The organism is Alteribacter natronophilus (assembly GCF_006007885.1).
GTDB lineage: Bacteria > Bacillota > Bacilli > Bacillales > Salisediminibacteriaceae > Alteribacter > Alteribacter natronophilus.
Genome location: NZ_VCRO01000002.1, coordinates 57,672 through 173,014, shown reverse-complemented (window position 1 = coordinate 173,014; position 115,343 = coordinate 57,672). Strand labels below are relative to the sequence as shown.

At 50.8% G+C, this 115,343-nt stretch carries 103 protein-coding genes and 1 pseudogene (2 of these 104 cut by a window edge); 32 read left to right on the top strand and 72 right to left on the bottom strand.

Features of this window, described 5'->3' with window-relative positions:
- The 5 genes from FGB90_RS07930 to FGB90_RS07910 form a co-directional block, all read right to left on the bottom strand.
- A protein-coding gene (locus FGB90_RS07930) for an acyl-CoA dehydrogenase (RefSeq protein WP_138810292.1) crosses the window boundary here: on the bottom strand, positions 1-454 show its beginning. The gene continues 689 nt to the left of window position 1, outside the view; the window shows 454 of its 1,143 coding nt (coding positions 1-454); the start codon lies at positions 452-454; the stop codon falls past the left edge of the window.
- 532 nt (positions 455-986) lie between these two features.
- Entirely contained in the window at positions 987-2,132 is a 1,146-nt protein-coding gene (locus FGB90_RS07925) for an acyl-CoA dehydrogenase (RefSeq protein ID WP_138810291.1), read from the bottom strand.
- 15 nt (positions 2,133-2,147) lie between these two features.
- The gene (locus FGB90_RS07920; RefSeq protein WP_138810290.1) at positions 2,148-2,999 is read right to left on the bottom strand and encodes a 3-hydroxybutyryl-CoA dehydrogenase; all 852 of its coding nucleotides are present in this window, start codon (positions 2,997-2,999) and stop codon (positions 2,148-2,150) included.
- Positions 3,000-3,230: 231 nt separating this feature from the next.
- The gene (locus FGB90_RS07915; RefSeq protein ID WP_138810289.1) at positions 3,231-4,412 is read right to left on the bottom strand and encodes an acetyl-CoA C-acetyltransferase; all 1,182 of its coding nucleotides are present in this window, start codon (positions 4,410-4,412) and stop codon (positions 3,231-3,233) included.
- Positions 4,413-4,899: 487 nt separating this feature from the next.
- A complete protein-coding gene (locus FGB90_RS07910) occupies positions 4,900-6,990 on the bottom strand; it encodes a (Fe-S)-binding protein (RefSeq protein WP_438502687.1) in 2,091 nt (696 codons plus the stop codon).
- Between the two features lie 257 nt (positions 6,991-7,247).
- On the opposite strand from FGB90_RS07910, the gene cls reads away from it, so the two are divergent.
- Together cls and uvsE are read left to right on the top strand one after the other, a co-directional pair.
- Positions 7,248-8,459 carry a cardiolipin synthase gene (gene cls / locus FGB90_RS07905; RefSeq protein WP_246056104.1) on the top strand — a complete coding sequence of 404 codons (1,212 nt, stop codon included), beginning with the start codon at positions 7,248-7,250 and terminating at the stop codon, positions 8,457-8,459.
- A gap of 134 nt (positions 8,460-8,593) precedes the next feature.
- A complete protein-coding gene (gene uvsE, locus FGB90_RS07900) occupies positions 8,594-9,550 on the top strand; it encodes a UV DNA damage repair endonuclease UvsE (RefSeq protein WP_138810286.1) in 957 nt (318 codons plus the stop codon).
- 83 nt (positions 9,551-9,633) lie between these two features.
- Here uvsE and FGB90_RS07895 read toward each other — a convergent pair whose 3' ends face one another.
- The 6 genes from FGB90_RS07895 to speE all read right to left on the bottom strand — a co-directional run bounded on the left by FGB90_RS07895 (position 9,634) and on the right by speE (position 15,128).
- Positions 9,634-10,470 (bottom strand): alpha/beta fold hydrolase, encoded by an 837-nt coding sequence (locus FGB90_RS07895; protein ID WP_138810285.1) that lies wholly within the window; start codon positions 10,468-10,470, stop codon positions 9,634-9,636.
- A gap of 129 nt (positions 10,471-10,599) precedes the next feature.
- Positions 10,600-10,767, bottom strand: coding sequence for a XapX domain-containing protein (locus FGB90_RS07890; protein ID WP_138810284.1), 168 nt, complete (start codon positions 10,765-10,767; stop codon positions 10,600-10,602).
- Between the two features lie 179 nt (positions 10,768-10,946).
- On the bottom strand, positions 10,947-12,617 hold the full coding sequence (gene argS / locus FGB90_RS07885; protein ID WP_138810283.1) for an arginine--tRNA ligase: 1,671 nt from the start codon (positions 12,615-12,617) through the stop codon (positions 10,947-10,949).
- Positions 12,614-13,051, bottom strand: a complete 438-nt coding sequence (locus FGB90_RS07880) for a YwiB family protein (RefSeq protein ID WP_138810282.1) — start codon at positions 13,049-13,051, stop codon at positions 12,614-12,616. Before FGB90_RS07880 ends, argS begins: the two co-directional genes overlap by 4 nt.
- Positions 13,052-13,404: 353 nt before the next feature.
- A complete protein-coding gene (gene speB / locus FGB90_RS07875; RefSeq protein WP_138810281.1) occupies positions 13,405-14,286 on the bottom strand; it encodes an agmatinase in 882 nt (293 codons plus the stop codon).
- 14 nt (positions 14,287-14,300) lie between these two features.
- Positions 14,301-15,128: a spermidine synthase gene (speE, locus tag FGB90_RS07870; RefSeq protein ID WP_138810280.1), complete on the bottom strand. Its 828-nt coding sequence runs from the start codon at positions 15,126-15,128 to the stop codon at positions 14,301-14,303.
- Between the two features lie 272 nt (positions 15,129-15,400).
- Here speE and FGB90_RS07865 point away from each other — a divergent pair, with 272 nt between their 5' ends.
- Entirely contained in the window at positions 15,401-17,515 is a 2,115-nt protein-coding gene (locus FGB90_RS07865; protein ID WP_246056103.1) for a transglycosylase domain-containing protein, read from the top strand.
- A 309-nt stretch (positions 17,516-17,824) separates the two neighbouring features.
- Here the strand turns inward: FGB90_RS07865 and FGB90_RS07860 are convergent, their stop codons facing one another.
- Positions 17,825-18,349: a YwhD family protein gene (locus FGB90_RS07860; RefSeq protein WP_138810279.1), complete on the bottom strand. Its 525-nt coding sequence runs from the start codon at positions 18,347-18,349 to the stop codon at positions 17,825-17,827.
- A gap of 247 nt (positions 18,350-18,596) precedes the next feature.
- Here FGB90_RS07860 and thmT point away from each other — a divergent pair, with 247 nt between their 5' ends.
- A complete protein-coding gene (thmT, locus tag FGB90_RS07855; RefSeq protein WP_138810278.1) occupies positions 18,597-18,788 on the top strand; it encodes a 2-hydroxymuconate tautomerase in 192 nt (63 codons plus the stop codon).
- Positions 18,789-19,494: 706 nt separating this feature from the next.
- Here thmT and FGB90_RS07850 read toward each other — a convergent pair.
- The 5 genes from FGB90_RS07850 to FGB90_RS07830 all read right to left on the bottom strand — a co-directional run bounded on the left by FGB90_RS07850 (position 19,495) and on the right by FGB90_RS07830 (position 22,567).
- Positions 19,495-19,857, bottom strand: coding sequence for a hypothetical protein (locus tag FGB90_RS07850; RefSeq protein WP_138810277.1), 363 nt, complete (start codon positions 19,855-19,857; stop codon positions 19,495-19,497).
- Entirely contained in the window at positions 19,854-20,159 is a 306-nt protein-coding gene (locus FGB90_RS07845; protein ID WP_138810276.1) for an antibiotic biosynthesis monooxygenase family protein, read from the bottom strand. Before FGB90_RS07845 ends, FGB90_RS07850 begins: the two co-directional genes overlap by 4 nt.
- A 29-nt stretch (positions 20,160-20,188) precedes the next feature.
- A complete protein-coding gene (locus FGB90_RS07840; protein WP_138810275.1) occupies positions 20,189-20,698 on the bottom strand; it encodes a YwgA family protein in 510 nt (169 codons plus the stop codon).
- 4 nt (positions 20,699-20,702) lie between these two features.
- Positions 20,703-22,007, bottom strand: a complete 1,305-nt coding sequence (locus FGB90_RS07835) for an HD domain-containing protein (protein WP_138810274.1) — start codon at positions 22,005-22,007, stop codon at positions 20,703-20,705.
- Positions 22,008-22,336: 329 nt separating this feature from the next.
- Complete coding sequence (locus FGB90_RS07830; protein ID WP_138810674.1) at positions 22,337-22,567, bottom strand: YuzB family protein; 231 nt, start codon at positions 22,565-22,567, stop codon at positions 22,337-22,339.
- A gap of 264 nt (positions 22,568-22,831) precedes the next feature.
- Here FGB90_RS07830 and FGB90_RS07825 point away from each other — a divergent pair, with 264 nt between their 5' ends.
- Entirely contained in the window at positions 22,832-23,668 is an 837-nt protein-coding gene (locus tag FGB90_RS07825) for a lipoate--protein ligase family protein (protein ID WP_138810273.1), read from the top strand.
- Between the two features lie 67 nt (positions 23,669-23,735).
- On the opposite strand, the gene pta is transcribed toward FGB90_RS07825, so the two are convergent.
- Positions 23,736-24,713 carry a phosphate acetyltransferase gene (gene pta, locus FGB90_RS07820; protein WP_138810272.1) on the bottom strand — a complete coding sequence of 326 codons (978 nt, stop codon included), beginning with the start codon at positions 24,711-24,713 and terminating at the stop codon, positions 23,736-23,738.
- A gap of 417 nt (positions 24,714-25,130) precedes the next feature.
- Here pta and FGB90_RS07815 point away from each other — a divergent pair, with 417 nt between their 5' ends.
- The 5 genes from FGB90_RS07815 to gerQ all read left to right on the top strand — a co-directional run bounded on the left by FGB90_RS07815 (position 25,131) and on the right by gerQ (position 30,471).
- Positions 25,131-27,059 (top strand): oxidoreductase, encoded by a 1,929-nt coding sequence (locus tag FGB90_RS07815; RefSeq protein ID WP_138810271.1) that lies wholly within the window; start codon positions 25,131-25,133, stop codon positions 27,057-27,059.
- A gap of 383 nt (positions 27,060-27,442) precedes the next feature.
- The gene (locus tag FGB90_RS07810) at positions 27,443-28,201 is read left to right on the top strand and encodes an enoyl-CoA hydratase/isomerase family protein (RefSeq protein WP_138810270.1); all 759 of its coding nucleotides are present in this window, start codon (positions 27,443-27,445) and stop codon (positions 28,199-28,201) included.
- Between the two features lie 141 nt (positions 28,202-28,342).
- The gene (gene hemQ / locus FGB90_RS07805; protein WP_138810269.1) at positions 28,343-29,086 is read left to right on the top strand and encodes a hydrogen peroxide-dependent heme synthase; all 744 of its coding nucleotides are present in this window, start codon (positions 28,343-28,345) and stop codon (positions 29,084-29,086) included.
- Positions 29,087-29,215: 129 nt separating this feature from the next.
- The gene (locus tag FGB90_RS07800) at positions 29,216-29,647 is read left to right on the top strand and encodes a cell wall hydrolase (protein ID WP_138810268.1); all 432 of its coding nucleotides are present in this window, start codon (positions 29,216-29,218) and stop codon (positions 29,645-29,647) included.
- 332 nt (positions 29,648-29,979) lie between these two features.
- Positions 29,980-30,471 carry a spore coat protein GerQ gene (gene gerQ, locus FGB90_RS07795; protein WP_138810267.1) on the top strand — a complete coding sequence of 164 codons (492 nt, stop codon included), beginning with the start codon at positions 29,980-29,982 and terminating at the stop codon, positions 30,469-30,471.
- A gap of 84 nt (positions 30,472-30,555) precedes the next feature.
- Here the strand turns inward: gerQ and FGB90_RS07790 are convergent, their stop codons facing one another.
- Both FGB90_RS07790 and FGB90_RS07785 read right to left on the bottom strand, forming a co-directional pair.
- Complete coding sequence (locus tag FGB90_RS07790; protein ID WP_138810266.1) at positions 30,556-30,933, bottom strand: DUF423 domain-containing protein; 378 nt, start codon at positions 30,931-30,933, stop codon at positions 30,556-30,558.
- Between the two features lie 78 nt (positions 30,934-31,011).
- Positions 31,012-31,338: a hypothetical protein gene (locus tag FGB90_RS07785; protein ID WP_138810265.1), complete on the bottom strand. Its 327-nt coding sequence runs from the start codon at positions 31,336-31,338 to the stop codon at positions 31,012-31,014.
- 218 nt (positions 31,339-31,556) lie between these two features.
- Between FGB90_RS07785 and FGB90_RS07780 the strand changes: the two genes are divergently transcribed.
- Positions 31,557-32,168, top strand: coding sequence for a GNAT family N-acetyltransferase (locus FGB90_RS07780; protein ID WP_138810264.1), 612 nt, complete (start codon positions 31,557-31,559; stop codon positions 32,166-32,168).
- A 130-nt stretch (positions 32,169-32,298) separates the two neighbouring features.
- Here FGB90_RS07780 and FGB90_RS07775 read toward each other — a convergent pair whose 3' ends face one another.
- From FGB90_RS07775 to FGB90_RS07720, 12 genes are all read right to left on the bottom strand, one after another.
- Entirely contained in the window at positions 32,299-32,667 is a 369-nt protein-coding gene (locus FGB90_RS07775) for a DUF5327 family protein (RefSeq protein ID WP_138810263.1), read from the bottom strand.
- Between the two features lie 47 nt (positions 32,668-32,714).
- Positions 32,715-34,508: a M3 family oligoendopeptidase gene (locus FGB90_RS07770; protein ID WP_138810262.1), complete on the bottom strand. Its 1,794-nt coding sequence runs from the start codon at positions 34,506-34,508 to the stop codon at positions 32,715-32,717.
- Positions 34,505-35,212 carry an NAD-dependent epimerase/dehydratase family protein gene (locus FGB90_RS07765; RefSeq protein WP_210237232.1) on the bottom strand — a complete coding sequence of 236 codons (708 nt, stop codon included), beginning with the start codon at positions 35,210-35,212 and terminating at the stop codon, positions 34,505-34,507. Before FGB90_RS07765 ends, FGB90_RS07770 begins: the two co-directional genes overlap by 4 nt.
- A gap of 36 nt (positions 35,213-35,248) precedes the next feature.
- The gene (locus FGB90_RS07760; protein ID WP_138810260.1) at positions 35,249-35,494 is read right to left on the bottom strand and encodes a hypothetical protein; all 246 of its coding nucleotides are present in this window, start codon (positions 35,492-35,494) and stop codon (positions 35,249-35,251) included.
- Positions 35,495-35,516: 22 nt separating this feature from the next.
- Positions 35,517-37,718 carry a sensor histidine kinase gene (locus tag FGB90_RS07755; RefSeq protein WP_138810259.1) on the bottom strand — a complete coding sequence of 734 codons (2,202 nt, stop codon included), beginning with the start codon at positions 37,716-37,718 and terminating at the stop codon, positions 35,517-35,519.
- A 478-nt stretch (positions 37,719-38,196) separates the two neighbouring features.
- Complete coding sequence (locus tag FGB90_RS07750) at positions 38,197-39,072, bottom strand: NAD(P)-dependent oxidoreductase (RefSeq protein ID WP_138810258.1); 876 nt, start codon at positions 39,070-39,072, stop codon at positions 38,197-38,199.
- A gap of 130 nt (positions 39,073-39,202) precedes the next feature.
- A complete protein-coding gene (locus tag FGB90_RS07745; RefSeq protein ID WP_138810257.1) occupies positions 39,203-40,027 on the bottom strand; it encodes an aldo/keto reductase in 825 nt (274 codons plus the stop codon).
- Positions 40,017-40,718 carry a uracil-DNA glycosylase gene (locus FGB90_RS07740; protein ID WP_138810256.1) on the bottom strand — a complete coding sequence of 234 codons (702 nt, stop codon included), beginning with the start codon at positions 40,716-40,718 and terminating at the stop codon, positions 40,017-40,019. Before FGB90_RS07740 ends, FGB90_RS07745 begins: the two co-directional genes overlap by 11 nt.
- Before the next feature lie 34 nt (positions 40,719-40,752).
- Positions 40,753-41,259, bottom strand: coding sequence for a GNAT family N-acetyltransferase (locus tag FGB90_RS07735; RefSeq protein ID WP_246056102.1), 507 nt, complete (start codon positions 41,257-41,259; stop codon positions 40,753-40,755).
- Between the two features lie 7 nt (positions 41,260-41,266).
- Complete coding sequence (locus FGB90_RS07730) at positions 41,267-41,956, bottom strand: DNA alkylation repair protein (protein WP_138810255.1); 690 nt, start codon at positions 41,954-41,956, stop codon at positions 41,267-41,269.
- A gap of 283 nt (positions 41,957-42,239) precedes the next feature.
- Complete coding sequence (locus tag FGB90_RS07725; RefSeq protein WP_171051752.1) at positions 42,240-43,694, bottom strand: glycoside hydrolase family 32 protein; 1,455 nt, start codon at positions 43,692-43,694, stop codon at positions 42,240-42,242.
- 3 nt (positions 43,695-43,697) lie between these two features.
- On the bottom strand, positions 43,698-44,657 hold the full coding sequence (locus tag FGB90_RS07720; protein ID WP_138810253.1) for a carbohydrate kinase family protein: 960 nt from the start codon (positions 44,655-44,657) through the stop codon (positions 43,698-43,700).
- 265 nt (positions 44,658-44,922) lie between these two features.
- Between FGB90_RS07720 and FGB90_RS07715 the strand changes: the two genes are divergently transcribed.
- From FGB90_RS07715 to bshB2, 3 genes are all read left to right on the top strand, one after another.
- The gene (locus FGB90_RS07715) at positions 44,923-45,906 is read left to right on the top strand and encodes an ATP-grasp domain-containing protein (protein WP_138810672.1); all 984 of its coding nucleotides are present in this window, start codon (positions 44,923-44,925) and stop codon (positions 45,904-45,906) included.
- 86 nt (positions 45,907-45,992) lie between these two features.
- Positions 45,993-46,343, top strand: a complete 351-nt coding sequence (locus FGB90_RS07710; RefSeq protein WP_138810252.1) for a YojF family protein — start codon at positions 45,993-45,995, stop codon at positions 46,341-46,343.
- A gap of 45 nt (positions 46,344-46,388) precedes the next feature.
- Complete coding sequence (bshB2, locus tag FGB90_RS07705; protein ID WP_138810671.1) at positions 46,389-47,060, top strand: bacillithiol biosynthesis deacetylase BshB2; 672 nt, start codon at positions 46,389-46,391, stop codon at positions 47,058-47,060.
- A 312-nt stretch (positions 47,061-47,372) separates the two neighbouring features.
- On the opposite strand, the gene FGB90_RS07700 is transcribed toward bshB2, so the two are convergent.
- Positions 47,373-47,879, bottom strand: coding sequence for a hypothetical protein (locus tag FGB90_RS07700; protein ID WP_138810251.1), 507 nt, complete (start codon positions 47,877-47,879; stop codon positions 47,373-47,375).
- 478 nt (positions 47,880-48,357) lie between these two features.
- Positions 48,358-50,220, bottom strand: coding sequence for an LTA synthase family protein (locus FGB90_RS07695; protein ID WP_138810250.1), 1,863 nt, complete (start codon positions 50,218-50,220; stop codon positions 48,358-48,360).
- Positions 50,221-50,456: 236 nt separating this feature from the next.
- Here FGB90_RS07695 and FGB90_RS07690 point away from each other — a divergent pair, with 236 nt between their 5' ends.
- Complete coding sequence (locus FGB90_RS07690) at positions 50,457-51,695, top strand: aminopeptidase (RefSeq protein WP_138810249.1); 1,239 nt, start codon at positions 50,457-50,459, stop codon at positions 51,693-51,695.
- Positions 51,696-51,802: 107 nt separating this feature from the next.
- A complete protein-coding gene (pdxK, locus tag FGB90_RS07685) occupies positions 51,803-52,603 on the top strand; it encodes a pyridoxine/pyridoxal/pyridoxamine kinase (RefSeq protein WP_138810248.1) in 801 nt (266 codons plus the stop codon).
- 365 nt (positions 52,604-52,968) lie between these two features.
- Here the strand turns inward: pdxK and FGB90_RS07680 are convergent, their stop codons facing one another.
- A complete protein-coding gene (locus FGB90_RS07680) occupies positions 52,969-54,033 on the bottom strand; it encodes a GGDEF domain-containing protein (protein ID WP_138810247.1) in 1,065 nt (354 codons plus the stop codon).
- Between the two features lie 293 nt (positions 54,034-54,326).
- Between FGB90_RS07680 and FGB90_RS07675 the strand changes: the two genes are divergently transcribed.
- From FGB90_RS07675 to FGB90_RS07665, 3 genes are all read left to right on the top strand, one after another.
- Positions 54,327-55,685 (top strand): alanine/glycine:cation symporter family protein, encoded by a 1,359-nt coding sequence (locus tag FGB90_RS07675; RefSeq protein ID WP_138810246.1) that lies wholly within the window; start codon positions 54,327-54,329, stop codon positions 55,683-55,685.
- A gap of 232 nt (positions 55,686-55,917) precedes the next feature.
- Complete coding sequence (locus FGB90_RS07670; RefSeq protein ID WP_138810245.1) at positions 55,918-57,285, top strand: YjiH family protein; 1,368 nt, start codon at positions 55,918-55,920, stop codon at positions 57,283-57,285.
- Between the two features lie 204 nt (positions 57,286-57,489).
- Entirely contained in the window at positions 57,490-58,629 is a 1,140-nt protein-coding gene (locus FGB90_RS07665; RefSeq protein WP_138810244.1) for a glycerate kinase, read from the top strand.
- 237 nt (positions 58,630-58,866) lie between these two features.
- On the opposite strand, the gene FGB90_RS07660 is transcribed toward FGB90_RS07665, so the two are convergent.
- The gene (locus FGB90_RS07660) at positions 58,867-60,303 is read right to left on the bottom strand and encodes a serine hydrolase (protein WP_246056129.1); all 1,437 of its coding nucleotides are present in this window, start codon (positions 60,301-60,303) and stop codon (positions 58,867-58,869) included.
- Between the two features lie 191 nt (positions 60,304-60,494).
- On the opposite strand from FGB90_RS07660, the gene FGB90_RS07655 reads away from it, so the two are divergent.
- From FGB90_RS07655 to FGB90_RS07645, 3 genes are all read left to right on the top strand, one after another.
- The gene (locus FGB90_RS07655; RefSeq protein WP_138810242.1) at positions 60,495-61,664 is read left to right on the top strand and encodes an FAD/NAD(P)-binding protein; all 1,170 of its coding nucleotides are present in this window, start codon (positions 60,495-60,497) and stop codon (positions 61,662-61,664) included.
- Positions 61,665-61,690: 26 nt separating this feature from the next.
- A complete protein-coding gene (locus FGB90_RS07650) occupies positions 61,691-62,896 on the top strand; it encodes a GTP-binding protein (RefSeq protein ID WP_138810241.1) in 1,206 nt (401 codons plus the stop codon).
- Positions 62,897-63,439: 543 nt separating this feature from the next.
- Positions 63,440-64,165, top strand: coding sequence for a 5-formyltetrahydrofolate cyclo-ligase (locus FGB90_RS07645; RefSeq protein ID WP_138810240.1), 726 nt, complete (start codon positions 63,440-63,442; stop codon positions 64,163-64,165).
- Between the two features lie 60 nt (positions 64,166-64,225).
- Here FGB90_RS07645 and FGB90_RS07640 read toward each other — a convergent pair whose 3' ends face one another.
- From FGB90_RS07640 to FGB90_RS07590, 11 genes and pseudogenes are all read right to left on the bottom strand, one after another.
- Positions 64,226-65,071, bottom strand: a complete 846-nt coding sequence (locus tag FGB90_RS07640) for a DUF6544 family protein (protein ID WP_138810239.1) — start codon at positions 65,069-65,071, stop codon at positions 64,226-64,228.
- 130 nt (positions 65,072-65,201) lie between these two features.
- The gene (cshA, locus tag FGB90_RS07635; RefSeq protein ID WP_246056101.1) at positions 65,202-66,707 is read right to left on the bottom strand and encodes a degradosome RNA helicase CshA; all 1,506 of its coding nucleotides are present in this window, start codon (positions 66,705-66,707) and stop codon (positions 65,202-65,204) included.
- 356 nt (positions 66,708-67,063) lie between these two features.
- The gene (locus FGB90_RS07630; protein WP_171051773.1) at positions 67,064-67,264 is read right to left on the bottom strand and encodes a cold shock domain-containing protein; all 201 of its coding nucleotides are present in this window, start codon (positions 67,262-67,264) and stop codon (positions 67,064-67,066) included.
- A 210-nt stretch (positions 67,265-67,474) separates the two neighbouring features.
- A complete protein-coding gene (locus tag FGB90_RS07625; RefSeq protein ID WP_138810237.1) occupies positions 67,475-67,861 on the bottom strand; it encodes a RidA family protein in 387 nt (128 codons plus the stop codon).
- 114 nt (positions 67,862-67,975) lie between these two features.
- Positions 67,976-68,929 (bottom strand): 5-oxoprolinase subunit C family protein, encoded by a 954-nt coding sequence (locus FGB90_RS07620; RefSeq protein WP_138810236.1) that lies wholly within the window; start codon positions 68,927-68,929, stop codon positions 67,976-67,978.
- A complete protein-coding gene (locus FGB90_RS07615; protein ID WP_138810235.1) occupies positions 68,926-69,687 on the bottom strand; it encodes a LamB/YcsF family protein in 762 nt (253 codons plus the stop codon). The genes FGB90_RS07620 and FGB90_RS07615 overlap by 4 nt, the downstream gene beginning before the upstream one ends.
- Complete coding sequence (gene pxpB / locus FGB90_RS07610; protein ID WP_138810234.1) at positions 69,677-70,414, bottom strand: 5-oxoprolinase subunit PxpB; 738 nt, start codon at positions 70,412-70,414, stop codon at positions 69,677-69,679. Before pxpB ends, FGB90_RS07615 begins: the two co-directional genes overlap by 11 nt.
- A gap of 257 nt (positions 70,415-70,671) precedes the next feature.
- Positions 70,672-71,091 (bottom strand): annotated as a pseudogene (gene mscL / locus FGB90_RS07605) (large conductance mechanosensitive channel protein MscL); the annotation flags it as partial.
- Between the two features lie 206 nt (positions 71,092-71,297).
- A complete protein-coding gene (locus FGB90_RS07600) occupies positions 71,298-72,149 on the bottom strand; it encodes a transglutaminase family protein (protein ID WP_138810233.1) in 852 nt (283 codons plus the stop codon).
- 15 nt (positions 72,150-72,164) lie between these two features.
- Positions 72,165-73,163, bottom strand: a complete 999-nt coding sequence (locus FGB90_RS07595; RefSeq protein ID WP_138810232.1) for an alpha-E domain-containing protein — start codon at positions 73,161-73,163, stop codon at positions 72,165-72,167.
- On the bottom strand, positions 73,157-74,617 hold the full coding sequence (locus tag FGB90_RS07590) for a circularly permuted type 2 ATP-grasp protein (RefSeq protein WP_438502686.1): 1,461 nt from the start codon (positions 74,615-74,617) through the stop codon (positions 73,157-73,159). The genes FGB90_RS07595 and FGB90_RS07590 overlap by 7 nt, the downstream gene beginning before the upstream one ends.
- A gap of 434 nt (positions 74,618-75,051) precedes the next feature.
- Here FGB90_RS07590 and FGB90_RS07585 point away from each other — a divergent pair, with 434 nt between their 5' ends.
- Positions 75,052-76,575, top strand: a complete 1,524-nt coding sequence (locus FGB90_RS07585) for an FAD-dependent oxidoreductase (protein WP_138810230.1) — start codon at positions 75,052-75,054, stop codon at positions 76,573-76,575.
- A 122-nt stretch (positions 76,576-76,697) separates the two neighbouring features.
- The gene (locus tag FGB90_RS20105; protein WP_281280030.1) at positions 76,698-76,820 is read left to right on the top strand and encodes a hypothetical protein; all 123 of its coding nucleotides are present in this window, start codon (positions 76,698-76,700) and stop codon (positions 76,818-76,820) included.
- Here the strand turns inward: FGB90_RS20105 and FGB90_RS07580 are convergent, their stop codons facing one another.
- The gene (locus FGB90_RS07580) at positions 76,821-77,519 is read right to left on the bottom strand and encodes a tryptophan 2,3-dioxygenase family protein (RefSeq protein WP_138810229.1); all 699 of its coding nucleotides are present in this window, start codon (positions 77,517-77,519) and stop codon (positions 76,821-76,823) included.
- 255 nt (positions 77,520-77,774) lie between these two features.
- Between FGB90_RS07580 and FGB90_RS07575 the strand changes: the two genes are divergently transcribed.
- Positions 77,775-78,635 (top strand): hypothetical protein, encoded by an 861-nt coding sequence (locus FGB90_RS07575; protein ID WP_138810228.1) that lies wholly within the window; start codon positions 77,775-77,777, stop codon positions 78,633-78,635.
- A 220-nt stretch (positions 78,636-78,855) separates the two neighbouring features.
- Here FGB90_RS07575 and moaA read toward each other — a convergent pair whose 3' ends face one another.
- The 3 genes from moaA to FGB90_RS07560 are packed head-to-tail and all read right to left on the bottom strand — an operon-like array spanning position 78,856 to position 83,113.
- Positions 78,856-79,884, bottom strand: coding sequence for a GTP 3',8-cyclase MoaA (gene moaA, locus FGB90_RS07570; protein WP_138810227.1), 1,029 nt, complete (start codon positions 79,882-79,884; stop codon positions 78,856-78,858).
- Between the two features lie 53 nt (positions 79,885-79,937).
- Positions 79,938-80,726, bottom strand: a complete 789-nt coding sequence (gene fdhD / locus FGB90_RS07565; RefSeq protein WP_138810226.1) for a formate dehydrogenase accessory sulfurtransferase FdhD — start codon at positions 80,724-80,726, stop codon at positions 79,938-79,940.
- A gap of 35 nt (positions 80,727-80,761) precedes the next feature.
- Positions 80,762-83,113: an FdhF/YdeP family oxidoreductase gene (locus FGB90_RS07560; RefSeq protein WP_138810225.1), complete on the bottom strand. Its 2,352-nt coding sequence runs from the start codon at positions 83,111-83,113 to the stop codon at positions 80,762-80,764.
- Positions 83,114-83,310: 197 nt separating this feature from the next.
- On the opposite strand from FGB90_RS07560, the gene FGB90_RS07555 reads away from it, so the two are divergent.
- Positions 83,311-84,756: a mechanosensitive ion channel gene (locus FGB90_RS07555; protein ID WP_306419234.1), complete on the top strand. Its 1,446-nt coding sequence runs from the start codon at positions 83,311-83,313 to the stop codon at positions 84,754-84,756.
- A gap of 378 nt (positions 84,757-85,134) precedes the next feature.
- Here FGB90_RS07555 and FGB90_RS07550 read toward each other — a convergent pair whose 3' ends face one another.
- From FGB90_RS07550 to FGB90_RS20100, 6 genes are all read right to left on the bottom strand, one after another.
- On the bottom strand, positions 85,135-86,322 hold the full coding sequence (locus FGB90_RS07550; RefSeq protein WP_138810223.1) for a class I SAM-dependent rRNA methyltransferase: 1,188 nt from the start codon (positions 86,320-86,322) through the stop codon (positions 85,135-85,137).
- A gap of 136 nt (positions 86,323-86,458) precedes the next feature.
- Positions 86,459-87,277 carry a membrane protein insertase YidC gene (gene yidC / locus FGB90_RS07545; RefSeq protein ID WP_138810222.1) on the bottom strand — a complete coding sequence of 273 codons (819 nt, stop codon included), beginning with the start codon at positions 87,275-87,277 and terminating at the stop codon, positions 86,459-86,461.
- Positions 87,183-87,584, bottom strand: a complete 402-nt coding sequence (locus FGB90_RS07540) for a hypothetical protein (protein ID WP_138810221.1) — start codon at positions 87,582-87,584, stop codon at positions 87,183-87,185. The genes yidC and FGB90_RS07540 overlap by 95 nt, the downstream gene beginning before the upstream one ends.
- Positions 87,585-87,717: 133 nt before the next feature.
- Positions 87,718-88,983 (bottom strand): DEAD/DEAH box helicase, encoded by a 1,266-nt coding sequence (locus tag FGB90_RS07535; protein WP_138810220.1) that lies wholly within the window; start codon positions 88,981-88,983, stop codon positions 87,718-87,720.
- Between the two features lie 88 nt (positions 88,984-89,071).
- Positions 89,072-89,515 (bottom strand): AhpC/TSA family protein, encoded by a 444-nt coding sequence (locus tag FGB90_RS07530; RefSeq protein ID WP_281280035.1) that lies wholly within the window; start codon positions 89,513-89,515, stop codon positions 89,072-89,074.
- Positions 89,516-89,518: 3 nt separating this feature from the next.
- Positions 89,519-89,653: a thioredoxin domain-containing protein gene (locus tag FGB90_RS20100; protein ID WP_281280029.1), complete on the bottom strand. Its 135-nt coding sequence runs from the start codon at positions 89,651-89,653 to the stop codon at positions 89,519-89,521.
- 101 nt (positions 89,654-89,754) lie between these two features.
- On the opposite strand from FGB90_RS20100, the gene FGB90_RS07525 reads away from it, so the two are divergent.
- On the top strand, positions 89,755-89,967 hold the full coding sequence (locus FGB90_RS07525; RefSeq protein WP_138810218.1) for a YwbE family protein: 213 nt from the start codon (positions 89,755-89,757) through the stop codon (positions 89,965-89,967).
- Between the two features lie 44 nt (positions 89,968-90,011).
- Here FGB90_RS07525 and FGB90_RS07520 read toward each other — a convergent pair whose 3' ends face one another.
- A complete protein-coding gene (locus FGB90_RS07520; protein ID WP_138810217.1) occupies positions 90,012-90,626 on the bottom strand; it encodes a DNA-3-methyladenine glycosylase in 615 nt (204 codons plus the stop codon).
- A 150-nt stretch (positions 90,627-90,776) separates the two neighbouring features.
- Between FGB90_RS07520 and FGB90_RS07515 the strand changes: the two genes are divergently transcribed.
- The 3 genes from FGB90_RS07515 (at position 90,777) to FGB90_RS07505 (ending at position 94,174) form a co-directional block, all read left to right on the top strand.
- Positions 90,777-91,499, top strand: coding sequence for a DUF421 domain-containing protein (locus tag FGB90_RS07515; protein ID WP_138810216.1), 723 nt, complete (start codon positions 90,777-90,779; stop codon positions 91,497-91,499).
- Between the two features lie 290 nt (positions 91,500-91,789).
- Positions 91,790-92,707, top strand: coding sequence for a branched-chain-amino-acid transaminase (gene ilvE / locus FGB90_RS07510; RefSeq protein ID WP_138810215.1), 918 nt, complete (start codon positions 91,790-91,792; stop codon positions 92,705-92,707).
- A 21-nt stretch (positions 92,708-92,728) separates the two neighbouring features.
- Positions 92,729-94,174: a carbon starvation CstA family protein gene (locus tag FGB90_RS07505; protein ID WP_138810214.1), complete on the top strand. Its 1,446-nt coding sequence runs from the start codon at positions 92,729-92,731 to the stop codon at positions 94,172-94,174.
- 103 nt (positions 94,175-94,277) lie between these two features.
- On the opposite strand, the gene FGB90_RS07500 is transcribed toward FGB90_RS07505, so the two are convergent.
- The 5 genes from FGB90_RS07500 to FGB90_RS07480 all read right to left on the bottom strand — a co-directional run bounded on the left by FGB90_RS07500 (position 94,278) and on the right by FGB90_RS07480 (position 100,290).
- Positions 94,278-94,874: a hypothetical protein gene (locus tag FGB90_RS07500; RefSeq protein WP_138810213.1), complete on the bottom strand. Its 597-nt coding sequence runs from the start codon at positions 94,872-94,874 to the stop codon at positions 94,278-94,280.
- Between the two features lie 12 nt (positions 94,875-94,886).
- Positions 94,887-96,077 carry a ParM/StbA family protein gene (locus tag FGB90_RS07495; protein WP_138810212.1) on the bottom strand — a complete coding sequence of 397 codons (1,191 nt, stop codon included), beginning with the start codon at positions 96,075-96,077 and terminating at the stop codon, positions 94,887-94,889.
- A gap of 335 nt (positions 96,078-96,412) precedes the next feature.
- Positions 96,413-97,252 carry an endonuclease VIII gene (gene nei, locus FGB90_RS07490; protein WP_438502685.1) on the bottom strand — a complete coding sequence of 280 codons (840 nt, stop codon included), beginning with the start codon at positions 97,250-97,252 and terminating at the stop codon, positions 96,413-96,415.
- 542 nt (positions 97,253-97,794) lie between these two features.
- Positions 97,795-98,481 carry a YqjF family protein gene (locus FGB90_RS07485; protein WP_138810211.1) on the bottom strand — a complete coding sequence of 229 codons (687 nt, stop codon included), beginning with the start codon at positions 98,479-98,481 and terminating at the stop codon, positions 97,795-97,797.
- A 132-nt stretch (positions 98,482-98,613) separates the two neighbouring features.
- A complete protein-coding gene (locus FGB90_RS07480; protein ID WP_138810210.1) occupies positions 98,614-100,290 on the bottom strand; it encodes a glutamine--tRNA ligase/YqeY domain fusion protein in 1,677 nt (558 codons plus the stop codon).
- Between the two features lie 214 nt (positions 100,291-100,504).
- Here FGB90_RS07480 and FGB90_RS07475 point away from each other — a divergent pair, with 214 nt between their 5' ends.
- Entirely contained in the window at positions 100,505-100,975 is a 471-nt protein-coding gene (locus tag FGB90_RS07475; protein WP_138810209.1) for a hypothetical protein, read from the top strand.
- Positions 100,976-101,022: 47 nt separating this feature from the next.
- Here FGB90_RS07475 and FGB90_RS07470 read toward each other — a convergent pair whose 3' ends face one another.
- From FGB90_RS07470 to FGB90_RS07455, 4 genes are read right to left on the bottom strand one after another with little or no spacing between them, the layout of a single operon-like run.
- Complete coding sequence (locus tag FGB90_RS07470; protein WP_138810208.1) at positions 101,023-101,718, bottom strand: DsbA family oxidoreductase; 696 nt, start codon at positions 101,716-101,718, stop codon at positions 101,023-101,025.
- A 15-nt stretch (positions 101,719-101,733) separates the two neighbouring features.
- Complete coding sequence (locus tag FGB90_RS07465; protein WP_138810207.1) at positions 101,734-103,188, bottom strand: DUF7305 domain-containing protein; 1,455 nt, start codon at positions 103,186-103,188, stop codon at positions 101,734-101,736.
- Positions 103,185-103,646: a PilW family protein gene (locus tag FGB90_RS07460; protein WP_138810206.1), complete on the bottom strand. Its 462-nt coding sequence runs from the start codon at positions 103,644-103,646 to the stop codon at positions 103,185-103,187. Before FGB90_RS07460 ends, FGB90_RS07465 begins: the two co-directional genes overlap by 4 nt.
- The gene (locus FGB90_RS07455; RefSeq protein WP_138810204.1) at positions 103,643-104,035 is read right to left on the bottom strand and encodes a type IV pilus modification PilV family protein; all 393 of its coding nucleotides are present in this window, start codon (positions 104,033-104,035) and stop codon (positions 103,643-103,645) included. The genes FGB90_RS07460 and FGB90_RS07455 overlap by 4 nt, the downstream gene beginning before the upstream one ends.
- Before the next feature lie 294 nt (positions 104,036-104,329).
- Between FGB90_RS07455 and FGB90_RS07450 the strand changes: the two genes are divergently transcribed.
- Positions 104,330-105,436 (top strand): metallophosphoesterase, encoded by a 1,107-nt coding sequence (locus FGB90_RS07450; RefSeq protein ID WP_138810202.1) that lies wholly within the window; start codon positions 104,330-104,332, stop codon positions 105,434-105,436.
- Positions 105,437-105,768: 332 nt separating this feature from the next.
- Here FGB90_RS07450 and FGB90_RS07445 read toward each other — a convergent pair whose 3' ends face one another.
- The 5 genes from FGB90_RS07445 to gltB all read right to left on the bottom strand — a co-directional run.
- Positions 105,769-106,419: a phosphatase PAP2 family protein gene (locus tag FGB90_RS07445; protein WP_138810200.1), complete on the bottom strand. Its 651-nt coding sequence runs from the start codon at positions 106,417-106,419 to the stop codon at positions 105,769-105,771.
- A gap of 86 nt (positions 106,420-106,505) precedes the next feature.
- The gene (locus tag FGB90_RS07440) at positions 106,506-108,146 is read right to left on the bottom strand and encodes a thiamine pyrophosphate-binding protein (protein WP_138810198.1); all 1,641 of its coding nucleotides are present in this window, start codon (positions 108,144-108,146) and stop codon (positions 106,506-106,508) included.
- Between the two features lie 150 nt (positions 108,147-108,296).
- A complete protein-coding gene (locus tag FGB90_RS07435) occupies positions 108,297-111,110 on the bottom strand; it encodes a sensor domain-containing phosphodiesterase (RefSeq protein ID WP_138810196.1) in 2,814 nt (937 codons plus the stop codon).
- A 273-nt stretch (positions 111,111-111,383) separates the two neighbouring features.
- Positions 111,384-112,871, bottom strand: coding sequence for a glutamate synthase subunit beta (locus FGB90_RS07430; RefSeq protein ID WP_138810194.1), 1,488 nt, complete (start codon positions 112,869-112,871; stop codon positions 111,384-111,386).
- Between the two features lie 55 nt (positions 112,872-112,926).
- Positions 112,927-115,343, bottom strand: the 3' portion of a protein-coding gene (gltB, locus tag FGB90_RS07425; RefSeq protein ID WP_138810191.1) for a glutamate synthase large subunit. The gene runs 2,170 nt beyond the window's last position; 2,417 of the gene's 4,587 nt are visible here — the last part of the coding sequence; its start codon lies beyond the right edge, outside the window — the gene reads right to left on this strand; it ends in the stop codon at positions 112,927-112,929.

Here is a 115,343-nt window from a genome sequence, read left to right as displayed (position 1 = left end):
CGTCGAGAATATAGTCGTCTCCGTCACGTTTCGCCGTTGTTTTCATGTTGGCCGCGTCGCTTCCGGAGCCTGGCTCCGTCAGCCCATATGCCCCCATCTTTTTCCCTTCTGCCATCGGGCGGAGGTATTTCTGCTTCTGTTCTTCTGTTCCGAACGTGTAGATCGGCCAGCCGGCAAGGGAAATGTGGGCAGACAGGGTAACGCCGGTTGATCCGCAGACGCGGGAAAGCTCTTCGACTGCAATTACGTAGCTGAGATAGTCGGCTCCGATTCCGCCGTACTCTTCCGGCCACGGAATACCTGTGAGGCCGAGCTCACCCATTTGATCAAAAATAGCCCGGTCGAAACGCTCTTCTTCGTCGCGCTCTGCTGCTGTTGGTGCTACTTCGTTTTCGGCAAAATCACGGACCATCTTCCGGATCATCTGCTGTTCTTCTGTTAGTAGGAATTCCATTTTGTTTCTCCTCCATTTTGAAAGCCTGTAAGGGGCTTTTTTCTCGTTGTTAAGGTGATGCTTTTCAGTCACAGCTGCAGGCGGACGCTTTCCGCGGGCAGGGCCTCAGCCTCCTCGGGAAAATCACCCTCCGGGGTCTTCTGCTCCCGCTTTTCCCGCCGGAGTCGCCGCCTTTCGCTTTAAACACTTACCTGGTTAAAATACAAAAAATCCAAAGTAAAATATTTAAAAATCTGTTCTAAATCTTTGTTAAAAAGTGCGGAGCTTCACGTCGGCAGTGAGACTCCCGGCAATGAGCGTTTTCTTCACGAGTAAGCTGCGAGCTGCTTCGACACAGCCAGCTCCGGAGCGTTACTGGAAGAGGAAGAAGCAATGGAGGCCTGGCGAGACCCCGCAGGCAGAGCCGATGAGGCTTGCCGGCATCGCCGCGGAAAGCGAACGGACGGCGTGAAGCGGAGCTTCTGATAAAGAGCCGTTTCAGCCATTCGATCAGGATCCGCTAATGCCCGGGCCCAGGGGCCGGGTGGGATTTTTATCTGTTCATAAGCCCCTTGCTGATCACCAGGTGCTGGATTTCATTTGTGCCTTCGTATATCTGGGTTACTTTGGCGTCGCGGAAGAACCGCTCCGGTGCGTACTCTTTGATATAGCCGTAGCCGCCGAGAACCTGAATGGCTTCTGTGGCCACTTTCATGGCGGCGTCGGAAGCGAACATTTTTGCCATGGAGGCTTCGGTTCCGCACGGTTTGCCGTGGTGTCGGAGGTTCGCTGCCCGGTAGGTGAGCAGTTTTGCCGCTTCCACCTGGGTTGCCATATCGGCAAGCTTGAAGGCGATCCCCTGCTGCTTTCCGATCGATTTTCCGAACTGCTTCCGCTCTTTCGCATAGGCTGTGGCATGTTCAAGGGCTGCCTCGGCGATGCCGAGCGCCTGGGCTGCGATGCCGATCCGGCCCATGTCGAGGTTGGCCATGGCCACTTTGAAGCCCTCCCCTTCTCCGCCGAGAAGGTTTTCCTCCGGCACTTCTGCATCCTCAAAAGAAAGGGACGAGGTATTGGAGCCGTGAAGCCCCATTTTCTTTTCCTTTGCGCCGATCACAAAACCGGGGGTGTCTTTTTCAACGATAAATGCGCTGATGCCTCTCGCCCCAGGCGCTTTCGTATCGGTTTTTGCAAATGCCACGTACGTATCCGCCGCCCCTGCGTTTGTAATAAACACTTTGGAGCCGTTCAGGATGTACCGGTCGCCTTTTTTCACGGCTGTCGTCTTCATGCCGGCAGCATCACTTCCGGACCCCGGCTCTGTCAGGGCAAATGCACCGAGGTATTCGCCTGAAGCAAGCTTCGGTACGTAGCGCTGCTTCTGCTCTTCACTTCCGAAGTACACAATCGGGTTGGTACCCACCGACGTGTGTACCGACAGGATGACGCCAAGGGTAGCGCTCACTTTCGAAAGCTCGTGTATAGCGAGGATGTAGGAGGGAAAATCCATCCCCGCCCCGCCGTACTGCTCTTCAATCGGAATACCCATGAGGCCGAGGGCACCCATTTCCTTTACAAGCTCGTGGGGAAATTCGTCTGTTTTTTCCATGTGGGGCACTGCTTTACTGACTTTCTCCTCGGCAAACTGGCGGACCATTTTCCGCATCATGTCATGCTCTTCGCTCCATCTAAGTTCCATGTTCTCACTCCGTTCCTAGCTGTACTGGTAAAAACCGCGACCTGCTTTCTTTCCGTTCCAGCCGGCTTTTACATATTTTCTGAGAAGCGGACACGGACGATATTTCGTATCACCGAAGCCGTCATGCAGCGTCTCCATAATATAGAGGCACGTGTCGAGACCGATAAAATCAGCCAGCTGCAGCGGGCCCATCGGGTGATTCATGCCGAGCTTCATCACTTCATCCACATCTTCCGGGGAAGCGACGCCTTCGTACACGGTGTAAATTGCCTCGTTGATCATCGGCATAAGAATCCGGTTGGAGACAAATCCGGGGAAGTCCTGAACTTCTACAGCTGTTTTTCCGAGATTTTCGGACATCTGCTTAATGGCATCGAAAACTTCCTGATCAGTTGCAAGTCCTCGGATAATTTCAACCAGCTTCATTACCGGAACCGGGTTCATAAAGTGCATTCCGATCACTTTTTCAGGTCGGTTTGTTTCTGCGGCGATTTCCGTGATCGGCAGGCTTGATGTGTTTGTAGCAAGAATGGCGTGGTCCGGGGCGATGGCATCGAGCTGTTTGAAGATGCTCTTCTTCACGTCCATGTTTTCCACTGCCGCCTCAATGACAAGATCCACGTCTGATGCGTTGTTCAGGTCAGTGGAGGAGGAGATCTGACGGAGAAAGCGCTCCATGTCTGCTTCTGAAATCCGCTCTTTTTTCACTTGTTTTTCGAGCTGTTTCTTTATGCCGTCGAGGCCTTTCTGCACGTATTCTTCCTGGATGTCGTGGAGGGCGACTTCGTATCCGTTCATGGCACATACCTGTGCAATTCCGGATCCCATCTGCCCTGCTCCAACGACCATTACGCGTTTAATATCCATGTATGTGAGGTCTCCTTTATTGGTGGTGTTCTTGTTTTCAAACAAAACCGGCTCCGTTGAAAGGTGTCGCTTCCGTTGTTCAACGGAGCGGCGGTCATTAACGTAACGCTCAAATCACTAAAAGATTGCTGCTATTCCACTAAAGGCGGACGCTTTCCGCAGGAGTCGCCGCCTTTCGCTTCATACACTTCTTTCAAAAAGCACAATCCCTCCGAAGACACCTTAACGTCACTATTTCACTTCAATCATGACGGCGTCGCCCTGGCCGCCGCCGCTGCAGATGGCTGCGATTCCGATTCCGCCTCCGCGGCGTTTGAGTTCGTGGGCAAGTGTCAGAATTACGCGGGTGCCGCTTGCGCCGATCGGGTGACCGAGGGCGACCGCACCGCCGTTAACGTTGATTTTTTCAGGGTCAATCTCTGCAATTTTTCCGCTGGCAAGGGATACTGCAGCAAATGCTTCGTTAATTTCAAAAAGATCGATGTCACTCAGGGACTTACCTGTTTTCTCAAGCAGTTTGTTAATGACAAGGCCAGGTGTTTTCGGGAAATTTTCAGGCTCAACCGCAAGCTGCGTATGGGCAACGATCGTGGCAAGGGTGTCAAGGCCGCGCTCTTTCGCTTTGTCCTCGTCCATAACGACAAGTGCAGCTGCTCCGTCATTGACCCCTGGTGCGTTACCGGCTGTGATCGTGCCGTCTGCACCGAATACCGGCTTCAGTTTGGCAAGCTTCTCAACACTCGTATCGCTACGCGGAGATTCGTCCTGCTCCACAACCAGCGGGTCGCCTTTACGCTGCGGCACTTCCACAGGAACGATTTCGTCGGCGAACTTGCCTGCGTTGATCGCTTCGGCTGCGCGCTGATGACTTCTGTAGGACCACTCGTCCTGCTCCTGGCGGCTCAGGCTGTATTCGTCCGCTGTTTTGTTTCCGTAGTTGCCCATGTGAACGCCTTTAAACGTACATGTAAGGCCGTCATGAATCATCATATCTTCAAATTTGGCAGGTCCCATCTTCAGGCCGAACCGTGCGTTTTTCACAAAATACGGTGCCTGGCTCATGGATTCCATTCCGCCTGCAACGACTGTATCCATCTCGCCGGAACGGATCAGAATATCAGCCAGCGTTACGCTCCGCATTCCTGATGCACACACTTTGTTAATCGTTTCGGTTTCTGTTTCCCACGGCAGCCCTGCATGGTGCATCGCCTGTCTTGACGGAAGCTGGCCCTGGCCGCCCTGAAGAACGGATCCCATGATGACGTGCTGGACGTCTTCTTTTTTCACGTTTGCTCTCTCAAGTGCTGCGGAGATGGCTTTGCCTCCAAGCTCTGAAGCTGAAAATCCTGCAAGTTTTCCTCCAAGTTTACCGACCGGTGTACGGGCACCGCTTACAATCACTGATTTTGCCATTGTGTATTCCTCCTCATATTTACCGGCTTGTGCCGGGGGTTTCATTGTTAACAGGGTAATGAATGAAGTAAGAAAGGGTCAGCTTCACACCTTACGCTCGCTTTCCGCGGCGATGCCGGCAAGCCTCCTCAGTTTCGCCTCCGGGGTCTTGCCTGGCCTCCATTGCCGCAGGAGTCGCTTCAGGTGTGAGGCTTCGCATGTGTACACCTGTTTTTCTTTACAAAGTATGGAGCGGAAAGCGTCCGCCTTCAGAAGAAATCCTTCTGGTCCATAACAATTCACAGGCAGCGGACTCACCATTTTGTTTATTAAATGTGTATGCACCTGCACGCGGCGATTGAACGCTCGCTCAGTCCACCTGCACAGGAAAGACACCCGCCTTCAGTAAAGCGCTTACAATAAGCTGGTGAAAAAGATCCGGCCGGGAGCCCCCGCGGTGGCAACGGCTCCCTTTCCGGACAAAATAGACAGGTCTATACCTACTTCTTTATGCAGTGACAGAATCCTTTTTTGTTTCAAGAGATTTTTCTAAAATTTCAACAATATCCATCGTTTTCACGTCTTCTTCTACTTCTTTCGATTTCGTACCGTCGCTTAGCATGGTGAGACAGTATGGGCATCCGCTTCCGATGACCGACGGACTCACTTCAAGAGCCTGTTCGGTACGGGCTTCGTTCACCCGGGTACCGGTGTCTTCCTCCATCCACATCATGCCTCCGCCGGCGCCGCAGCACATGCCGTTTTCCCGGTTCCGTTCCATTTCAACGACCTGAACGCCCGGAATCGCTTTCAGAACTTCACGAGGCGGATCATATACATCGTTGTAGCGGCCAAGGTAGCAGGAATCATGGTACGTGATTACTTCGTTTACTTCCTTCGTCGGCTTGATCAGGCCGTCGCGAACCCACTCGAAGAGGAGCTCTGTATGGTGGTACACTTCCGCTTCAAGGCCGAAGTCAGGATATTCGTTTTTCAGTGTGTTGTAGGCGTGAGGATCGATCGTAACGATCTTTTTCACGTCATTTTTTTCAAATTCCGCGATGTTTGCCGTGGCAAGCTCCTGGAACAGGAATTCGTTTCCGATCCGGCGCGGTGTATCCCCGGAGTTCTTTTCCTTGTTTCCGAGAATCGCAAATTTGATGCCCGCCTCGTTCATCACTTTCGCAAATGACTGGGCGATCTTCTGGCTTCTGTTATCGTAGGAGCCCATCGATCCGACAAAGAAGAGGTATTCGAATTCCTCACCGGACTTCTTGAGCTCTTTTACGGTCGGTGCTTCGATGTCGTCCCGGCCGTCGCGCCATTTTTCGCGCTCTTTCCGGTTAATTCCCCACGGGTTGCCCTGGCGCTCAATGTTTGTAATCGCGCGCTGGGCTTCAGGGTCCATTTTCCCTTCAGTAAGTACAAGGTAGCGGCGCATGTCGATAATTTTATCCACGTGCTCGTTTGCCACCGGACACTGATCCTCACAGTTGCGGCACGTTGTACAGGCCCACAGTTCCTCTTCTGTAATAACGTCTCCGATCAGGCTCACGTCATAGGCTTCAGAAGCGGCGGCTGCTTCCTGTGCTGCCAGCTGGTTGCCGGTTTTGTGATTGAACGCGTATGTCGGCATCCACGGTTTGCGGGAGGTGACTGCCGCTCCTTTATCCGTAAGGTGATCACGCATTTTCACGATGAGATCCATCGGTGACAGCATTTTTCCTGTGCCGGTTGCCGGACACATATTCGTACAGCGTCCACATTCCACACAGGCGTAAAGATCGAGAAGCTGCTTCTGGTCAAACTCTTCGATTTCGTTTTTCCCGAACTTCTCGGCGTCTTCGTCTTCAAAGTTGATCGGTTTAAGCTGGCCGGTTTTGTGAGTCGGCCCCAGGTATACGTTGGCAGGTCCGGCGATCAGGTGCGCGTGCTTGCCCTGCGGGATGTACACGAGGAACACGAGCAGGAACAGAAGGTGTGCCCACCAGAACACAAAGAACAGTGCCCCTGCTGCACCGGCACCGATCGGGCTCATCACGGCTGCAATTCCTGTTGCAATCGGCTCCGCCCATGTAGCGGATTTGCCGAGCCAGATCATTTCCATCCCTTTGGCCATGAGCTTGGAAACCATGAGACCTCCGATGAAAATCAGGACGAGTCCCGCTTTGAAATTCTGTTTCAGGCGGACGAGCTTTTCCACGTAGCGGCGGTGGAATGCCCAGACGACCGCCACAAGAATCATGACGACAACGATTTCCTGGAAGAAAGTAAATGCCGGATATAACGGTCCGAGCGGCAGGTGTGACCCGGTCGCAAGTCCTTTCCAGATCAGATCAATCGCGCTGAGCTGGACGAGGAGGAACCCGTAGAAAAACATAATGTGAATAATACCGCTTTTCTTATCCTTCAATAATTTTTTCTGTCCGAAAACCTGGGCGATGAACGCGTCTTTGCGCTCCTTGAAAGTCCGGTTGAATTCGGCCTTCTGTCCCAGCTTAATGTATTCGATTCTTGTCTTGACCAGTGTGGCGAAAAGATAAAGCGCGTAACCGGTTACAAGAATGAACATCAGCCAGTTGATAAGTATTGGATCCATGATGCTAACAGCCCCTTTCGAAGTTTTCTCTGCATCGACTCCAAAAAGTCAAAAGAGAAGAGTTTTTCTGAATTTTGTTTTTTATTATATCACAAGAAAGAATGAATGAGTATTCAGTCAGGTCCCTTTTTTAAAAAAAGGCCCGGTTCTTTTTCGACACAATGGATTGAAAACGGACCGGTTAGGGAAAATAACAGGAACACCCGCGGTCTTGGCCGATCGGGATTATGCGTACGTCAGCCAGGGAGGGAACACCCTTGACCTTATTGAATATTATTCTGATTGTGCTTGCCGTTTTCCTGATCCTCGGAATTTGGTTTACGGTGGATTTTATCATTGCCAGGAGGATTCATGAAAAGCACACACCCCCTTACAAAGAACCGCCTGTCCACAAAAGCGATGTGGATTTTTTTGCACGCGGAGACAGGCTTTTTGACCATATGTTCGGACAGATTGAGCAGGCAGAGGATCACATTCATATGCTGTTCTACATTTTCAGGGATGACGATATCAGTAAAAAGATGCTCAACCGGCTAATGGATAAGGCACGTGAGGGTGTTGAAGTCCGTCTCATGGTGGATTTTATGGGAATGCGGATTGGCAGAAAGCATAAAAAAGACCTGCGAAAAGCGGGCGTTCATCTTGTTCTGACCCATAAGCCGTCCCTGCCGTTTCTGTTCTACTCGGCCAATAAACGAAATCACCGGAAAATCACCGTCATTGACGGGCGGATTGCCTACATTGGCGGATTCAACGTCGGTGACGAATATCTCGGCCGTGATCCGAACTTCGGTCCGTGGCGGGATTATCATCTCGCTGTCCGGGGGGAAGGCGTCAATGACCTCCAGGACGTATTTTTACGCGACTGGGCGGCGGCATCAGGAGAGGATATCGTTGGTGAAAACCATTACTATCCCGAGCAGCATCCCGGTGCAAAAACGATGCAGGTGTTTGCCTCAAACGGCTCCCACATCGAAGAGCTCGCAATAAAACTGATTGAAAAAGCCGAGAATTCAATCGTCATCGGCACACCCTATTTCGTTCCGGGCCGTGTAGTGAAAAATGCCCTGGTTAAAGCTGCCAAGCGGGGGGTCGATATCCGGGTCATCATTCCGAAAAATCCCGATCACCCTCTCGTCATTCATGCTGCCTATCCCTATTTCCGGGAACTGATCGAGGCTGGAGTCGATATTCATATGTACTTCCAGGGATTCTACCACTCCAAGGCCATCATCGTGGATGATAAAGTGTGCGATATCGGCACAGCTAATTTTGACAAACGGAGCTTCCGGATCAACCGCGAAATTAACTGTCTGATTCACGATGCCCAGTGGATCCGCCAGATTATGATTCAGATAAACGAGGACCTCAACAGAAGTGACCGTGTGACGATTGAACACCTGAACAACCGCTCCCTCCTGAAACGGGGCAAGGAAAGCATCGCCACCCTCCTCTCCCCGCTGATTTGACGGGGTTAAGGTTTTGAGGAGGCTGGGATTTTTTGTTTGACGGCCTGCATTTTCTGTATTGGTGGACTTAATTTGTGTTTAGCGGCCTTAGATGCAAAAAGCGATATATCAACCTTAAAGGGAGTGGTCTGTGAATGAACATACGGTTCGGCTTCGTTTCCCACGCCCTTTCAATCTGGAACGCCTCCCCGGCACATACAGTCACCTGGGCCCGGGCAAAAGAGTTGTCCAAAGACGCACGCACCGAAAAACTGCATGAAGTAACGGCCAAAAACATTGCTCATACCAAGCGGGCGATTCACTACTGTATCGCCCATGAAATTAATCTGTTCCGCCTGTCCTCCTCCATGGTCCCTCTCGCCACTCACCCGGACGCGGCGTGGGATTTTGTTACCCCGTTCCGCCGGGAATGGGAGGAACTCGGCGAACTGATCCGCTCTGCTGGTATCCGCACCAGTTTTCATCCTAACCAGTTTACGCTCTTCACCTCGCCGAAAGACGATGTGACCGAGCGCTCAATCGAAGACATCCGCTATCACGACAAAATGGCACAGGCAATGGATCTTCCCGCCTGCCGGTTCGTCCTTCACGTTGGCGGCGCGTATGGGGACAAGCAGTCCGCACTGAAACGTTTCTCGGAGAACATCAGGAAGCTGCCGGATGGACTCCGGGACCGGCTTATGATCGAAAACGATGACAAGTCCTATCACGGAGACGATGTCCTCACACTCTGCAGGTCTGAAAAGCTTCCCTTTATATTTGATTACCACCATCACGTCGTTTACAGCGGAGAAAGCTCCGTGGCCAATCTTCTTCCCGGCCTGTTTGATACATGGAACGAAACCGGCCTTCCGCCGAAAGTCCACCTCTCCTCCCCCAAAGACGGCAGGCGTTCACGGGCCCACGCCGATGGGCTTGACCTGGAGTTTGTCCGTCCGTTTCTGGAGACGATGCGGGAATTCGGCCGCGACTTTGACGTTATGATTGAGGCAAAACAAAAAGACAAGGCGCTCCTGTCATTTCTGGAGCACCTTGAAAAAGTACGGGGTGTAAACCGGATTGCCGGCGCCACCGTCAGTTATAAGCCATAAGATAAGCCCGGCCTCGAACACACCAGCCGGGCTTTCTTTGTATTTTGGGAATACGTACAATTGAGGACCTTCCTTACAGTCCCTTAAATCAAAGGCAAGTCCTCCCCCAGCTGCCTGACAGCACGCTTCTGTCTATGAGCCTCCCGGTTCCGGGTCTTTTCCGTAAACTCCTTGAGGATCCGGTTCAGTTCCTTCGGGTGCTTCGTAGGCAGCTGGTGATTGGCCATTGATACATAGATCACATCACAGGACACGCGAAGATGCTTCTGAAAGATATATCTGTAGTGGTGCACATAGTAATCGCACTGACCATACACAAGAAGAACCGGCGAGGTGATCCGGTGCAGCCGGTCCGTGGATTTGTAATGAAGCCCCAGGTCATAAAGCTCCGCCAGAAAAGCCGGAGACGTCCGGCGTACATAATCAGCGAGCTCCTTCCTTCTTGCCCCCTTCTCATGTGCGGCCGCAAGAACCTCTGAAATCGTCCGCATCCCTCTCAGACGCGCAGCAATGATGCCCGTGCGGAACTCGTTCCGGAGAAGAAAACTGTTCACCTCGGAAAAACCGCCAAGAAGCACGATACCTCGCGTCCGCTCCGGGTAGCGGATCGCAAACTCCTGTACAATCGAGCCGCCGTTCGAGTATCCGCACAGGAACGTTTTCCTGATTCCTGCAGCATCCAGCACCCTCCGCACATCGTCAGCCAGAAGTGCCATTGACAGCGGCTGATCATCCATCCCGCTCCGCCCGTTGGCCCGTATATCCACCTGAATCACCGTGTGAGTTCGGCAGAGACCCTCCGCCTGGTGACGAAACGTCACATGCCCCATTCCCGGGGGATGGATAAACAGAAGCGGCGGTCCACTCCCCTTAATTTCATAGTAAATCCCCGCCAGCCCACGCTCCTTTGTCCATGGCATCGCCGCCACCTCCCTGCTTTTGTTACCTTTAGGGTGGCTTTTCCGGCGTGAAACATGCTAAGGATTCCGAGGAGGGAAAAAAACCATAAAAAAGAGACCGCTTCCATAATGCGGCCTCGCTTCGTGCTGTTATCCGAAGTAACCGGAAACAAGCTGAAACAGTTTATATCCAAAGTATATTCCGAAGATTCCCATGATCCCTGGCAGTGCCGGCGGTGCGGGAATCGGAAGTTTAATCAGGGCAAATACAAATCCGACGATCAGACCTGCCATTGTTGCGAGAATTACTTCCTGCATTCGATTACATCCCTTCTGAAGTTCTTTCTAATAGTATTGCTTAATACCACAGATCTTATCGTACCAGAAAGAGGTACGTACATCTACTACGGGAACGAAAAAAAAGCAGTCAGGGCCCGGAAGGTTCGGTGAGAACTTCCGGGCCCTGGCTCTGATATTTATTTTTGCGGAGGCAATCGTTACATTTTTTCCGGTGCGGATACGCCGATCAGACCGAGGGCGTTGCGCAGGGTGATGCGGACTGCTTCCATGAGGGCGAGGCGGGCTTTTGTGAGGCCTGCATCGTCCTGGTTGATCACTTTTTCGGCGTTGTAGAAGCTGTGCAGCGCCTGGGCAAGTTCGAAGACATAGTTTGCGATCCGGTGCGGCGCGCGCTTGTCGGCAGCGTCAGACACGGTTTCAGGGAATTCGCCGATTTTTTTGAGCAGGTCGAGTTCTTTTTCGCTGGACAGACGTGTCAGGTCTTCAGACGGGTCCGCGGTATAGCCGGCTTCCTCGGCCTGGCGGATCATGGTGCAGATGCGGGCGTGTGCATACTGCACGTAGTAGACCGGGTTTTCGTTGGATTTTGACACGGCAAGGTCCATGTCGAAATCCATGTGCGTGTCGGCGGCGCGCATGGCGAAGAAGTAGCGTGTCGCATCGGTGCCTACTTCCTCCATCAGATCGCGCATGGTGACAGCTTTTCCGGTCCGCTTGCTCATTTTTACCCGTTCGCCGTTCTGGAACAGGTTCACCATCTGGATGATCTGAACTTTAAGCTGTTCCTGATCATAGCCGAGGGCCTGCACGGCGGCTTTCATCCGTGGAATGTAGCCGTGGTGGTCGGCACCCCAGATATTGATGAGCTCTTCAAAACCCCGGGCAAATTTATCTTTATGGTAGGAAACGTCCGGAGTCAGGTACGTGTACGTGCCGTCTCCTTTCACAAGGACGCGGTCCTTATCGTCGCCGTATTTGGTTGATTCGAACCAGAGGGCACCGTCCTTCTCGTAAGTCTCCCCTTTTTCCTTGAGCTCATCGAGAATCGTTTCCACTTTGCCTGTAGTGTAGAGGCTCGTCTCGGAGTACCAGTTGTCAAAGCGGACGCGGAAACTCTCAAGGTCTTCCTTCAGCTTGTCGAGCTCGCGCTTTAACCCGTACTCACGGAAAAATGCGAGACGGTCCTCGCGGTCATTGTTTTTAAACGTGTCACCGTACGTATCGGCGATTTCCTTTGCAAAACCGACGATATCCTGGCCGCGGTAGCCGTCTTCCGGCATTTCAGCATCTTCCCCGAGTGCCTGCAGGTAGCGCGCTTCAAGGCTGAGAGCCAGGTTTTCGATCTGGTTTCCGGCGTCGTTGATGTAGTATTCACGGGCCACTTCGTATCCGGCTTTGTCGAGAATATTGCAGAGGGAGTCGCCGACTGCGGCACCGCGGGCATGTCCGAGGTGCAGGGTTCCGGTCGGGTTGGCTGAAACAAACTCAACCTGAACGCGCTTTTCGCCGCCAAAGTCCGTGCTACCGTAGTCTTCGTCCTGGTCAATGGCTGTGCGGACAACGTCGGTGAGATACTCATTATTCATGAAGAAGTTCATAAATCCTGGTCCGGCTATGTCGATTTTGTTCACGTGAGCACGCTCTTTATCGAAGTTGGCCGCCATGTCCTCGGCGATCATCCTCGGCGCTTTTTTCGCCACGCGTGCCAGCTGCATGGCGGTGTTGGTGGCATAGTCACCGTGGGCTTTGTCTTTCGGGAGTTCGATGACAGGATCCGGGATCTGTTCTCTTTCGGCAAGTCCGGCTTTAATAACGGACTCGATGATTTCGTCCTTTAAAAGCTGTTTCATCTGTTCAACCTGGCTCATGATTGTGGTTCCTCCTTTACGGTAACGCGCATATCGTACTCGCCTGCGCTCTGTCCCTGCAGGATGAGGGAATAGGTCAGGCGGATTTCGCCTTTGTTTTCTGTTTCGTCCCAGAGAAAGCGGACGTTTTTTGTGTCAGTGAGCATGCGCATCGGGCCGTATGGGCTCTGGTACGTGCCTTCTGTTTTCACACCGGTAATAAACCGCTGGTTCATATTGACAGCACCTTTCCGGATGACTGTCATTTCCCCCTGCTGGATTTTCACCGTCTGGTTCGTGGGCTCAAGCCCCTCCTGCTGTGGTTCCTCAAACCGGAGGTACGTGGTATCGCCTTTGGCAATCAGGCGTCCCGCGGCCTCCATGGTGTTGGTATCCTTCTGTCCCTGATCGCGGACTTCAGTTGTCATATTAATCTGGACCGGCAGTCCTTCCATCTCTATTCACCGAGCTTTCAGTCTTGGTTTTATCATCATTTTCATAATGGGGCGGACTTAAACGTTAAGGTCGCCGATAACTCAACTATTATAGCTGATTTGGCGTGGGTGGTTCAAGTGCGGGGGAGGATTTGGCGGGGTCGGTGGATTGCTGGTCTGTGTTTCGCTATGTTGATCCTGGTGTTCGCTACGTTCGGCTCCGATTTCGCTATGTTGACCCGGGTGTTCGCTACGTTCGACTCCAATTTCGCTACGTTGACCCGCACCACCCGTGCCTACCCTCCCCCAAAAACCACAAAAAACCGCCCCGCCCACAGGGCGGCGCGGTCCATCATCAGCCTAAACCAAATCAATTACTTATTTTTCCCCGTCCAGCCGAGCAGCATTTCGCGGACGAATTTGCTAGCGGCAATGGCGGTTTTGTCTCCGGCGTCATACGGCGGGGACACTTCCACCAAGTCGCAGCCGACCACACGGATGGCGGATCCGGCAATCGCCTGGATCGCGTCGAGAAGCTCTTTTGACGAAATTCCGCCGGCCTCGGCCGTTCCGGTCCCTGGTGCGTAGGCCGGATCAAGGACATCGATATCGATCGTCACGTAGACCGGGCGGCCCGCAAGTGTCGGAAGTACTTCCTTAAGCGGTTCGGCCACTTCAAACCGGCTCATGTGCATGCCGCTTTCCCGGGCGTAATGAAACTCCTCACGCATGCCGGAGCGGATCCCGAATGAATACACATTTTCCGGGCCGATCAGTTCGCACGCCTTCCGGATCGGTGTGGAATGGGAGAGCTCCTCGCCCTCATACTCTTCCCGGAGATCGGCGTGGGCGTCGATATGAATGACAGCCAGATCCTCGTACTCCTTATGCATCGCTTTAATGATCGGCCAGCTTACAAGGTGCTCGCCGCCGAGTCCCAGCGGGAATTTGCCGTCCACAAGCAGCTTTTCCGTGTATCGCTCGATCATGTCGAGGCTTTTACCCGCGTTGCCGAACGGAAACATCATATCACCGGCATCGTGATAGTTCACTTCCTCAAGGTGACGGTCCATGTACGGACTGTATTCCTCAAGGCCGATCGACGCCTCACGCACCCGGTTCGGACCGAAACGGGAACCCGGCCGAAAGCTCACCGTATAGTCCATCGGCATCCCGAAAATTACCACGCTGCTGTCCTCGTAGGAGCGGTCGCCCATAATAAACACACGTCCGGAGTAACCCTGATCAAAATACATTAACGGATCCTCCTTCAGCGGGTCAGGTCTTCCACAAATTTTGGCAGGGCAAACGCTGCCTTGTGGATTGCCTTCGTATAGTATTTCGTGTCCACGTCGTGGAACCGGTCTTCCGGCACCTCAAGCGGATCGTGCTTTTTCGATCCGATCGTAAACGTCCACAGTCCACTCGGATACGTCGGAATGTTGGCTGTGTACAGACGCGTGATCGGAAATGTTTCACGGACGTCACGGAACACGTTGCGGATCAGGTCCTGCTGGAACCACGGGTTATCCGTCTGGGCCACAAAAACACCGTCGTCCTTCAGCGCTTTTGAAATCCCCTCGTAAAATCCTTTCGTAAACAGGTTCACGGCCGGCCCCACCGGTTCAGTGGAATCAACCATGATCACGTCGTACGCCCCTTCACTTTTCGCAATGTGCATAAAACCGTCGTCCACCTGCACATCGACGCGTGGGTCGTCCAGTTTACCTGCAATGGAAGGAAGATATTCCTTCGAGTATTCGATCACTTTGCCGTCGATTTCCACGAGTGTTGCTTTTTCCACGCCCGGGTGCTTGAGAATCTCACGGATGACACCGCCGTCACCGCCGCCTACAACAAGCACGTTCTTCGGGTCCGGGTGGGTAAAGAGCGGCACGTGTGCCACCATTTCGTGATAGACAAACTCGTCCTTTTCCGTCGTCATGACCATGCCGTCAAGAAGAAGCATGTTGCCGAACTCCGCTGTTTCAACCATGTCGAGCTTCTGGAAGTCCGTCTGCTCGCTGTGATATGTCTGTTTTATTTTTGCTGTAATACCGAAATCTTTTGTCTGTTTTTCTGTAAACCAAATCGACAAAGCGATCACCTCAATTTCATAATCTCCGCTTTTCAGGCAGTCATACAGAAGTATAATTCATCTAACCTGAAATGGGAATAGTCCCGGCGGCACGTCTCCTCTACTCATTCCCGATCCTCTTTATGTATAACCAGATCAAGGTTGTGGAAAACTGTGGAAAGAGAACGTGTATTTTCCTTGAATATAATGTTTGTTTTTTGAATGATGCAGGCGGTTACCCGGTGCCTGAGCTTCGATAAACAGACTTCTATTACTCCCGGGGGTGACAGCAGGTGGAAATCGGCACACGAACATCCAGACAAAAGAAAACCAGAAACTGGCGCGCGCTTCTTCGGCTCGGTCTCTTTTCCGTCGTCACGAAGATGGCCGTCACGCTCATGCTCCTCGCATATGTATACCAGCTTGGTGCACCGCCGCTGTCGGTTCCTGAAACGACGGTCATGTACTCAGCGGACGGTTCCATCCTTGCAGAGCAGCACCAGGGCCAGAACCGGCACTGGATCTCCCTCGAGGAAATGGGCCAGCCGGTCATTGACGCCACACTTGCCATCGAGGACCGGAAGTTTTACTCCCATCACGGGTTCGATGTGCTGCGGATCGGCCGGGCGGCAGTCACGAACGTCCTTGCCGGATCCAAGTTACAGGGGGCAAGCACCATTACCCAGCAGTACGCGCGCAACCTGTACCTGTCACATGAAAAAACATGGCTGCGGAAATTCAATGAAGCTCTCTACTCCATGCGCCTTGAAATGCATTATTCCAAAGATGACATTCTTGAAGGCTACCTGAACACCATCTACTATGGCCACAGCACTTACGGCATCCAGGCCGCAGCCTCGCTGTATTTTAACAAGGATGCAAATGAGCTGACGACTGCAGAAGCCGCCATGCTCGCCGGCATTCCGAAAGGACCGGGCCTCTACTCGCCGAAAATCAGCCCTGAGCAGGCAAAAGCGAGACAGGAGGTCGTCCTTCGTGCCATGAAGGATAACGGCAGCCTCAGCCAGCGTCAGTACGATGCAGCTGTAAAGGAAAACGTGGCAATTTACCAGTCCGAGGAGACCGAAACCGGACGGCAGGCACCGTACTTTCAGGACGCCGTTCAGTCGTGGCTCCAGACCGAGCTGGGAATCGATCCTTCCGTCATTGACGCCGGAGGCCTCGAGATTCATACCACTCTCGACCGTGACCTCCAGCGCATGGCGGAACACTGGATCGCCGAGGAACTGAACTCGCCCTTTGACCTTCAGGTGGGGTTTGTGTCGATGGATCCGACAAACGGACACGTCAAGGCGATGGTCGGCGGAAGGGACTATACCGAGAGCCCGTTTAACCGGGCGACACAGGCCCGGCGTCAGGCAGGGTCCACGTTCAAGCCTTTTCTCTATTACGCCGCCCTGAAGGAAGGCTTCAGGCCGAACACCCTTCTTACGAGCGAGGAAACCGACTTCGTCTGGGATGACGGCCGGGAAACATACCAGCCGAAAAACTTCAATAACCGCTATGCCGAGGAACCGATGACAATGATGCAGGCCCTTGCCGTATCCGACAACATCTACGCCATGAAAACCCACTTTCTGCTCGGGTTTGACTCGCTGGTGGATGCTGCCCGGACGTTCGGCATCGAAAGTCCGCTTCACCCGGTTCCTTCGCTGGCTCTCGGTTCCGTTGAAGTCGGCGTTACCGAACTGACAAACGCCTACAGTCCGTTTGCCAACGGCGGCTATGAAGTGGAGCCGGCCTTCGTCACAAAAGTGGTGGACCGGGACGGAAACGAGCTGTACAGTGCCAACCCCGATCAGATCGGAGACCGGGTGATCGACCCGGCTCTCGCGTTTCTTATGACCGACATGATGCACGGCATGTTTGAAATGGAGCTCAACGACGCCCGCTCCCATACAGCGGTCACCGGCCAGAGCCTGGTTCAGCTGATCAGCCGCCCCGTAGCCGGAAAAAGCGGTTCGACACCACGGGACAGCTGGATGATCGGATTTACCCCGCAGCTCGTAACCGGCGTGTGGGTCGGCGTGGATAAGGATGTCCGCACCGCCCCCGGTGAGGAGACGACGCCTGACTCCGGATCGTGGGGCATGCACTCAAAACGGATCTGGGCCCAGTTCATGGAGCACGCTCACGCCGATGAGCTGATGCTGCCGTTCAGCAGACCGCCGAACGTATCCGCCGTGGAAATCAATCCGGTCAACGGCATGCTCGCAACAGACGACTGTCCGGTAACGCGGAAGACGTACTTCCTCACCGGCACCGAACCGACCGCATTCTGCACGGATCACGTACCGGAAAAGAAACACGAACTGCCGGGCGACCCGCTCCACGACGAGCCGCGTCGCTTTCTCGACCGGATCTTTCGCTGGCTCGATGTGTCGTGATCGCATTTATTTCTGTAAAAAAAAGACAAGCGAAGGGCTGGCATACCCCTCGCTTGTCTTTTTGTCTTAGTATTGCTGTGTGTGTTTGACACGTACGTTAAGTTTACAAAGATCCCCACTGAATAGCAAGGTTGTTCACAAGACGTTCACATTTTGACATTTTTCCTTTTCCCTATCCGGGGCAGACCCCGTTCCTGCCGCGGGAGGCTCACTGCCGGCGTAAAGCTCCGCATAGGGCCAAGCAATTTGTAACGCTGGTTAACAAAAATAAAAGCCCGGACAGCCTTCACCATCCGAGCCTTACATCCTTTATACTTTGAGCCCATCCTTAAGTTCATCCGTCGATGCCTTCCAGAGTTCCTCATTGTGGTTCTGCAGAAAATCCGCCAGTATCTGCTTCGACTTATCGTCCATTTTGTCCACAATGATCCGTCCCTTAAGCGACTTATCCATATTGTTCACATGTTCCGGAAGACTCTTGTATCCGCGCCGGATTTCACGGTCCACCGTCATCTCACACGCCGTCACACCGGCATAAAAAGGACCTTCCCCTTTATTATCCACCGTAACCCATACGAGCCAGTACGGCTTTCCGTTCGGCACCTTCTCTTTCTCGCGAAGAAACTTAATCCCCTTCTCGACCGCACTCCGGGCATGGAGCGCTCCCATGTCCACGAACGCCTCCCCCTCATTAACATCAATAAACACCGGGGAAACGTTGTTCAGATTCAGCACCCCGGCACCATACCCGCCGTGCCCATCGGTAGAATCGGAACTGAGTATATTAAAGCCCTGACTGCGCTTATGATTCTTAAAGAACTCTTCCTTATTCATCGGAACTCCTCCATTTCGTTACGCCTTTTCGTTCATCTTACCATATTCATTCCACCGGACAAAAACAGAAAAGAGCGCGTTTACGTTCACACATAAACGTAAATAGATATACAGGCTCCTGATGCAGGACTGCTGTCTGTCACCGGCCCGGCACGGGGACGCAAATCAAGTCTCCAGTTCCCCGCTGACCCCCGGTGCAGCCGGCTTTCCGGCACACAAACATAACGTAACCGAAAGGATGAGTGGCATGCCGTACGTAACTGTAAAGATGCTCGAAGGTCGCACTGACGACCAGAAGCGGGATCTCGTGGAGAAAGTAACCGGCGCGGTCTCTGAAACGACCGGAGCACCCCGTGAGAAAATCACTGTTTTCATCGAGGAAATGAACGGTGGAAACTACGCCGTCAACGGCGAGCGCCACAGCGATGTAACGCCGTAAGCGAAGAAGGTGTGCCCGATCCGGGTGCACCTTTTTTCGGTTAGTGGACTTTGCCCTGCTTTTCGCAGATAGAGGGTTTAGGGAGACGTTTTGGTTTATACGTTTTTTTAAAAAATGTGTATACCCTTCCGTCAGTTTTTATTAGCTCCGCTGCGCCAACCGCTCGCTTTCCGTGGCGGTGCCGGCGAGCCTCCGCGAGCTTCGCCCTGCGGGGTTTCGCCTAGCCCCCACTGCCACAGGAGTCTCGCTACTGGCGTCAGCTACGCAAAAGATCGATTTACTGACTAAAAGGTATACTCATTTTTCAAAATATATGCCAACCCTAAAACGTGGAGCCGGAGCTCCTGCTCTCAAACAAGATGAACCTCCCGCACACCGAAGGAGGCTTGGGACAAAACTCTCTCTAAGTAATTAAAAAACGGTGTCATTGATCGGTTTTCGATAGTTGGCACCGTTGGTATCCTTTCTGTGTACATATTCGTTGATTGTTCAAAAATCACGAGACGCCTGCGGGAAAAGCAAGAGCTGAAGATCCACCGGGGTGATCTGTTCCGGTTAGCTGAAGCCTTGCCCGCGGCAAGCGAGTGTATTTTTGAACAATCAACCTATAAAATACTAAATACAAAAAAGAGCTCTCACCGATGGTAAGGGCTCTTCTTATTAGCTGGGTTTTGTCCCAGCCTCCTTCTCATTACGGACACCCGGTTTACCCGTGTGCCTGAATCTCCTTCAGTTCCTTGAGCGCCAGGTGGAGCGTTTCAATGTAGTGCTGCGGCGGCTCGTCCATGTTTTCGAATTCCTCTGCAAGCCACTGGAAGTTTTTAATAAGCAGTGCCGTCGGCACGTTCCGGCTTACGAGAACAGTGTTGAGCCAGGTGGCGTAGTCGACGAACATTTCTTTATTGTTCAGCTCAGCTGATGTTTTAAGATATTTAAGATGGTGATAATTATCGTTCTTCGTGTGATGACGGCCGCGGTCGCCGAATTTCTTCAGCATGTCCCCATACTCCTCGTAGAAGCGGTCGGTCATTTTTTCGGCGATCCGGTCTTCTGTTTCCTTTGTAATCACCACGCCACCACCTTGTACTGGTGAACCATGGCTTTCACATTTGCCAGTTCTTTGTCCGGATATTTTTTTTCAAGCTCGTGAATCCGCTTGAAGTCGTCACTCCTGACCCAGTCCAGGTAATCCTGCTCGGTTTCCCACTCCATCTGCACCGTCAGCTCGCCTGATTTACGGCGGTTCTGCAGGAGCTTGAATGAAATGAATCCTCTGGCTTCATCCACAAGTTTTGAGCGGTTCTGGTACAGCCCGATTACTTCATCTGCTTTTTCTTCCGGAATCGTTACTACGGAATGAACGATATACAATAAGAGCACTCTCCTGACTTGTTGGCCGTTTACTGCCGGGCCTCGTGTTGGTGCAGCTGTTCGATGTATTCAAACGCCTCCTGCACTTCTTCATCCGTGTAGTTCTGCTTGGCTTTGATTGTAAACACCTTGTCTTTTGTTTCCTCTTTTGAAAGGTCGCTGAAGTAGAGCATTGTTGAAACAAGCTCCAGAAAACGGGAGCTCTGACTGTTCAGGTTGTCCCACAGCTCCTTCGATGCAGGAAAATCGTGCTCGGCAATCGTTAGAAACTCCTCCCCCTGCTCTGTAAGGGAATAGCGGAACTGGTGGTATCCGCTTTTCTTTTCCTTCACTTCGGAAATAAAGCCGAGGTCGCGCATTTCCTCCATACGTACCGACAGCTCCTCCGAGTAGGGTCCGTACATTCTGAACTGATATTTTTCATAAAAAGGAAGGTCGAGCTGTTTGGCGATATAAACGATTTTCTGCAGTTTTTTCCGCCCGACAATTTCGCCTGCCTGCTGAATGAGTGACAGCAGCTTCGCATGCTCGTTTAGCATGAATTTATCCCCCCTGATTCATTAACAATTGTAAAATCTTCTTTTTTATCTCCGCGTGTCCGGTCTGGTCTTCAAGAAAATCCTTCGGAAAGTAGAGTTTATGGTCGGTCCGCTTTTTCCCCGAGATCGCCTCCACTACATCGGACTCACGGGAAAGTTCACGCAGGTCCCCTGCCGGCATGAGGAGGTGGATCGGAAGGCGTTCCTCCTCTTCCCCGCCGCGGTAAAAGTCATACGGCAGATCCGACGAGGAATCGATGACGAGATAATAGCGCGGATCGATTTCAGCTTCCTTAAACAGCTGAAGAAGTTCCGGCCAGATTTTCATCTGTGTACTCGGATCGCATTCCACGTATTTGAACAGCCTTCGGTCCATGAAACGGTCACATAAATCTTTCAGGATCGGGTCGTCTTCTTCCTGCCACATCTGAAAATAATACATAACTACCGATTCATCGAGCTTCAGGTAATCTTTGAGCGTAATACTGCCCTCAAAAAGGGAGTTGAAGTGAAGCGGTTCGAGTTTAAACTCGTAGCCTTCCTCGTAAAGATGCTTGGCTCTATGTAGGATCTTGCTCAGAATCACTTCCGAACTCCGTGTTACCGGGTGAAAATACACCTGCCAGTACATCTGGTAGCGGCTCATAATATAGTCTTCAACTGCGTGCATACCGCTCTGTTTAAACACGGCCTGGTCTTCTGTCGGCCGCATGACGCGGAGAATCCGTTCCATGTCAAAATGCCCGTAGCTTACACCCGTGTAAAACGCATCCCGCTGAAGATAGTCCATCCGGTCAGCATCAATCTGACTGGAGATGAGGCTTACGACAAGTTTGTTTTCATATGTTTTCCCGATCACATCGGCCACTTTTTTCGGAAAGGCATCACTGATTTCCCGGAGAACGCTGTTGATCTGCGTGTCCCCCAGGATAATCTCCCGGGTCCAGTGTTCGTGATCGGTATGAAAAACCTTTTCAAAGGAATGGGAATACGGTCCGTGCCCCACATCATGAAGGAGGGCTGCACTCAGGCAGACAAGCCGCTCTTCCGGGTCCCAGTCTTCCTTTTCCTCAATATTCTTGACCATACGCCTCATAATTTCATATACCCCTAATGAGTGATTAAAACGCGTATGTTCGGCACCGTGAAATGTCACGTACGTTGTGCCGAGCTGACGGATTCTGCGCAACCTCTGAAACTCGCGCGTACCGATCAGCTTCCAGATCAGTTCATCGCGTACGTGTATGTATCGGTGAACCGGATCCTTAAATACTTTTTCCTCATTCAGTTTTCTAAATTGCCCCGTCATATGCCGCTCCTTCCCTGCAGTGCTGTGCAGCCGGATTGATCTTCTCAGGTGTCTGTATGGGTCATTCCAATCTCTACCTTTTAGTATACTAAAAACAGCCGCGAAAAAAAGCAGATTATGAAGAATTTCCCCGAAGTTGCACCAGCGGGAACAGGTATGATAAACAATCCGTTTTATTGCATAATCTGAAAATGAATTGCGCAATTTGGGCCATCGCTTGCGTAATCTGTTTACGTACTCTAAATGAGCCAAAGAAAAGAGGGCGCCGGCAGTATTATGAACTGCCACACCCTCCCTGAAGCTGCTTTTTCTGCAGCCTGCGGCCGTGTTTACCGCTGTTTTTTCAGCTTCTTTTCTACTTTATCGATCAGCTGATCCTCGCTCAGTCCGGTGACTGCCCGGTCGTTAACAAAGGTGAATGCCTTTTTCCGGCCCGGTCCGCAGTACGCCTGGCAGCCGATTTTTATATCGGCGCAGGGGTCGAGCTGCTTCAGCTTCGGTATCAGTGTTTTTATATTTGTGGCCTGACAATCGTCACAAATACGGAATTCATTTGCCACCGTAATCACCACTTCTTCTATTCTAAACGCTCTTTCCATAAGGAATGCTGTTTCTCCAACGCTGCAGGCAGAAGCTTTCTGCGGGCAGGGACTCAGCCTCCTGCTCATTCAGCCGGCACCGCCGTCTTATACAAAATGCAGAACAGCCTTCCGAAAAGAGTCACTATCGGGTATTTTACTATGTTTCGCCGGTGAGGGGCAACGGTAACCTTGTCCATTTTGTGATATAATCTACTGGATGTTTTTCAAGAAGGAGAACGAACAATGAACGAGTTGGAATCGATTTTACATAGACAGCGTTGGGATGTGTACGACGAGTCTTCTGCAGGTCTGGCGCAGAATGCGATGCACTCCTTTGCCATGGACGACACGCTCTGCCGGATTGCCTCTTCAGATCCGGAGCGGGGAATCTGCCGGACGTGGGTGCACGGCAATACGATTGTCCTCGGAATCCAGGACAGCCGGCTGCCCTATATCGAAGAGGGAGTCCGCTTTCTGGAGGACGCCGGCTACCGGGTAATTGTACGGAATTCCGGCGGTCTTGCCGTCGTACTCGACCCCGGCGTGCTCAATGTGTCGCTCATTTTCAAAGACGAGAAGCGCCTTTCCATCGACAGCGGCTATGAAGCGATGTGCGCGTTTGTCCGTGAGTGGTTCAAGGAGTTTGATCTTGTCATTGAGGATCGGGAAATTGCCGCATCCTACTGCCCGGGCAGGTACGATTTGAGTGTGGCGGGCCGTAAATTCGCCGGCATTTCCCAGCGCAGGCTCCGCGGCGGAGTCGCCGTTCAGATCTACCTGGCTGTTAACGGAAGCGGGAGTGAACGGGCGGGACTGATTCGCAGCTTTTACGAACAGGCCGTGAACGGGGCCCCTGTAAAGTACAGCTATCCGCGAATCGATCCGGCACAGATGGCTTCACTCTCTGAGATTACCGGACGTCCCCTTACAGTGGAAGGCCTCTATCATTCCATGCTGCTGACGCTGAAGGGTTTTGCCGGGCGGCTTGGGAACATGGCCCTTTCAGAGGCCGACTGGACCGTGTACGAGGAAAATCTGGATCGGATGATTAAGCGCAATGAAAAAGTGAATCTGCTTTAACAGAGCAGTAAACAGAAAAACTCCGGGGTGCATGCGGTCACCCCGGAGTTTCTTTTACACATCGTGCTTATTTTTCCAGCCCCTGCATCGCTGTGATGAGGGCCAGCTTGTAAACATCCTCCACGTTACAGCCGCGGGAAAGGTCGTTAACCGGCTTGTTCAGTCCCTGAAGGATCGGTCCGATCGCTTCGAAGTTACCGAGGCGCTGGGCAATTTTGTAGCCGATATTTCCAGCTTCAAGACTCGGGAAGACGAACACGTTTGCCTGCCCTTTTAGCGGGCTGTCCGGAGCTTTTTTCTCCGCAACGGACGGTACAAACGCAGCGTCAAACTGGAATTCGCCGTCGAGTGTCAGCTGTGGTTCACGCTCCTGGGCGATCTGAACAGCGTCACTCACACGCTCTGTCTCCTCACTTTTGGCTGAACCTTTTGTTGAGAAGCTGAGCATGGCTACTTTCGGCTCAATGTCGAACACACGGGCCGTTTTTGCGGCTTCGATGGCCGTCTCTGCAAGGTCGCTGCTGTCAGGTGCGATGTTGATGGCACAGTCACCGAAGATGTAGCGCTCTTCGCCTTTTACCATAACGAAAACGCCGGACGTCTTTTTCACGCCCTCTTTCGTCTTGATAATCTGCAGCGCCGGACGTACAGTATCTCCTGTCGAGTGTGCCGCACCGCTCACGAGACCGTGTGCTTTGTCCAGGTGTACGAGCATCGTTCCGAAGTAGTTCGGCTGTTTAAGAATCTGCCGTGCATCCTCTGCTGTAGCCTTTCCTTTGCGGCGTTCCACAAAAGCATCCACAAGTTCCTCAAACTGCTCATACGTTTCCGGGTCATAAATATCAAGCCCGCTGACATCCTGGCCGATTTCAGACGCTTTTGATGCAATCTCCTCTTTATTCCCCACAAGAACCGGTGTGAGGACGCCGTCTGCTTTCAGGCGGACTGTTGCTTCGATAATCCGCTCATCCATACCTTCCGGGAATACAATCGTCGGGTTCTGGGCTTTCACTTTTTCCGAAATGCCTGTAAATAAATCGCTCACTGTCATTCCTCCTGTCCTGAGATCAAAATATAGAAGCTTCGCACGTAACCATCGTAATCACGGTTCACGCTGCGAAGGTGTTCACCTGAATATCTTTCCTATTTTCACCTTTATTTCTAAGGATACTCTTCTGCAGGGCAAAAATAAATTGATGTGATCATCATTTCACAAAGTTTTAATTTTCAGAACAGACTCAGGCTTTGTATACCCCTTTACCGGGACGGCTACACGCCGGATCTCCTCCTTAAAACAATTGTGCCCTGCCTGTAAAGCTAAACCCGGTGTCCTGAAATGAAATACTCCTCCCTTCTGCCGTTGTCCTTGATCCGTAACTCCGTTATACTGAATGAATAATCACTCATTTTCTGACTTATCAGACATCAGGGACAGAAAAAGACCGAGGAGGAACGAATCGATATGGAGTGTAAAGCATTGTTTGAACCGATTAAAATCCGTGGCCTCACCCTGCCAAACCGGGTGATGATGGGTTCCATGCACGTAGGGCTTGAAGGTCTCGAAAACGGTATTGAGAAGCTCACTGCTTTTTACCGGCTCAGGGCCAGACATGAAGCCGGACTCATCGTTACCGGCGGAGCAGCGGTCAACCCGGAAGGCAGCGGCGGACTCGATTTTATGATGATTAATACAGACGAAGACATCGACCGCTGGAAGCCGCTGACCGACGGCGTGCACGAGGAAGGCGGAAGAATTGCCCTCCAGCTGTTCCATGCGGGACGCTACGCCTACAAAGCAATGATTGGACGGGATCCGGTTGCTCCCTCCGCCCTGCAGGCACCGATCAACCCGGATCCGCCCGTGGCTCTGACGGAAGAACAGATCATACGGACGATTCAGGATTTTGCCGAAGGAGCAGATCGTGCAAAAAAAGCCGGCTTCGATGCGGTGGAAATTATGGGCTCCGAAGGCTATCTGATCAACCAGTTCACCTCCCCTGCCACAAATAAGCGCACGGACCGCTGGGGCGGATCATTTGAAAACCGGATCGCCTTCTCTCTCCGCATTACGGAAGAAGTGCGCAAGGCAGTAGGTGAAGACTTCCCGGTGCTGTTCAGAATGTCCGGACTGGATCTGGTGGACAACAGCACAACGGAAGAAGAAACCCTTGCCTGGGCCCGGGCAATCGAAAAAGCAGGCGCTGACGTTTTAAACATCGGCATCGGCTGGCACGAATCCCGCGTACCGACCATTTCCATGAAAGTGCCGCGGCTTCATTTCGTGCCTGTTGCAGAAAACATACGAAAAGCCGTCAGCATCCCGGTGATTGCCTCAAACCGCATTAACGACCCCCGCGACGGGGCAGAACTGCTGGAAAACGACAGCGCTGACTTAATCTCCATGGCCCGTCCGTTCCTTGCAGATCCGGCCATCCTGACTAAAGCAAAAGAAGGCCGTTTTGATGAAATTAACACGTGCATCGCCTGCAACCAGGCATGTCTTGACCACGTGTTCGAAGGACGAGCCGCCACCTGCCTTGTAAATCCGGAAGCCGGCAGGGAAACCGAACTGAAGCTCACACCTGCGGAGCAGAAAAAAAACGTGCTCGTTGTTGGCGCAGGACCTGCGGGGCTTGAAGCCGCCCGTACCGCTGCAGAACGGGGACACGACGTTACGCTTGTGGACGAAAAAACAGAAGTCGGCGGACAGCTGAACTATTCAAAGCGAATCCCCGGTAAAGAGGAATTTCACGAAACCCTCCGCTATTTTAACGTGCAGCTCGATAAACTGGGAGTCAAAAAGGCTCTCGGTACGAAGCTCACACCGGACCATCCTCTCGTCAAAGAAGCAGATGAAGTGATTCTGGCTACAGGTATTGTTCCGCGCATCCCCGATATTCCCGGGGTGGACAAGGAAATTGTCGCCAGCTACCGTGACGTGTTTGACGGGAATGCCGAGTGGGGTGAAAAAACCGTCATTATCGGCGGCGGAGGGATCGCCTGTGATCTCGCTCTTTATCTGAAAGGCAAGGGAGCAAAGGACATTACCCTCCTTCAAAGGCACCGTTCGTTTGCCCGCGGCATCGGTAAAACGACGCGCTGGGCTACGCTTATGGAGCTGAAGCAGAGCGGCATCTGCATGCAGGGCGGCCTGGACGGATACAGGGAAATCACCTCCGAAGGTGTGACTGTCATTCAGGACGGAAGTGACGTATTTGTTCCTGCAGACAGGGTAATTCTCGCGAGCGGCCAGCTCGTTAACGCAAGCCTTGCAGAACAGCTTGAAGCTGACGGGAAAAATGTTCACATTATAGGCGGCGCAAAACACGCAATGGGCCTTGATGCGAAACAGGCTATTTACGATGGAACACTTGCGGGAAGAGCGATCTGAGAATCCCGGCGAAAGTCCGGAGCCCGCAGAAAGTGAAGCCGTCAGAGGATCTCTGCTTCTATTCAGAATTAAAATTAAAAATGAGTACACCCTTCCGTCAGTTTCGTGTAGCTCCACTGAACGCCATCCGCTCCCTTTCCGCGGCGGTGCCGGCGAGCCTCCGCGAGCTTCGCCCTGCGGGGTCTCTCCTGGCGAAAAGACTCCCTGCTTCTTCCTCTGCAGGTGTAGCTCTGAAGCAGAATACGTCGAAGCACCTCGAAGTTAGAGCATGATGCGGATGCTCGCCACTGCCGCAGGAGTCTCGCTGCTGGCATCAGCTACGCAAAAGAGCGATTTGCTGACTAAGAGGTATTCACATTAAATTAAAATAAGGAGTGATAAACATGTCATCGTACAAAACTCTTTCCTACAGTGCCCTGGACGGCATCGGCACTATTACCCTGAACCGTCCAGAAGTGAAAAATGCCCTGAACGAGCCGATGCACGAAGAACTCTATGACGCGCTCCAGGTTGCCCGCTCCGATGAGAACGTCCGTGTCATCGTTTTAACAGGAACCGACGGTGCATTCAGTTCCGGAGCTGATCTGAAAAGCATTCCGGTGGAAAAACTGGAATACTTTGATCACGGCGAGTACCTTGAACGCACCTACAACCCGCTCGTCAAACTTCTTGATGCCATCAATAAACCGACCGTTGCCTATATGAACGGCACCGCAGCGGGGGCAGGCCTGAGCATCGCCCTTGCCTGTGATTTCCGCGTTGCCGAACACGATGCTAAACTTGCTCTCAGTTTCATGAAGATTGGTCTCGTACCAGACGCAGGTGCCTCCTACTTCCTCCCTCGCCTTGTGGGACTCTCAAAAGCTCTTGAACTTTCGCTTGGTGACCCCATCAGTGCTGAGGAAGCATTCCGGATCGGTCTTATCCACCGCATCGGCGGCCCTGAAGATCTTATCAGTACCCTGAAGAAAGTGCCTCTGACTGCGTACTCGAGTATGAAAAACAACATGAAATGCGGCCTGCATCTCAGTCTCGACGACGTTCTGGAGGAAGAAAAGAAAGGCCAACAGCAGGCGGGTAAATCAGATGAACACCGCCAGGCGCTTCTCCACTTCCTGGAAAAACGCGGACAGAAAGGATAAATTCAGACGAAAACCAGACGCCCGGCGTTTGGTTTTTCGTTTGCCAGATAGTATAATACTCACTATATGTACGCCTACATAGAAGCAGGAAACTCCCTGCTTTCATCTACCAAATAATCTTTGTGATTGGAGTGACTGTTCATGAGTGAAGCAGCAAAAACACTGGATGGCTGGTACGTACTTCACGATTTCCGTACAATGAACTGGGCCGCATGGCGCCGCCTGGAGTCCGAGGAGCGCGAGAACATTATTGCAGAATTCCGCAGCCTTCTGGACAAATGGGGTACAACACAGCAAAAATTTGAAGGAAGTCACGCGCTGTACAGCATTGTTGGTCAGAAAGCGGACTTTATGATTATGCTTCTCCGTCCGACTATGGATGAACTGCGTGAGCTTGAGACGGCATTCAACAAAACCCGTCTTGCTGAATATACGATTCCTTCCTACTCCTACGTCTCTGTCGTGGAGCTGAGTAACTACCTGCCGCCGGAAGTGGATCCGGAAACAGACCCTGAAATTCAGGCCCGCCTGAAACCGATTCTTCCACGCTGGCAGTATGCGTGTTTCTATCCAATGGACAAGCGCCGTGACGGTGATGACAACTGGTACATGCTTCCGATGGAAGACCGGAAAGCCATGATGCGCAGCCACGGTATGATCGGCCGTAAGTACGCAGGGAAAGTACGCCAGATCATCTCCGGCTCCGTCGGTTTCGATGACTGGGAATGGGGCGTAACCCTCTTTGCCCACGATGTGCTTGAATTCAAAAAACTTATCTACGAAATGCGTTTTGACGAGGTGAGCGCCCGTTACGGCGAATTCGGCTCGTTCTACGTCGGGACGTACCTTGACGAAGACAGCCTTGCAGGTTTTCTTTATATCTGATTCTCGGCACGCTGCAGGTTAAAACTGCGGCGTGTTTTTTATATGTAACCAGGCATCTTGAAAGATCTTCCGTATCCCCCTCTACCGTTCGGCATATGATGCAGTAATCAGGCATATGGAGGGGTTCCTATGGCAGTCATCAAGACAAATTCAAACGACATCGCTCTTCTGGCACGGCTCATGCGCGCCGAAGCTGAAGGAGAAGGGGAACTTGGAATGCTGAAAGCCGGCAACGTCATGGTTAACCGGGTAAGAGTGCGCTGTTCCGACTTTGAGGACATTAACGACGTGGAACGGATGGTCTATCAGTCACCGGGCGGATTTGAAGCGGTTCAGAAAGGGTACTTTTATCAGCGGGCCAGGGAACGGGATAAACGCCGGGCACGGAGACTGGTAAACGGAGAAAGGTTCGGGATCGCAGAGCACGCCCTCTGGTTCTACCGTCCTGACGGGGACTGTCCGCCTGAATGGTTCGGCCAGCCCAATACAGGCCGCTACAAACTGCACTGTTTCTATCAGCCAACTCAAGAGGAGTGCGATGAAATTTTTAACACGTTTTAAGGATTCATACGGAAAAAGCCGGTTCTGCCAAAGGGCAGAAACCGGCTTTTCTTTTCTGCATAGCCCTTCCCCTTGTTTCATAGTATTAAAATAGCGCAGGATGCTGGTCTCTGTAAATGCGCTCTGTTTGTACGTCCTGAACAGCATTACAGGGAGGTGGCGGTTACGGCTGTTATGAAGGCTCACTGCATCCCTATTGAATTCCCGTGCAGATCAGGTAACCGGCTGCTCCGGCAATGGATGGGCCGACAGCAGGAAAGCCTTTAACTGACAGCAGACAGACAATCGCGGCACATAAGGAATCCCCCTACTCTATAAAAGGATGTGATTGGATGTATCATCAGTATCCATCGTACGGCCAGAATGCGTCCCGCACCAGCGGACAGGGAATGGGTTTCGGGCAGACTGGACAACAGCAGTTTCTCCCGGGCACCCCTGAGCCTCCTCCACCGCAGTTTGCCCAGCAGCAGGCCGGCCAGCAGCAAGCCGGCCCCTTTGCCATGACGGCACAGATGCCCGGACAGCTGCCAATCGAGCAGTCCTACATTGAAAACATTCTTCGTCTGAACCGCGGAAAAGTCGGCACGTTCTATATGACTTTTGAGTTCAACGAAAAATGGAACGCTAAGATCTTTAAAGGGGTTGTTGAAGCAGCCGGCCGGGATCATATCATTCTCAGTGATCCGCAGACGGATAAACGGTACCTGCTGCTGATGGTCAATCTCGATTACGTCACTTTCGATGAGCCCCTTGAGTACGAGTACCCGTTTGCAGAAGGCGGCCCGATCGGGCAGCAGCAGCTGGCCCAGTACTCCCCTCGATAAAAAAAGACCGGATCCTGATTCATACCAGGATCCGGTCTTTTCTCTTTTAAATTGAAAGAGTCCTATGAGGCTGCAGCCTGAAACTTATGCTGTATGGTTAAAAGCTGCGATGAGGAGCAGTACCCACCCGACCAGGAACGCCACGCCGCCAAGAGGAGTAATGGCACCAAGTACGCGAATGCCTGTGAGACTGAGTGCGTAAAGGCTGCCTGAAAAAAGAATGATGCCGATGAAAAAAGCCCAGCCGGCACCATGGAGGAGTCCCGTTGAGGCGAGATGTTTCGTGAGAACGGCTACTGCAATCAGGGCGAGGGCATGAATCATGTGATACTGCACGGCCGTTTCAAACGTTTTTAAGTATCCTGTCTGTTCGAGGCGGTCTTTCAGGGCATGTGCGCCAAATGCGCCAAGAGCCACAAATAAAAATCCATTCAGACTGCCGAGTATGAGAAAAAGCTTCATTTCCTGCCATCTCCTTTGCTTCAGTGCTTCCTTTCAAAAGGATAGCACAGTCACAGGGTCAAAGGAAATCCTGCTTTTTCAGCGGTTCTGCACGTATACCCGAAGCGCATTTTCCATCCGTTCCGCTTCTTCATGGGTCGGACTGATTACAACGATGTGGTCCCCGTTCACTTCCATCTGCACATGTCTGAACCCCTGGTGATGCAGAAAGTCCCTGATATCTTTTGCATTCTCCTTTTCTGCATAAAGAGTGTGATCACCGACGTATTGTTCGTTCACATAAAGCTCGTAACGGTCCTCGTTCAGTTTTGCATCACTGATATCCCCGTTAAAGACGCGGAAATAGAGAGGAAATCCTACATTTCCCGTATTGTAAATCATGACGTCTGCTCCTTTCTTATACACGTGTGGTTCCTCCCTATCGTTTGCCGCTTTTCCCTAATCCATGCAGTGTCAGGCGGCCTGGTCGAATTTTTTCTGAACACTATCTTCCTGCAGACAGACTGTCATTACAATTGAGCGCTGAGGCCACTCTCCCCGTTACAGCCGAATCACATGCCTTCATCCTGCTTGTCACTGCGGGTGATCTGTAACTATAATTTACCTAAAAGGAGGGGAAATCAATGAGCGTTTACGTACGGCGTTATACTGCAGACGATTTTGAAAGCCTGCTTCAGATTCAGAAAGAAGCGTTCCCTCCTCCCTTTCCGGAGGATTTATGGTGGTCAAAGGAACAGATTGAAGCACATGTACGGACTTTCCCGGAAGGAGCCCTGATTGCCGAGATCGATGGTGAGCCGGCCGGATCTGCCACCGGACTGATCGTCAGGTACACAGATGAACCTCATACGTGGGAAGACATGGCCGGCGGCGGGTATCTTACCGCCCATGACCCGGAGGGGGATACTCTGTACGGCATTGATGTCTGTGTGAGTCCCCGTTTCAGAGGGCGCGGCGCAGCAGGTGCCCTGTACAGCGCCAGAAAGGAACTGGTCAGGGAGCTGGGGCTGTCACGTTTTACGGCAGGCTGCAGAATTCCAGGCTACCACCGCCATGCCGGTGAAATGACGCCGGAACAGTACATGGAAAAAGTGGCTGACGGGACGATGAAGGATCAGGTACTCACTTTCGCCATGAAAAACGGAATGACCCCTCTTTACGTGATGCGGGATTATCTCGATGACGAGGAATCATGCAACTGCGCGGTTATTGCAGAATGGAAACCTGAAGACTAGCAGCAGGCAGAAGGCAGCAGCCGCTAAAGAAAAATCGCCGGGGATGAATTTACTGACTCCGGGTAAACCGAATGAGATCAAAAAAATCCCGGTGCATCAGTCATGCGCCGGGATTTCCCTGTATAACAGATTAAAAATCAAGCAGATTATCGCTGCTTCCGTGTTCGTCGCTGTCATAAATCTCTTTACTTGTTTTTCCGGAAGCCGGAGCTGGTCTCGAAGGACGCTCGTCATCAAGGTCTCCCATCATCTGCTTCCGTTCAAGAATGTCCATGGCGGACTCCTCCCGGCTTTTCGATGGGGAAGAAGCCGGAGCGGCGTATACGGAGCCTGATGAAGAATCCGAATCTGTAGCAAGAAGCAGATCACAGTAGGTGCGAAGGGCTGTAACATGCTCTTTGACCCGGCTGTCCGGTACGGTACCGGACTCGATCCCGGCTTTGATCCGGTTCAGTTCATCCTCCATTTTTGCTGTGACAGTGCGTGCGGAAATATTCATGGTGCACGATTCCCTCCTCGTTCATTTCACTGTCTACAAGGATAAGCTTATTTGTCCGTCAAATCAATAAACGTATCCACATCTCTTGCCACAAGGTCGATCGCCTTCTGCCAGAACTCCGGACTGGTGAGATCCTCCCCAAGATGTTTCTGTGCAAGATCCTCCACCTGCATCCGGCCTGTATCGCGGAGAAGGTCCACGTAACGCTCTTCAAATGCTGCTCCTTCTTCCTCGGCACGGGCGTAGATTCCCATGCTGAACAGGTAGCCGAACGTGTACGGGAAGTTGTAGAACGGCACGCCGGTAATATGAAAGTGCAGTTTTGAAGCCCAGAAATGCGGTGAATAGGAACCGAGCTCATCGCAATAGGCTTCCTTCTGAGCTTCGAGCATCATTTCATTAAGACGATGAACACTCACAAGACCCTGCTTTCGCTCTTCATAGAATCTTGTTTCAAAGAGGAACCTGGAGTGGATATTCATAAAGAAAGCGATACTTCTGTTCAGTTTGTCGTCAAGAAGCTGCACTTTCGCCTCATGCGTTGCCGCCTGTTTTACGGTTGCATCGGCCACAATCATTTCGGCGAATGTAGATGCGGTTTCCGCCACATTCATGGCATATCGCTGGGCCATCTGCGGCAGATCGTTCATAACGTGCTGGTGGTAGGCATGTCCGAGCTCGTGAGCCAGTGTTGCAACGTTTGAAGCGGAACCGTCATAAGTCATAAAAATTCGTGACTGCTCTTTTACAGGGAAACTTGTACAGAAACCTCCGGGACGCTTGTCGGATCTGCTTTCCGCTTCGATCCAGCGCTCATCAAAGGCTTTCTGCGCGAAATCAGCCATTTTCGGACTGAACGATCTGAACTGGTCAACGATCATGTCTGCTGCATCGTCGTAGGACACTTCTTCCGCTGCGTTTGTTACAGGGGCCCCTACGTCGGTCCAGTCCAGTCTCTCAAGCCCGAGCATCTCTGCTTTACGACGAAGATATTTTGTAAAGACCGGCTTGTTTTTCTCAATCGTATCCCACATTACTTCAAGCGTCTGTTTCTGCATACGGTTAATATCGAGGGGCTCCTTAAGGAAATCGTCCCAGCCGCGCTCTTTGTACGTCTGGAGCCGGAAGCCGCCAAGGTGATTGAGTGTGTTGGCAAACAGTTCCGCTTCATCACCCCATGCCTTTTCCCACTTCCCGGTCATCAGCTGACGCGTCTCACGGTCTTTTGAAGACATTCTGTTTGCCGCCTGGCCTACCGACAGCTGCTTCGTTTCCCCGTCTTCCTCAACCTCAATGCTCATACGGCCCACGATTGTGTTGTACATGTCTCCCCAAGCATGGTAGCCGTCCACGGAAAGACCCTGAATGAGTTTCTCCTTGTCTCCCGGGAGCTTGTCTTTCGCCATTTTGCGGCGCTCCTCCAGGTTAAAGACGAGAGGCTTAATTTCATTGAGATCCGTCAGAGTGCTCCACAGGTTTTCATCCAGGCCGAGCAGCAGCTCATCAATGGATGTCATCACCGATGAATAGGACGATGAAAGCTGCTTCACCCTCCCTGTCAGCAGTTTTGCATCCTCGTCCTTCGTATTCTGTGCTGTTAGACAGCTTACAAAAGCTCCTGATTCCCTGACCCGCTTTGAAATTTCCTGAGCACGCACGAGTACATGAACGATGGAAAACAATTCGTCTTCTGATTTCGGCACGGTTTTACCGTCGAGATCTTTCTGAAACTGGGTAATGTCCTCTTCAAGAGCAGCTAAAAAAGCCTGGAACCGCTCGGATTCACTGCCTCCCGGAAAAATGGCCTCAAGATCCCATACCTGTCTGTGTGTTTTTGTCATTGATTTTCCTCCTCCTGATTTTCAGTAAGCAGTTCTGTCTTTTCCTTTACCACTTCGGCAAGGTGTCTGATCTGGTCTGACTGGTAAATGTGAACCCCGCTGGATTGCTCCTGGCAGACTGCGTGCATAACCGCAGCCACGTCATCTGCATGTACGGGCCTGTATTTTTCAAGAGGTCCGATCATGGCAAACTGAAGCGGTTTTGTGATGACTTCCGCTGTTTTTTCCCCGAAACGGAATTCCCCGCGGGGGCCGGTGAGGAGTGACGGGCGCAGAATATGAAGTGACGGATAGCCAAGCATAATCAGACTTTCTTCAAGGTTCCCTTTCACCCTGCTGTAAAAAAAGTTCGACTCCTGATCGGCTCCGATTGCGGAGATGACCGCAAGCTGGGCTGCTCCCTGCTTCAGTGCCTGTTTAGCCAGTGTGAGAGGATACGTATAGTCCACTTTCTCAAACGCTTCTTTCGTGCCCGCCTTTTTGATTGTGGTACCGAGGCAGATGTAAATATCATCTGCATACAGCTCAGCATCCTCCAGATCATCAAACGACAGCACGATCTCCTCCACTCTCGGCTCATTCCTGAACGGTGTCTCTCTTCTTGCAGGCAGAATCAGTTTTTCGTATGTATTTCTGTTCAGGAGTTCCTTTACGAGTGCCTGGCCGACGAGGCCGGTGGCACCCGCTATCAACGCGGTTTTCACGGACAGCACCTCACTTTACTGTGTACTTCCACTTTATCACGGGTGGAAAAGAAAAAGAAAGAATATTGAAACATATGTATGCTGCCGGGGAATTGGTTTGAGTGTGCCGGGCAGGCGTTCGCTGCGTTCACCCGCTATTTCGCTGCGTTGGTGGCCAATTTCGATACGTTCACCCGCCGTTTCGCTGCGTTCTCCTGCCTTTTCGCTATGTTCACTCTCCGTTTTGCTACGGGCGTTTACTTTTTCAGAACCCTCCTTCACACGGCGGAATACTGCCGGCATATAGAAAAACCTCCGAGGCTGTTCAGCTCTCAGAGGCCTTTTCGTTATCTTCATTATTTTCATCTTCATTATTTTCGGATGAATGAACCGGAATGTGAACCGTGATGGTTGTGCCGGTTCCTTTTTCCGATGTTACAAGCACCTGGCCCCCGAGCTCCTCGATAATCCGGTAGCTGGTGGTAAGCCCAAGACCGGTACCGGTTTTTTTCGTTGAATAAAACGGTGTGCCGAGCTTTTCAAGTGTTTTTTCATCCATTCCCTCGCCTGTATCGGCAAAAGTAATGACAATCATGTCATCCGGCTTTCTGTATGCCGTGCTGATGGTCAGGCGGCCGCCTCCGCTCATGGCCTCCGCAGCGTTCTGGACCAGATTGAGGAACACCTGCTGAATCCGGCCTGAATCCACAAAGACCTGTGGCAGACGGCCGTGAAAATACGTATTCACACGGATGTCCCGGCTGCGTAACTGAGACTGGTGAAGGAGAAGCATATCATCAAGCAGAAGCTCCAGATTCGTATGCTTTGCTTTTTTCGCCGAATTAGGGTTGGCAATATTCATAAGGTCATTACAGATCTGGTTCACCCGGTCAATCTCTTTAATAATGAGGTTATAGTATTTCCGGTTATCCACCGATTCACTTTCCCGGCCGTCGATCAGCTGGATAAATCCGCGTACCGTCGTGAGCGGGTTGCGGATCTCGTGCGCGACCCCCGCTGCCATTTCCCCGACTACCTTCAGCTTTTCGGAGCGGATCAGTTCGTTCTCCATCTGCCGTTTTTCAGTCAGGTCATGGAAGACAACGAGCATCTCCTCGTGGACAGCCGGATCATTGAGCTTGGGCAGGGACGTGACGCTGAGATAAAAGGTACGCGGCTGGTCCTCGATTTCGCATTCAATTTCATAGTTGCGGTGAATCTCTTCTTTTCCAAGAAGGGTGACGAGATCGGCAGCACCGATAAAAGCCTTAAATGCCTCTGATTCCCTGGAAACGGCACACCCCTTTGCCCCTATTACCTGATCCCTGCTCACTCCGAATACTTCCTCACTGCGGCGGTTAAAGAGAGTTATCTGGCCGGTAAGCCGGTTCATGGCAATTACACCGTTACCTGTCGCCTCCAGAACAAGCGAGCTCTTTCTGTGGGACCGCTCCCTCTCCTGCAGCTTCCGTGTCATATTATCAAACGTGTAATTAAGCCGGTTTACCTCTTCATAGGCCTGTACGTACCTGGGCTGTTTACCGGAATCGAACGCCACGTTTTCAGTTACTTCCACGAGATGCTCAACGGGTCTGACGATATAGCGGGACAGCCGGAATACGGCAAAGGTTACAATCAGCAGTACTATCCCGAACACAGCAAGATACTGGTATAGAAGCCGGTTCAGCGGAGCATAGAAACCGGCTTCATCGGCTGCAACCCCCACATACCACTCATTTTCAAAACCGGGCATCACCTCGACCTGCCGCAGAACATGAATTTCCGGACCATGGGTCGTTAATCCCTGGCTTGTAAAAATCTCGTCCAGTTCCTCCCGGGAGGTATCAAATCGTTGAAAATAGTTTACGGAATGTGTTTTTGAAGTATCGGGGTGGGAGATCAGCTCCCCGTCTCCGTTCACCAGGAAGGCATAAGTGTCGGAATCCCCGGCTTTCTGCTCCCTGTTAAAATTCTGCATCGTCCCTGTCAGTTCATCAAGATCGAAAAGAGGGGTAATAACCCCTGTTAATTCATTCTGGTAATTATAGACTGGAGCAGAAAGGGCAATGACATTTTCATTAATTACCGGAGAGTAGTACAGTTCCGAGAGATAACTCTCTCCCTCCATGGAACGGATAAACCAGCTACGGTCCGTCACGTCGGCTCCCAAAGTCTCATCATTCGTATCTGCAATCACCGTGCCGGATGGATCTGCCATCACCACGCCGAAATAAAGATCGTGAATTTGAATAAAATGGTTAAACTGCTGCCGCATCTCCTGATTGGCCGCGTCAGCGTCCATCAGGACCGGATTTCTCGCAAGATATTCCACATCGTAAATCCGTTCACGGATAAACCCTTCTATCTCTGCACTCATTCCGGCTGTGTGAGCCATCAGGGAGTCTTCGAGGTTGGATGTGAGCTCACTTTTCTGCGTGTAATACCCCATCATGCCGATGACAATCAGCGGGATAAACGTTACAAGAAGAAAAAACACGAGCAGCTTGGATTTTAGAGTCTGAAACATACTACCTGCACCCTGACATCATTTAGTCCCTCTATTATAGTACATTAGACTGTCCCTTTGAACGAAAGTACGACAATTTCCTCACTTTTTCGCTTTGGTGAGGTAAAGTCCTGGTTTCTCATAGGCTAAAAAAATTCGGGCAGCAGCGGGTTTCTATAATGATTGCGCTGAAGCGGGTTACCTGATTTTCCTGCGCTGGGCTTTCCTCCGGCCCCGTCCAGCCCAAAAAAAGAGGCTGAGACAGAAGTGTTTTCACAGGCGAAAATCCGAACAATCAATATGCGATGAAGATAAATCGCTCCTGAAATATACGCCGCTTTCCGCGGGAAGCGGCTGAGCCTCCGCGTGCTTCGCACTGCGGGGTCTCACCTGCGCTTTTCCTCCCGCAGGAGTCGGCGAATATTTCATCCGCTTGTAAGCTTTTTGTTCGGATTCTAACCAAAACACTTTCCTTATGTCCCAGCCTCACGCATTAAGGTTAAGCTTCTGTGTAATAACGGATAATCGCCTGGGTTCCCTCATCACCGCCGCCGTTTTCCGCCAGATGATCATAGATGTCCCTGGCGAGCCGCAGTCCCGGGGTTTCAAGCGACATCTCTTCTGCCGCTTCGATGGCAATTCCCATATCTTTTATAAAGTGCTTGATAAAAAAGCCGGGGCTGTAGTCCTCCCGGATCATTCTTGGGACAAGATTGCTCAGAGTCCAGCTTCCTGCCGCGCCCGTTTCGATGCTCTGAAGCACTTTTTCGGGATCAAGCCCCGCTTTATAGGCGTAGGCCAGCGACTCTCCGGCTCCCGTCATCGTTCCTGCGATGGCGATCTGGTTGCACATTTTCGTATGCTGACCGCTACCGGCAGGCCCCTGATAGACAATGTTGGTCCCCATGCACTCCAATACGGGGAGGATGGAGTCAAAATCCTCTTCGTTACCTCCCACCATGATGGCAAGGCGTTTCTCTTTTGCGCCTATATCGCCTCCGGAAACCGGTGCATCAAAGACGGAAACACCGCGCTTTTTCCCTTCCTCGTAGAGAGCTGCCGCAAGCTTGGGTGTGGATGTAGTCATGTCCACGCAGTGTGTACCCGGCTCAGCATGGGCGAAAATTCCATCGGCACTCTGGTAGACTTCCGTGACATCCTCGGGGTAGCCTACCATCGTAATCACATAACTGCTTCCTGCGGCGGCTTCTCCGGGCGTTTCGCACCATTTCGCCCCTCTTTCCAGAAGCGGTGCTGCTTTTTCTCTGGTTCTCGTGTACAGTTTCACTTCGTATCCGGCATCAAGCAGGTGTCCGCACATGCTTTTACCCATCACACCTGTGCCGATAAAACCAATCGATTTACTCAACGGCATGTCCTCCTTTTTGTGACTCACTTTACACAAACCCTGGTTTCGATAAGACTGCTTTTCAATAGCGCTGCAGAGGGATGCTTTCCGCTCCATAATTCATTTTGAAAACAGCAGCAGTCTTTAAGAAAAGAACCTACACAAAAGTATCCGGGTCCTGGCTGAAACGGTGGTGCCGGTTCATGGCATCGATCCGCTCCATATCCCCGGCATTCAGTTCAAAGTCAAAGATCTGCGCGTTTTCACGTATTCTCTCCGGCGTAACTGACTTTGGTATTGTCACTACTTCCTTCTGCACGTCCCAGCGCAGAATAATCTGAGCCGGACTTCTGCCGTACTTTACAGACAGCTCCTGGATCAGAGGGTCATTAAAGATCCGTCCCCGGGTCAGAGGGCTCCAGGCTTGGAGCTGAATCCCCTTTTCCCGGCAGTAGGCGTGAAGTTCAGGCAGTGTCAGCAGCGGATGAAACTCCATCTGGTTCACCGCCGGTACGACCTCAGCGTCTTCAAGAAGCGTTTCCAGGTGATGAATGTTGAAGTTGCTTACGCCAATAGCTCTGACGCTGCCCTCTTTGTAGAGCTTCTCCAGCGCACGCCACGTATCTTTGAATTTCCCCGTCACCGGCCAGTGAACGAGGTAGAGATCAATCACATCGAGTCCAAGTTTTTCCCGGCTTTCCTCGAAGGCTGCCAGCGTTTCCTCGTACCCCTGCCGGTCATTCCAGACTTTAGTCGTCACAAACAGCTCTTCACGGGAAATGTCAGCTGTTCTTACAGCTTCCCCGACGCCCTGTTCGTTTTCATAAACCGCTGCGGTATCGATAAGCCGGTAGCCTGCTTTCACGGCTTCATGTATAGCAGATATCACCTGGCTGCCGTCCTCTGCTTTATAAACCCCGAGTCCAAGACGCGGTATAGTGATGCCGTTGTTTAAGGTAATAGCTGCTTTTTCAGGTTTCATTTGTCCTGTCTGCTCCCTTCTCTACGTTCAGATGTTCACTGCTGACTGGAAGTTCCCAGTTCACAGGCGTTATATCTGCATTCGTGAGTGCATTGTTGGCTTTTGAGAACGGGGCACTTCCGAAGAACCCCCGCCTCGCTGAAAAAGGACTCGGATGCGGTGATTCAATCACTGTGTGACGGCCGTTTGTCAGGAGAGCCTTCTTCTCCCGCGCATGCTTTCCCCAGAGGATGAACACAACGGGTTTCTCACGTTCATTTAACTTCATGATGATCCGGTCGGTGAACTTCTCCCATCCTGCTCCTCTGTGGGAGCCTGCCTCACCGCGCCGGACCGTCAGCACGGTGTTCAGCAGAAGTACCCCTTCCTCCGCCCAGGGCTCGAGACATCCGTGCTCAGGTACAGGACAGCCGAGGTCACTGTGAAGCTCCTTAAATATGTTTTTAAGTGACGGAGGCGTTTTGATTCCGGGCCGGACCGAAAAGCTCAGTCCATGAGCCTGACCGGGTCCGTGATACGGATCCTGGCCGAGAATAACTACTTTCGTATTTTCAAAGGATGTTGTTTCAAGTGCATGAAAAAGATCTTCCCTCGGAGGATAAACGGTGTGACTGCGGTATTCCTCTTCAAGAAAAGACCAGAGTTCCCTGTAATAATCCTCTGTCCGTTCGTCCTGAAGTTCTTTCCACATTGGCTTGGACCTCCTTTGCCTTTATATGCCGCTTCTAGCCTGTTCGGGAAGGAAGGGTTTTCCTAAGCTGCCACTCATCACGAATGGCAATGCCGTCTTTATTCTTTTTTGGTATGGAAGGCTTTTTGTCTCTGCAGCTGCGGACTGCATCAGGACGGATTCCTGTAAGGCGGTAGCCTCTTTTCTGATAAAAACCCAGAGCATGAACGTTATCGTTCGTTGTCACGAGACACAGCTCCTTCAGGCCGCTGGAGTAAGCGTCGTGTTCTGCAAGCTCCATGAGGCCGCCACCGATTCCGCGGCGTTCGATGAGGCTGTCGAGGGAGATGATCTCACGTTCCCCTGTTTCTTCGTGATCGAAAAAAGTCACGGCACCGATGATCGTATCATCACCGTCCAGGGCAACGAATCCCTCCATTTCACTGCAGTCGTATTCCCCGTGGGAATAAATCATCCTGCAGTCCCCCCACTGGTCTGTAAAAAACGTTTTCAGTTCTTTTCGGTGTTCATCGCTGATCCGTTCCATTTCAAATGTAATCATTGACGCATCAAACTCCTTTTGGCATCTTCCTGCGCTGAATATGCTTCAGCCCCTCTTTTCTGCTCAGGTTTGAAAGACCGGTTTCATGTATATAGGAGGCCGTTTTTTCCGGTTCGGTTTTGGAATACTCTCTCAGCGCCCAGCCGATCGCTTTACGGATAAAAAATTCAGGGTGCTCCCTGTTGAGGCGGCAGTAGTGAAAAAGGCGCTCTTCATCTGTACGGGCCTTATACTTCAGCTGGTACAGGATTGCCGTCCGCCTCAGCCATATATTATCATGAACTGCCCATTTATCAGCGCAGGCCGCTTTTGCGGGGTACTTCTGAAAATATACCCCGATAATGTTCGGTGCAATCCCATCCACGGAATCCCACCATGAGTTTGTCGTGACCAGTTCCTCAAAGAACGCCAGGTCCTCTTCCCGGTAAACGTTGTGCATGCGGGCTGTAATTTCTATTACGGTATAATGAAATTCCCGTTCGGGAAGTTTCCAGATTTCCTTAAGCTCTCCTGTCGGCAGTGAGCTGTTTTTATGAATGGCTGTTTCCCGGAGGAACTTTTTTGTGAGTACTTTTCTTTCCGGTGTTTTAATTCCGAGAAAAGGAAAGTTGTTTTTCATGTATTTTTCCATTGGGCCGGAAGCGGATTTGGCCGCATGGGCACGAAACAGTGTTTCCAGGGTTTCTTTCCAGGTCATTTCGACTCCTCCAGTAATGGATTGGTTAATGAACCGTGCGTTTCCGGGCAGCCTGACAGGGTGATTCGCTATGTTCAGCACCTTTTTCGCTATGTTGACCCGGGTGTTCGCTATGTTCGGCACCTTTTTCGCTACGTTGAGCCGGGTGTTCGCTATGTTCAGCTTCCCCCGCCGTCAGCCCGGGATTCAACGCAAAAAGACTGTCCGGTACAAATACCGGAACAGCCTTCTGCATCTGTACTGTTCGCCGTGGACAGTCCCTTTTCCTTCCTTTTTTCCACTTTCAGTCCGTTTGGCCGAGTGCCCATTTGCGTACGGAAACCTCTGCCGGTCCCGTGGCGCCAAAGCGGATCTCCCGGTTATCCGGTGCCGGGAAGTAGCGGGAAGTGAAGACTTCCTCTCCTCCGTTAACAAACAGTTCCACACTTGATGTGTCCAGAAACAGCCGGAGTGAGCGCAGCTCTTCCAAGTGACACTGCCTTTTTTCCGTGAGGCGGTCTGCAAAGTTTCTACGTTCGAACGTAAGCGTTTTTGCCTCCCGGTCAAAAATGATACGAGCTTCCCCGCGCAGATCAATCTCAAAATACGGCGCCATGCGGCTCACATCGATCTCAAGCTCCATGACGTCCCCTGCAACGCCTTCCAAAGCCTGCCCGCCGCCGTCAATCGTCACCGTTTCATGTGAAACTTCCCCGGACCGAAGTGCCCTCAGCTCCTCTGCAGGAGTCTGGATGAGGCGGTCGCCCCTGAGAGTAAGCACACGGGGGATCGTCAGACAGTGAATCCAGCCGTTTTCGATTGTGGGATGCTGATCCTCCTGCTGGTCAGGTACACCCATCCAGCCCACAAGGATCCTGCGGCCGTTCTCGTCTTCTGTCGTCTGAGGAGCATAAAATTCAAAGCCGCGGTCCAGCTCGTCAAAAGCACCGTGGTGAAACTTCGGTGTCTCCAGATCCAACTCACCTGCAAAGTACCCTGCCTGATAGACGTTCCGGTAATGCATTCCTTCAGCTTCAAGTCCCTGAGGAGACACCACCAGGACACCTTTGTCACCAAGGCTGAATAAATCCGGGCACTCCCACATGTATCCGAAATCCTGAAGCGGGGCCATTTCAGCACCAGCCACCGGCCCCATGCACGTCCAGTCCCGGCCGTCTTCCGAACGATACAGAAGGGCGTGGCCTTTCAGATCCTCAGTCTGGGCACCGATGACCATATACCACATGCCGTTCTGCTTCCATACTTTCGGATCGCGGAAATGGGCGGTGTATCCGTCCGGGAGCTCGTCAATGACGGGACCCTGCTTGTCAAAGGTGATGCCGTCATCCGACTGGGCAATGCACTGATAGGAAGAACGGTTCCCTTCGTCGTCTTTCACATTTCCTGTGTAGTAGAGCGTAAGACGGCCGTCCAGATCCACTGCGCTCCCGGAATAGCAGCCGTTTTTTTCAAACCATTCACTCGGCGCAAGAGCAATGGGCTGATGCGTCCAGTTCACAAGATCCTCAGAGGTGTAATGACCCCAGAACTTGGCACCATGGCCCGGTTTCATCGGGTTCCACTGGTAGAACATATGATACGTGCCGTTCCACTGAATCCAGCCGTTCGGATCGTTGATCAGTCCGACCGGGGACATGAGGTGAAAACGGAGACGGTACGGATCCGCCTCCACTTTATTCTTATTTTTACCGACTGCTTCTTCAGCCTGCTGAATGAGTTCCTGTTCTTTCTCCGTCATGATTTAAACACCACCGTTTTCATTAAGGATCCCGTTTACCTGCTCCAGAGTCGGCAGTGCAGTCATTGCACCCTTGGTAGATGCGGCAAGGGCTCCCGATACGCTTGCAAATTCCGCCATCCGTCCTGCTTCTTCCGCTGTGAGGCTGTCGACCGGCTTTTCGCTTATATGGAGCTGATAGAGCATGCCGGAAACAAAGGCGTCCCCCGCTCCGGTCGTATCCACTGCGTCCACTTTCATGGCAGGGACGTGAATGTGATTGCCGCCTGCAAACACGTGGCTCCCCTCTCCACCCATAGTGACAAGGAGAAGAGGAATATTATAACTCGCAAGCGCCTGAACGCCTGATTCGATCTCTTTTTCCCCGGTGATAAACTCGAGTTCCTCTTCGGAGATTTTAACCACATCCGCCTCACCGAGCATCGACACTATTTGTTCACGTGCAGCTTCCTCACTGTCCCACAGCATCATCCGCAGGTTCGGATCATAGGAAACAATGGCTCCTTTATCCCGGGCAAGTCTTACCGCTTTTTTCGTTGCCGACCGTGCCGGCTCACTGATCAGGCTGATGGAACCGAAATGCAGAAGGTTGTGCTCCTCAAACAGGTTATCGTCAACCTCGTCTTCTTCAAGGAAGCGGTCCGCACTCGGGTCGATGTAAAAATCAAAGCTCCGCTCACCCGCCGCATCGAGTGTGACAAAGACCACTCCTGTTCTCACGTCCTGAGAGAAAAACATTCTGTCTGTATGTACGCGGTAACCGTCCAGTGTTTCTTTCAGGAATCTGCCGAGCACATCCTCCCCTACTTTTCCAATAAACGATGTATGTGCCCCGAGCTGCGCAGCACCTACTGCCACATTGGCAGGCGCACCGCCGGGACTTTTGTGAAATGATTTATTGTCACTGTCCAGGGGAATGAAATCAATCAGTGCTTCTCCAAGACATACAATTCCTTTTTTCATTCGTTACTCCTCCATTCGTGTACAGGTAAAGCTAACGTTAATGGTGCCACAACCCGGGGTCCCCTGCAATCCTCAATCCGTTCTCACGCACTTTTATAGCTTCTCCCGGTATGCCTGTTTTATCGCAGATATTACCAGCTGCTTTTCCCTCTCCTGAAGAGCTCCGGAACGTGGCAAAATCGCCTGAAAATTGTTAAGATAAACAATACCTATCACCTTAATCGGAATTAGAGACTATATTACGTATAAGAGAGGACGATTTATGATGAGTAAAATATATATCATCCATGAAAACGATGAGTGGACTGCCCCCCTTAAAGAAGCGCTTACTGCCCTTGAAGTTCCTTATGAGGACTGGCACCTGGCAGAGGGGACCGTTAATCTTCAGGAAGCACCTCCGGAAGGGATCTTCTACAACCGGATGAGCGCCTCCTCCCACACCCGGGGACACCGCTACGCGCCTGAGCTTGCCCAGGCTGTAATTGCCTGGCTTGAAAGCCACGGCCGCACAGTGCTGAACGACAGCCGCGCCCTTCAGCTTGAGCTGAGCAAAGTCCTGCAGTACGAAAAGCTTAAGCAGTTCGGCATCCGCACCCCCGACACCGTCGCTGCAGTGGGGGCACAGCAGCTTGGGAAAGCAGCGCAGTCGTTCCCTGCACCTTTTATTACAAAGCATAACCGTGCAGGCAAAGGCCTTGGTGTGATGCGGTTTGACACTGCAGAAAGTCTGCAGCGGTATGCTGCAGGCGGCGCGTTCGATGATTCTGTGGACGGCATCACGCTCCTCCAGCAGTTCATCGACTCTCCCACACGGACGATTACCCGGTGTGAATTCATCGGCGGAAAATTTCTGTATGCGGTACGCGTGGATACGTCGGAGGGTTTTGAACTCTGCCCTGCAGAAGCCTGTGACATCGGGGAAACGGTGGAAGCCTGCCCAACGACTGGGGCTGGCGACGGATTTAAAGCAGCTCCGGAAAAACGGCCGAAATTTGAAATCATCGAGGGCTTTTCCAGTCCGCTTATTCAGAAATATGAAGCGTTCCTCGCTGCGAACGGCATCGCGTTTGCGGGAATCGAGTTCATTGAAGATGCAGACGGCACGATCTTTACGTATGATGTAAACACGAATACAAACTATAATCCCAATGCGGAAAATACTGCAGGGGTCTACGGAATGAAGGAACTGGCCGCTTACCTGAAAAAAGAACTGCATGCCCTTGAGAGCGGCTCATCCGTACATTCCTGATTCAATTCTGAGCGTCCCTGCACGACAACGGACGCTCGTTTTAGTACACTGATAGCAAACCGAACCAGCCAGGAGGGATTCCCTACATGAAACCGATTGATCCGCGCCTCGTCCAGGAAACGATCAGCGAATATGCAGGAAAAGAATTGTATGTTCACCTGGAAACAACGAATGGGGCCTATGCCTCTCACAACAACCAGGGCTTTTTCTCAGTCGGAACGTTTCTCAGAAATGCCCGAATCAAATATGTGCAGGGAAAAATAACCGGTGAAGGCCCCTACCGGATCGGTCTCGAGCTTGAAGGAGGCTGGGCTTATGCCGAGGGACTGACTGACTGGGAAATCGACAGTCAGAATCAGATTCTCTTTGCCGGCCATGATCCGGACGGAAAGCTGGCCATCGCCTTTCAGCTGAGCGAAAAGCCGTTCCGCAAGTAAGCCACTGCACCTTCTGTTGAATGATATACCTGAAAGGATGTGACGATCATGGAAGACCACGTACTTGTCATTTTCCCCCATCCCGATGATGAAGCTTTCGGCGTTGCCGGGACCATACTGTCGCACACACAGAGCGGTACACCGGTTACGTACGTGTGCCTGACTCTGGGAGAGATGGGCCGCAATATGGGTCGCCCGCTTATTGCCAACCGGGAAACCCTCCCGGATATCCGCCTGAAAGAACTTGAGGAGGCCTGCCGGCTTCTCGGGATCGAGGATCTGCGCCGTTTCGGGATGAGAGATAAAACGATTGAATTTACGGATGAGGGTCTTCTCATCGACCGGATTTCCGAAGTAATTGATGACGTGAAACCGAGCCTCATTATTACGTTTTATCCGGGTTATGCCGTTCACCCCGACCATAACGCCACAGCAGCGGCCGTTATTCAGGCAGTGAAAAAAATCCAGCCCGATGACCGCCCGACTGTTCATGCCCTCGCCTTTTCCGAAGGCTGTGAGGATATCCTCGGGGAACCTGACATCGTTCACGACGTAAGCCGCTTTTCCAGTCAGAAAATGAAAGTTATTGAGGCCCACCAGTCACAGACAGCCGGTGTATTCCAGACGATGAAACAGCGCTTTCTCGACCAGGACGAAACGGTCATGGAGCGGATGAACACGGAACGCTTCTGGACTTTTCCGGTTGATAAAAGCTGACTGCACGCAAAAAGAGAGGCTGCCGCTTAGGCATCCTCTCTTTTTTTGTACGCTGGAGACAGGATTTACTGTGCTGCATTTTTTGAATACATATTTGGCTGTGTTAAGGCTTGAGAAAGTTGAATGGAGCGAACGCCCGACACTCCTGCGGGAAAAGCACCGACGGAAGACCCCGCAGGGGGGGTTTCCCGAGGAGGCTGCAGTGGTGCCCGCGGAAAGGGAGGGCAGTGAGAGGAAATCAATAATAGACTTTAACAGAGCCTAAAATTAAAAACGCCCCCTTTTCAGTTTTTCTGAGAGAGGACGTTTTCGTCAGACTTGTTCTTTTTTTACTGAGGACCGGTGATGGGGCAGTTTTTCCTTAACCGCATCTTCCAGAGCAGAAAGAAGCTTCTGTCTTGTGAGGATGGAAAATGTGAAAGTACGGTACTGGTGCCGTACGCGGGCGGTTACTTCCGCTGTAAGCCCGTCAACATCCTTTCTGACAATGTTCCGGTTTTCCAGCACTGTCCTGATCTTTCTGAACACAGGCACAAACAGCATGTAGGAGTCGGTCACAACGAGATAACCACGCCGTCCGTTGCCGTGCCGGTACGCCTTTACCATACAGACTGCTTTTTCCTTTACCATCAATTCGGCTTTCTTTCTGGCCATCACTCCCGCTGCAGCATCAATCCCGAAAGTGATCAGAACCGCCACAGCAATACTGAGCAAAGAGTATAGTGAAGAATATGGGTTAATGATGACCGGCCCAAGAATTCCGAACACAAGCCAGCTCAGTACATATCTCACATAAAATCCGGTGAATGGTCCGTACATGACGTAACCTCCTTCCTTTTTTGAGGTTTAGTTCAAAACTATACCAGAAGAACTCGTACTATTCAAAGTTTATTGAAACTTTCGACAAAGGTTCTATTCTATCATGGTATTTCATCATATTTATTTCGTGCATGAATGTAATCTTTACCCCTGCAAGTGATGTTTTAAACTTCCCCGCAACGCAAAGAAAAGGCTGTGTTCGTATAGATTGTTGTTAATGATTAAATTGATTATGCAGCGAAAGGCGGCGACTCCAGCGGGAATAGCATCAGCTGCGAGCGTTACATCCTGTGATCGCTTCGAGCTGCTTCGACGCATACAGCTTCGATGATTACCTTGCAGAGGAAGAAGCAGAAGTACTCCCGAGGAGGCTGAAGCGATGCCCGCGGAAAGCGTCCGCCTGCAGCGGAAAAAACAACAATCTTTCCGAAAACAGCTAAAAAAAGACCGCACCGTAATTCGGCGCAGCCTTGTTATTCTACATATCATCAACATCACGGAAGCGGATGAGGTCGCCAAAGATGATGGAATCGGAATAAAACAGTTCCCATTCCCCCCTGTCCCTGATCGGACTGCACGCCTCCTCATGTACAATCTGTTTACTGCCCCTTTCATAGCAGGTATTCGCGGTATACATGTACTCATCTGTGACAATGTCACCGTTACGCAGTACCACAAAGTTCTCCCTGAACTGGGCAAAGAGATCCGAACCGAACATCACGCGCGGGTGCTCGGGAATTCCCAGAAGGTTCAGGAGGGTCGGCATGACGTCCACTTTACCGGAAATCGTTTCCACCTCTTCCCCTTCCTGGCCGGGGATGTGAATAATCAGCGGGACCCTTGCAAGCTGGACGTTTTCGTAGGGATCGATGTCCTTGCCGAGAAACTCACCCATGGCATCGTTATGGCTCTCAGCAATCCCGTAATGGTCTCCGTACATGACAAACACCGTATCCTCATAGAGCCCCGCTTCCTTCATATCCTCCATAAACAGCCTGACTGCTTCATCCGTGTACCGGACTGTAGGGATATAGCGGCTCAGGATCTCGCTTTCGGAATCAAGGGGATCAATGAAATGATCCTCCTCATCCAGTTCATATGGAAAATGGTTTGTCAGTGTGAGAAACGTCGCATAAAACGGCTCACTGAGCTCTTCCACGTAATCCATGGACTGCCGGAAGAAGTCGATATCCTTCAATCCCCAGCCGACACTGTTCTCCTCGGTAATGTCAAAGTAGCTTCCCGAGTAGTAATAATCGTACCCGAGATTTTCGTACATCACATCACGATTGTAAAAGGTCCGGTCATTCGCGTGAAAGGAGACAGTTTCATAGCCTGCTCTCCGGAGCGTATTCGGCAGTGATGTATATTCATTTTCACTGTGGGTGTGAAACACAGCTCCCCTGCCCACAGGATAAAGAGAATTGTTAATCATAAACTCGGCATCTGACGTTTTCCCCTGACCGGTCTGGTCGTAGAAATTCGGAAAGTAGTAGCTTTCCTCAATAAGTTCGTTCAGGTATGGCGTAATCTCCTCCCCGCCAGCTGTCTCTCCAATAACGAAACTCTCAATTGATTCAAGACTGATCACAACCACATTTTTATCCCTGGCAATACCGTGCATCTCGGAATTCGGAAGAGCCCTGTAGGCAGCCCGGTGCTCGTTTATATCATTCCACTCGTCTTCCTCAGAAAATATAGCCTGTGCTGCCGTCCGTGTATGAATAACTGCATCGTACACGTAAAAGTTATAAAGACCGTAGCGCTGAATGAGGCCCTCCCGGTCAAACGTATGGGTCATCGTTTCCGGATTTTCCGGCTGATCGAGCTGGGAAAGACCGATCACCACCAGCGCAGCACCAATCAGGCCGCCGTACACCTTCTTATTTTTCCTGAGCGGCAGCTGCGTCACGGTAAGCAGCGCGGGCTTTTTCCACAGCAGAACGGCAAAAACAAGGATGTCCAGAAAGAACAGCACATCGTACCATTGAATAAGCTCAAAAACACTCGTACTGAGGTCCCCTGCATTTCCGCCCATTACAAGCATCGGAAGCGTAATGATATCGGTAAATTCCCTGAAATAAACCGCGTTACTGTAAAGGACAATGCTGAGCAGAAGGGTACAGATAAACAGATACCACCGCTGTACCCCCGGCTTCATTAAAAGTCCGAATGAAAAAAGGATCAGGATAAAAGATAAGGGATTGAGTATAAATATAACGGTCTCCAGCATATCAGCCGTGGACACCTGAAAAATAAACGTGGATACAATAAATGTCTTCACCCACAGTGTGAGAAGACAGATGAGAACAAACCGGTGATTCTTTATAAATTCTTTCATAAAATCCGCACCTCTCGGGGTCAACCTGGTACCTATCATTTTATGCGATTTTCCAGATCGCTAACAAATCCTGTGAGTGTTTTTACACGAAATTGCACAATGTACACTATCATCATACCCTCCCTTCCTGCTGCCAACACCCGGGGTTATTTTCCGAAAGTTTCAAAAAGAGAGTAAAACCTGTTAAACTGGTAAAAGGTGTACATAAAACTATTTGTGAAAGGACGTTTTCAACTATGAGTCAATTCGATCAGAAGCTGTCAAAGTATGCAGAACTCGTCGTCCGCATGGGCATTAACGTGCAGGAGGGCCAGGATGTAGTCGTTAACGCCCCTGTCACTTCCCCGGATTTCACCCGGAAAGTTGTGCGGGAATGCTACGAAGCAGGTGCCAAGAACGTTCACATTGAATGGCATGATGATGAATCCGCCCGCATTCGTTACGATCTTGCCCCTATGGAGGCGTTTAAGGAATTTCCAGAGTGGAAGGCAAAAGGGCTGGAAACACTGGCCGAGCGCGGAGCTGCGTTTCTGACGATCAAATCAACAGACCCTGACCTGTTCAAAGGTGTACCTGCTGAGCGGGTTGCCACCAACAATAAAACAGCCGGACAGGCAACAAACACCTTCCGACAGTATATCCAGTCAGACAAAGTCGCCTGGTGCGTATCAGCGGCCCCTTCAGTGGGCTGGGCTAAGAAGGTGTTCCCGGATGCTTCGGAGGAAGAAGCGGTTGAAAAGCTCTGGGAAGCCATGTTCGACGCAGTCCGCGTCAACACGCAGGATCCTGTGGAGGCCTGGAAAAAGCACGACAAAACGCTTCAGACAAAAGCGAAGTTCCTGAACGAACAGAAATATACGGCTCTTCACTATACTGCTGAAGGGACAGACCTTACAATTGAACTTCCGGAAGGACACATCTGGAAAGGCGGCGGCGGTGCCAACGTTGACGGCACTCACTTCATCGCCAACATGCCGACAGAGGAAGTGTTCACGGTACCGAAAAAAGACGGCGTGAACGGAACTGTCCGCAACACAAAGCCGCTTAACTACAGCGGAAATGTCATTGATGGGTTCTCTCTTACATTTGAAAACGGGAAAGTAACGGACTTCAAAGCCGAAGAAGGAGAAGAAACGCTCAAACACCTTCTCGACACCGATGAAGGGGCACGGTTCCTGGGCGAAGTGGCGCTCGTTCCTCACAGCTCTCCGATCTCCCAGTCCGGCATTCTTTTCTATAACACACTTTACGACGAAAATGCCTCCAATCACATTGCGCTTGGAAGTGCCTACACGTTCTGCGTAAAAGGCGGACCGGAAATGTCCAAGGAAGAGCTAGAGCAACGCGGGATCAACAGCAGTATTACCCACGTTGATTTCATGATCGGTTCAGGTGAAATGGACATCGACGGCATTAAGGAAGACGGAAGCCGCGAGCCTGTTTTCCGGAACGGCGAGTGGGCCACAAACGACTAATCCGGTTAAAATCAGGAGAGCCTGGGAATCCCCAGCGGCTCTCCGTTTTTATGAAGCGGAAAATGTACTATAATGAACCCGACACCCTTAAAGGAGGTACGTGACAGATGACAATGAAAAAAGCACTTACAATTGCAGGTTCAGATACAAGCGGCGGGGCCGGGATCCAGGCAGACCTGAGCACGTTTCAGGAACTTGGCGTGTACGGCATGACAGCCCTGACCACGATCGTGACGATGGACCCTAAAAACGGCTGGGCCCATAACGTCTTCCCGCAGCCCCTCGATACAGTGGAAACACAGCTTGAAACCGTTCTGGACGGCGTAGGCGTCGATGCCATGAAGACCGGCATGCTCGGATCCAGTGACATGATCGAAATGGCTGCCAGAACCATCAGGGATAAAGGCGTAAAAAACGTTGTAGTCGATCCCGTTATGGTTTGTAAAGGAGCTGACGAACCCCTTCACCCTGAACATACCGTAAGCTACCGGGAGCATCTTGTGCCGGCAGCAACGGTTGTGACGCCGAACCTGTTCGAAGCTTCCCAGCTGAGCGGGGTAGCCCCGATCGAATCGGTTAACGACATGAAGCAGGCTGCTGCACGCATTAAGGAACTTGGTGCAGATTATGTCCTCATTAAAGGCGGCAGCGACATCGGCGATACAGCTGTTGACGTACTTTTTGATGGCGAGGATTACGAGCTTCTGGAGTCGGATCAGGTAGACACCGACTACACACACGGTGCAGGCTGCACGTATTCCGCAGCAATCTGTGCAGGCCTTGCCCACGGTAAAGATGTAAAAACATCAATCCGTGACGCGAAAGAGTTTATTACAAAAGCCATTCAGGGCTCTTTTGCACTTAACGAATATATCGGACCGGTTAAGCGTTTCGCGAACCGCGGCTGATAGTGATACGAAAAAGACTGTCCAGCAGGGTTTTAACAGCGCCGTTGCGGGACAGTCTTTTTTTGAATCTTTTCGGAAAGATTGTTGTTTTATTCCGCTGCAGGCGGACGCTTTCACCACAGGCACAAGTGCGACATCCGTTCATGCTTCACGGTGTCTTCTATGCCGCGGGCATCGCTTCAGCCTCCTGGGGAGTGCTTCTGCTTCTTCCTCTGCAAGGTAAGCTTCGAAGCTGTATGCGTCGAAGCAGCTCGAAGCAATCACAGGCTGTAAACGCTCGCACCTGATGCTATTCCCGCCGGAGTCGCCGCCTTTCGCTGAAACATTCATTTAGTCAATAACAACAATGTATACGGACACAGCCTTTATTTTCCGGACCATGCAGCCTCGAAAGGGTACACCTCTTCAAGGCCGACAGCCTGGTCTTTTCCTCCTGCTTTTGCCTTATAGAGCCTGGTGTCAGCAAGTCGAATCAGTTTCTCCGGGTCTCCCCCTTCTGCCAGTAGACAGCCGTAGCTGAGAGTGACCCTGGATTCGGACAGAATTGCCCTGTTCCGACGATCCACACCTTCACTGATCTTTTTCAGGAGAACAGGCAGCGGTCTGTTCCCGGCTTTCTTCACCAGCAGAGCAAACTCCTCTCCCCCGTAACGGTAGGCTGCACCGTTAAAATCCATTTCCCGGAACGTCTCCCCGATCTTTTTGAGCACCTTATCGCCGGTAACATGCCCGTATGTATCATTTATCCGTTTAAAGTGATCAATGTCTGCCATAACGAGGTAGAACGGTTCGTTCTGCTCCGTATATGTCTGAAGATGTTCCTGGAACGTGCGGTGGTTATACAGACCGGTCAGGTAATCCCGCCTGGCCATCTGTTCATAGGCGAGGCGCTCGGCATAATGCTTCCGCTCCCTTGAAATAATGACACCGCCAATGATGGCAAATAAAAACAGAATAACCGTATTGGTAATAAACACGATGATGGACGTACCGTCGAACACCTGGCCCTGTACAGTAAGAACACCGCTGAAGCCTGCCGTAGAAGTAATTGCTGCAGCAATGCCGCCTTTATATCGCCAGTAGAGAATGGCGTGAAGCACGATGAGATACCCGACCGGGACGAAAGGGCTGTGAAAGCCTCCGGTAACTGCAATCAGCCAGGGATAGGCAATCAGGTCAAAAACGACGCCTCCCTTCGTAATCCACTCGTACAGCCTTGATTCACGGCTGCTCTTATGAAGAAACAGCTGGGTAACTCCCATATACAGCACACCAAATACAACAAGAAGAATGAATGAAAGGTGACTTTCCGCGCCGGATGCATAAAAGAGCAGATATACAAATGCCGCGACACAAAGAAAGAACCATCTTGTATATGAAAAAACCACTTCAAGAAAATGATCTGTCTGCTTTCCGTTTCTGTCAGACACAGCTGCTCCCCCTCAATCGAAACTCAGGTCTCTGCAAATGATGGAAACACTTTCATAAGTATAATGAACTTTGATGGTCCTGACTATCTTTATCACGCTAAAACACAAAGGTTGCCATAACCCGACAGTATCTGTCTTTTTTCTACATCTCTCTGCCTACGACCCGGGGAAACTACTATAAAAAATACTCCTAATTCCTTCTTTATTTATCTGAATTTTCAATTATAATTAAACACATTACCGGACATTTACGTCCGGTTACCAGCAGATACATAATAAAGGGGGAAAAAGAAATGGAAGCGTTAAATGACTTTATTGGAGCGGTCAGTGACATCGTCTGGGGTGTCCCGCTTCTGGTCCTGCTCGTAGGTACTGGAGTTTTCCTGACGGTCAGGCTTGCTTTTCTTCAGTTCAGAACCCTGCCGTACGCCCTGAAGCTTTCCTTCAGTCCTCGTGCACAGGACAAGAAATCCAAGGGGGATATCTCCCACTTTCAGGCTCTCACCACTGCTCTTGCTGCCACAATCGGAACCGGTAATATTGCCGGGGTGGCCACCGCTGTCGTGCTGGGTGGACCCGGTGCCGTGTTCTGGATGTGGATTACCGCCCTCTTCGGGATGGCGACGAAATACGCGGAGGCCATTCTCGCAGTTAAGTACCGGGTGGAAGGAAAAGACGGCAAAATGGCCGGCGGCCCGATGTACTACCTTGAAAAAGGACTCAACCTGAAATGGCTCGGAATCATCTTTGCTGTATTCGGAGCCTGCGCCGCGTTTGGAATCGGAAACATGGTTCAGTCCAATACAGTAGCCGATGCAATGGAATCAACATTCAGCATACCGATCTGGGCGACAGGCATTACTCTTACTGTCCTTGCGGGTCTCGTTATTCTCGGTGGTATTAAAGCCATCGGCCGTGTAACCGCCTATGTTGTTCCATTTATGGCGCTCTTTTATGTGATTGCCGGAATCGTCATTATCGTTCAGAACTTTGAGCTTGTTCCTGCAGCTGTAGGCTTCATTTTTACCGATGCTTTCACCGGGGAAGCTGCTGCCGGCGGTGCCATTGGTGCCGTTATCCGCTGGGGTGTGGCCCGTGGGGTCTTCTCCAACGAAGCCGGTCTCGGTTCAGCCCCGATTGCTGCTGCCGCAGCGCGGACGGACTATCCGGGGCGCCAGGCTCTTGTTTCCATGACCCAGGTTTTCATCGATACAATCGTTGTCTGCTCCATTACCGGGGTGGCGATCGTCATGGCAGGCATGTATGGAGACGGCCTTACCGGTGCAGATCTGACTACAGCATCGTTTGAATTCTTCCTCGGAGGTACTGGCGGCATCATCGTCGCAGTCGGTGTGGCATTCTTTGCATTCTCCACTATTCTCGGCTGGTCCTACTACGGGGAGAAGTGTTTTGAGTACTTTGCCAAACCGGAACTCGTTAAGTTTTACCGCTACTTCTTCGTTCTGGCTATTTTCCTTGGTGCCATAGCGGAGCTGAACCTCGTATGGGGAGTAGCTGATGTGTTTAACGGTCTCATGGCCATTCCGAACTTAATTGCCCTTCTCGGTCTCTCGGGTGTCGTTGTCGCAGAGACGAACAGGTTCCTCAAAGTGGCAAAAGAGGAAAAACAGAAGGCCCGTCAGGCAAGCTGATAACTGCTGTGGGCAGATGGCATGACGAAAAGACAGCAGCTCAGGCGCGCTGTCTTTTCTGCCTGCCGGCCGGAGTACCTGCTCCCGGCAATGATCAATCATACAGTTTAACGAATGTTTATTTAATAAAATGGTTGTATTTTTAATCACCATGTATTATTATTTTCAGCAGTGAATAAATATCATCCCAGTAATCTTTTAAACTATTCTCTGATTCAGGAGTGTGAACACAATGAATAACACTGCATCCGGAAATACATTCTGGAAGTTTCTAATACCATCCCTTATAGGTGTCGCTCTGTTTATGACACCGATCCCTGCAGAAGACGGGGTCACGATTCCGGTCGCGGTACTGGCAAACGGGCTTGAAGGCCTCCTTGGTCAGGTGCTCCCTGTACTGCTTCTCATCATTATCGGACTGAGTTTTATCGGCTCTGTTACTGCACTTATCGTAAAAAAGAGCAATCCTTCAGCACTTGAAAACAGTCCTTACCTGGACAAGCTGCTGGTCGTCAATCCGTTCTGGCTTACCGTCCGCGGTGTGGCGTTTATTCTCGCCGTTATGACCTTTTTCCAGCTCGGTTCGGAAGCCGTATACGATGACTACACTGGTGGACTTCTCCTTATGGACGGCGGGCTGCTGCCGCTGCTGTTCACTGTTTTCCTGTTTGCCGGTCTGTTTCTGCCACTTCTGTTAAATTACGGACTTCTCGAGCTCTTCGGGGCTCTTATGACAAAACTCATGCGTCCCCTGTTCAGGCTGCCGGGGCGTTCCTCAATCGATTCCCTCACATCATGGCTCGGTGACGGAACGATCGGGGTTGTACTGACGAGTAAACAGTACGAAGAAGGCTTCTACTCCAAGCGTGAAGCAGCGGTAATCGGAACGACGTTTTCCGTTGTCTCCATTACGTTCAGCCTTGTAGTAATCATGGAAGTCGGTCTTGGACACATGTTTATACCGTTTTATGCAACAGTGATCTTCTCGGGATTTATTGCAGCCCTCATCATGCCGCGGATCCCGCCGCTTTCGAAAAAGCCGAACACGTATGCAAACGATCAGGAAGCCCAGCTCGATGAATCGATTCCCGAGGGCCACACGCCGTTCAGCTGGGGTTTCAACAAGGCAAAAGAACGTGCCGGCAAGGCGGAAGGACCGGGTGAATTCTTCAAGGATGGTACGAAAAACGTCCTCGATATGTGGCTCGGTGTTATTCCGGTCGTTATGGCCTTTGGTACGATTGCTCTTGTTATCGCAGAGTTCACACCGGTGTTTGCATGGCTCGGTGCCCCGTTTGTGCCGATCCTCCAGGTGATGCAGATCCCTGAAGCAGCAGCCGCGTCGGAAGCGGTCGTGGTCGGTTTTGCCGATATGTTCCTACCTGCCCTGTTTGCAGCGGACATTGAAAGTGAACTGACTCGTTTCATCATTGCCTGTCTTTCCGTGACGCAGCTGATCTACCTCTCCGAAGTGGGTGGTGTTCTTCTAGGGTCGAAGATTCCGGTTAAATTCCGCGATCTGCTCATTATTTACCTGCTGCGTACACTCATCACACTGCCGATCATTACATTGATTGCACACGTGATCTTTATGTTCTAAACGATTACTTTTCCGCCCCTGCAGATTCCGGTCTGCGGGGGTTTTTTCAGGCTGTTTTCAAAAGCTCTCTTCTTAAAGACTGCTGTTTTTCTACGCTGCTGGCTGACATCTGCCATGGTAAGCGTTCGAATATCGTTTAAGTTTAGTAAGAAACTAAATTCATATATATTGAATTTATATTCCTCTGAATTGGATGTGAATAAGATGAAGATTCTTATTGCCCCTGACTCTTTTAAAGGTTCTATATCCAGTACCGAAGCTGCACGTATTATTGAAAGTGCTGTAAAAACCGTTTCTGACGATATCCGGACCCGTACTTTCCCAATGGCTGACGGGGGTGAAGGTACGGTGGATGCCATTCTCCTTGGAACAGGTGGACACCGTATCGTAAAAGAAGTGCGTGATCCCCTCGGAAGGCCCATTCAGGCTGCTTTGGGCTGGATGCCGGAAGAAAGAACGGCTGTTATTGAAACTGCTGCCGCATCAGGGCTCCCTCTTCTTGCCCGGGAAGAACTGGATCCCCTTTCGTGTACTACCTTTGGGACCGGCGAGCTTATACTTGAAGCCCTGAATCTTGGTGCAGAAACCATTGTTCTCGGCCTTGGCGGCAGTGCTACTGTGGACTGCGGAACAGGAATTTTTGAAGCTCTCGGTGCCCGATTCATAGACAGCGGCGGACAGGTTCTAAACAGTCCTGGTGGGAAGCTCGGTTCCATTGCCGAAATTGACACATCAGCCCTTGATCCGAGACTCGGCAGCACGAACATTGTCGTTGCCTCGGACGTCACCAATCCGCTTCTTGGAAAGGACGGTGCCGTTCACGTATTTGGACCACAGAAAGGGGTCACAGCTGAACTTCTTGTTCCCATGGAAAACGATATGGCCCACTTTGCCCGGGTAGTCTCCGCTCACACCGGACGTGATGAAACGGATACTCCCGGAAGCGGGGCGGCAGGAGGAATTGGCTTTCTTCTTCGCTCCCTTTTGAGTGTCACATTCCGTCCCGGCATTGAGCTTATTATGGAAACATCGGGTTTTACCGATGCTCTTCCGGAAGCCGATCTTATGATTACCGGAGAAGGCCGAGTGGACGGACAGTCCCTGTTCGGCAAGGTACCAGCCGGAATCGGACGTCTTGCAAAACAGCACGGCATTCCAACCGCTGCCCTTGCCGGCTCCATCGGCAGCGGCATCGAGGCTCTCGAGGAGCACGGTGTCTGCGTCGTTCACCCGATTGTCTCCGGGCCCATTTCACTGGAAGAAGCGATGAACAATGCAGAATCACTTTTATTTGAATCTGCAGTAAGGCTGATTAAGACCATCCGTCTAATGCCAAAACAGTGAGAGAAACAGGGGAAATATCGGCAAAACACACTTACAGAAGTTTTTTTCAGGTCAGCTCTGATAAAGTCTGCTGCTGATTTTCGCTCACTGCGCTCCAATCAATATTAAAAATACAACATTAACCTTTAACAGCGCCTTTAGGTAAAAAAAGCGTTCCCCTGGGGAAACGCTTCTTTTACTGGTTATATACTTCATGCTGACAATTGCATGTGCTATGCAGATTCTGCAATAAGCAGCTTACTTCTTTGACTGCAGGCCTGCACTTTCTTTCACTACAGCGCCGGTTTTCGGAAACTGCCGGTAATGAAAGGCTACCTGGGATACACGGCCGGTTTCATCGCGTATGAAACGAAGGTATTCGCTATGTTCCCCGCTCTTTGCAATGAACAGATCCTTTTCCACACAGAGAAGCTCAAGATCTTTACCCGCCGATACGCCTGTTAACGATGAGCCCTCGACCTGCACGGAAAGGTTCATCCCTTCCATAGATTCATAGGTGCCCGTATACTCCCGCTTTTCCTCATCCGTCAAAGTGCAGGCACCTTCCAGCGGATGCAGGCGATCCTGCAGATCCCGTCCGCCCGCAGCATTAAAGGCTGCGTTCATAATCGAAGAAGCCGGCACGCCGGCAAGATTGGTCAGCACCACACCGCTTAAACCCTTTTCCGGAATCATGGAAAGCTGAGAGCTGATCGCTTTCAGGCTTCCCCCGTGCTCCACAAGCTTGTTTCCGAAATAATCGGGGGTAATAAAAAATCCATAACCGTAATAGCGGCCGGGTTCGATTTCCACGTGAGGTGCCATCATCTCCTCAAGACTTTCTTCCGATACAATCCGGTTTCCTCCCACTATGCCCTGATCAAGGTAGATGTTTGAATACATCAGCAGGTCAGATGCGGTTGATTTCAGGTAGCCTGCCGCTCTCATAGCCGGAGCGTCCCACCAGACCGGTGATGCGTAGACGCTGGACTCTGCTTCTGCTTTTTTCGCATACAGCTCTGTCACGTCATCAAGACCTTTCAGCTCTTCCTCTGTAAAAAATGACCGGGTCATTCCGGCAGGGTTAAGGATATGCTCCTTTACGTACCGTTCATAGCTTTTTCCCGAGACACTCTCGATCACCGCTCCAAGGATGGCATAGCCGTCATTGGAATAGCTGAACGCCTCCCCCGGCTTACCGAGCGGTTTCACATCTTTTTCCGTAATGGCATCAATCAGGTGCCTGTAATCATCAACCGGCTCCCGGTCAGTCTTCTTAATATCAATACCAGGGTAGTCATTGGCATCCGGATCCTTTTCAAACGAACGGATATTGGCATAAATTAAAGTCGGAAGCGGCGGAAGCCCGGAGGTGTGCGTCATGAGATGGTGGATGGTGATATCCTCCGCACAGGCACATACCCGGGCAAAGTCCGGTATGTAACGGATGACCGGATCGTTTACATCGAGCTTTCCCTCATCTTTAAGCTGCATGATGGCAAGACACGTGAAGGACTTTGTAATCGAAGCAATACCAAATACCGTATCCATCGTGACCGGCAGCTTCTGCTCTTCGTTCCGGTAGCCGTACCCACGTTCATAGAGCCGTGCTCTTCCCTCTTTCAGACCGACGGCTACACCCGGCACTCCCTCCTCTGTTCTGATCTTTTCCACATAGTTATCATACTCTGTCATCTTCACCTGATCGCCCTCCTCAATGGTTTACTCTGTTACCCTTTCTTCTCCCGTTTCCCCTTTTCCTGCCCGGGGACACCCTGAGTTGAAAATGGAGCTTGCAGAGAACGGAAAAATTGATTACACTATAAATCGTAATAATTACGATCGAAACAATTACGATTTATATTAATCTGTGAGGTGAACCGGAAATGGAATGGCTGATTATAGGAGGCGGTATTCAGGGCTGTACGCTCGCATCCTACCTCGTACGGCAGGGTGGTACAGACCCTCGTAACATGGTTATAGTGGATCCCCACTCTTCCCCTTTGAAAAACTGGCTGCACTGTACCGGCAAAATCGGAATGACCTATCTCCGGTCACCATTTGTTCACCACCTGTCCCCCTCTCCTTTTTCACTGGAATCGTTCGCAAAAAAGGAGAATGATCCGTCCCCTTTCACCGGACGGCAGAAAAAACCGAAACTGGATCTGTTTAACCGTCATTCACTGACTGAATTTGAAGAGGCCGGGCTGATGAATTCCTGGAAACAGGGACGGGTAACAGGCCTGAAAAAACGGGGCAGCTCGTGGGAAGTCACGCTCAGTCACGGAGAGATCATCAGTGCGAAAAAGACCGCCATCGCAATTGGGCTCGGCGAACAGCCTTACTGGCCTGAGTGGGCCCGTGAACTTAAAGATTCCCGACCTGACCGGATTTTTCATGTTTTTGACCGGGATTGGAGTATAGAAGGGCTATCCGGCCCGGTGACAGTGATCGGAGGCGGCATTACAGCCGCACATCTTACACTGGCTCTTGGAAAACACCTTCCAGGGAAGGTCACAATGGTTAGACGTCACCCGTTCCGCCTCCATGAATTCGACAGTGATCCTGGATGGATGGGCCAGAAATACATGGGGCCTTTTCAGAGAGAAAGAAGCCTCCATAAAAGACGCGAGATGATCCGCAGTGCCAGGCACCGGGGATCGGTTCCCCGCCCTCTGGTCCGCTCTCTTATGAACGCTGAAAGAGAGGGCCTGGCATCCTTGAAACAGATGAGTATTGACGACGTTACCGAGACCCCTTCCGGCTCTGTCATTCTGTCTGACCGCGACGCAAACAATACCTGTGAATCAGAGACGGTCATTCTTGCTACAGGTTTTGAACAGACGCCTCCCGGTATGGACTGGCTCAGCCCGCTCATCAGGGATGAGCAGCTAGCATGTGCCCAGTGCGGCTATCCGGCCGTACCTGACAATCTCGAATGGTGTGATCATTTATATGTAACCGGTGGCCTGGCTGAACTTGCCCTCGGTCCAGCAGCACGCAATATTTCCGGTGCCCGGCGAGGAGCTGGCAGGATCGTGGAGCATCACTGCTAATAAATAATAGACAAGGAGCTGTAAAAATGGATAAACGAATCCCCGTAACAGTGTTAAGCGGCTTTCTTGGAGCCGGTAAAACAACTCTTATGAATCATATCCTCTCTAATCTGGAAGGGAGAAAAGCAGCCGTCATCGTCAACGATATGAGTGAAATCAATATTGACGGTGACCTGATTGAGCAGGGAGGGTTTTCCCGCACTGAGGAAAAGCTGGTGGAAATGCAGAACGGCTGTATCTGCTGCACGCTGCGTGAAGATTTGATCCTCGAAGTGAAAAAACTGATCGACGACGGGAATATCGACTATCTTGTTATTGAATCAACAGGAATCAGCGAACCCGTCCCGGTTGCCCAGACCTTCACGTATATTGATGAGGAGCTTGGTATCGATCTCAGCAGCATCTCCCGTCTCGATACAATGGTGACTGTGGTCGATGCCTACTCGTTCTGGAATGATTATAACAGCGGAGAAACCCTCGTCGACCGCGGCGAAGGAGTCGATGAGACAGATCACCGGGATGTAGTGGATCTTCTCACGGACCAGGTTGAATTTTCCGACGTAATAGTCCTTAATAAAGCGGACAAAATTCCTTCAGATGAACTCGTTCATCTCCAGGCCGTTCTTAAAAAGCTTAATCCCGAGGCACGGATGGTCACTTCGGTATATGGAAACGTAGACCTTTCCAGCGTACTCGATACCGGTCTGTTTGATTTTGAAAAAGCGAGTCAGGCAGCGGGCTGGATAAAAGAACTCAATGAAGAGCACGTCCCTGAAACAGAGGAGTACGGTATATCTTCGTTCGTTTACCGCAGACGCCGGCCTTTCCATCCTGAGAGACTGATGCGCTGGCTTGAAAACTGGCCGAAGGAAGTGATCCGCGCCAAAGGATTCTTCTGGGCAGCTACCCGGAACCACACGGCCGGATTACTTTCCCAGGCCGGCGGCTCAATCACAATTTCTTCGGCAGGAGAGTGGCTCGCCTCCTATTCCGATCAGGAACTTGAAGAATTGTTCGCCGAGGATCCTGAACTGAAAAAAGGCTGGGAGGAACCATACGGTGACCGTGCCAATGAAATCGTGTTTATCGGGATCGAAATGAAAGAAGAGAAAGTAAGCACTTCACTGGACGCATGTCTCCTGACAGATGATGAACTTAAGCAGGACTGGTCTTCTTTTGCCGATCCCCTCCCTGCTTTTCAGACAGCTGAGCCTGGCTCTGTTGAAGTATGAGGACGACTGTCTAATCTGTTCTTCGGAATCCGACAGTAAATGCTGTCGGATTTTTCTGTCGTTTCACGTGAAACACTCCTGTTTTTTTCAATTAACTGTGTTTTCGTAAAGGATCTATTTGGTGCGAAAGGCGGCAACTGCTGCGGGAAAAGCAGGAGCAGAAGACCCCGGAGGCGGTTTTCCTGAAGAGGCTGAGGCCCTGCCCGAGGAAAGTGTCCGCATGCAGCGGCTTAGTACAACAGCCTTTCAGAAAAGAGCTTTTCGTAAAGATTGTTGCTATTGGTATTATTAATTTCGAAGCGAAAGGCCGCGACTCCGGCGGGAAAAGCAACAGCCGAAGACCCCGCAGGGCGATTTTCCCGAGGAGGCTGAGGTGTTGCCCGCGGAAAGCGTCGGTCTGTAGCGTAGAAAAACAACAATCTTTCCGAAAATAGCCTTTCAGAAAAGGCTTTTTCAAATGCCTCCTGCTCGTCTATACTGGGGATGAAGCCGGAGAATATGAGGAACACGTACCGGAATTCATTCAGCGGGAGGCTTGAAACGATGACAGAGAATGAGAATCCGAAACACCATATTCGTGAGCAGGTCTGGGACACAATGGAGAAGGAAAAGGTCGGGCGTTTTCCCTTTCCCCTCAAAGGCCGTATTCCGAACTTTAAAGGAGCAGAATCGGCAGCCCGCCAGGTATTTGAGCTTGACGTATATAAAAAAGCAGAAGTCGTGAAAGTAAATCCCGACTCTCCGCAGCTCCCGATCCGCAGCCAGGTGCTCAAGGACGGAAAAACACTGCTGATTCCTACTCCAAGGCTCAAGGACGGATTTGTCCGGATTGATCCAGCCGACGTCCCACCCGGCGAGGAGCGGAAAGCGGCAAGCCTGAAGCATATGAACAGTTACGGTAAGGTTGTTCCCCTCTCGGATCTTCCTTCCATTGATCTTCTCGTAGTGGGATCCGTTGCCCTTCACCGTGACGGCCGGCGACTCGGTAAAGGTGAGGGTTTTGCCGACAGGGAATACGCCATCCTCAGAGAGCTGGGTAACGGTAAAATACCGGTAATCGGCACTGTCAATTCAGTTCAGCTCGTGGATGATGACATTCCAAGAGATCCCTATGATCTGACTGTGGATTACATAGCCACGGAAAATGAATGCTTTGCCACAGATTCCCCTTATGAGAAACCGTCCGGGATCGACTGGTCACGAGTCACGGAGGAAGAAAAGGAAAAGATGCCGGTGCTTGAGGAAATCCGGCGAATTACTGAAAGGTAAGTACAGCAGCATATGTAAAAACCCGGTTTCCCCTCTGTACCAGAGAAAACCGGGCTATTTTTATTCTTTGTAATTGGACTGTTCATAGTGAACCGTCCTGATCTGCATGGAGAAATCCTGAAGTTCCCCGTCAGCCGCATGCCATGTGCTGTCGAGCCGGTGCGGTACAGTTACCCCGCTTGCGGTTTCCCGGTAATCAGAGTAGGTAAGGCTCCACTCCACCTCTTCTCCCGTACGCTCCGGCCTTACGGAGCGTGCTGAAACCGGCAGCCCATCCTGTCCGAATGTAAGAACGATCTCTGCATTCTCTTTTCCGCTCTCCACATTGACAGTCACTTCATGATCGCCAGTCTCCCTGAAAGTTACTGACGGATTTTGAATAAACGCCTGGGGACAGAGCAGAAGGTCAGCTGCGTAGCGGATCAGGTGACGCCTTCTCACCGTATCCCCGCCCTGCCGGTTTACAGGAAAAATAGACCAGAGCCTCGTAATGTGCGTACCTTCTGAATGGGTCATTTTTTCAATCGTGTTCATTCTGACGATGGCGTTCACTCTCGAAAAGCCCATCCAGACAAACCCGGGTTTATCGGTGCGGAAGAACTGTTCCCCTTTAACCGGAGCCAACTTATCGCCGCTCTTTTGCCTGCTGTATCCTTCATAGGTGACAAAAGCTTCCGTTAAATCAGCTTCTTCGGCAGCTTTGACTTTCCGCAGATACGTATCCATCAGAGGCGGAATTTCTCCCTCCCCCTTCTGTTTGTCTGCTTTGTCTTCCATTTTCATATAAAGGACATCTTCTCTGAACCGGTTCAGAAACACCCAGTTGCTGATCAGAAGAGTACCAAGAAACAGTATCCCGAGTACCACAATAATAACAACGATATCCGACAGTATCTGTTCGACCACACGAATCCCTCTTTCTTTTGTGAGTCCTTATATTCTTATACCCTTTTTACAGTTGGAAAAATCGCAGGGCTGCACCGGAATAAAGGAAAATCCGGATCTCACAGTGAGGTCCGGACTCTCTTTTTATCAGTTAGCCTTTGCCACGCTTGGCCGCAAAGGAAAATTCCTTTTTTCTGCCTTCCGGACGTCCACGGTGGTTGTCTTTTCCGCCCTGCCGGCCGCGGCGGTCGTTACGGGGCTTTCCGCCTCCGCGGTATCCGCCTTTGCCTTTGCTGTAACCACCTTTACCTTTTGGTCCTTTACCGTGCTTGATCCGGACCGGCGGCTCGCTTGTAAGGTTGATCTTCACTTCTTTACCCGGCTCTTTGCTCGCCATCTTCAGCGCTGCCGACACGAGTGTTACTGCATCGTAGGAGCCGAGAAGCTCTTCAGCTTTCTCAGTCAGATCCGCGAATTGTTCATTCTCAATGACTTCAGTAAGCTGTTCTGCAGCCTGCTGCTGACGACCTTCGCTTGCATCTTTCATGGTCGGAGCTTTTTCGAACGTCATTTTCTTTTTCGTTGTTTTTTCGATCACATTGATATGCTCTTTCTCCCGCGGTGTTACAAAGGAGAAGGCAACACCATGCTTGCCGGCACGACCGGTACGGCCGATCCGGTGCACGTAGCTTTCAGGATCCTGAGGAAGGTCGAAGTTAAACACATGGGATACGCCGCTTACGTCAAGTCCGCGGGCAGCCACATCTGTAGCGACAAGAATCTCGATACGCTTCTGCTTGAACTTCTGGATGACTTTATCACGCTTGTTCTGAGGAAGGTCACCATGAATCCCTTCGACTTCGTACCCGCGCTGGAAAAGAGCATCGGCGAGCTCGTCAACACGGCGCTTCGTGCGGCCGAACACGATGGCAAGTTCAGGAGAATGAATGTCCACCAGGCGGCAGAGTGTATCGAACTTCTGGCGTTCGTGAACTTCCACGTAACGCTGGTCGATGTTTGAGACCGTCATTTCCTTTGCTTTAACTTTCACCTGGGCCGGGTCGTTCATGTACTTGTTAAGGATGGACTGAAGGCGCGGCGGCATAGTAGCCGAGAACAGAAGCGTCTGGCGGTTATCGGGAACCGACTCCAGAATTTCTTCGATCTCTTCCACAAAGCCCATGCTGAGCATTTCGTCTGCTTCATCAAGGACAACTGTGTTGATGTCGGAAAGTTTGATCGTACCGCGGCGCATGTGGTCCTGCAGGCGACCAGGTGTCGCAACGATAATCTGCGGACGGTTTTTCAGCGCTCGAATCTGACGGCCGATTTCCTGTCCACCGTAAATCGGAAGCGCACGTACGCTGCTGTAGCGGCCGATTTTGTTAAGCTCTTCAGCTACCTGAATCGCAAGCTCCCGTGTCGGTGCAAGCACGATCCCCTGAGGGTGGCGTGTTTCCTGCTCCATTTTTTCAATAAGGGGAATACCGAAAGCGGCTGTTTTCCCTGTTCCTGTCTGTGCCTGGCCGATCACATCTTTGCCTGTTTTGGCAATCGGAAGAACTTCCTTCTGGATCGGGGTAGGCTCCTCAAATCCCATTTGATCAAGTGACTTGAGTAGTTGTGGGTGGATATTTAAATCTGCAAATACTGTCAAAAAAACCGAACTCCTTTATTTTTTCAATTTGATTGGCTCTCAGCTGCCTGAATTGCCTTCAGTAAGGGCTCGATTAAATCTCCGGTCACCCTGATGGTTTGGCTCATCACAGCACACTTTCGCCAAATGTATATCATACTCTTCTTATTGAAGAAGCTATATCATCAGTTATGCTCAATTGAGCGAGATCTAATCTATTTTTATTTTACCATTCAAAGGCAAAAAGAAAACCCGGTTCATGCCGGGACTTTGTAAGTTAAGAGCCGAAAATACGCGTATCGGAAAATGGCATTAAAAAGGGCATATCCCTGATACGTTGGAATATGCCCGTTCATTCCTATAGGAATCGAGTTGTATTACAGACGTACAACGTTTGCAGCTTGTGGACCGCGGTCGCCTTCAACGATTTCAAATTCAACGTCTTGACCTTCTTCAAGAGTTTTGAAACCTTCAGCCTGGATCGCAGAGAAGTGTACGAAAACGTCGTCTCCGTCTTCACGCTCGATGAAACCGAAACCTTTTTCTGAGTTAAACCATTTTACTTTACCTGTCATAATTGACGGCCTCCTTTAGAGAAAAGAAAATTCGTGAAAACTGAATACCGTAAAAACCATATTTCCAAAATCCTTAAGAGGCCGGAAAAAATGTTTTTCGATGTTCAAGATTTTCAATCCTCTTCACTATATCATGCAGGTCCGGGAAAAGCAAACGGGATAACGGGCTATTCCAATATTCCCTCTTTGGTCCTGAATGGGAAACTGCCGCTGTTATTTCTGTGCGCCGATCGCCTCAATTTCAACAAGGGCCCCTTTTGGCAGACGGGCCACCTCCACGGCGCTCCGTGCAGGATACGGCTCTTCAAGATAAGAGGCGTAGATCTCGTTCACAGTGGCAAAGTCGTCCATATTCTGAAGGAAAATCGTCAGCTTGATGGTGTGCGCAAGGCTGCTGCTGCCGGCCTCAAGGACCGACGCGACATTTTTCATCACCTGATGCGTCTGGGCTTCCACGCCCTCTGCCATCTCTCCTGTCTGAGGATTGAGGCCGATCTGGCCTGAAGTATAGACAAGCCCGCTGATCGTGACGCCCTGGGAATAAGGTCCGATTGCACCTGGTGCATCTGCGGTGGTTACTGGGTTGGTTTTTTTAGTCATTTCAGAGCCCTCCTTCTGGAGTATCGTATTGGGATGGGTTTATTTTAGCACGGGTTTCTGAGGCTGCAAACGGTTCCCACTTAAATGGACGGATTACATAAGGCCTCAAAACGATCACGATCTCCCGTACGATGCCACCTGCACGAGGATATCCTCCTGCTCCTGCCATAGCCTCTGGGCTTCATGGACGTCCGTCTTTTTAAAACGGATTTTTCCACCGGGAGGCAGCTGGGCGACTTTCCATAAGTCGACGCCGATGACGGTGGCAATTTTTGTGTAGCCGCCTGTCGTCTGGCGGTCTGCCATGAGGATAATCGGCTGGCCATCCCCGGGAACCTGTACAGAACCGAAAGCGGTGGCATCGCTCAAAATGTCTGCCCCGTTCTTATGCTTCAGCGGTTCCTCCCCCTGAAGGCGGTATCCCATCCGATCGGACTGGTGGCTCACTTCAAACACTTCGGAAAAGAACTGCTCGAGCGCTTCCTTTTCAAAATAGTCCTCCTGGGGCCCAGGCACAGCCCGGACGGTGATCTCCTTCTCATACGACGGAATATGTTCCGAAGCAACACGGCGTCCTGCATGGACTTCGGAGCTGCCTGCTCCCTCACCGACTTCAATTCGGTCACCTTTACGAAGCTCCCGGCCCTCGAAACCGCCGAGCCCGGCCTTCAGGTACGTACTCCGGCTTCCCATCACTTCGGGAATCTCTATACCGCCCCGGACGCTCAGATAAAGCCTTGCTCCGTTCACGGGGCGGCCGAAGCTGATCTTACTTCCCCCACGAACGTGATAGCTTTTCCAGGTGGCCACCTCCTCATCGTCGATAGCCGGCTGGAGATTTCCCCCGGCAAAAGCAATCACCATATCCTTTTCCGCTTTTAAGACAGGGCCCATCATAGTTACCTCCAGCACCGCTTCGTTACGCTCGTTACCAACGAGCACGTTGGCCATCTGAAGGGCATACTCATCCATGGCGCCGGCGGGGCTTAGACCGAACTGCTGGTACCCCTGGCGCCCCCGGTCCTGCACTGTGGTCAGAAGGCCGGGCTTTTCCACCGTAAAACTCATCGTTCCCCCACCTTCCTTACCTGAACGCCTGCTTCCTGCAGGCATTTACGGAGATTTGATACAAAAGCGAGGGCTTTTGGGCCATCGCCATGAACGCAGATTGTATCGGGCTCCAGGGCGACTTCGCTCCCGTCAGAAGCCGTCACCACACCCTCCCGGATCATACGCAGCACCCGCTCAGTCACTTCATCCTCATCTTCAATGACGGCTCCCGGCTCTGTGCGCGGGGTCAGGGTCCCGTCAGGCTGATAGGAACGGTCTGCAAACACTTCCCGGGCCACCGTAAGTCCGTGCTCCCTCCCTGCCATGACCAGCTCACTTCCGGCAAGGCCGAATAAAATCAGTGATTCGTCCACATCCTTTACCGCTCGGGCAATGGCATCAGCAATTGCCCGGTCCTTTGAAGCCATGTTAAACAGGGCACCATGAGGCTTCACGTGCTGGAGGCGCTCGCCTTCAATGCGTACAAATGCTTCCAGAGCCCCAATCTGATACACAACCATGTTGTACACGTCCTCGGGCTGCACCTCAATGTAGCGTCTTCCGAATCCGCCGAGATCCGGCAGTCCCGGGTGAGCGCCGAGTCCCACGCCAGCTTCTGCAGCCAGACGAACCGTTTTTTTCATGACGTTATGGTCTCCCGCATGGTAGCCGCAGGCAATGTTTGCGGAGCTTACCAGTTGGAGTACGTCCTCATCCTGACCGATTGTATAATTTCCGAAGCTTTCCCCGAGATCACAGTTCAAATCAATGCGCATGTTCTCCCTCCTCGACTTCCACAATCTGTTCCCCATTTTCCACCCGGCTGCAAAGGTCATCGTATTCTTTCTCATCCACCGGCCTGAACCGGAGACGGTCTCCGGCTCTCAGCAGAAATGCGTCCGGCTGCTCAGGGTCAAAAAGACGGGCAGGCGTCCGGCCGATCAGCTGCCAGCCACCAGGGGATGCCAGCGGATAAATGCCCGTCTGTTCTCCGGCAATACCGACAGAGCCGGCTGGAACATTCTGACGGGGGTTATCCCGCCGCGGGGTATGAAGCTTGTCCGACAGTCCTCCGAGGTAGGGAAACCCAGGGTTAAAACCGAGCATATAAACAAGATAATCCCCCTCACTGTGCAGACGGATGACTTCCTCTTCATCCATGCCGTGATGGGAGGCGAGCTCTGAAAGATCGGGACCTCCTTCACCGCCGTAAAGAACCGGAATCCCAATCACTCTTCCGCCCTCACCTTCAAGATCGTGTACGTCTTTGACACAGCTTTCAAGAAAAGACTTCATCTCGTCAAAGCCCGATGTTTCCGGCTTATAGTAAACCGTGAGTGAGGCATAAGCCGGTACCCATTCTGTCACGGCAGGATGAACCTGCTCTTCAATCGCTTTGCAGAGTGCTGCGATGTACCGGTTTGTTTCTTCGGAAATCCGTTCTTCAAACCCGATCCGGATCGCCCGTTCCCCAACAGGTTTCATCGATGTGATCCTCGTCATGTCAGACTCTCCTCCTCTATAGATTCGATCGTTTGCCATCAGAAATTTTTCGCGGCAGCTGGTGTCTATTATAACAAACAGCAGTCACAATCATGACAAAGAGTAAAAACCGGTATCCCTGGGAAGGATCCGGCTTAAAAAAGCGGTCTCTGACTTTTCGTTTGTGTGCGTGCTGCTTTCTGCCCGACCGTAATCCTGCACGCTGTCTCCCTCTGCGGCTTTACTTCCATTTTTCCCTCCATCTCCCGGGAAGAAACCAGGGAACTTGTACATTTGGGACAGCGGACAGCTCTGAGGGAAATATCCGAGTAACAGTACGGGCACGTCTTCTGCTGGGTCGCTTCTTTTGGAAGTCGTTTGAGCCTGTTCATCTGCAGAATCACAAAATACGCGGCACCGGCGATGATGGAAAAGTGCAGAATCGTCTCAATAAACACCCCGTAGTTAATGGTAGCCGCCCCCGCCTCCTGCGCTTCATTCAGCGAGCGGTATTGTCCCCCTGACAGATTTACGTAAAGAGAGGAAAAGTCGACCCTCCCCAGCACGAGACCAATGGGCGGCATTATGATATCCGATACGAACGAGCTGACAACTTTACCGAAAGCGGCACCGATGATGATGCCGATTCCCATGTCAATAACCGTACCTCTGGTGGCAAATTCCTTAAGCCCTTTCAGAAACACAGCGGTCACCTCCCTGCGTTTAACCACAGTGCCCGGCCAGCCAGTGAGTAATCATGAAAATAGCTGCCCGGTTTTTATGCACCGTTCGTTAAAAGGTATGTCCACAGGCGGTGATTATGCGTATGAGGGAGAGCACTGTGCATGATGCCCGCACACTCCTGTTTCCGGTGATGGCGGTGGCACTTCCAATAAAGCTCCTCCTACGAATCCAGAAGCGTACAGCTTACCTTTACCGTGAGGGAGTGCTTTCCTCCCCGGTAGACGCCCTGAAGGGGACTGAGATCGGAGTAGTCGCGGCCCGTGCCTACGCGAATATGGTTCTCCAGTGCTTCCACGTTGTTCGTAGGGTCAAGACCGCACCAGCCGATTCCCGGGACCATCACTTCCACCCACGCATGGGTAGCAGCATCCCCGACGAGGGCCGAATCCTCCCCTACGTAGAGATAACCGCTCACGTAACGGGCCGGTATGAGGTGTGCCCTGAGCACGCCAAGCATGATATGGGTAAAGTCCTGGCATACCCCCGTTTTCATTGGAAAAGCTTCGTGGGCTTTCGTGTTTACATTGGTGACGTTCGCCTGGTATTTTATACGCTGGTGAATATAGCCCATCACATCAAGGGAGAACTGAATCGGATCAAGGTTTTGTCCCACTTCACGCACCACCTCGTCTATCTGGTCACGGAACAGGTACGTGTAGGGAGTGTCGTTTAAATAAGCGAGATAATGTTTTCTGAACAGATCCGAATGGTAAATGTTCCGCATTTCAGGGGAATACTGCATCATCCGGATAAATGGACTCCGCTGGATGCTCACCACGGAAGTCGTTTTCACTTCAAGATTCTCATGGACTTCGGGGATGAAAAACGTTTCAACTGTGTTTCCCCACAGGTCAGTGTGTTCTTTTGTCAGTGAAGACGGATTGATTTCAGACCGGTAGGACAGCAGGCGCTGACATTCATCGGTTCTCGGTTTTAAGCGTATGTGGTTCATACTCTGATCCACTGGTGTCTCGTAGTGAAACTGATTTATATGTTCAATGCGGTATTTCATCCCCGACTTCCCCTCTCACTTCTGATGCTGACTCATCACTCCTGCTGAGGACGGTTCCGGCTCAACAAGATAGTATGTTTTTGAGAAAACGGCTCCGATTTCGTTACAGTGGTTCTGGAACCGGTCAAGAAACTCTCCGAGCTCCTCCATCTTAAGATCCCTGATTACAACGTCATCAAACTCTATTTTCAGCCGCTCAAGGGCATCAAACAGCTCCTCGGAATAGTGGGACACCTTGCCTCCCTCAATTCCCTTGACCGTATCCCACACATGGTTCACGCAGTAGCTGATGGACCGTGGGAAAGTTGGATCGGTAATCAGGAAGGACAGCACGTCCCTCGCCGTAATGGCAGGCGGGTTTTTCTTGAGATACGCATCATGGCCGTTAACAAACTGAAGAGCGGCAAGCCAGTAATAGTAATGATGATCGGCATTATCATCCTCCGCCTCCCGCATCGATTTCTCGCACATAACATTAAGGATGCGGGCCGTTTTTTCCGCCCGTTCAAGCCACTTTCCGATCTGGATAAATGCATACGTTTCATCTCTCATCATTGAGGATTCGATCACGCCCTGGGCCGTAAAAGACGCCAGCTTAATCTGCCGGAGCAGGCGGTCCACTTCTTTCAGGTTCCAATATTGCCGGTCTACATCGATACTATTCCAATAGCACTCGTTTAAGCACTCCCACAGCTCGTGGGGAATAATCTCCCGCGTTGACTTGGCGTTGTAGCGGGCATTGCTGATGCAGTTGGACAGGGAATTCAGGTTATTCTCCTGAAACGCCAGGTACTGTACGATCGTATCAGGGTCAAAAGTGGCGTATTCATTTTTGTAATCGTTATAGGAGGCGCAGATCTCAATGACTTCCTCCCAGTCCCGCTCTGCTACTGCGTCGGAATCGGACGCTTCCAGCATATTAATCAGCCTGGCGCTGAGCACCCGGGAATTGTTTTCTGCACGTTCAATATTTCTTGCCATCCAGTAAAGGGAATCGGCTACACGGCTCAGCATGAATCATCACCCCTTCTTTTCAGTACCCAGGTATCCTTGCCTCCGCCGCCCTGGGAAGAGTTTACGACGAGAGATCCTTCCTTCAGTGCGACTCGTGAAAGACCTCCGGGTAGTACCTTATGTTCTTTTCCTCCCATGACGAATACACGGAGATCCACATGGCACGGGTAGAAACGGTTCTTCTGAAAAGCAGGTGCCCGTGACAGTCTGATTGTCGGCTGGGCTATATACTGATGCGGCTCCTGAAGGATCTTCTCCCGGAACAGTTCGATCTCCGCCTTTGTGGCGTGGGGTCCGATCAGCATATCGTAGCCTCCTGAAGAACCTACATTTTTCACGACGAGTTTATTCAGGTTTTCAAGCACGTATTCCCGGGCTTCCCTATCCCTGAGAAAATAGGTTTCCACGTTTTTAATCAGCGGTTCCTCATCAAGGTAATAGCGGATCATTTCCGGTACATAGGCGTACATGGCCTTGTCGTCAGCCACCCCGTTGCCGATGCCGTTGAGGACCGCTACATTACCTTTCCGGTAGGCATTAAGAAGTCCGGGGACACCGAGGAGTGACTCGGGGTTGAACGCTTCCGGGTCAAGAAAATCATCATCAATTCTGCGGTAGATAATGTCCACGCGCTGAAGACCGCGGATTGTTTTCATGTAGACGACATCGTCCTTTACGATCAGATCACGTCCTTCAACCAGCTCAATCCCCATCTGCTGGGCCAAAAACACGTGATCATAGTAGGCTGAATTGTAGATTCCGGGTGTAAGAAGAACAGCAATCGGATGCTCTTTTTGCTTACTGTTTTCCGGTACATGGCTCTTCAGTGCTTCATGGAGATGGGACAGCTGATGCTCGAGCGTACAGATCTCATGACTGTTGAAAAATTCGGGAAAAACACGTCGCATAACAAACCGGTTCTGGAATACATAACTCATTCCCGAAGGATTCCTCAGGTTGTCCTCCAGTACGCGGTACTCTCCGTTCTCATCACGGATTAAATCGATTCCGGCAAGAAAAATGTGATTATTATGCGGAATCTTCAGCCCTGATGCCTGTTCTTTGTAATAGTAGGGATTTTCCTCGATCAGATCAGACGGGATCACGCCATCCTTTACGATTTCCTGACTGTTGTAGATATCCTCAAGAAACAGGTTCAGGGCACGGACCCGCTGCTTCATCCCCTTTTCGATCTTTCCCCACTGTTCCGGCGGTATAATGACCGGGATAAAGTCAAACGGCATCGTCCGCTCGGTGCCGGTTTTGTCACTATAAACTGTAAATGTAATACCCTGCCTCAGAAAACTGAGCTGCGCCGTCTCATTTTTTTCGTGCAGATCCTCCGTTGAAAAGCGGTTCAAAATGGAATGAAACTGCTCGTAATGGGACTTCGGCTTTCCGTCTTCCTCCATCATCTCATCAAAAAACGCCTTTGCATCATACTGTTTTAACAACCCGCCCATCTCCTCCCGTTTAAAATAGTATAATCAGGCCGGTAACCCTTCCTCCGGCAATATGTAAACAGCCCATCGGCTGTTTCATTCCCTTTTCCCTATCCGGCATCATTTGACACCAGTATTCACCATTTAAAGAAAGAAATTGAACGACAGTATTCTGCACAGTTTTTCCCCTGCACATGTCTTTATTTATTCTTTTTCGCCTCCGGGGCGGCTTTTCCCTTCCGGATCACAAGAACTCAGCAAAAAACCCGTAACTGCGGAATTCATCCGGGTGAACCGAACTGTCTGCTTTTCTTACGTGCCGGAAATGCTGAACATTGACTGCGGTCAGGGTGAAACCTCACACTTTCCGGAAAAATACATGTTTCAAACCATTCGGGAAACGTTAATGGTATTAGAAGTGGACTGTTAAAAGGAGGAAATATTTCATGGATAATCAGCTTCCCCGTTTTCCCGAACCATTCTGGAGAAAAAATGTCAGTGCAGAACTGGAATTCCCGAAACTCTCAGAGGATCTGACGTGTGATGTCTGTATTGTCGGTGGAGGAATCGCCGGCATTACCACCGCATATGTCCTCCAGAAAGAAGGCTTTGATGTGGTAGTGCTGGAGGCCGGCCGGCTTCTGAACGGCACCACTGGTCATACAACAGCAAAGATCACCTCCCAGCACGGGCTGATTTATGACGAATACATCAGTCACTTTGGCGAGGAAAAAGCCCGCCGGTACTATGAGGCAAATGAAGAAGGCCTGAAAATGATCGAGTCCTTTATCAGCGAACTCGGCGTTGACTGCGGCTTCAGCCGTCAGGATGCTTTCGTATGGACAAACGAAAGAAAAAAACTTGATCAGCTTAAAAAAGAGGACGAAGCCTACCGGAAACTCGGCATAGATGGAGGCCTGGTGGATGAATCAGAGCTCCCGTTTCCAGCCGAAGGGGCGATCGTGATTCGAAATCAGGCTCAGTTTAATCCTGTTCCTTACCTTCAGGCAATGGCTGCATCCTTTACAGATAAAGGCGGGCGGATTTTCGAGAACACAACAGCAAACGGTGTGGATCCCGGAGACAGCCCGAAAGTCAATACGAGAAGCGGGTACAGTGTAACGTGCCGGCACGTGGTCGCTGCTTCCCATTTCCCTTTTTATGACGGTAGTGCCCTATTCTTTGCCCGGATGCATGCAGAACGGTCTTATTCACTGGCCGTAAGAACGTCAAAGCCGATGGAAACCGGAATGTATATCAATGCCGAGGACCCTAAACGCTCGATCCGCTCATCCCCTATGGGAGATGAAACAATCATGATCATCGGCGGTGAACGGCATAAAACCGGTCAGGGAATAGACACATCCAGACATTACGATGATCTGGCATTCTACAGCCGGGAAGTCTTCCCTGACGCAGAAGTCCTTTACCGCTGGGCTTCCCACGACTGGATTACCATGGATAAGATGCCCTACATCGGACCTGTAAGGGAAAAGTACGGCAATATTCTTGCTGCGACCGGCTTTCATAAGTGGGGTATGACAAACGGCACCATAGCGGCACGCGTTATTCGTGACGCCATTCAGGAAAATGAGCATCCTTACCGGGAACTCTATTCTCCTCAGCGCCTGAAGGCTGATCCTTCTTTCAGGGAATTTGTAAAAGAGAATGCAAACGTGGCCAAAGAACTGATCAAGGGCAAGATCGAACTGAACGGCAGGGATCCCGAAGACCTTCAGAATGACCAGGGCGGCGTTGTAAGAGTGAATGGAAAACGTGCCGGTGCCTATCGTGACCATGACGGAAAACTGCACATCGTGGATACAACTTGCCGCCACATGGGCTGTGAGGTGGAGTGGAATGACGGGGACCGGACGTGGGACTGCCCGTGTCACGCCTCACGCTACAAGGTGGACGGAACCGTCGTTGAAGGTCCGGCTACGGAACCACTGAAAAGAATTGAGCCATAAAAAACTATGCTTTGACATGCAAAGACACCCCGCACATGCGTGGGTGTCTTTGCCTTGAAACCTGAAATGCTCTCAATCCGTAAGTACTGGAAACGAAACCTTTTGTCCGAGGAGGAGACTGTATGAAACACCGCAAACGAAAAGACCCCGCCGAACAGGCAATGAAAGTGGATTTCGCCGCGTTTATTCTTGAGATCCTCCTGTATCTTCCACGCTTTGCAGGCAGATTTCTCCGTAACCTGTAGTTACTTTTCCCGGTCCGGAAGAGGCTTGGGATCGTAGCTCGTTCCCGTGGCATCAGTAAGATCACTTACGGCCTGCCACAGTTTTGGATAAAACTCAAACTTTGCCCCGCGCTCAAGCATCTGTGCCGGTACTCCTTTCAGGCTTTTAGTATTAAGCCCGATCATCCGGCGTACGAGTTGGATGTGCTGATGGCGGAATGACTGGAAACACTCATCGAAACGGGTCAGCGTCTGCATCAGCTGGAAAAGAGCGAAATGCTCCGCCTTTTTTTCATGCAGCTCAAGGAGAGACAACCCCGTTTCGTTCAGAAGACTTTCAAATGGCTCCCATAATGTGGGGCCGAGCCGCAGAATTTCATTGAACCCTGGGGAATCCTGGCCGCTCCCTCTTCCAAGAGCCAGGCGGATTGTATGGTAATCCCGGGGACTGATTACTTTCACCATATCGAATACAGGCGGCAGGTGCTCAAGATGCATATTCACTCTGTTCAGCTTCTCCACAGCACGCTCTGATTCGCCTGCCCGCATGTGGCTGTCTGCCTGATGAATGTACTGAATAATTAATTTAAAATGCAGTTCAGAGATCTGGTGAATCACCTGAAACGTCATTTCCTCCTCGCAACTCGCCTTCTCATCTGTTACCTGAAGATCGAGCAGTTCATCCGTCCTGATATACTTTTCGTAATCCGTCTTCGCCATGTCTGCATCCCTCCGTTAAATGTAAGCGCATTCAAAGTGCTCTCAGTCCAGTTTACTAGATTCCCCTCCCTCTTTCTACACTGACTTTCGTCCGTGTTCTGCTAATTGAATGCCAGTTTTCCGGTCTGATTGTTGGATTCCCTGAAAACTCATCAGGTCCGATGGTCACTTTTTAGCGAAAACCGGTTGGCAGCATCCGCCATTGGCGTAACATTTATACTGACTTTACTTACATATGTCAGGAGCGAATAAAGGATGAAGCAGAAAAAACAGCTGGCCGCTGCCACACTCGCTGCGGCGGTAATGCTCGGCGGCTGCAGCGCTCAGGAGTCCAGTGCAGCCAAGGATGCACCGGAAAGAGAGAGTGAACACAGAACTGAGAAGGATGCGGAGCAATTGGAAGATAAACCATTCCAGGAGGAGGGTGAGACAGAGGAAGCCGAGCCTGCCGGAGAAGAAAGTACCGCAACAGAAGATTATAATTACAGTGATGATGCTGAAAATGAAACTGATGCTGACAGCAGTGAAAGTGATCAGGAAGCGGAGGAAGCCGAAGACCCAGCAGTGGTAGCAGAGGCCCCCCTCTCCGATGCAGTCGAGGCTGCACTTCCAGATGCGGGTGCCGTCTCCGCTTTTGAATTTGAACTTGAGGAAGCCCGGACGGCCTCGGGCCTGATCATGAACGTGCCTGAATTCCTCCCCCACCGGCTCGATGCCGAACCGGCGCTTCTTATCCTCGGAGGCGGACATCATACTGCCCGAATTACAGCGGAGGAGCTGGATGAAAGCGACAGGGATTCTGTAATGGCAGCCGCCCTGGAAAACGAAAAGAAGAAGTCCGAAGCCGATCTCACCATCCAGGATGTGGACCTTGATTCCTACCCGGAACTTGCAGACACGTTTGATTTTTACCTTCACACAGCCGGCCACGTGGAGGGAGAAAACCTGGCTGTGCCTAATCAGCTGCTCGGAGAAGAAGCGGTATTTCACACGCTTGTCCGGATCGAGGAAAACAGAATGGTAACCGTGAATTTTCAATATGAACGGGAGAAACAAACAGACGAACTGCTGGCTGAATTCCTGCAGGTTATGCAATCCGTCCGTACAGCTGACTGAACTCTGAACTTGTCCGGAGGGGGAGCAGTATAAGTTTTAGGAGATCGACCTACGCTGGGCAGATATCGACCTTCGACCTGAAATATCAACCTTCGCTGATTGCATATCGACCTTCAATCGGAAGATATCGACGAAGCGACACATTTCGACAAATCCAGAGCACTACCTTTCACTCACAACCAAGACGTCCGGTCCCTTCTCTCCGGGTCCGGACGTCTTTTTATCCTCCAATATAGGACATTTCAATTTTACGGCCGTTCTTCCTCTCTTTGACCGTCTCCTCTGTCCGCTCATCCGAGTAGCGGTCATGCCTGTTTTTCCAGACATCAGCCAGCATATCATAAAGCTCACGATCATCGATCCCAGAGCGGATCCTGGCACGGATATCCTCCCCTTTTACGGCAAAGAGGCATGTGAACAGTTTTCCGTCCGCTGACAGTCTTGCACGGGTGCAGCTGGAGCAGAACGAATCGGACACCGAGGAGATCACCCCGATCTCACCGCCACCGTCACTGTAAACAAAGCGGTCAGCCACTTCCCCGTAGTAATTTTCCCCTGCAGGCTCTACGGGAAAGGCCTCAGCAATCCTGTCTACGATCTCTTTTTTGGAAACAACACTGTCAAACTTCCATCCGTTCGTATTTCCTACATCCATAAATTCTATGAACCTGAGAATCACATTCGAGCCTTTGAAATAGCGGGCCATGGGGACAATCTGTGATTCGTTGGCTCCCTTTTTCACGACCATGTTCACTTTTACTTCAAGTCCCGCTTCCTGTGCGCGCCGGATCCCTTTCAACACGGGTTTTACCGGGACGTTCCGGCCGTTCATTTTTCTGAACACGCTGTCCTCGATTGCGTCCAGGCTAACGTTAACCCGGTCCAGTCCCGCCTCTCTCAGAGCTTCCGCCTGTCTGACAAGATATACGCCGTTCGTTGTCAGCGCCACATCCTTTATTCCGTCAATCGTCTTCAGACTCCGGATTAAATCCGGCAGCCCTTTTCTCAAAAGCGGTTCTCCGCCGGTTATCCGGATTTTTTCGACACCAAGGCGGGCAAACTGCCCGGCAAGGCGGACGATTTCATCAAAAGAAAGGAGTTCATCTTCTTTCATAAATTGATAATCAGGGCCGAAAATTTCTGCCGGCATGCAGTAGGAACATCTGAAATTACACTGATCTGTCACTGAAATCCGCAGATCTTTCAAAGGACGAAACAACGCGTCATATGCCTGCTGCTCCTGCTTCATTACGATTCCTCCTTTCCACGCTGAACGCGGATGCTGATAACTCCCGCCACTTCTCATTCCTGCCTGATCCGCTCGGGATGGGCATAAACATTGAACCGGTTCCCCCTGATAAACCCGACAGCAGTGATGCCCAGGTCCTCTGCCAGTGCGATGGCAAGAGAGGTGGGTGCAGACTTTGAAAGCAGGATGCCGCAGCCGATCTTGGATACTTTCAGAAGTACTTCCGATGAAATCCGTCCGCTGAATGCGATGATTTTATCCCTCACCGGGACTCTGTTCATCAGGCAATGGCCGTAAATTTTATCAAGAGCGTTGTGGCGGCCAATATCGGTTCGCGACAGAAGAACCTCGTCTGCCGAGCAGAGGGCCGTATTATGCAGCCCGCCTGTTTTCTGAAAGTCGGACGAGCCCGCCTGCATCTCTTTCATGAGACCGATGCACTGTTCAGGCGTAATCGTCAGTTTCGAAGTGACGGTTTTCGCGGTCTTCATGTCGTTGTGGAAATAAAACTGCCGGCTTTTACCGCAGCACGATCCAATTACCCGCTTCGTTCCGAAGTCCGCCGAGGATATTTTCCGGTTCTTCAGAGTGACGTATGCAAATCCCTTACCGGAGTCCACTGAAAGATCATCGATGTCTGCAGGAAGCCGGATGAGCCCCTCCGATGCGAGAAACCCTGTTACCATCTCCTCCACATGGACCGGTGTACAGACCATTGTGGCAAATTCCTCTCCGTTGACATGGACAGTAACAGCCGATTCTTCTGCAACCAGATCTTCTGTTCTCTCAAACCCGCCGTTTTCAAATGTGAGAATCGGCTGCTTTTTCATGACGCGGTCCATCGGCAGTCTCCTTCCTTCAAAGCGGGTCAGCGTGATCAGCTCGTTTCCATTTCCAGCTCCTCGATTCGCCGCTCCACGTATTTTGTATCTTTTTTTGCATGGAAGGTCTCGGCCTTCTCCACCACCACAGCGGTGTTGTACTCCGGAATTCCTGCGTACTGTTCATATACCCCTTTTGGAATGAGGACGTTTCCTTCCGGCCAGTATACCTGAATGTTCCCTCTCTTTGTTGCATCAAATTTCGCACGGCCGTGGTAGACACCGAACTTGTTGTAGGCCACAATGGCCTCGCCTTCACGGATTCCAAGCTCACTGCAGTCTTCCTCGTTGATAAGAATATCAAAACGGTCCGCTTCGTTATTCGGATCCGTATCTTTATAGATCATGGAATTAAACTGTTTCCCTCTGCGGGTCGTCACGTAAAAGTGGCCTTCCGGCTTTCTGAGCTCCGGGAGTTCGATCGGAAGCAGATTCCCCCGCCCGTCATCGGTCGGGCAGATCCCGTCTTCAAGAAGCCAGGCCCCGCCCCACTGGAACACATCACCTTTTTCCTTCAGATGCTGAATGCCGTCGTACATCGGGTGGGCTCTGGCGATTTCATCACGAATCTCCTGTCCGGTCTGAAAATCGATCAGCTCGCCCTTGTATGGTTTAATCCGTTTCGCCAGATCCACGTAAATCTCCCATTCCGCCCGGGCTTCTTCGATCCGGTGCCCTTTAATTTCAGGAGAAAAGTAGACCATCCGCTCCGTTGACGTTGAGGTGCCGCCGCCCTTCTGCTCATAACGGGTGGCTGCCGGCAGGACGATCACTTCCTCCTTCGCATCCACAAGCGTTGAGGTGTTAAGAATTATATCCTGGTGAACCCGGATGTCCACGTTTTCGAGGCACTGTCGTACAAAGTCCGGATCCGGCATTGTTTCAAGGAAATTTCCGCCGGAAGTATAAAAGACTTTCAGTTTCCGTTCGTGATCCTCCGGAAGCATGGCGTTCTCAAGGGAAACGCCGACAATGTCCCCCTGCCATTTCGGAATGTCGAACTTCCACAGTTTCTGCATTCGTTTCCGGTTCGTTTCATCAAAGTCCCCGCCCGGAAGCACGAACGGATCCGCTCCCATCTCACCGGAACCCTGGACGCCGGAGTGACCGCGGATCGGCATGACGCCGCAGTTTTCCCGTCCGAGAAAGCCCCTGAGCATAGCAAGATTGGCCACCTGTGAAATGTTGTCCGTCCCGAACCGGTGCTGGGTAAGACCCATGGACCAGACGAATACTCCGCTCTTTGAACCGGCTAGGAGGCGGGCAAATTCCAGCATCCGTTCCTTTGAGAGACCTGACGATTCTTCGAGTTTTTTCCAGTCCTGCTTTTCAACATGGGCTTTCAGCTGCCTTAACCCGTTTGTATGCTCTTTGACAAAACGGTGATCGATGGCAGATCCCGGGTTTTCCCGTTCCATCTCAAACCAGTGTTTCATCACACCGTTCATAAAGGCAATATCGCCACCGATGTTGACCTGATACACGTCGTCCGCAAGCTTTGTCCCGAACAGTGCGCTGTCTGGAACCGACGGAATCCAGTAGTGATCCATGGACGGCTCCCGGTAAGGGTTGATCATGATGATTTTCGTGCCCTTCCGTTTCGCCGCATACATGTATTTCGTTGATACCGGCTGGTTGTTCGATGCCACCGAGCCCCAGAAAATCAGCACATCGGAGCCGATCCAGTCCTGGTAGTTGCAGCTTGATGCACCGATCCCGAGGGAGCGCTTAAGTGCCGTTTTACTGGGAGAGTGGCAGATCCGGGACGCGTTATCGATATTGTTGGTACCGATAAACCGGGCTGCTTTGGCCGCCACATAGTAGGATTCGTTCGTAATCCCGCGGGCCGTCAGGAAAAAACTCAGCTGCTTCGGGTTAATCTTCTTCACCTTGCCTGCGATCCGGTCCATCGCCTCGTCCCACGTGATTCTCTTAAACTTCTTTTCTCCCGGTTTACGGGAAAGCGGATAAGGAATTCTCCCGAGCTGGCGCAGCTCCGAACTGTTCATTTTCTTCAGCTCGTCCACATCCTGAAACAGGACGTCATCCTTGATCGCCGGCATCGTATTCAGACGCAGCACATTCAGACGGGTGGTGCAGATGTGCGGGCCGCTCAGGGTCTGGTCGTACAGACCGGCCACTCCGAGGGCGCATCCATCACACACACCCTGAGTGAGGATTCTTGTGGCGTAGGGCAGGTTATCCTTGTTTTCCCACACGACTTTGGCTGTATCGCGGATATGCTTCGGCTTTACTTTTCCAAGTCCGAACGGAACCATGCTCACCCAGTGCTTTGGATCGGGTGTTTTCGGAAGCTTCATCGGCCCCTGATGCTTTGTTTTCCCCATTAATAAATCACCTTTCTTTCCGGCTGTTCAGACCGGAAATGTAACCGCATACATAATAAGGCGCGTTACGGAGTCCGGTCTTCTTTTCTATGAATTCATTATAACATCCCGGCCCCGTCTTTGACGCCCCCTCCCCTCATAACTGACTTTCTGTCTGGATGCCCACTCAATGTCTCCTGTAACACCACTGTAACCAAATCATAATCCTTATTTTTGCAGAATACTGTTTACACCCCCGAAAGAAAGGAAATGGGAACTATATTCTTGTACAAGGAGTGATTCCATTGAACGATGCAGCTAACAGCCTTCAATCTGCACTGAATTCGCTGATTGAAGCTATTCCGAACGTCATTGTTGCCCTTTTGCTACTGCTTCTCGCTTTTATTGTTGCAGCAGTTGTAAAAAATGTAATTGTAAAAGGTTTTACAAAACTCGGTGCCCACAGGGGGCTCGTAAAAGCCCGGGTTGCCTCCAGTGAAGAACAGGGGAAAAGTATTCTGAAATCAATCGGAAGTATCCTTTACTTCCTGATTTTCATTCTCTTCCTGCCAAGTATTCTTGATGCGCTGAACATGGAATCCGTGGCCCAGCCGATCACAAATATGGTAGAGCAGTTCCTTGCGTTTCTGCCTAATATATTTGCAGCTGCGCTTATTCTGGTCATCGGTTTCTTTATTGCGCGCCTCGTTCGCAATCTCGTGGAGAACATGCTTACGAGCCTGAAAATCGACCACTGGTTCGACCGTCTCGGTCACAGAAGCAGTGCGGAAGGTCCCCCTGAGTCCGGGACAGGGACCCAGCCGGCGGTCAATAAAAACACCCTGGCCAGCGTCCTTGCTAACGTTGTGTTTGTTATTATTCTGATCCCGATTATTACCGTGGCTCTTGAAACCCTTAATATCGAGACGGTATCCGAGCCTGTAATAAACGTCCTGAATACGGTGCTTCTGATGATCCCGAACGTGTTTGTGGCGATCATTCTCGTCCTGATCGGGTATTATCTGGCCAAATTCATTTCGCAGCTGCTTACCGGCCTTCTTCACCGGACAGGCATTAATTCCGTTTATGATTTTGTCGGAGTAAGCCGTCCAGAGGACAGCCGTTTTGACCTGGCCACCATCATCGGTCAAGTCGTAAAAGTGCTCATCGTGCTCTTCTTTACTGTGGAAGCACTGAATGTGCTGCAGCTGAACGTCCTTAATCAGATCGGAAATGCCATTATTATTTATCTGCCGCTTCTGATCAGTGCCCTTCTGATCCTTGGTCTTGCCTACCTTGGAGGTACACTGCTTCAGAGTGTCATCCGTAAGTATACGAACAGTCCGTTTTCCGGAGCGGTGGTTAAATATATCATTATTACATTTGCAATCTTTATGGCGCTTGATCAGCTCGGTTTCGCGTCAACGATCGTCAATATCGGCTTCCTTCTCATTCTCGGTGGTCTGAGTATCGCTTTCGCGATTTCCTTCGGTATTGGCGGACGGGAATTTGCCAAGCGCAACCTGGATAGATTCGAACGTAAAATCCAGCGGGATACGAATTCTTCAGGATCTGATGCAGGACCTGGAAATAACGATCCAGGCGGTCCGACAGGCCCAGGAGGTCCGGCAAGCCCAGGAGGCCCAGGAGGTCCAAGAGTATAAAAAAGTAATATCCAGCAATTAAGAAAAGACCGGCATCCGTTTCTGACGGACCGGTCTTTTCCTGTTATAAAACCTGTTTTCGGAAAGATTGTTTTATTCCGCTGCAGGCGGACGCTTTCACCACAGGCACAAGTGCGACATCCGTTCATGCTTCACGGTGTCTTCTATGCCGCGGGCAACGCTTCAGCCTCCTCGGGAAAACCACCCTGCGGGGTCTTCAGTCGTTGCTTTTCCCGCTGGAGTCGCCGCCTTTCGCTTCATAATTAATTTGGGGAATGGCAGCAATTTACACGAACCCAGCCCTAAAAAAAGACCGGCATCCGTTTCTAAACGGACCGGTCTTTTCCTGATTTATAAAAGCTCCATCACATTAAATGGCTATTTCTTCAGGATAAACAGCACTTTCAGATAATCTCCTTCAGGGAAGGCTGGATGGACTGCGAAATCCTCCGGCAGGGAGTGTTCCTCGAGTATGCTGTACCTGCCCCCTGTTTCTTTGAATGCCTTTTCGATAAAACCTTTGAACTTTTTCATTGGCACTTTGGCAGCGTTGGTGGACGCGACGATCACACCGCCTTTTTCCGTTACGGCAATGGCCTGTTTCAGAAGGTTTTTATAGTCCTTATCCGCACTGAACGTTTTCTTTTTGGACCGGGCAAAACTCGGAGGATCGAGAATAACCGTATCGAAGGCAAGCTCCTTTTTTTCGGCGTAGTTAAAGTAGTCGAATACGTCCTGAACCACAATATTGTGGGCTTCGTAATCCAGACCGTTTACGGCGAACTGTTCGATGGTTTTTTCGTAGCTTCGGTTGGCAAGGTCCACACTCGTCGTCTCTGAAGCCCCTCCATCAGCTGCAGATACAGAGAATGCGCCTGTATAGGAGAACGTATTCAGCACCGTTCGGCCTTCAGAGTATTTCTCACGAATCGACTGCCTGACGTGCCGCTGATCAAGGAATACCCCCGTCATCGCTCCTTCGTTTAAATACACGGCAAATGAGAGACCGTTTTCCTTTACAAGCAGCGGAAATTCGCCCCGCTCTCCGGTGACAAAGTCATCGTCATCGATGTACTTCCCGCCGGATTTGAACCGCTTTTTTTCGTAGATGCCCTTAAAGGAAGCCACATTCCGGAGCCCTTCAACGACCTCGTCCCTGAACGAATAAATTCCTTCACTGTACCACTGAAGCAGAAGGTAACCGTCGTAATTGTCGATAGTCAGGCCGCCAATGCCGTCACCTTCTCCGTTGAAAAGACGGAACGCTGTGGTATCCGGATTCTCAAACAGGCCCTTTCTTTTCTGAAAAGCCAAATCAAAACGGTTTTGAAAGAAGTGGCTGTCGACAGTCTCATCCTCATCCTGTGTGAGTACCCAGCCGTACCCTTTATTCTGCTTTCCGTAATAACCCCGTCCAATCCAGCCGCCGGCTTCATCACGAAGGGTGAGAACCGTTCCCTCCTCCCCGCTTACCGGGGTGGCCAGAGCTTCTTTAAAAATGAGCGGATAACCCGCTTTAAACTTTCCGGCAAATTTCTGTTTAATTTTGACCTGGATTTCATTCATATGTTGTCAGTCTCCGTTTCTGTTTGTGCTTTTTCCATTGTTCCACGAAAGGGTGCTGATGGCAATCCACTCACCCGACCCTCAGCAAAAGAAGACGCCCGCAGCGGGCGTCTTCCTGCTTTTCATAACAATCGGCCTATACTGTCGTACGTGGATCGGATGCCCGCTCCACCTGACCTGCGTCCCTGTAAATATACTTAAAGAGGAGCGTCTGGCAGATGAGCAGCATCCCGCTTACGGACCAGTAAAGCGGCAGGGCAGCTGCCACATTAAACGAGAACACTGTCATAATAACCGGTGTAATGTAGCCGAGAACCGCCATCTGCTTCTGCTGGTCACCGGGCATATTCGACATGGATACTTTAAACTGAATCACGTACACAGCCCCTGCAATGAACGGCAGGATCATGTCGGTAGTGCCAAGGTTGAACCAGAGAAAGCTGTGCTGGGCAATTTCCGGTGTACGCATAATAGCGTAGTAAAAGCCGATCATGATCGGAAACTGGATCAGCATCGGCAGGCAGCCCATGGACGCAATCGGATTGAAGTTGTGATCTCTGTAGAGCGCCATCATCTGGGTCTGCATCTCTTTGCGGCTTTCCGGATCTTTTTTGTCTTTGAATTTTTCCTTAATTTCATTCATGGCAGGCTGGATATGCTTCATTTTCTCCCGCGTCGTCTGCTGCGCTTTGTACTGTTTCATCATAAGCGGCATGAGCGACAGACGGATCAGAAACGTCATAAACACCAGAGAGAGCCCGTAATTCCCGGCAAACATACCGGCAAAGAATTTAATTAAAAACGAAAACGGCCATACGACGTAATGGTTAAAGACGCCGGTCGTATTCGCGTCGATCGGTTCAGTGGATACCCCGCAGCCTCCGAGAAGAACAGGAAGCAGAAGGGCTGAGAGAATCAGATACGGACGATGGGTGAACACAGATGTTTTTTCCATAGTTATCCTCCTCGCTTTCATTCATCTTTTCCAACGAGAAGGAAAAATAATCCGTATCATCTTCCGGTGCATCTTTTCTTTTCATCATCCGCGTCAGCCAGCTCTGCCGCTCTTCCTTGAATGCCGACGGGCCTTCGGGAAGCTCCCTTCCGGCAGCACCGTCTGTAAGCCTTCTGCCGGCTGTATAGCGGCTGTTCACCACAAGTTCCTGTGACGTTACGTGGAGCACGTGCGCACCTGCAACTGCCACATATACACTGAGCGAAAGAAGAATCGGCACCAGCTCATGATAATGTTCAAAAATCATCCGTGTTCACCTCCCGGGGCCTGTCCTTTGTTATCTCCATCATCTGTTATTCAGGAGGGGAAGTCAAAAGCATGTTTTGCCATAACGTGTCAGGGTCTCGACAGTTTCAGCATTTTTTTCCGGCTTTCCCCTGCTACCGCCGTTTTTTCCGGGAAGAGAATCCTCCACCACCGCCGCGGTTATCCGGCTTTTTCCTGCCGGGGCCTCTGCTTTTGTTACGTGTCCGACTCCGGGAAGGTTCCCGATTGCGTGCGGCACTTTTCTGTTCCGACTGAAGCTGTTCATCGGGGCCGACTTCGCACGGAATTCTTTTCAGCCTGAACCCGATCCCTTTTTCAATCTCTTCAAGGTGCATTCTGTCTTTCGGAGCTGCAAACGTTACCGCCAGCCCGTCTTTACCGGCACGGCCGGTCCTTCCAATCCGATGGACGTAGCTTTCTGTATCGTGGGGGATATCGTAGTTGTAGACATGGGTCACCCCTTCCACATCCAGCCCCCGGGCAGCCACATCGGTTGCCACGAGAAACTGCACTTTCATATCCCGGAACTGTTTCATCACTTTTTCCCGCTTCGCCTGGCTCAGATCCCCGTGAAGCTCGTCCGCATTGTACCCGAACGCCTTCAGTTCATCACTCAGCTTGGCGGTGCGCCGTTTTGTCCGGCAGAAAATGATCGCGAGAAAAGGCTGATGCAGATCAAGCATCTTCCTCAGTGAGGCCTGTTTGCGCCTGTCCGTCGTTTCCACTACGCCCTGTTCGATTTCTTCCACCGTAATGCGCCGGGCATCCACCTTAATGTGCGCCGCTTTATTCATGTACCGTTTTGACAGAGTCCGGATCTCCTTTGGCATCGTTGCAGAGAAAAGCATCATCTGACGGTCCTTCGGCGTTTCCCTGATCACGTCCTCCACTTCGTTTAAAAATCCCATATGGAGCATCTGATCTGCTTCATCGAGTACGAGCATCCGGACACCGGACAGCTCCACCGTCCCTCTTCTCAGGTGGTCCAGAAGACGCCCCGGGGTTGCCACGATCAGGTGTGCACCGTGACCAAGGCGGTGAAGCTGTTTTCCTATATCCTGTCCACCGTAAACTGCCAGTGTTTTCACGTCCCGGGGCTGTACACGGTCTATATCACTTGATATCTGCACTGCAAGCTCTCTTGTCGGTGCAAGGATCAGCGCCTGCACGTCATCTGATGACGTATCTATCTTTTCAAGAATCGGAAGTACGAATGCCAGCGTCTTGCCTGTTCCGGTCTGGGACTGAACAACCGCATTCTCTCCCCTTCCCAGCACCGGAATAACCTGTTCCTGTACCGGGGTTGGTTCTGTAATACCTGATTTCTCCAGACTGATTATGAGCTCTCTGTCCAGATCCAGCTGTGTAAATCCGTTCACACTTTCATCCTCCAATGTACATTCCTGCACGTCTATTTCCTCTTATTTACCTGAAAACGCCCGAGCGCTTTCCGTCCCTGCACGTCTATTACCCTTTTCTTTCCAGCACCTCGATGATCTCCCTTATTTCAGCATGGTCGTCAGGGGTTTTGTCGATATGACTGAAAAGCAGATGTCCTTCTTCATCAAAAATCCACGTTCCTCCCTGAATGTAAACATCCTGCGTTTTCATGGATTCCAGGACGAGTTTTCTTTCCTGCGGATGCCGCGGAAACAGATTTTTCACTTTTCCGGTGGCAACGCCTGCTGCTGCCATACCGAGCAGCTTCCATTTGGCAGGTGTAACGTGGCCCATCTCCCGGAACGCTTTGCGACTGGGATCACCGTACAATGGGAACGGGTAGGGACCGAATGTTTCAGTAAACCGTTTCAGATAGCTGCCTTTGGAAGTGGTTACAGCAATGAGCTGATAACCCTTCTCCTTCATCGTATCTGCGTGCTCACGCAACTGCGCAAGAAATTCCCTGCACAGCGGTCAGCCGGGGTGACGGACAAAAATAAGCACCGTGCGTCTGTTTCTGATTTCATCCCCGAGAATTGTGCGGCCGTCAGCCGTTTCAAGAACGTAATCGAGATCCACAGCGATTCCTCCCTGTCCTGATTTATTCATTCAGTATACCAGCCTTACAGGCGAATTACCCTGATTCATGCTAAAATACGTTATACAGGCAGGAAAAATTTCTGCACAATGCACGAATAAAGGAGACAGACATGAACGGTCAAAACAGAAGCCGGATACATCCAGGCCAGAAAGTCAGGATTGTCCTGAAAAAGGATCAGCGCACAGGAGCATTGACAGAAGGCGTGGTCAAAGATCTGCTTACAAAATCAGCCACTCACCCTCACGGTATAAAAGTCCGTCTTCAGGACGGCCAGGTAGGAAGAGTAAAGGAAATTGTGGAAGACGAAAACGGAGAGGCGTAATGCTTCTCCGTTTTTCTGCGCCTGTTTTAAAACGATTCAGTCCATCAGCTTTCATGCCTCGGCTTTGAGACATAGGGATTACCACGGATCCAGAAACGCCATGGATACTCCCGGGCCTCTCCTGTGTTGGGAATACCGATCCTCGGACCTGCAGCCACCTCACCGTCGTCCACATGTGTCCCCTCACCGATATAGAGCGGCGGTTCGTAGATTACCCCTCCGTAATAGGCCTGTGTAATCCCAAGAGCCTTCGTCAATTTGCCTGGGCCGTTTGTCAGTTCAAATTCAGGCCGCCTGTCCCCGCGGCGCTCCCTGATCAGTTCAATCCCTTCAAGCGGTTCCACAGCTCTGATCAGCACCGCTTCCGGTGCTTCTTCTCCCCCGGATACCACGTTAAGAAGACAGTGCGTGTGCATCACGTATGTATAAATTCTGCCGGGAAGGCCAAACATCACTTCGGTCCGCTTTGTACGCCTGTTCTGATAACTGTGTGCCGCTCTGTCAACAGGGCCCCTGTACGCTTCGGTTTCGGTAATGACCCCCGAGGCTGTGCCTTCGGGAGACATGTGCACGAGCGTTTTCCCGAGCAGGCTGCGTGCAAGTTCGATTGTCGGCTGTTCATAATATTGTGCAGGCAGTGGTTCCGGTAAAGTTCTCATTTCTTTTCCTCCAACTTGAGATTGCATTCCCACAATAATACTTTTCATCATTTTAGCCCCATTATGCCCTCCCAATCAATCTGTCCTGAATGACTTCCTCTGAAAATGGAAAAGTAAGGGTACACCTTTTTGCACCAGGGGGAATTAATCATGGAATCTCTGCAGGATATCGGAACCGTTCTTGGCCGGATTATTACAATTATGCCTCTTCTTCTTATCATTGCCCTGTTTATGGGAAGACGCGCGATCGGTGAAATGCCCGTTTTTGACTTTCTGATCGTCATTACGCTCGGCTCCGTAACTGGTGCCGATATAGCTGACCCGGATATTAGCCATCTTCCTACCGCTGTCGCCATTGCAGGTATCGGTGTGCTGCAGCGGATTACGTCCACCTTGAAACTGCGGAACCGTTACTTTTCCCGCCTGATCACTTTTGAACCTGTCGTCGTGGTGAAAAACGGCCTGTTTCTGAAAAATAATATGAAGCAGATCCGATACTCGGTCGATAATATTCTGCACATGATGCGGGAACAGGGTATTTTTGATCCCGGCGAGGTGGATACAGCAGTGATTGAAGGAAACGGGGCACTTAGTGTTCTTAAAAAAGACAGTAAGCTGTCCCCCTCCCTCGAAGACCTCAGCCTGCCTAAAGTCTCTCCCAGCCTATCCTACCCGGTCATCGTAGAAGGCCAGGTGTACACAAATGTTCTGGACCGGACGGGATTTACGGAAGAATGGCTCCAGGATCAGCTGACAGTTCTCGGCATCCCATCACCTGAGCAGGTATTTTTTGCCTGTATGAACCATAAAGGGGAACTTCATGTATCCCGTCATACGGAAGGTCCCGAAGAAATGCCGGGCCTGTTTCACTGATTCTAAATTTTTTTACATTTTTACAGAAATACGCTCTTCTCAACAGCGCCAGTCATGTAAGCGCTGTCTTTATTTCCGGCAATTTAAAATGTTCAGAATAATCCTATTTCAGCTGTTGACCTTCTATCGTGACCGCTGTAATATAATCCTCATAACTTTTAACAAAAAAGACGCCGACCCGTTGGGGGACAAGGGATTCAAAGCCACATAATACCATTGTGCCCTTTTGTTTCACCCTTCGGTTTTATCCAATTACAGCGTCTCACTACTAAAGGAAGGAGTGGTTATGCATGAACAGTCAGTGGATTTTTCTCAGCGGTAAATTCGTCAAGAAGGAAGAGGCAGTTGTTTCCGTTTACGATCATGGATTTCTATATGGCGACGGGGTGTTTGAAGGACTGAGAGTTTACAGCGGAAACGTCTTTAAACTCGATGAACACCTGGACCGTCTTTATGATTCTGCCAAGTCAATTATGCTCGATGTTCCGTATACAAAGGAGGAAATGACTGCAATTATTACGGGCACCGTGCAGAAAAACAAACTGGACAGTGCCTATATCCGCGTCGTTGTATCACGCGGTGCCGGCAACCTGGGACTCGACCCTGCTGCCTGTTCACAGCCGCGGGTAGTAGTGATCGCTGAAAAACTGAGCATGTTTCCGGAGTCACTATATGAAAAAGGACTCAAGCTCGGATCGGTTGCAAGCAGGAGAAACCGGCCGGATGTGCTCAGCCCTCAGGTTAAATCCCTTAATTATCTGAACAACATTCTGGTTAAGATCGAAGCCAATCAGGCCGGGGTGGACGAAGCCCTGATGCTGAACGATCAGGGGTACGTTACGGAAGGTTCTGCAGACAACATCTTTATTGTGAAGAACGGAACAATCTACACCCCTCCCGTACACCTCGGTGCCCTTGAAGGCATCACCCGCAATACCATTATCGAACTGGCCGAGGAAGCAGGCTATGAATTGAAAGAGCAGGCTTTCACCAGGCATGATGTATTTACGGCAGATGAAGTGTTTCTTACGGGAACGGCCGTAGAGGTAATTGCAGCCGTGGATGTTGACGGACGCAAAGTTGCCGACGGACGTCCGGGAAAAGTAACCCGTCATCTGCGCAGCCTGTTCAGAGAGCGTGTTACAACCGACGGTGTTCAGTGTTATCCGGATGTCACACCCAGCAGTACAGTGGCCAGCGTGGGGTAGCACTGTGACGGGAGGTTCATCATGGTAACATTTCTTCTCTCAATCGCTTTTCTCGTAGTCGGTTATATGATCTACTCTAAAGTAGTGGAACGGATCTTCGGGATTAACGATGCCAATCCGACCCCGGCGTATAAGAGCCGTGACGATATGGATTACGTGCCAATGCCATGGTGGAAAGGCAGTCTGATTCAGCTTCTCAACATTGCCGGTCTCGGGCCGATTTTCGGTGCCATACTCGGTGCCTTCTACGGCCCGGTCGCATTTATCTGGATCGTCGTCGGCTGTCTTTTTGCCGGTGCAGTCCACGACTACTTTTCCGGAATGCTCTCTCTTCGCCATAACGGTGAACAGTATCCGACGATTGTGGGTCGCTACCTGGGGAAATCGGTCAGGTTTTTTATTCATATCGTATCGATTCTCCTGATGATTCTTGTGGCAGCCGCTTTTACCGCGGGACCTGCCCAGTTGATTGCGGAGATAACACCGATCAGCTTTATGTTCGCTCTCGGACTCATTTTTACCTATTTCCTGATGGCAGCCATCCTGCCTGTTAACAAGATCATCGGAAAAGTATACCCGGTGTTTGGCGCAATTCTGATCTTTATGGCCGTGGCTGTATGCGGGGCTCTCCTCTTTTCCGGTCATCAGATTCCCAATGTGACGGCCAGTAACCTGCATCCGGACAACCTGCCGCTCTGGCCGCTTATGATGGTGACCATTTCCTGCGGGGCGATCTCCGGATTTCATGCGACACAGAGCCCAATTATTGCCCGGACAATAAAGAAAGAGTCTGAAGGACGGAAAGTCTTTTACGGAGCCATGGTTGCCGAGGGAATCATTGCCCTGATCTGGGCAGCCGCCGCCATGACTTTCTTCGGCGGTACCGGAGGGCTTGCAGCAGCGCACGCAGCAGCCGGACCTGCAGGCGTGGTAAACGAAATTTCCACTTCCCTGCTTGGTACACTTGGCGGAATCCTTGCCATCCTTGGTGTCATCATTCTGCCGATCACCACCGGGGACACAGCATTACGTTCTTCAAGAATGATGCTCACCGAGCTGATTGGAAAAGGTTTCTCAGGAATGAAAGGCAAAAAAGCGGTTCTCTTTGCCACTATTCCGGTAACGCTGCCGGCCATGTTTCTCTCCACCATCGATTACACGTTTCTCTGGCGGTATGTGGGCTGGACAAACCAGGTTGTAGCTACAGTGATGCTCTGGACAGCCACCATGTATCTGCTGAAACACTTTAAATTTCACTGGATCGCCGGTGTTCCCGCCATGTTCATGACTGCAGTCGTCTGTACCTATATCTTCTATGCACCTGAAGGTTTCGGCATGGCATACGAGCCGTCTCTTGCAATCGGCCTTTCACTGACCAGCGTTGTTCTCGCCTGGTATATCCGCCAGATCTTCACGCACAAAAAGGAAAAACATGCAGAATCCGTATCGTCATCGATTGCATCATAGGTTTACAGCGAAGGAGCAGGCGGGATTGTCCCGTCCTGCTCCTTCTTTTCTTTAGTGCACGTTGCTATAAAAAAAGCTTCAGGGATCAAGGTCCCTGAAGCTTTTAACGGTTCATTTTATCAAGAAATCCTCCGAGCAGGTCGTCTACACTTTCTTCCTTGTGGGATTCCTCTTCTTCTTCGACCGGCTTTGCACCGCTCCAGTCAAAGTTATCGAGCTGATCATCAAAGGAAGTATCATCCAGACGCTCGTCACCGTCCTCCCGATCACTTTCCTTCACGGCAGCCTGTTCAGTACGCCCGTCGGTCTCCATGGAGTTCTGTTCCTGAAGATACAGCGCTTCTTCAATATCGATGGAGCCGCTGTTCAGTGACGCAAGTACTGATGTGGCCCGGACAGGGTCTGCCAGCAGCTGATAGACGATGTTTCCCAGAAGAGCCTCTGAATGGGCATGCCTGATCCAGTTCCGCTGCTCTTTACTCAGCTGTTTCGGCAGTGGAATCGTCAGTGTCTCCCTTTCTTTCTGAAGGGACTGACTGACTCCTTCCAGAGCATACTGGGCGATTCTGCTGGAAAAATTCCTTTTCTCCTGTTCCTTTAACTGCTGCAGCTCCCTAATGAGATGATCAGGTGTATCGGACGGCAGACGGAACGTGATCGCCTGCCCCCGCTGAATCCCATTGTTCCCCTTTTTCATCATGGAATCACCCGATTAGTTTTTTACAGCTTTTTTGTCTGTCTCTTTCTTTTTCTTATCCTCTGCCGCCTGCTGTTTACGGACATTGTCTGAAACGAGCTTGTAGTAGGCATTTGCCATCATCCAGATACTTTCTTTTTCATCTTCAAAGAAATCAATGTTGTAGCCGTCCAGGTTGTTATTCAGCGTCTTAATGTAGTCTTTGAGAACCATGGCGCCGCCCCCTACAAAGTAGCAGATCTCTGTCTGGGAGTTTTTCGCCCATACATTACGAAGGTGACGGTACTGCTTCTTCGCGAGTTCGAGAAGAATACGGTCTGTAATGTCGTGCACGCTCGTCCGGCTTCCTTTAACCATAATGTGGTTTCGGTCATTCTTCTTCGTCAGAATGTCCACCACATCTCTCCGGCTGTCCAGCTCAACACCATGCTTGGAGCGGATTTCCTCACGAATCTGCTCAAGAGACTCGGACACTCCGATATTAAAGCCCTGTGCCTTGTCATCATCCACATTACGGTTACGGATGACCGCAATATCCGTTGACAGTCCACCGATATCCTGAATCAGGATCTGTTTATCGATTAGATCTCTGTTAATAATGTTCAGGTCTTTGTCCATCACAAGGTTAATGTAGGCTGCGAACCCTTCAGGATACACTTTTACTTCATCAAACTTGATATTTACTTTTTTGCCCTGGTACTTCGGTGTAACAAGAAACTCCACCTGATGCACAGAGGAGAGGAGCTGGGAACGGTACCCTACGTCCTTGCCTTCCTTTACTTCTCTAAGCGGCAGGCCTGTTCCAAGCGTGTAGTTTGCTTCTGTCACCTGATTATTTGTTTTAAAGAGACCGGCGTTCTCATCATTCACAGCATCAAGGGCAAGTGCCGCAAACAGCATAACGAGCGTCTGATCTTCCTCTGATTTACTGCTTCCCGGGTCCAGTTCTGTTGCATTGTCCGCTTTCGTTGCAAGGTTACCGACACGGTAAATGACGTTATTCTCGGACAGGGCAGGGGAGTGGACTCGGATATGAATGCCATCCAGCGGATCCTTTTCATTAAGCTCCTCAATTCCGATTACAGGGCGGTCTTCAATATCCCGTGCGATGACGTTTGGTATGTAGTATTCTGCATCTGATTTTCCGAATAGTGCTTTCAGGGAGTCATTACCTACATCAACAGCAGCAATTCTTGATTTTGTCATTTAAATGTTCATCCTTCCTTTTCATAGGTTAAGAGAAAAATAGTAACTTGTACCATTTTCTAAAGCATAATCCAGGAGTGGTTAACGGTCAATGAGACAATAGTTGTATTCATTTTTGTAAACTTGTGTACATTCTTGTATACATGTTTACAAATGTGTACACAAGTTGATATGCCGCTATGTATACGGTTTTGTGTACTTGTACACGACTTTGTACACAAAAAGTATACGAAATGTTTACATGTATACATAAATGTATACATTTAGATTTTTCCATAACCTGGTGTAACTGTCTGTGGAAGCGTACAGAAAAAAAGAGCCGCCAAACGGGCCGCTCACAGGGGGAAATCAATATTATTTCTGGCAATCAGGACAAAAATAGAGTCTCCTGCCGGCCACAATTGTTTTCTTAATTGAAGATCCGCAGATCCGGATGGCTGTCCGCCTCTGCCAAAGGCCCAGTGACGGTACTGATGGCGTGTATGACCTTTTTCCTTAAGAGATTCGACAATGTCATCTGCCGTCGTAATTCCGCCTGTTTCATAAGACTGCACTAAAAGATCAATTATGGCGCGTGATGCAGTGTGCAACTGCACGTCTGTGCAGTCGACAGGACGAAATGAAGGAGGAATTCGTGCGACAAAAAGAATTTCGCTTCGAAGATAATTGCCAATTCCTGCGACAAACCCCTGATCCAGCAGGAGACCGGCCCATTTCCTCCGAATGAATCTTTTGTCTGTAAACCGGGCAAAAAGCATCTCCGGCGTTACGTGTTCACTCAGTATATCCGGCCCGACTTTCTGTATATAGGGATGAGCAGCAACCTCCTCATCCCTCAGTACCTCAATATCCGAGGCACTGTAGAGAAGAGCTGACTTTTTTTCATTATGAAGAGCGAGTCTGAGCTGACGATTCGTCTTCGGGTAGTTGTAAACGTTGCGAATCATCCACTTGCCATACAGCTGATTATGCGAATAGATGGTATAACCGTTATCCAGACGTGTGAGCATCGCCTTTCCCTTTGTATCCACTCTAAGTACGCTGGTCCCTTTAAGCACATCCTCATATCCCTTCAGCTGCTCAAAGGCAAAATAAACATCCATCAGAGGTGAAGAAGTAATTGCTATTTCAACTTTATCCGCTGCAATTCTGATTTCCGGTCCTTCGGGCATCATTTCCCCTCCCCTGCCTGGTTACCACGCTCGTATTAAAGTATCTTTTTCCGTATCCCCCTTAAATAAAACACTCCGCAATATCCAGCGCTGATATAAATCAGCATGGCGGTCTATTATAAGGTGTTTGTCAGAATCGGTTTAACAATCCGGATTGGCAAAGAGACAGCAGAAAGGCTCGCTTCAGAAGGAACGACCATATATACTACCGGTTCAAAAGAGGAAATAGACGGGCAAACATCAGAGGATCCGGCAGTTGGATAGCCCGAGGGCATTAGAATTAACTATATTTTCCCAAGCCAAGAAGAACGCAGCTGGCAATCAAAGTCCATGCGGGTAAAAGACACGTTATAAGCAGGCAAAACAGCATCCCCGCGGAGAGTAAGGAAGGCTTTGCGAGATTGAAACAGTGCTCTTTCACGCAGCGGAGGATGCTCGTTTATTCATAACAGTGAACTAATCACTGGAGGTGTTTTCCCGCTAAATTATAGTCTATTATCCACAATAGTACTTTTCAGGCCGGAACGAGCGCGGTTATCCACATGTTAATAAAGTTTCCTGAACGGCCAGAAACGGACTTTCTGTGGATAAGCCTTGTGGAGGACCGGTTTTTCTGCCGGTAATGTGATACTGTGGGCATCTCCCAGAGTGTTCGCCGTAAAAGAAGCTTCCGCCTCAGTGAGCCTCCAGGCAGCATGATCAATTTCACCGGCAAGAAGCGATTCTTTACGTCTGGTAAACAGCCGGTAGCGTTCGGTGAGCCAGTAGACAAATGTACCTTCTTCAGGCTCAAATGAATCCGCTCCGGGGATTGCTCTGTAGCTGGCGCGGAGAAAAGCCGGTTTTCCCCTGCGATCAGTCCGGTTACTTTCAAAATGAACCCACTCATCTTCTCTCTGTGCAGACATACGCGCTTTAAAATAGGGAAGATGGAAAAGAGAGCGTGCTCCCTCAACTGCAGGGCGGCTGTCCGCATCAAGGCTGATAAAATATACGCCGGGCATTCCCCGGTATTTTACATACGTCCTCAAGTTAAGCTCAAGAAGTGTACTCAAAAAGGGCACCGGCGGCAGAAAGCGCGCCCTTGTACCGGACATGCGGAACGGAACAACACCAACCCAGGCTTCCCCGTTCCATGTATCCAGCTCCAGCTCGTCCGGGAGGTGCTTTTCCAGTTCTGCAGCAGAGACTCTCCAGTGGGCAAACATAAGATCCGTCCAGTTCTGTGTCATGATCCATGGTCCCCCCGGAGCGGGATCCGGTCTGTTTGAACTGTTTTTGTTACTGTTGTACACCTGCTTTCACCTCCTGTGCATGTAAAAAAACGTGCCCTCCGGATGAATACTGGAGAGCACTTTTATGCATTATTTTTTGAATTTAAATGAGCTTTTCAGAGGTACGATCCTGTTGAATACGAGGCTCTCCCCTGTTGTGTGCTTCGGATCCACATTAAAGTAGCCGTGGCGGAAAAACTGGAATTTATCCTGCGGCTTCACACCGGCCATATTGGACTCGACAAAGCCGTCCAGAATTTCAAGTGACGCCGGGTTTACGTAGTCCATGAATGTTTTTTCCTCTGCCTCATCGATCTCCTCATCTTCCTCAGCGTCAAGGATCAGGGAATCGTATAGACGGAACTGAGCCGGCTTGGAGTCGCCTGCGTCAACCCAGTGAATCGTCCCTTTAACTTTACGTCCTTCAAATCCGGATCCGCTTTTCGTTTCCGGATCGTACGTGCAGTGAAGTTCCACTACGTTGCCGTCCTCATCTTTTACGAAGTCCTCACATTTTATGAAATACGCATGTTTGAGGCGCACTTCGTTACCCGGATAAAGGCGGTGATATTTCTTCGGTGGATCCTCCATGAAGTCTTCCTGCTCGATATAAATCTCACGGGAAAACGGGATCTGCCGCGTGCCCATTTCAGGTACTTCCGGGTTTACTTCCGCATCGAGAAGTTCGCTTTCACCTTCAGGGTAATTCGTAATAACAACCTTAAGCGGACGGATCACGCTCATTGTCCGCGGTGCCTTGAGTTTCAGGTCTTCGCGGATAAAGTGATCAAGCATTCTTCTATCAACTGCTCCGCTTCCTTTGGAAACACCGGTTTCACTGATGAAATTGCGAATGGCTTCAGGTGTATAGCCTCCCCGGCGAAGGCCTGAAATTGTCGGCAGACGCGGATCGTCCCAGCCGTCCACCACATTTTCATCGATCAGCTGCTTCAGTTTCCGCTTGCTCATGACCGTGTTAGTCAGGTTCAGGCGGCCGAACTCAATCTGCTGAGGCTGCGTCTCCATCTCCGTATTCTCCACCACCCAGTTGTACAGAGGACGCTGTTCCTCAAACTCGGTAGTACAGAGCGAGTGGGTTACGCCCTCGATCGCATCTTCAAGCGGGTGTGCAAAAGCATACATCGGGTATATGCACCACGTATCACCGGTGTTGTGGTGTGCAGTATGTGAGATGCGGTAAAGAACCGGATCCCGCATGTTCATGTTACCGGAGCTCATATCTATTTTGGCACGGAGCACCTTTTCCCCGTTACCGAATTCGCCGTTCTTCATGCGCTCAAACAGAGCCAGGTTCTCTTCTGCACTGCGGGAGCGTGAAGGACTCTCTTTTCCCGGCTCCGTAAGTGTTCCACGATACTCGCGAATCTCCTCAATCGAGAGATCCTCAACGTAGGCAAGACCCTTATTAATCAGAAGCACGGCACGCTGATACATCTCCTCAAAATAATTGGACGCAAAATGAAGCTCTTCCCAGTCGTAACCGAGCCATTTCACATCTTCCTTAATCGAATCTACAAATTCCTGATCCTCTTTTAGTGGGTTCGTATCGTCAAAACGCAGATTCGTCCGGCCGTTAAACTCGTCAGCCATTTCAAAGTTGATAAAAATGGATTTAGCGTGGCCAATATGTAGATATCCGTTCGGTTCCGGCGGGAATCTTGTCACGATTTCATCCCGTTTGCCTGAACGCAAATCCTCTTCCATAATCGTCTTTATGAAATTTGAAGAAGTCTCCTTGTTCTCCATTGCTTTTCCAACCTCTCTATCTCTTCAATTTTTGACGTACCCGGCTAAGATACCTCTGTTATTTCCTTATAGTAACACGTTTAAACAGGAAGATGTATATCTCCCCATCAGGCTTGCCGATAATTAATCGTTTTCTGTTTTTCTGCACCCTGAAAGGATTTTACGGGTGCATGTTGAACGTTTAGTGTAACCACTTTTCAGGAGGTACGTACAAATGAGGGATCAGAAAATGACAGCATCCGAGTGGCACAGGAAACAGGCTGCCCGCAGTTTCAATGCAACCTGGGACCTGATTGAGAAACAGGACCGCACTCCGGATGACGATCTGCAGATGATTCATACGGCGCATGCCTCCCGGTTTCACTGGGGGGAAATTGGTACACCCCTTGAATTTACAAGGGGGGAATGGCAGCTCTCAAGGGTATACGCACTGACCGGTATGGGGGAAAGTGCCCTTTATCATGCCCGCCATGCGCTGGAAATCTGTCTCGACCACAGAATTGGGGATTTTGACCTTGCATTTGCCTATGAGGCGATGGCAAGAGCCTGCAGCACAGCAGGAGACAGGAAGAGGATGAAGAAATACATTGCCAAAGCAGAAGAGGCTGCCGGGAAGATTGAAAAACAGGAAGACCGGGACTACTTTCTTAGCGAACTTGCCACCATCGGTAAAGTGAAGGTGTAGACTTAAGGCCCGTCCAGGCTAACACCTTGAACGGGCCCTCCACTTTTTTAACAGTGGTCGTCGCTGCATTCCTGCCCTTCCTTAGGCAAATGATTGTTCGATTCATTCCCCGTTTCCTGGCTCACTTTCTCCATCACTTCCAGAAGCCGTTCAGGCGGCTGGGCCCCGGAAACAGCATACTTTCCGTCAAAAACAAAGAAAGGCACGCCTTTCACTCCGATGGCGGAAGCTTCGTGCTGATCCTCCTCAACATCTTTCCGATAATCACCAGAGTCAAGAATGGCAGCAGCCTGTTCAGCATCGATCTCAGCTTCAGAAGCAAGGCGGATCAGCGTTTCACGGTCACTGATATCCTCACCCTCAGAGAAAACTGCTTGCATGACCCGTTCTGTGAAAGACTCCCCTTTCCCCTTTCCGGCTGCAAACTGAGCGAGTCGGTGTGCAGCTTCGGTGTTTGCCGGAATCATGGAATCAAAATCATAGGAAAGCCCGGCCTGCTCTGCCTGCATGGATACGTTGGCCGTAGTCTGCTTTGCCTGTTCAATTGTCATCCCGTATTTCTCTGAAAGTACGTCATACATCGACCGGCCAGCAACCGCAGAAGCCCCCGGGTCGAGCTGAAAGCTGCGGTAGGTGATATTTACCCTGTCCCGTCCCTCAAACTGCTCCAGCGCCTTCTCAAGGTGCCTCTTGCCGATGTAGCAGAATGGACAGACGAAATCGGACCAGATATCTATTTTCATAAGGCTGCCTCCTTTTTATTTTTCACGGATGGGACCGGATTCAAATACTGATTTACTGCTTTCTTCAGCGTCGGGAAAGAAGGGAACAGGCGTGTTTTCCCATGGTAAATAGCGAATTGTTCCGCCCCCTGAACCTTCAACACTGTTTACCAGCACAGAACCCACTACTGTACCTCCCCCGGAAAGTGTCAAATCAGCCTCAGGGGCAAAAAATATCCGGGATTCTGCTTCTGAACCTCCCCCAATCTTTACACTCCTGCCGCCTGTAACGATGTGCCCGAAAAATCCGGATCCTCCTCCAAAATCCAGATTTGCGTCCTCTGCAAATAAGGACCCGTAAATCTGCTGATCACCTGACAGCTTTACTTCTCTCGGGCTGGAAGCATTACCGCTACCGAGAAAATAGATATTAAGCTGAGTACTGTCCTTGCCTGTATTGATAGTACTTCCAGAACCCATAGATATAGCTTCCTTAACATAGATATCCAGGTGACCCTCCCCGGTGAGGTGGATCTGGCCATTTTGGATATTCAGATGATCAACAACTAAGGATTTGGATTCTCCCTCTAGAGGTATAGTCAAATTTGTATTTGATTCCATTCTTAGTTCGGAAATATACAAAGGGTCCTCCTCTTTTTCATCAACAGGTAATTCCAGTGTCTTACTGTCATTTCCGTTAGTTCGGTATTTGATGATGTCAGCGGTGGCTTTATCGGGAAAGTCAGGAAACTCAGGCATAGCAAAAACTTGTTCTTCTTCCATCCAGATTATATTATTTTTAATCTCCATCCAGTCTGGTGTGTCAAAACCGCTCTCCTTAAGTTCACTGCGCAGATAAAGATCCCCAGTAAGAGAGGGATTCCCAGTAAGAGTAATTGCTCCACTTTCTGTACTGTTTGTGCCAAGAGAACCATCAATAGTAGGACCGCCTTCCAAAAACACGTCATTCCTTGAAAATAAAGCCATACCCTTCATAAATTCCAGAACCTGGTTGGTCGTTTCCTCCCAAGTAACCGAAACTGTCTTTTGGACTGTCCGAGTGCGACTGCCCAAACGACCTGTGGAAGTAATAACATATGATTGAACAGTTTCATCAACCATATCCTTTTCTAAGGGGGTAACTTTGATAATGGCCTCTGGGTGACTGCCCGAGAAGGCAGAGAAATAATCATCTCTGTAAACTATTCCATCCAACTCTGAAGTATAATAACTCAGCTTTTCAAAGAATTCATTTGAATTATTACTGCTCTGATCATAAAGAATATCTGCCTTTATTCTAAGATCCTCCGCTGCCAGACGTGCTCCACCTTCAGCAATATAATAAGCCGCCTCCGAATCACGATCACCGGTGCTTTGGCTCACGCTCGCTGCAGCCAGCCCCATCATGGATAAACCGAGTATGGATACAACAACGAGAACCATCATCACTACAACAAGCGTAATGCCTTTTTCATTGTTTACTGTTTTCATGGATCCTCACTGCCTCTCATAAAAATCTCGGTCGTGATATCCGTCTGACGGCTTCTGCCTGCTCGTCCCACAATGGTGACTTTTACTGAACCGCTTTCCTCAATGAAAGAAAGTTCTTCAATATCGGAAGCAATTATATTATTTTCTCCTCTAAGAAGCTTTCCTTCCGATGAAAGCCTGAAAATGGTCCGGGTGTTATCTTCACTTGTAATTGTTATTCTGCTGTTATTTTCAGCATCCACCTCAGCCTGGTCTGCATTCCTGATTTCCCTGGTAAGCACATTAAGCGCAATTCTCACTTCATTCTGCTGGCTCACTTCGGCTGATTGTGTGCTGTATTCGTTCTGGCCGAAAAAGTGGAAGGAGAAAGCAATCAGAAGAATCATACCCATTAGCGAAAAGGCAGTCAGAACTTCAACTAACGAGGCTCCGCGGCAATCTTTGCGTAGAGAACTCATTTCTCTCCCCCTCCGGAACCAATTTGTACGATTGTTTCCAGCTGTGCCTCGGCCCTGCCTCTGCAGTTTTCGTCAGTGAACACGCTGACGAGAATTCGCTCAAGTCCCGGCGGCAGATCTGTATCATTTCGTTCTATGTAGACGTAATAATTCGAAGCAGGCTCACACACTTCATATGTTCCACTGCCAGAATGTATTTCCTGCTCCATCTTCATCTGTGCCAGATAGGTCGCGTCCATAATCCGTTCCGAGGTGGAGGCTGACTGTGAGGATCCTGTAAAAAACGCCATGAAGGGGACAATAATAATCGAAAGCAGTACAAGGGAGGCCAGAATTTCAATGAGCGATTCTCCTTTTTCCGATGCAGCGATGTCCTTTTTCCAGTCCACACAATCACCTCCTCATATAAAAGTGCTGTTCTCTTTAGTATAAACTATTTACCTGGTTCACACTGCCTATTTTTACTGATTCCGGTACTCTCTGAAAGACGTTCTGCTTATTTTCATAAACAGACTGGAGATAGAGTGCCTTTATAGACCCTCCTGCTCCATTCCGCTCACCTGCCTTCTGTTTTCAGCGTATTCAAAGGAACGTGATCCCGGGACTTAAGCAGGAAGATAGCTTTTCCCGATCCTGGAGGTGTATGCTTAACCTGCTTATTCTACTTAAAAGGACGGAAGCGAATGAAAGCCTGGGCGTATTTTTCTGTTTTTCTGATTATCTATTCTTTATTAACGTTTTATATCGGCTGGACCATCTGGGTATGGCTCGGGGCGGTTATGGAAACGGGGAGCCTTCTGCTGTTCGGTTCAGTCATCGGACTGGCCTCGTTCGGCTACATGCTCGGACGGATCCATCCGGCTCTCGCTTTTCTAAAAGTGATTGGCGTTTACTGGATGGTTCTGTTTCAGTACGGGCTCCTCCTTTTCCCGGCAGCGGCTGCAGCTGTTTTCCTGCTGGGGCTAGCCGGTTTACCGCTGAACACCGCCACCATCTGGACGGGCTGGACAGTGGCTCTCATTCTGGTATTTATTTTCATCAAAGGTACTTATAATGCCTACTCCCCTGTTATACGGCACTACACGATCACCATTCCAAAGAGTGCAGGCTCCCGGAAAAAAATGCGGATTGCCGCCGCCTCGGATATGCATTTCGGCACACTGTCCGGTCGCCGGCACCTGTGTCGCCTTCAGAAGGAACTCGAAAAGATTGGAGCCGATCTGATCGTGTTTCCCGGCGACATTATCGATGACAGCCCTGACGTGTTCCAGAAACGGAGGATGGGTGACATAATGAAAGAGATCAATGCTCCGCTGGGTGTGTACGGCATTCTTGGAAACCACGAATACTACGGACGGAAAAAGGATGAAATCATTGAGGAGATGAAGCAGTGCGGCATCACAATGCTGCTGGATGACCGGGTTGTTCTTGAAGACAGTATTCAGCTGATCGGAAGAAGGGACCGGACGGAGAAGAATCGCAAATCCATCACCACACTGACGGAGAAGCTGAACCCCGGACTTCCCCTCATCCTTCTCGATCATCAGCCCTATGATTTTGAGAACATCCGTAAAGCAGGGGTTGACCTGATGATTTCCGGGCATACCCACAGAGGGCAAATGTGGCCAAACAACTGGATTACCCGCCGGATGTATGAAAACGACTGGGGCTTGCTTCAGAAAGGGAGCTTACACACGATCGTTTCATCGGGGTTCGGCTTCTGGGGGCCGCCGGTCCGGATTGGAAGTCGTTCCGAAATCGTCTGTATTGATGTCATATTTTCAGGCTGACTGCAGTTGGTGAATGCTGCTTAAGTAATCTGCAGCAGGATGCTTTTGGGGGAGCCGCCGGTTATTACTCTTAACTCAGCGTTACATATCGTCTGGTCCTATGCGGAGCTTCACGCAGGCAGTGAGACTCCTGCGGCAGTTGGGGCCAGGGGAGACCCCGCAGGGCAGTCGCCCGAGGAGGCTTCCCGGACCGCCGCGGAAAGCGAACGGACGGCGTGAAGCGGAGCTTTTTGTTTTAAGAAGCGCGTCAGTGCTTTTTAGTCTCTAAAAATTATATAGTTTCCTGAAAGAAGGAAGAAAGGCTGATTCCGAAAGCGTACCCCGTCCGGAATTCAGCCTTTTTCTTCACCCTGCTTTCTTTTTTCAAACCAGCGCTTCCAGATAAACACCGCGATGACAATCCAGATCCCCCCTGCCAGAAAGCCGGCTGCTACATCGGTGGGGTAGTGGACACCGAGATAAATTCTTGTCATGCCGATAATAAAGATTAACGCGGCTGCAGCGGTAAACGCTGTGACCCGCACCGGTGTTTTATCCGCGATTCTTACGATAAAGTACGCCAGCAGGCCATACGTCATCATAGAGCCCATGGAGTGGCCGCTCGGAAAACTGAACCCTTCTGCAGTAATCAGAGGATTCATATCAGGACGTGCCCGCTGAAAGGATACTTTCAGCAGCCAGTTTACCAGCCCGCCTGCTCCTGCTGCTGCAGGATAAAACAGCGCCATTTTCCATTTCCCCTGCCAGGCAAAGAAGATCCCTCCAAGTAATGCGATTACCGTGAGTGCCGTAACCGAACCGGCTTCGGTAATCAGAATCGCCGCCTCAGTGAGGGCCGGTGATTCCGGGTTCTGCACCACACCGATAATGAAAGAATCAGCTTCTCCCAGTACCTTCCCTGCCCGGGTTCTTACCGTTTCCATATATAAAAGTGCCATCAGAATAAGGAGAACGGAGACGTATATGATTCTCTTCTTTCCCATCGGAAGCCCCCCTTCTCCCACACACCATTCCCCTTTTGCAGAAAAAGAATCCCTGTCCGGACTGGACAGGGACAGGGCACAGACAGCTACTTTCCAAAGGAAGAGAGAAACTTCACTCTGTCCCCCATCGGAGGAACACTGTTGTCCACGAGATCAACTTCGAGTACAGCAGGCCCTCCGTGCTCAGTTAGACGGGAAACTGTTTCTTCCTTAATGTCACTCAGTTTTTCCACCCGTGCACTCGGCACGCCAAGTGCTTTGGCCATCGCAGCGATATCCACGCCCTCCTGTTCAAAAGAAGAATGGGAACGCTTGTACTGAAGCGTGTGCCCGTGATAAACCATTCCGAGGCGGGCGTTATTCATCACCACAAACAGAACGGGCAGATCGTATTCTTTGGCCGTAAGCATTTCCATTCCGTGCATAAAGAAGCAGCCGTCCCCGGTAATGGCCGCTACCGGACGATCAGGCTCGGCGAATGCACTGCCGATTGCTGAGCCGATCCCGCTTCCCATAGCGCCAAAATGAACGTTTATATCAAATGCCCCTTCTTTTTTCACTTCCATATGGTGAATAACGTAAGCCATGAATTCCCCTATATCAATCGTGTATCGGGTATCTTCAGGCAGAAGGTCCTGCAGTCTGAGAAACACATTTTTTGTATTGTAATCCTCCCCTGCTGCTGTACTGCGGGTGACGACTTCTTTTTCACGGCTGTCTTTGCCCAGGCCGAGTGCTCTCAGTTCCTCATTTAAAAACAGGAGACTCAGCTTCAGGTCACCATGAACCTGCATATCAACGGCATATTTGCGGTTAAATACAGTTTCATCGAAGTCCATCTGGACGAGAAAACGGCCTTTAGCCAGGTTTTCGTTCCAGTTATTCGTAGCCGTTTCACCGAGACTCGATCCAAGAACGAGAATCGCTTCGTCCGGCCGGGGACTGTTGATGAGCTCAGAGGCACTTTCATGACCTGCAAAGCCGAAGACTCCCTTCAGTTGAGGGTGATTGCTTTTGACCATCCCTCTCGCCTGAGGCGTCGTGACGATTGGCCATCCGAGCAGTTCGGCAAGCTCATGAAACTGTTCACCTGCATTTCTGATTCCCTGTCCCGCAAATAAAATCCCGCTTTTCCGCCCTGCCAGCTCTTTAGCCACCTCGGAAATCACTTCAGCATCCGGCACGACCGGCCGCTTTTCCGGAAAAGCCGGCATGTTTACAGACGGGGCTTCCGCCAGCTGCACGTCAATCGGCATAGCCACGTGAACGGGGCCAGGTACACCATCAAGAGCGATTTCTGCTGCTTTCGCCACTTCTGCAAGAAGATCTTTCGCATCCGTCACTGTGACACTGTATTTCGTTACCGGTTCAAAAACAGGCTGGGCATCGAGCTCCTGGGAGGCATTGAGTCCCACTGTGTTTACCGGCACCGCCCCGGTCAGAAACAGAACCGGCAAATGCTCACGCATGGCATTGGCAGCACCGGTCACCATATTGGTGGCGCCGGGACCGCTGCAGCTTATGCATACGCTCATCTCGTTAGCATATCTGGCGTAGGAGCACGCCATATAACCAGCGGCACCTTCATGCTTGGTGACCACCGGTGTCATTTCAGGCATATCGTAAAGTTCATCAAAAAAAGCATTTACGGATCCCGCCGGAATCCCGAAAATATGGTTAACTCCGCCGGATTTCAGATAATCAAGTACGAGTCTTACTGCTTTCATTTTGCAACATCCTCCTGATTACAGCTTGATTTGTATGCCTGGCAAGCGGCCGGCTTTCTACACCGGTTACACAGGCTTATGCCTGACTCAGGGAGCGGGTTGTACAATTACTCTCACAGCACTCCCTTTCCGCAGAGGAAGGTCAGCAGCCTATGTCTGCGGCTCGCTGACCGGGAGGCTCTCTCCACTGAGAAACTTATTTTTAATACGGTCAGCCGGAAGCGGGCGGCTGAAGTAGAACCCCTGCATATGACAGCAGCCTTTGGAGGCAAGGAAGTCTGCCTGTTCAACTGTTTCCACACCTTCTGCAATCAGGTCCAGCTCCATATTTTTCGCAAGGTCGATAATTGTGTTAACGATCGAGGCATTTTCTCCTCTTTCATCAATGTCCTGTATGAACGATTTATCAATTTTCAGGGTGTGGATCGGGAACTGTTTTAAATACGCCAGCGAGGAATACCCGGTACCGAAATCATCGATCGAGATATCCACTCCCGATTCCTTGAACTCTCTCATCCTCGCCAGGGTTCCTTCGGTGTCTTTCAGAATCTGGTTTTCGGTAATTTCCAGTTTGAGAAAGCACGGATCCAGGCCGGTCCTGCTGAGTATATTTTTTACTTTAGTGAACAGGTCCGCCTGTTCAAATTCGCGGACGGTCAGGTTCACGGACACGTCCAGATCAGTGAATCCGAAGTCGTGCCACTGCTTGAGCTGCCGGCAGGATTCCTGAATCACCCATTCTCCGATAGGCACGATCAGCCCGGTATCCTCCGCAATGGGAAGAAAATCTCCCGGAGGAATCATGCCCTCTACTGGATGATTCCAGCGAAGCAGGGCTTCCACTCCGGTTATTCTGCCTTTTCTGTAGTCCACCTGCGGCTGATAATAGACTTCAAGCTCGTTCTGATCCAGTGCTTTGTACAGGGCTGTCTCGCGCTGAATCCGCTCATAAAGTCTGTTGTCCATATCCGATTCATAGAAATGATAGTTGTCCCCGGAAAGTTCTTTTGATTTATACATAGCCGTATCAGCATTTTTTACAAGGTCATCTGTTGTTTCCCCGTTCTCGGGGTAAAGGCTGATGCCGATACTGTTTTTCACGTAGACTTCATGACCGTTAACGAAAAACGGACTGGAAAAACGGCGGTTGATGCTTTCCACCACATTTACCACTTCATCTTTATCCTGGATGTTGGGCAGGAAGATCGTAAACTCATCCCCGCCCTGGCGGGAAACGGTCGCTTCATCCGGCACCGCCTCACTGAGACGCCTCGCCACTTCCTGTAACAGAAGGTCGCCAAAGCTGTGACCATGGGTATCGTTTACGTATTTAAAACGGTCCAGATCAAGAAACAGAACGGCCAGTTTTTCACTGTGCAGGCGGGAGTAGGTAATACCCTGTGTCAGCCTGTCGTTCAGGAGCACACGGTTGGGGAGGTTTGTAAGGCTGTCGTAATACGCCTGGTATTTAATCTGCTCTTCCATCTGCCTGCGTCTCGTAATATCTTTAAACGTCACAACATCCCCGGTTACTTTACCATCTTTTTCAAGAGATGAAATGACATATTCCACCGGAAAGCTGGTGTTGTCCTTCCGGAAAAACTTCTCTTCTGTATCGTATTCCTCGCGTTCAGAGGAGAGAGGGGCCTCATCATGGACACCTTTTCGCCTGAAAATAAACGAATAAGGCTTTCCGATCAGCTCTTCTGCTGAATCGTATCCGAGCATTTTCGCACTTGCCGGATTGCAGAAAGTAATTCTGCCTTTAAGGTCAAGACCAAAGATCCCCTCTCCGGCTGAATTGAGAATAAGTTCCTTTTCATCACGGATTCGTTTCAGCTCGGAAACAGCCTGGTTCAGTTCATCGTTTTTCTCCTGAAGTTCCGCTGTACGCTCCTTGATAATGAGGTCCTGCTTCTCGGTATATAGAAGGTTAGCTACCGTTCCGGCTGTGGTATCGACGACGGACTGGGCGAGCTGCATCCGGTTTTCCGAAAATTCCCTGCCGTTCTTCTGAAGCTCCACAACAGGTATAAGGCCAAGCACTTTTCCCGCTGCCACCATGGGCATGATTAGTAGTGATTTGATGCCGAAACGGGAACAGGCTTCTTTATTTACGCCCGGATCGCTGCATACATCTGGTATGTAAAGCGGTTCTTTGGACTCGATGACAGCAGCCATAACCGGATCTTCCCTGAGATTAATATGAACCTTTGAGTGAACATATTTCCAGTCCTCTTCCGACCAGTCACTGCGCCGGCTTAGCCGGGCCGGGTTCATTACCCGTTCAGCCACAGGGTCTATGAGATGTGAACCGACATTGGCGGTGCCGAGGACTTTTTCCACGTAAAGAAAACAGATATCAAGTGCCTCTTCCACGGAGGAGCACATGGAAAGCTCTCTGGATACGTCCAGAAGAAGCTGTTTCTGGTTAATCAGAGTTTCCTTGCGTTTAAGTATTTTTGCATTATTGATCGCCACAGCGGCCATATTCACGTATGCTTTAACGCTCTCAATCTCGCATTCATTCAGGTTCATCGGAATGCCGTAATCAAACAGAAAAACGAGTCCGAAAAGTTCATCGTTATGTGAGATCGGCAGTACGAGCAGTGACTTAATCTGAAAGGCCTCCACCGCCCGGGCATCCGGCCGTGTATCCTTTGATGTATCAGGTATGTAGATGGTTCTTCCTGTCTCTGCCACTTCTTTTGCAAGAAGGTCATGCTCCATGTCAATGACATGATTATCAAGGGTCATACCGTTAATGACTTCCGGTTTTCCGACAAAACCCCGGAAACTTCCGTCTTCCTGAGGCAGGTAAATCCCGACCGAATCACACTGGACGATCTCATCTGAAATGGCCGTGATCACATGGGTCAGCATTTCCCTAAGCTCAAGGTTGGTATTAATCAGTTTTGTTATATTTGCCAAGCGGGAATACCGCGTCTGGTCACTCACATTCATCCACCTCTCTTCTTATTTCGGAATACACCGGTCTGATTTCCACCGTCCGAACGACCTTTCTTACAGCCGGCTTCCTATTCTACAAAATTCTCCTGTTATTTTTCCATTATGACACATATTCGACAAACCTTTTACCTATCCTTTAATTCCTTTCCGGTTTCCGTGTAAAAGAATTGTAAAACGAAAAGGCTGATCCGCCAGGGGAAATAAATCCCCTCCGGATCAGCCAATGGTCACTCGCTGCTGTTTTTTTGCGTTTTACGTACTGCTCTGTTAAGGAAGCCGCGTGCTTCCCATAAGGTAGCGGTCACATTCACGGGCCGCTTCCCTTCCTTCATTGATAGCCCAGACGATCAGACTCTGGCCGCGGCGCATATCACCCGCTGCGAACACGCCTTTTTTATTTGTCGTATATTTTCCGTATTCCGCTTTCACGTTTGAACGGCTGTCAGTCTCCACTTCCATCTGTTCAATGAGTTCCTGTTCCGGTCCACTGAAGCCGATGGCAAGAAGGACAAGGTCTGCCGGCCAGACTTTTTCCGTTCCCGGAATTTCCTTACGGTGACGGTTGCCTTCTTCATCCCACTCCAGTTTCACGTTCACGGTGTGAACTTCTTTCACGTGTCCATTCTCATCACCGACAAATTTCTTGGTCATCACGGCAAAGGCACGGGGGTCGTCTCCAAACTTTGACGCCGCCTCTTTCTGGCCGTATTCCACACGGTGGACAATCGGATACTGTGGCCACGGGTTCCCCACTTCATCACGGTTATCGACCTTTTTATCGTAGATATCAAACTGTGTCAGGCTTCTGCAGTTATGACGGACGCTTGTGGCAAGACAGTCGGTTCCCGTGTCACCACCGCCGATGACAATCACGTCTTTATCACTGGCAGAGATATAGTTGCCGTCTTCCAGGCCGCTGTCGAGCAGGCTCTTCGTATTGGCATGAAGGAATTCCATAGCGTAATGAATCCCTTTTAGGTCACTGCCGTCCGCGGGAATGTCGCGGTGCTTTGTAGCACCCCCGCACAGAATGACAGCGTCAAAATCGGCCTCGAGCTCCTCCGACGTTACGTCCTTTCCGACTTCGGTGTTCGTAATGAAAGTTATGCCTTCTTCTTCGAGAATACGAACGCGCCGCTCCACGATCTCATATGGAAGTTTCATCTCCGGGATTCCGTACGTCAGCAGTCCGCCCACGCGGTCGCTTCGTTCAAAAACAGTAACAAGGTGGCCGGCTTTATTAAGCTGGGCTGCTGCTGCAAGTCCAGCAGGTCCGGATCCGACTACCGCCACCTGCTTCCCTGTCCGTTTTTCGGGAGGCTCCGGCACGACCCATCCTTCCTCGAATCCTTTTTCAATGATCGAACGTTCCACCGTTCTGATCGCCACTGGCGGTTCATTGATACCGAGAACGCATGCTCCTTCGCACGGCGCAGGGCAGGCAATCCCCGTAAATTCAGGGAAATTGTTTTTTTCATGTTCCTTTTTCAATGCTTCTTTCCACTGCCCCTGGTAAACAAGGTCATTCCATTCCGGTATCAGATGATATACCGGACAGCCGGTTGTGACCCCGTTAATTTCCATTCCGCTGTGGCAGGTCGGCACGCCGCAGTCCATGCAGCGTGCTCCCTGTTCCTGTATTTCTTTTTCAGACATCGGCTGTGTATAGTCCGCCCAGTCTTTCGTACGGGTAGAAGGGTCTCTTTCCCGCTGGGACTGGCGGTCGTACTCCAAAAATCCTGTCGGCTTTCCCATCAGTCACCCTCCTGTCTGTTCGTATGAGTTATTCTCCTGTATCTGTTAAGCCGGATCAGGTCAGTGCTGCAACCTTGGGCTTCTGGCTTTCTTCAAATGCTTTCATAGCTGCTTCCTCAGAACTTAATCCACTGTTCTCATGGTAAGCAATCCGCTCCTGCATTTCACGGAAGTCTCTTGGAATAACTCTGACAAACCGTGACAGGTTTTCCTCCCAGTAATGAAGAACGCGTCTTGCGTGTGAGCTGTTTGTATAGTGAAGGTGCTTTTCGATCATTTTGTATAGTTCCTGCTGCTCAGCAGGATCGGTAACAGGCTCAAGGTCCACATTGGTCCTGTTGCATTTTTCCGCAAAGCCCTGCTCCTCCTCCAGAACGTAGGCAATACCTCCGGACATTCCTGCTGCAAAGTTGCGTCCCGTGTCGCCGAGAACGACCACTTTTCCGCCTGTCATATATTCACATCCATGATCGCCTACGCCTTCAACGACGACATTTGCCCCTGAGTTCCGTACACAGAAACGTTCACCGGCAATACCGTGGATGTAGGCTTCTCCGCTTGACGCCCCGTAGAACGCCACGTTTCCGACAATCATGTTTTCCTCTGCCCTGAATGTGGCCCGGTTTGACGGGTGGGCGATGATTTTTCCGCCGGAAAGCCCTTTACCTACATAGTCGTTGGCATCCCCCACGAGACGAAGTGTCATCCCTCTTGGAATGTAGGCACCGAAACTCTGACCGGCAGAGCCCTTAAACGTGAGGCGGATTGTATCCTCCCCTAGTCCTGCGAGACCATAGCGGCGTGTAATTTCGCTGCCGAGAATGGTTCCGGTTACCCGGTTGATGTTCCGAATTGCAAGTGTTGCTTCAAACGGCTCGCCTTTTTCAATAGCTTCCTTACAGAGCGGAATGAGTTCCTGTGTATCCAGTGCCTTATCGAGACCGTGGTTCTGATAGACCGTGCGGTAGCGTGTGACGGATTCAGGTACGTCGGGCTGATAAAGAAGTGCTGAAACATCCACATCTTTCGCCTTCCAGTGGTCAACTGCCCGGTTCGCTTCAAGAATGTCGGTACGTCCCACCATTTCATCAATCGTTCTGAACCCGAGCTCGGCCATAAGTTCACGGGCTTCCTGGGCAACAAAACGCATAAAGTTTGCTACATGTTCGGCTTCCCCGGTGAACTTTTTCCGCAGTTCAGGATTCTGTGTGGCTACTCCTACAGGACATGTATCAAGGTGGCAGACACGCATCATGACACATCCAAGCACTACAAGCGGAGCAGTGGAGAAACCGTATTCCTCGGCACCGAGAAGCGTTGCCACAACTACGTCCCGTCCGGTCATCATTTTCCCGTCCGTCTCCACGACAATCCGGTCGCGCAGGTGGTTGAGAAGCAGGGTCTGGTGGGTTTCGGCAAGCCCGATCTCCCATGGCAGGCCTGTATGCTTAATACTTGATCGCGGTGCAGCTCCCGTTCCGCCGTCGTAACCGGAAATAAGGACAAGGTCGGCACGGCCTTTCGCCACTCCTGCCGCGATCGTTCCAACTCCTACAGCAGAAACAAGCTTTACGCTGATCCGGGCTTTCGGGTTGGCGTTTTTCAGGTTATGAATCAGTTCCGCCAGGTCTTCAATCGAATAAATATCGTGGTGCGGCGGCGGTGAAATCAGTTCCACCCCTGTTGTGGAGCCGCGGACTTCCGCAACCCACGGATACACTTTTTTGCCTGGCAGGTGTCCACCTTCACCCGGTTTGGCTCCCTGGGCGATTTTGATCTGAATTTCATCGGCATTTACGAGGTAATGACTCGTAACGCCAAATCGGCCGGAAGCTACCTGCTTGATGGAGCTTCTGCGCAGATCGCCGTTTGCATCCGGCGTAAAGCGGTCAGGATCCTCCCCGCCTTCCCCGGAGTTGCTCGCGCCGCCGATACGGTTCATGGCAATGGCCAGCGCTTCGTGAGCTTCTTTACTGATGGCACCGAAACTCATGGCACCGGTTTTAAATCGTTTACAGATCGCTTCCACCGATTCCACTTCATCGAGCGGCACCGGCTTGCGTTTTTTAAATGACAGCAGTCCTCTCAGTGACTGCAGATTGTTTTTTTCGTCGGTTAAGAGCTTCGAATATTCTTTAAAGAGATCGTAGTCGTTCGAGCGGCACGCATGCTGAAGCGTGTGAATCGTCCGGGGATTGTACGTATGATCCTCCCCGTTTTCACGGTACTGGTAATCATCCCCTGCATCCAGGGTTCTGCCGGATCCACGCTCTTCATCGAACGCTCGTCTGTGACGCATGAGCACTTCTTTGGCAATCATGTCTGTCTTAATTCCGCCAAGACGTGAAGCGGTTCTCGTGAAGTACTTCTCGATGACCTCAGGGTGAATACCGACGGCTTCGAAAATCTGGGCCCCTCTGTAACTCTGAATCGTGGAAATACCCATTTTCGATAGAACTTTAATCACCCCGT

What these genes read in the sequence shown, in the direction of transcription:
- FGB90_RS07480 (WP_138810210.1), bottom strand. Translation starts at nt 100,290, where the DNA reads ATGGAGAACAAGGAGACTTCTTCAAATTTCATAAAGACGATTATGGAA.
- FGB90_RS07910 (WP_438502687.1), bottom strand. Translation starts at nt 6,990, where the DNA reads ATGGATCCAATACTTATCAACTGGCTGATGTTCATTCTTGTAACCGGT.
- FGB90_RS07445 (WP_138810200.1), bottom strand. Translation starts at nt 106,419, where the DNA reads ATGGGAAAGAAGAGAATCATATACGTCTCCGTTCTCCTTATTCTGATG.
- fdhD (WP_138810226.1), bottom strand. Translation starts at nt 80,726, where the DNA reads ATGGACCGCGTCATGAAAAAGCAGCCGATTCTCACATTTGAAAACGGC.
- FGB90_RS07720 (WP_138810253.1), bottom strand. Translation starts at nt 44,657, where the DNA reads ATGAAAAAAGGAATTGTATGTCTTGGAGAAGCACTGATTGATTTCATT.
- FGB90_RS20105 (WP_281280030.1), top strand. Translation starts at nt 76,698, where the DNA reads ATGAAACACCGCAAACGAAAAGACCCCGCCGAACAGGCAATGAAAGTG.
- FGB90_RS07585 (WP_138810230.1), top strand. Translation starts at nt 75,052, where the DNA reads ATGGATAATCAGCTTCCCCGTTTTCCCGAACCATTCTGGAGAAAAAAT.
- FGB90_RS07770 (WP_138810262.1), bottom strand. Translation starts at nt 34,508, where the DNA reads ATGACAAAAACACACAGACAGGTATGGGATCTTGAGGCCATTTTTCCG.
- FGB90_RS07595 (WP_138810232.1), bottom strand. Translation starts at nt 73,163, where the DNA reads ATGCTGAGCCGTGTAGCCGATTCCCTTTACTGGATGGCAAGAAATATT.
- FGB90_RS07670 (WP_138810245.1), top strand. Translation starts at nt 55,918, where the DNA reads ATGAATAACACTGCATCCGGAAATACATTCTGGAAGTTTCTAATACCA.
- FGB90_RS07835 (WP_138810274.1), bottom strand. Translation starts at nt 22,007, where the DNA reads ATGACGGGGCAATTTAGAAAACTGAATGAGGAAAAAGTATTTAAGGAT.
- nei (WP_438502685.1), bottom strand. Translation starts at nt 97,252, where the DNA reads ATGATGCCCGAAGGACCGGAAATCAGAATTGCAGCGGATAAAGTTGAA.
- FGB90_RS07920 (WP_138810290.1), bottom strand. Translation starts at nt 2,999, where the DNA reads ATGGATATTAAACGCGTAATGGTCGTTGGAGCAGGGCAGATGGGATCC.
- FGB90_RS07915 (WP_138810289.1), bottom strand. Translation starts at nt 4,412, where the DNA reads ATGGCAAAATCAGTGATTGTAAGCGGTGCCCGTACACCGGTCGGTAAA.
- FGB90_RS07880 (WP_138810282.1), bottom strand. Translation starts at nt 13,051, where the DNA reads ATGGAAGGACTGCCGGTCCAGATTAATATGACAACTGAAGTCCGCGAT.
- FGB90_RS07860 (WP_138810279.1), bottom strand. Translation starts at nt 18,349, where the DNA reads ATGAATAAGGAAGAGTTCTTTAAGAATCATAAGCGCAGTCAGGGCTTT.
- moaA (WP_138810227.1), bottom strand. Translation starts at nt 79,884, where the DNA reads ATGAAGCAGGAGCAGCAGGCATATGACGCGTTGTTTCGTCCTTTGAAA.
- pdxK (WP_138810248.1), top strand. Translation starts at nt 51,803, where the DNA reads ATGACAATGAAAAAAGCACTTACAATTGCAGGTTCAGATACAAGCGGC.
- FGB90_RS07575 (WP_138810228.1), top strand. Translation starts at nt 77,775, where the DNA reads ATGAAGCAGAAAAAACAGCTGGCCGCTGCCACACTCGCTGCGGCGGTA.
- FGB90_RS07440 (WP_138810198.1), bottom strand. Translation starts at nt 108,146, where the DNA reads ATGAAAGCAGTAAGACTCGTACTTGATTATCTGAAATCCGGCGGAGTT.
- FGB90_RS07810 (WP_138810270.1), top strand. Translation starts at nt 27,443, where the DNA reads ATGTCATCGTACAAAACTCTTTCCTACAGTGCCCTGGACGGCATCGGC.
- FGB90_RS07740 (WP_138810256.1), bottom strand. Translation starts at nt 40,718, where the DNA reads ATGTGGAAAGAACTTCAGGACGAACGGACAGAGGATTATTACAGGGAA.
- FGB90_RS07520 (WP_138810217.1), bottom strand. Translation starts at nt 90,626, where the DNA reads ATGAGAACTTTACCGGAACCACTGCCTGCACAATATTATGAACAGCCG.
- FGB90_RS07620 (WP_138810236.1), bottom strand. Translation starts at nt 68,929, where the DNA reads ATGAGTTTTACGGTGGAAAAGCCCGGCCTTCTGACCACAGTGCAGGAC.
- FGB90_RS07495 (WP_138810212.1), bottom strand. Translation starts at nt 96,077, where the DNA reads ATGACAAAATCAAGAATTGCTGCTGTTGATGTAGGTAATGACTCCCTG.
- FGB90_RS07925 (WP_138810291.1), bottom strand. Translation starts at nt 2,132, where the DNA reads ATGGAACTTAGATGGAGCGAAGAGCATGACATGATGCGGAAAATGGTC.
- FGB90_RS07660 (WP_246056129.1), bottom strand. Translation starts at nt 60,303, where the DNA reads ATGACAGAGTATGATAACTATGTGGAAAAGATCAGAACAGAGGAGGGA.
- FGB90_RS07760 (WP_138810260.1), bottom strand. Translation starts at nt 35,494, where the DNA reads ATGCCGGCAGTATTCCGCCGTGTGAAGGAGGGTTCTGAAAAAGTAAAC.
- uvsE (WP_138810286.1), top strand. Translation starts at nt 8,594, where the DNA reads ATGAACATACGGTTCGGCTTCGTTTCCCACGCCCTTTCAATCTGGAAC.
- FGB90_RS07645 (WP_138810240.1), top strand. Translation starts at nt 63,440, where the DNA reads ATGACAGAGAATGAGAATCCGAAACACCATATTCGTGAGCAGGTCTGG.
- FGB90_RS07515 (WP_138810216.1), top strand. Translation starts at nt 90,777, where the DNA reads ATGGAATCTCTGCAGGATATCGGAACCGTTCTTGGCCGGATTATTACA.
- gerQ (WP_138810267.1), top strand. Translation starts at nt 29,980, where the DNA reads ATGTATCATCAGTATCCATCGTACGGCCAGAATGCGTCCCGCACCAGC.
- FGB90_RS07505 (WP_138810214.1), top strand. Translation starts at nt 92,729, where the DNA reads ATGGTAACATTTCTTCTCTCAATCGCTTTTCTCGTAGTCGGTTATATG.
- FGB90_RS07755 (WP_138810259.1), bottom strand. Translation starts at nt 37,718, where the DNA reads ATGTTTCAGACTCTAAAATCCAAGCTGCTCGTGTTTTTTCTTCTTGTA.
- FGB90_RS07675 (WP_138810246.1), top strand. Translation starts at nt 54,327, where the DNA reads ATGGAAGCGTTAAATGACTTTATTGGAGCGGTCAGTGACATCGTCTGG.
- FGB90_RS07725 (WP_171051752.1), bottom strand. Translation starts at nt 43,694, where the DNA reads ATGACGGAGAAAGAACAGGAACTCATTCAGCAGGCTGAAGAAGCAGTC.
- FGB90_RS07825 (WP_138810273.1), top strand. Translation starts at nt 22,832, where the DNA reads ATGAACGAGTTGGAATCGATTTTACATAGACAGCGTTGGGATGTGTAC.
- FGB90_RS07715 (WP_138810672.1), top strand. Translation starts at nt 44,923, where the DNA reads ATGAGTAAAATATATATCATCCATGAAAACGATGAGTGGACTGCCCCC.
- FGB90_RS07460 (WP_138810206.1), bottom strand. Translation starts at nt 103,646, where the DNA reads ATGAGTTCTCTACGCAAAGATTGCCGCGGAGCCTCGTTAGTTGAAGTT.
- FGB90_RS07650 (WP_138810241.1), top strand. Translation starts at nt 61,691, where the DNA reads ATGGATAAACGAATCCCCGTAACAGTGTTAAGCGGCTTTCTTGGAGCC.
- FGB90_RS07790 (WP_138810266.1), bottom strand. Translation starts at nt 30,933, where the DNA reads ATGAAGCTTTTTCTCATACTCGGCAGTCTGAATGGATTTTTATTTGTG.
- FGB90_RS07615 (WP_138810235.1), bottom strand. Translation starts at nt 69,687, where the DNA reads ATGCGCATTGATTTGAACTGTGATCTCGGGGAAAGCTTCGGAAATTAT.
- FGB90_RS07745 (WP_138810257.1), bottom strand. Translation starts at nt 40,027, where the DNA reads ATGAAACCTGAAAAAGCAGCTATTACCTTAAACAACGGCATCACTATA.
- speB (WP_138810281.1), bottom strand. Translation starts at nt 14,286, where the DNA reads ATGTATTTTGATCAGGGTTACTCCGGACGTGTGTTTATTATGGGCGAC.
- FGB90_RS07430 (WP_138810194.1), bottom strand. Translation starts at nt 112,871, where the DNA reads ATGGGAAAGCCGACAGGATTTTTGGAGTACGACCGCCAGTCCCAGCGG.
- FGB90_RS07815 (WP_138810271.1), top strand. Translation starts at nt 25,131, where the DNA reads ATGGAGTGTAAAGCATTGTTTGAACCGATTAAAATCCGTGGCCTCACC.
- FGB90_RS07560 (WP_138810225.1), bottom strand. Translation starts at nt 83,113, where the DNA reads ATGGGGAAAACAAAGCATCAGGGGCCGATGAAGCTTCCGAAAACACCC.
- FGB90_RS07625 (WP_138810237.1), bottom strand. Translation starts at nt 67,861, where the DNA reads ATGACTAAAAAAACCAACCCAGTAACCACCGCAGATGCACCAGGTGCA.
- FGB90_RS07450 (WP_138810202.1), top strand. Translation starts at nt 104,330, where the DNA reads ATGAAAGCCTGGGCGTATTTTTCTGTTTTTCTGATTATCTATTCTTTA.
- FGB90_RS07500 (WP_138810213.1), bottom strand. Translation starts at nt 94,874, where the DNA reads ATGATGAAAAAGGGGAACAATGGGATTCAGCGGGGGCAGGCGATCACG.
- FGB90_RS07780 (WP_138810264.1), top strand. Translation starts at nt 31,557, where the DNA reads ATGAGCGTTTACGTACGGCGTTATACTGCAGACGATTTTGAAAGCCTG.
- FGB90_RS07895 (WP_138810285.1), bottom strand. Translation starts at nt 10,470, where the DNA reads ATGCCATGGACAAAGGAGCGTGGGCTGGCGGGGATTTACTATGAAATT.
- hemQ (WP_138810269.1), top strand. Translation starts at nt 28,343, where the DNA reads ATGAGTGAAGCAGCAAAAACACTGGATGGCTGGTACGTACTTCACGAT.
- FGB90_RS07665 (WP_138810244.1), top strand. Translation starts at nt 57,490, where the DNA reads ATGAAGATTCTTATTGCCCCTGACTCTTTTAAAGGTTCTATATCCAGT.
- FGB90_RS07435 (WP_138810196.1), bottom strand. Translation starts at nt 111,110, where the DNA reads ATGAATGTGAGTGACCAGACGCGGTATTCCCGCTTGGCAAATATAACA.
- FGB90_RS07600 (WP_138810233.1), bottom strand. Translation starts at nt 72,149, where the DNA reads ATGAAATACCGCATTGAACATATAAATCAGTTTCACTACGAGACACCA.
- FGB90_RS07800 (WP_138810268.1), top strand. Translation starts at nt 29,216, where the DNA reads ATGGCAGTCATCAAGACAAATTCAAACGACATCGCTCTTCTGGCACGG.
- FGB90_RS07470 (WP_138810208.1), bottom strand. Translation starts at nt 101,718, where the DNA reads ATGAAAATAGATATCTGGTCCGATTTCGTCTGTCCATTCTGCTACATC.
- ilvE (WP_138810215.1), top strand. Translation starts at nt 91,790, where the DNA reads ATGAACAGTCAGTGGATTTTTCTCAGCGGTAAATTCGTCAAGAAGGAA.
- FGB90_RS07525 (WP_138810218.1), top strand. Translation starts at nt 89,755, where the DNA reads ATGAACGGTCAAAACAGAAGCCGGATACATCCAGGCCAGAAAGTCAGG.
- yidC (WP_138810222.1), bottom strand. Translation starts at nt 87,277, where the DNA reads ATGGAAAAAACATCTGTGTTCACCCATCGTCCGTATCTGATTCTCTCA.
- FGB90_RS07735 (WP_246056102.1), bottom strand. Translation starts at nt 41,259, where the DNA reads ATGATTACATTTGAAATGGAACGGATCAGCGATGAACACCGAAAAGAA.
- FGB90_RS07890 (WP_138810284.1), bottom strand. Translation starts at nt 10,767, where the DNA reads ATGCAGGAAGTAATTCTCGCAACAATGGCAGGTCTGATCGTCGGATTT.
- pxpB (WP_138810234.1), bottom strand. Translation starts at nt 70,414, where the DNA reads ATGACGAGGATCACATCGATGAAACCTGTTGGGGAACGGGCGATCCGG.
- FGB90_RS07580 (WP_138810229.1), bottom strand. Translation starts at nt 77,519, where the DNA reads ATGGCGAAGACGGATTACGAAAAGTATATCAGGACGGATGAACTGCTC.
- FGB90_RS07655 (WP_138810242.1), top strand. Translation starts at nt 60,495, where the DNA reads ATGGAATGGCTGATTATAGGAGGCGGTATTCAGGGCTGTACGCTCGCA.
- FGB90_RS07700 (WP_138810251.1), bottom strand. Translation starts at nt 47,879, where the DNA reads ATGTACGGACCATTCACCGGATTTTATGTGAGATATGTACTGAGCTGG.
- FGB90_RS07475 (WP_138810209.1), top strand. Translation starts at nt 100,505, where the DNA reads ATGAGGGATCAGAAAATGACAGCATCCGAGTGGCACAGGAAACAGGCT.
- argS (WP_138810283.1), bottom strand. Translation starts at nt 12,617, where the DNA reads ATGAGCCAGGTTGAACAGATGAAACAGCTTTTAAAGGACGAAATCATC.
- FGB90_RS07485 (WP_138810211.1), bottom strand. Translation starts at nt 98,481, where the DNA reads ATGACACAGAACTGGACGGATCTTATGTTTGCCCACTGGAGAGTCTCT.
- thmT (WP_138810278.1), top strand. Translation starts at nt 18,597, where the DNA reads ATGCCGTACGTAACTGTAAAGATGCTCGAAGGTCGCACTGACGACCAG.
- FGB90_RS07840 (WP_138810275.1), bottom strand. Translation starts at nt 20,698, where the DNA reads ATGCTAAACGAGCATGCGAAGCTGCTGTCACTCATTCAGCAGGCAGGC.
- FGB90_RS07750 (WP_138810258.1), bottom strand. Translation starts at nt 39,072, where the DNA reads ATGCCGTTGAGTAAATCGATTGGTTTTATCGGCACAGGTGTGATGGGT.
- FGB90_RS07465 (WP_138810207.1), bottom strand. Translation starts at nt 103,188, where the DNA reads ATGAAAACAGTAAACAATGAAAAAGGCATTACGCTTGTTGTAGTGATG.
- FGB90_RS20100 (WP_281280029.1), bottom strand. Translation starts at nt 89,653, where the DNA reads ATGAATAAATCAGGACAGGGAGGAATCGCTGTGGATCTCGATTACGTT.
- FGB90_RS07730 (WP_138810255.1), bottom strand. Translation starts at nt 41,956, where the DNA reads ATGACCTGGAAAGAAACCCTGGAAACACTGTTTCGTGCCCATGCGGCC.
- FGB90_RS07775 (WP_138810263.1), bottom strand. Translation starts at nt 32,667, where the DNA reads ATGAATATTTCCGCACGCACTGTCACAGCAAAAATGGAGGATGAACTG.
- FGB90_RS07710 (WP_138810252.1), top strand. Translation starts at nt 45,993, where the DNA reads ATGAAACCGATTGATCCGCGCCTCGTCCAGGAAACGATCAGCGAATAT.
- FGB90_RS07540 (WP_138810221.1), bottom strand. Translation starts at nt 87,584, where the DNA reads ATGATTTTTGAACATTATCATGAGCTGGTGCCGATTCTTCTTTCGCTC.
- FGB90_RS07695 (WP_138810250.1), bottom strand. Translation starts at nt 50,220, where the DNA reads ATGAAAGAATTTATAAAGAATCACCGGTTTGTTCTCATCTGTCTTCTC.
- FGB90_RS07690 (WP_138810249.1), top strand. Translation starts at nt 50,457, where the DNA reads ATGAGTCAATTCGATCAGAAGCTGTCAAAGTATGCAGAACTCGTCGTC.
- FGB90_RS07550 (WP_138810223.1), bottom strand. Translation starts at nt 86,322, where the DNA reads ATGAATGAAATCCAGGTCAAAATTAAACAGAAATTTGCCGGAAAGTTT.